Source organism: uncultured Turicimonas sp., assembly GCF_902477955.1.
Classification (GTDB): domain Bacteria; phylum Pseudomonadota; class Gammaproteobacteria; order Burkholderiales; family Burkholderiaceae_F; genus Turicimonas.
In genome coordinates this window covers 1-115,343 of sequence record NZ_CABSJB010000003.1, presented here as the reverse complement: position 1 = coordinate 115,343, position 115,343 = coordinate 1, and the positions used below count along the sequence as shown (strand labels likewise).

Annotated in this window: 101 protein-coding genes (1 of these 101 running past the window's edge); 65 read left to right on the top strand and 36 right to left on the bottom strand. The window is 44.9% G+C overall.

Features of this window, described 5'->3' with window-relative positions:
• From RDK53_RS02085 to nrfD (RDK53_RS02060), 6 genes are all read left to right on the top strand, one after another.
• Positions 1–178 carry the end of a molybdopterin-dependent oxidoreductase gene (locus RDK53_RS02085; RefSeq protein ID WP_308513067.1) on the top strand. It extends 2,396 nt beyond the left edge of the window, so only the last 178 of its 2,574 coding nucleotides appear in the window; the start codon falls outside the window, past its left edge; the stop codon is at positions 176–178.
• A gap of 3 nt (positions 179–181) precedes the next feature.
• Entirely contained in the window at positions 182–760 is a 579-nt protein-coding gene (locus tag RDK53_RS02080; RefSeq protein WP_308513066.1) for a 4Fe-4S dicluster domain-containing protein, read from the top strand.
• Positions 757–1,644 carry an NrfD/PsrC family molybdoenzyme membrane anchor subunit gene (gene nrfD, locus RDK53_RS02075; protein ID WP_308513065.1) on the top strand — a complete coding sequence of 296 codons (888 nt, stop codon included), beginning with the start codon at positions 757–759 and terminating at the stop codon, positions 1,642–1,644. The genes RDK53_RS02080 and nrfD (RDK53_RS02075) overlap by 4 nt, the downstream gene beginning before the upstream one ends.
• Positions 1,645–1,897: 253 nt before the next feature.
• A complete protein-coding gene (locus RDK53_RS02070; RefSeq protein ID WP_308513064.1) occupies positions 1,898–4,471 on the top strand; it encodes a molybdopterin-dependent oxidoreductase in 2,574 nt (857 codons plus the stop codon).
• Between the two features lie 2 nt (positions 4,472–4,473).
• Positions 4,474–5,052 (top strand): 4Fe-4S dicluster domain-containing protein, encoded by a 579-nt coding sequence (locus tag RDK53_RS02065; protein WP_308513063.1) that lies wholly within the window; start codon positions 4,474–4,476, stop codon positions 5,050–5,052.
• Positions 5,049–5,936: an NrfD/PsrC family molybdoenzyme membrane anchor subunit gene (gene nrfD / locus RDK53_RS02060; protein ID WP_308513062.1), complete on the top strand. Its 888-nt coding sequence runs from the start codon at positions 5,049–5,051 to the stop codon at positions 5,934–5,936. The genes RDK53_RS02065 and nrfD (RDK53_RS02060) overlap by 4 nt, the downstream gene beginning before the upstream one ends.
• 62 nt (positions 5,937–5,998) lie before the next feature.
• Here nrfD (RDK53_RS02060) and nadD read toward each other — a convergent pair whose 3' ends face one another.
• Genes nadD through RDK53_RS02040 form a run of 4 tightly spaced genes read right to left on the bottom strand, consistent with a single transcriptional unit; the run spans position 5,999 to position 9,404 of the window.
• Complete coding sequence (nadD, locus tag RDK53_RS02055; RefSeq protein WP_308513061.1) at positions 5,999–6,649, bottom strand: nicotinate (nicotinamide) nucleotide adenylyltransferase; 651 nt, start codon at positions 6,647–6,649, stop codon at positions 5,999–6,001.
• A 5-nt stretch (positions 6,650–6,654) separates the two neighbouring features.
• Entirely contained in the window at positions 6,655–7,374 is a 720-nt protein-coding gene (locus RDK53_RS02050; protein ID WP_308513060.1) for a hypothetical protein, read from the bottom strand.
• Positions 7,375–8,652, bottom strand: a complete 1,278-nt coding sequence (purD, locus tag RDK53_RS02045) for a phosphoribosylamine--glycine ligase (RefSeq protein WP_308513059.1) — start codon at positions 8,650–8,652, stop codon at positions 7,375–7,377. It abuts the gene before it with no gap.
• A 29-nt stretch (positions 8,653–8,681) separates the two neighbouring features.
• A complete protein-coding gene (locus RDK53_RS02040; RefSeq protein WP_308513058.1) occupies positions 8,682–9,404 on the bottom strand; it encodes a YebC/PmpR family DNA-binding transcriptional regulator in 723 nt (240 codons plus the stop codon).
• Positions 9,405–9,687: 283 nt separating this feature from the next.
• Between RDK53_RS02040 and larA the strand changes: the two genes are divergently transcribed.
• The 13 genes from larA to RDK53_RS01975 all read left to right on the top strand — a co-directional run bounded on the left by larA (position 9,688) and on the right by RDK53_RS01975 (position 23,627).
• Positions 9,688–10,962 (top strand): nickel-dependent lactate racemase, encoded by a 1,275-nt coding sequence (gene larA / locus RDK53_RS02035; RefSeq protein WP_308513057.1) that lies wholly within the window; start codon positions 9,688–9,690, stop codon positions 10,960–10,962.
• Positions 10,963–11,499: 537 nt separating this feature from the next.
• A complete protein-coding gene (locus RDK53_RS02030) occupies positions 11,500–13,557 on the top strand; it encodes a cytochrome c3 family protein (protein WP_308513056.1) in 2,058 nt (685 codons plus the stop codon).
• Between the two features lie 62 nt (positions 13,558–13,619).
• Positions 13,620–14,045, top strand: a complete 426-nt coding sequence (locus RDK53_RS02025) for a rhodanese-like domain-containing protein (protein ID WP_308513055.1) — start codon at positions 13,620–13,622, stop codon at positions 14,043–14,045.
• Positions 14,046–14,098: 53 nt separating this feature from the next.
• Entirely contained in the window at positions 14,099–14,893 is a 795-nt protein-coding gene (locus RDK53_RS02020) for an FKBP-type peptidyl-prolyl cis-trans isomerase (RefSeq protein WP_308513054.1), read from the top strand.
• Positions 14,894–15,047: 154 nt separating this feature from the next.
• A complete protein-coding gene (locus tag RDK53_RS02015; protein ID WP_308513053.1) occupies positions 15,048–15,806 on the top strand; it encodes a 4Fe-4S dicluster domain-containing protein in 759 nt (252 codons plus the stop codon).
• A 2-nt stretch (positions 15,807–15,808) separates the two neighbouring features.
• Positions 15,809–16,747: an NrfD/PsrC family molybdoenzyme membrane anchor subunit gene (gene nrfD, locus RDK53_RS02010; protein WP_308513052.1), complete on the top strand. Its 939-nt coding sequence runs from the start codon at positions 15,809–15,811 to the stop codon at positions 16,745–16,747.
• A gap of 102 nt (positions 16,748–16,849) precedes the next feature.
• The gene (locus RDK53_RS02005) at positions 16,850–17,350 is read left to right on the top strand and encodes a nitrous oxide reductase accessory protein NosL (protein ID WP_308513051.1); all 501 of its coding nucleotides are present in this window, start codon (positions 16,850–16,852) and stop codon (positions 17,348–17,350) included.
• Positions 17,350–18,642 carry a nitrous oxide reductase family maturation protein NosD gene (gene nosD, locus RDK53_RS02000; protein WP_308513050.1) on the top strand — a complete coding sequence of 431 codons (1,293 nt, stop codon included), beginning with the start codon at positions 17,350–17,352 and terminating at the stop codon, positions 18,640–18,642. Before RDK53_RS02005 ends, nosD begins: the two co-directional genes overlap by 1 nt.
• 89 nt (positions 18,643–18,731) lie before the next feature.
• On the top strand, positions 18,732–19,607 hold the full coding sequence (locus RDK53_RS01995) for an ABC transporter ATP-binding protein (protein ID WP_308513049.1): 876 nt from the start codon (positions 18,732–18,734) through the stop codon (positions 19,605–19,607).
• Positions 19,607–20,410 carry an ABC transporter permease subunit gene (locus tag RDK53_RS01990; protein WP_308513048.1) on the top strand — a complete coding sequence of 268 codons (804 nt, stop codon included), beginning with the start codon at positions 19,607–19,609 and terminating at the stop codon, positions 20,408–20,410. Before RDK53_RS01995 ends, RDK53_RS01990 begins: the two co-directional genes overlap by 1 nt.
• An 11-nt stretch (positions 20,411–20,421) precedes the next feature.
• Entirely contained in the window at positions 20,422–21,015 is a 594-nt protein-coding gene (locus tag RDK53_RS01985) for a TlpA disulfide reductase family protein (RefSeq protein ID WP_308513047.1), read from the top strand.
• A 157-nt stretch (positions 21,016–21,172) separates the two neighbouring features.
• Entirely contained in the window at positions 21,173–22,990 is a 1,818-nt protein-coding gene (locus RDK53_RS01980) for a PhnD/SsuA/transferrin family substrate-binding protein (protein WP_308513046.1), read from the top strand.
• On the top strand, positions 22,977–23,627 hold the full coding sequence (locus RDK53_RS01975; RefSeq protein WP_308513045.1) for a response regulator: 651 nt from the start codon (positions 22,977–22,979) through the stop codon (positions 23,625–23,627). The genes RDK53_RS01980 and RDK53_RS01975 overlap by 14 nt, the downstream gene beginning before the upstream one ends.
• Here RDK53_RS01975 and RDK53_RS01970 read toward each other — a convergent pair.
• From RDK53_RS01970 to larB, 3 genes are read right to left on the bottom strand one after another with little or no spacing between them, the layout of a single operon-like run.
• Positions 23,617–24,453: an ATP-dependent sacrificial sulfur transferase LarE gene (locus RDK53_RS01970; protein ID WP_308513044.1), complete on the bottom strand. Its 837-nt coding sequence runs from the start codon at positions 24,451–24,453 to the stop codon at positions 23,617–23,619. The genes RDK53_RS01975 and RDK53_RS01970 overlap by 11 nt on opposite strands.
• The gene (gene larC, locus RDK53_RS01965) at positions 24,446–25,291 is read right to left on the bottom strand and encodes a nickel insertion protein (RefSeq protein ID WP_308513043.1); all 846 of its coding nucleotides are present in this window, start codon (positions 25,289–25,291) and stop codon (positions 24,446–24,448) included. The genes RDK53_RS01970 and larC overlap by 8 nt, the downstream gene beginning before the upstream one ends.
• Positions 25,288–25,956, bottom strand: a complete 669-nt coding sequence (gene larB, locus RDK53_RS01960) for a nickel pincer cofactor biosynthesis protein LarB (protein ID WP_308513042.1) — start codon at positions 25,954–25,956, stop codon at positions 25,288–25,290. Before larB ends, larC begins: the two co-directional genes overlap by 4 nt.
• Before the next feature lie 345 nt (positions 25,957–26,301).
• Between larB and RDK53_RS01955 the strand changes: the two genes are divergently transcribed.
• The 6 genes from RDK53_RS01955 (at position 26,302) to RDK53_RS01930 (ending at position 32,946) form a co-directional block, all read left to right on the top strand.
• Positions 26,302–27,663 (top strand): anaerobic C4-dicarboxylate transporter, encoded by a 1,362-nt coding sequence (locus RDK53_RS01955; protein WP_308513041.1) that lies wholly within the window; start codon positions 26,302–26,304, stop codon positions 27,661–27,663.
• 213 nt (positions 27,664–27,876) lie between these two features.
• Positions 27,877–28,155 (top strand): chaperone NapD, encoded by a 279-nt coding sequence (locus RDK53_RS01950; RefSeq protein WP_308513040.1) that lies wholly within the window; start codon positions 27,877–27,879, stop codon positions 28,153–28,155.
• 19 nt (positions 28,156–28,174) lie between these two features.
• On the top strand, positions 28,175–30,934 hold the full coding sequence (napA, locus tag RDK53_RS01945) for a nitrate reductase catalytic subunit NapA (protein ID WP_066593845.1): 2,760 nt from the start codon (positions 28,175–28,177) through the stop codon (positions 30,932–30,934).
• A 36-nt stretch (positions 30,935–30,970) separates the two neighbouring features.
• Positions 30,971–31,747, top strand: coding sequence for a ferredoxin-type protein NapG (napG, locus tag RDK53_RS01940; protein WP_308513039.1), 777 nt, complete (start codon positions 30,971–30,973; stop codon positions 31,745–31,747).
• A complete protein-coding gene (napH, locus tag RDK53_RS01935) occupies positions 31,737–32,642 on the top strand; it encodes a quinol dehydrogenase ferredoxin subunit NapH (protein WP_308513038.1) in 906 nt (301 codons plus the stop codon). The genes napG and napH overlap by 11 nt, the downstream gene beginning before the upstream one ends.
• Positions 32,635–32,946 carry a nitrate reductase cytochrome c-type subunit gene (locus tag RDK53_RS01930; protein ID WP_066593840.1) on the top strand — a complete coding sequence of 104 codons (312 nt, stop codon included), beginning with the start codon at positions 32,635–32,637 and terminating at the stop codon, positions 32,944–32,946. The genes napH and RDK53_RS01930 overlap by 8 nt, the downstream gene beginning before the upstream one ends.
• Before the next feature lie 75 nt (positions 32,947–33,021).
• Here RDK53_RS01930 and narL read toward each other — a convergent pair whose 3' ends face one another.
• From narL to RDK53_RS01915, 3 genes are all read right to left on the bottom strand, one after another.
• On the bottom strand, positions 33,022–33,675 hold the full coding sequence (gene narL / locus RDK53_RS01925) for a two-component system response regulator NarL (RefSeq protein ID WP_308513036.1): 654 nt from the start codon (positions 33,673–33,675) through the stop codon (positions 33,022–33,024).
• A 30-nt stretch (positions 33,676–33,705) separates the two neighbouring features.
• Positions 33,706–35,496, bottom strand: coding sequence for a histidine kinase (locus RDK53_RS01920; RefSeq protein ID WP_308513035.1), 1,791 nt, complete (start codon positions 35,494–35,496; stop codon positions 33,706–33,708).
• A gap of 159 nt (positions 35,497–35,655) precedes the next feature.
• A complete protein-coding gene (locus RDK53_RS01915) occupies positions 35,656–36,933 on the bottom strand; it encodes a Zn-dependent hydrolase (protein WP_308513034.1) in 1,278 nt (425 codons plus the stop codon).
• 202 nt (positions 36,934–37,135) lie between these two features.
• Between RDK53_RS01915 and dcuC the strand changes: the two genes are divergently transcribed.
• Together dcuC and RDK53_RS01905 are read left to right on the top strand one after the other, a co-directional pair.
• Positions 37,136–38,410 carry a C4-dicarboxylate transporter DcuC gene (gene dcuC / locus RDK53_RS01910; protein WP_308513033.1) on the top strand — a complete coding sequence of 425 codons (1,275 nt, stop codon included), beginning with the start codon at positions 37,136–37,138 and terminating at the stop codon, positions 38,408–38,410.
• A gap of 128 nt (positions 38,411–38,538) precedes the next feature.
• Positions 38,539–39,807, top strand: coding sequence for an amidohydrolase (locus RDK53_RS01905; RefSeq protein WP_277036090.1), 1,269 nt, complete (start codon positions 38,539–38,541; stop codon positions 39,805–39,807).
• Between the two features lie 355 nt (positions 39,808–40,162).
• On the opposite strand, the gene RDK53_RS01900 is transcribed toward RDK53_RS01905, so the two are convergent.
• Positions 40,163–41,008 carry a fumarate reductase cytochrome b subunit gene (locus RDK53_RS01900; protein ID WP_277029977.1) on the bottom strand — a complete coding sequence of 282 codons (846 nt, stop codon included), beginning with the start codon at positions 41,006–41,008 and terminating at the stop codon, positions 40,163–40,165.
• A 167-nt stretch (positions 41,009–41,175) separates the two neighbouring features.
• Entirely contained in the window at positions 41,176–41,826 is a 651-nt protein-coding gene (gene upp, locus RDK53_RS01895; protein WP_308513032.1) for a uracil phosphoribosyltransferase, read from the bottom strand.
• 111 nt (positions 41,827–41,937) lie between these two features.
• Here upp and RDK53_RS01890 point away from each other — a divergent pair, with 111 nt between their 5' ends.
• A complete protein-coding gene (locus RDK53_RS01890; protein ID WP_308513031.1) occupies positions 41,938–42,498 on the top strand; it encodes a LapA family protein in 561 nt (186 codons plus the stop codon).
• Positions 42,499–42,555: 57 nt separating this feature from the next.
• On the opposite strand, the gene RDK53_RS01885 is transcribed toward RDK53_RS01890, so the two are convergent.
• Complete coding sequence (locus tag RDK53_RS01885) at positions 42,556–43,548, bottom strand: class 1 fructose-bisphosphatase (protein ID WP_308513030.1); 993 nt, start codon at positions 43,546–43,548, stop codon at positions 42,556–42,558.
• Between the two features lie 13 nt (positions 43,549–43,561).
• Positions 43,562–46,237, bottom strand: coding sequence for an aminopeptidase N (gene pepN, locus RDK53_RS01880; RefSeq protein ID WP_308513029.1), 2,676 nt, complete (start codon positions 46,235–46,237; stop codon positions 43,562–43,564).
• A gap of 185 nt (positions 46,238–46,422) precedes the next feature.
• Here pepN and RDK53_RS01875 point away from each other — a divergent pair, with 185 nt between their 5' ends.
• The gene (locus tag RDK53_RS01875) at positions 46,423–47,853 is read left to right on the top strand and encodes a C69 family dipeptidase (RefSeq protein ID WP_308513028.1); all 1,431 of its coding nucleotides are present in this window, start codon (positions 46,423–46,425) and stop codon (positions 47,851–47,853) included.
• Positions 47,854–47,971: 118 nt separating this feature from the next.
• Here the strand turns inward: RDK53_RS01875 and RDK53_RS01870 are convergent, their stop codons facing one another.
• Positions 47,972–48,595 carry a NapC/NirT family cytochrome c gene (locus RDK53_RS01870; protein WP_308513027.1) on the bottom strand — a complete coding sequence of 208 codons (624 nt, stop codon included), beginning with the start codon at positions 48,593–48,595 and terminating at the stop codon, positions 47,972–47,974.
• A gap of 214 nt (positions 48,596–48,809) precedes the next feature.
• A complete protein-coding gene (locus tag RDK53_RS01865) occupies positions 48,810–49,553 on the bottom strand; it encodes a TOBE domain-containing protein (protein ID WP_308513026.1) in 744 nt (247 codons plus the stop codon).
• Positions 49,554–49,640: 87 nt separating this feature from the next.
• Between RDK53_RS01865 and modA the strand changes: the two genes are divergently transcribed.
• Genes modA through modC form a run of 3 tightly spaced genes read left to right on the top strand, consistent with a single transcriptional unit; the run spans position 49,641 to position 52,186 of the window.
• Positions 49,641–50,390, top strand: coding sequence for a molybdate ABC transporter substrate-binding protein (modA, locus tag RDK53_RS01860; protein WP_308513025.1), 750 nt, complete (start codon positions 49,641–49,643; stop codon positions 50,388–50,390).
• Positions 50,391–50,401: 11 nt separating this feature from the next.
• Positions 50,402–51,082, top strand: a complete 681-nt coding sequence (modB, locus tag RDK53_RS01855) for a molybdate ABC transporter permease subunit (protein WP_282164065.1) — start codon at positions 50,402–50,404, stop codon at positions 51,080–51,082.
• Positions 51,083–51,094: 12 nt separating this feature from the next.
• Entirely contained in the window at positions 51,095–52,186 is a 1,092-nt protein-coding gene (gene modC / locus RDK53_RS01850; RefSeq protein WP_308513024.1) for a molybdenum ABC transporter ATP-binding protein, read from the top strand.
• 103 nt (positions 52,187–52,289) lie between these two features.
• On the opposite strand, the gene RDK53_RS01845 is transcribed toward modC, so the two are convergent.
• The 6 genes from RDK53_RS01845 to RDK53_RS01820 all read right to left on the bottom strand — a co-directional run bounded on the left by RDK53_RS01845 (position 52,290) and on the right by RDK53_RS01820 (position 57,193).
• On the bottom strand, positions 52,290–53,042 hold the full coding sequence (locus RDK53_RS01845) for a DUF3426 domain-containing protein (protein WP_308513023.1): 753 nt from the start codon (positions 53,040–53,042) through the stop codon (positions 52,290–52,292).
• 117 nt (positions 53,043–53,159) lie between these two features.
• Complete coding sequence (gene prmA, locus RDK53_RS01840) at positions 53,160–54,059, bottom strand: 50S ribosomal protein L11 methyltransferase (protein ID WP_308513021.1); 900 nt, start codon at positions 54,057–54,059, stop codon at positions 53,160–53,162.
• A gap of 8 nt (positions 54,060–54,067) precedes the next feature.
• Positions 54,068–55,426, bottom strand: a complete 1,359-nt coding sequence (accC, locus tag RDK53_RS01835) for an acetyl-CoA carboxylase biotin carboxylase subunit (RefSeq protein ID WP_066593795.1) — start codon at positions 55,424–55,426, stop codon at positions 54,068–54,070.
• A gap of 2 nt (positions 55,427–55,428) precedes the next feature.
• Positions 55,429–55,890 carry an acetyl-CoA carboxylase biotin carboxyl carrier protein gene (gene accB / locus RDK53_RS01830; RefSeq protein ID WP_308513020.1) on the bottom strand — a complete coding sequence of 154 codons (462 nt, stop codon included), beginning with the start codon at positions 55,888–55,890 and terminating at the stop codon, positions 55,429–55,431.
• Positions 55,891–55,904: 14 nt separating this feature from the next.
• The gene (gene aroQ, locus RDK53_RS01825) at positions 55,905–56,339 is read right to left on the bottom strand and encodes a type II 3-dehydroquinate dehydratase (RefSeq protein ID WP_308513019.1); all 435 of its coding nucleotides are present in this window, start codon (positions 56,337–56,339) and stop codon (positions 55,905–55,907) included.
• Between the two features lie 224 nt (positions 56,340–56,563).
• Positions 56,564–57,193, bottom strand: coding sequence for a hypothetical protein (locus RDK53_RS01820; protein WP_308513018.1), 630 nt, complete (start codon positions 57,191–57,193; stop codon positions 56,564–56,566).
• Positions 57,194–57,379: 186 nt separating this feature from the next.
• Between RDK53_RS01820 and mpl the strand changes: the two genes are divergently transcribed.
• From mpl to mgtE, 5 genes are all read left to right on the top strand, one after another.
• Complete coding sequence (mpl, locus tag RDK53_RS01815; protein WP_308513017.1) at positions 57,380–58,741, top strand: UDP-N-acetylmuramate:L-alanyl-gamma-D-glutamyl-meso-diaminopimelate ligase; 1,362 nt, start codon at positions 57,380–57,382, stop codon at positions 58,739–58,741.
• Complete coding sequence (locus RDK53_RS01810; protein ID WP_308513016.1) at positions 58,734–59,315, top strand: YqiA/YcfP family alpha/beta fold hydrolase; 582 nt, start codon at positions 58,734–58,736, stop codon at positions 59,313–59,315. The genes mpl and RDK53_RS01810 overlap by 8 nt, the downstream gene beginning before the upstream one ends.
• Positions 59,316–59,343: 28 nt before the next feature.
• Complete coding sequence (locus RDK53_RS01805; RefSeq protein WP_308513015.1) at positions 59,344–61,344, top strand: RNB domain-containing ribonuclease; 2,001 nt, start codon at positions 59,344–59,346, stop codon at positions 61,342–61,344.
• Between the two features lie 285 nt (positions 61,345–61,629).
• Positions 61,630–62,451 carry a shikimate dehydrogenase gene (gene aroE, locus RDK53_RS01800; protein WP_308513014.1) on the top strand — a complete coding sequence of 274 codons (822 nt, stop codon included), beginning with the start codon at positions 61,630–61,632 and terminating at the stop codon, positions 62,449–62,451.
• A 38-nt stretch (positions 62,452–62,489) separates the two neighbouring features.
• A complete protein-coding gene (gene mgtE / locus RDK53_RS01795; RefSeq protein ID WP_308513013.1) occupies positions 62,490–63,947 on the top strand; it encodes a magnesium transporter in 1,458 nt (485 codons plus the stop codon).
• A 117-nt stretch (positions 63,948–64,064) separates the two neighbouring features.
• Here mgtE and RDK53_RS01790 read toward each other — a convergent pair whose 3' ends face one another.
• Entirely contained in the window at positions 64,065–64,277 is a 213-nt protein-coding gene (locus RDK53_RS01790) for a molybdopterin-binding protein (protein ID WP_308513012.1), read from the bottom strand.
• Positions 64,278–64,729: 452 nt separating this feature from the next.
• Here RDK53_RS01790 and RDK53_RS01785 point away from each other — a divergent pair, with 452 nt between their 5' ends.
• Positions 64,730–65,899 (top strand): histidine-type phosphatase, encoded by a 1,170-nt coding sequence (locus RDK53_RS01785; RefSeq protein WP_308513011.1) that lies wholly within the window; start codon positions 64,730–64,732, stop codon positions 65,897–65,899.
• 62 nt (positions 65,900–65,961) lie between these two features.
• Here the strand turns inward: RDK53_RS01785 and RDK53_RS01780 are convergent, their stop codons facing one another.
• From RDK53_RS01780 to RDK53_RS01770, 3 genes are all read right to left on the bottom strand, one after another.
• Entirely contained in the window at positions 65,962–66,924 is a 963-nt protein-coding gene (locus RDK53_RS01780) for an NAD(P)-dependent oxidoreductase (protein WP_308513010.1), read from the bottom strand.
• A gap of 43 nt (positions 66,925–66,967) precedes the next feature.
• Entirely contained in the window at positions 66,968–67,657 is a 690-nt protein-coding gene (locus tag RDK53_RS01775) for a Crp/Fnr family transcriptional regulator (protein WP_308513009.1), read from the bottom strand.
• Between the two features lie 135 nt (positions 67,658–67,792).
• Positions 67,793–69,283: an FAD-dependent oxidoreductase gene (locus RDK53_RS01770; RefSeq protein WP_066593765.1), complete on the bottom strand. Its 1,491-nt coding sequence runs from the start codon at positions 69,281–69,283 to the stop codon at positions 67,793–67,795.
• A gap of 265 nt (positions 69,284–69,548) precedes the next feature.
• Here RDK53_RS01770 and RDK53_RS01765 point away from each other — a divergent pair, with 265 nt between their 5' ends.
• The 7 genes from RDK53_RS01765 (at position 69,549) to RDK53_RS01735 (ending at position 79,081) form a co-directional block, all read left to right on the top strand.
• Positions 69,549–72,122 (top strand): ATP-binding protein, encoded by a 2,574-nt coding sequence (locus tag RDK53_RS01765; RefSeq protein WP_308513008.1) that lies wholly within the window; start codon positions 69,549–69,551, stop codon positions 72,120–72,122.
• Positions 72,119–72,829, top strand: coding sequence for a response regulator transcription factor (locus tag RDK53_RS01760; RefSeq protein ID WP_308513007.1), 711 nt, complete (start codon positions 72,119–72,121; stop codon positions 72,827–72,829). The genes RDK53_RS01765 and RDK53_RS01760 overlap by 4 nt, the downstream gene beginning before the upstream one ends.
• A gap of 169 nt (positions 72,830–72,998) precedes the next feature.
• Positions 72,999–74,282, top strand: a complete 1,284-nt coding sequence (locus RDK53_RS01755) for a citrate transporter (RefSeq protein WP_308513006.1) — start codon at positions 72,999–73,001, stop codon at positions 74,280–74,282.
• A gap of 50 nt (positions 74,283–74,332) precedes the next feature.
• On the top strand, positions 74,333–75,547 hold the full coding sequence (locus RDK53_RS01750; RefSeq protein ID WP_308513005.1) for a hypothetical protein: 1,215 nt from the start codon (positions 74,333–74,335) through the stop codon (positions 75,545–75,547).
• Between the two features lie 10 nt (positions 75,548–75,557).
• Positions 75,558–76,553: an asparaginase gene (locus tag RDK53_RS01745; protein WP_308513003.1), complete on the top strand. Its 996-nt coding sequence runs from the start codon at positions 75,558–75,560 to the stop codon at positions 76,551–76,553.
• 155 nt (positions 76,554–76,708) lie between these two features.
• On the top strand, positions 76,709–77,902 hold the full coding sequence (locus tag RDK53_RS01740) for an MFS transporter (protein ID WP_308513002.1): 1,194 nt from the start codon (positions 76,709–76,711) through the stop codon (positions 77,900–77,902).
• Between the two features lie 342 nt (positions 77,903–78,244).
• Entirely contained in the window at positions 78,245–79,081 is an 837-nt protein-coding gene (locus tag RDK53_RS01735; RefSeq protein ID WP_308513001.1) for a transglycosylase SLT domain-containing protein, read from the top strand.
• A 76-nt stretch (positions 79,082–79,157) separates the two neighbouring features.
• On the opposite strand, the gene RDK53_RS01730 is transcribed toward RDK53_RS01735, so the two are convergent.
• On the bottom strand, positions 79,158–79,871 hold the full coding sequence (locus RDK53_RS01730) for a 16S rRNA (uracil(1498)-N(3))-methyltransferase (protein ID WP_308513000.1): 714 nt from the start codon (positions 79,869–79,871) through the stop codon (positions 79,158–79,160).
• A 190-nt stretch (positions 79,872–80,061) separates the two neighbouring features.
• Here RDK53_RS01730 and tkt point away from each other — a divergent pair, with 190 nt between their 5' ends.
• The 4 genes from tkt (at position 80,062) to RDK53_RS01710 (ending at position 85,682) form a co-directional block, all read left to right on the top strand.
• On the top strand, positions 80,062–82,080 hold the full coding sequence (tkt, locus tag RDK53_RS01725; protein ID WP_308512999.1) for a transketolase: 2,019 nt from the start codon (positions 80,062–80,064) through the stop codon (positions 82,078–82,080).
• 3 nt (positions 82,081–82,083) lie between these two features.
• Positions 82,084–83,097 carry a type I glyceraldehyde-3-phosphate dehydrogenase gene (gene gap / locus RDK53_RS01720; RefSeq protein ID WP_277039746.1) on the top strand — a complete coding sequence of 338 codons (1,014 nt, stop codon included), beginning with the start codon at positions 82,084–82,086 and terminating at the stop codon, positions 83,095–83,097.
• Positions 83,098–83,153: 56 nt separating this feature from the next.
• Positions 83,154–84,362: a phosphoglycerate kinase gene (locus RDK53_RS01715; protein ID WP_308512998.1), complete on the top strand. Its 1,209-nt coding sequence runs from the start codon at positions 83,154–83,156 to the stop codon at positions 84,360–84,362.
• Between the two features lie 510 nt (positions 84,363–84,872).
• Positions 84,873–85,682: a MetQ/NlpA family ABC transporter substrate-binding protein gene (locus tag RDK53_RS01710; RefSeq protein WP_308512997.1), complete on the top strand. Its 810-nt coding sequence runs from the start codon at positions 84,873–84,875 to the stop codon at positions 85,680–85,682.
• Between the two features lie 119 nt (positions 85,683–85,801).
• Here RDK53_RS01710 and RDK53_RS01705 read toward each other — a convergent pair whose 3' ends face one another.
• Positions 85,802–86,458, bottom strand: a complete 657-nt coding sequence (locus tag RDK53_RS01705; protein WP_308512996.1) for a VTT domain-containing protein — start codon at positions 86,456–86,458, stop codon at positions 85,802–85,804.
• 176 nt (positions 86,459–86,634) lie between these two features.
• On the opposite strand from RDK53_RS01705, the gene mutL reads away from it, so the two are divergent.
• Together mutL and miaA are read left to right on the top strand one after the other, a co-directional pair.
• On the top strand, positions 86,635–88,539 hold the full coding sequence (gene mutL / locus RDK53_RS01700) for a DNA mismatch repair endonuclease MutL (RefSeq protein ID WP_308512995.1): 1,905 nt from the start codon (positions 86,635–86,637) through the stop codon (positions 88,537–88,539).
• Between the two features lie 36 nt (positions 88,540–88,575).
• Positions 88,576–89,481: a tRNA (adenosine(37)-N6)-dimethylallyltransferase MiaA gene (gene miaA, locus RDK53_RS01695; RefSeq protein ID WP_374041551.1), complete on the top strand. Its 906-nt coding sequence runs from the start codon at positions 88,576–88,578 to the stop codon at positions 89,479–89,481.
• Here miaA and RDK53_RS01690 read toward each other — a convergent pair.
• From RDK53_RS01690 to RDK53_RS01665, 6 genes are all read right to left on the bottom strand, one after another.
• Complete coding sequence (locus tag RDK53_RS01690) at positions 89,474–90,658, bottom strand: MFS transporter (RefSeq protein ID WP_308512993.1); 1,185 nt, start codon at positions 90,656–90,658, stop codon at positions 89,474–89,476. The genes miaA and RDK53_RS01690 overlap by 8 nt on opposite strands.
• Before the next feature lie 79 nt (positions 90,659–90,737).
• Positions 90,738–91,664 (bottom strand): autotransporter outer membrane beta-barrel domain-containing protein, encoded by a 927-nt coding sequence (locus RDK53_RS01685; RefSeq protein WP_308512992.1) that lies wholly within the window; start codon positions 91,662–91,664, stop codon positions 90,738–90,740.
• A 179-nt stretch (positions 91,665–91,843) separates the two neighbouring features.
• Entirely contained in the window at positions 91,844–93,355 is a 1,512-nt protein-coding gene (locus RDK53_RS01680) for an alanine/glycine:cation symporter family protein (RefSeq protein ID WP_308512991.1), read from the bottom strand.
• Between the two features lie 173 nt (positions 93,356–93,528).
• Positions 93,529–94,560 (bottom strand): phosphoribosylformylglycinamidine cyclo-ligase, encoded by a 1,032-nt coding sequence (gene purM / locus RDK53_RS01675; protein ID WP_308512990.1) that lies wholly within the window; start codon positions 94,558–94,560, stop codon positions 93,529–93,531.
• A 104-nt stretch (positions 94,561–94,664) separates the two neighbouring features.
• Positions 94,665–94,874 carry a hypothetical protein gene (locus RDK53_RS01670; RefSeq protein WP_066593721.1) on the bottom strand — a complete coding sequence of 70 codons (210 nt, stop codon included), beginning with the start codon at positions 94,872–94,874 and terminating at the stop codon, positions 94,665–94,667.
• A gap of 240 nt (positions 94,875–95,114) precedes the next feature.
• Entirely contained in the window at positions 95,115–96,104 is a 990-nt protein-coding gene (locus RDK53_RS01665; protein WP_308512989.1) for a LysR family transcriptional regulator, read from the bottom strand.
• A 416-nt stretch (positions 96,105–96,520) separates the two neighbouring features.
• Here RDK53_RS01665 and RDK53_RS01660 point away from each other — a divergent pair, with 416 nt between their 5' ends.
• From RDK53_RS01660 to RDK53_RS01630, 7 genes are read left to right on the top strand one after another with little or no spacing between them, the layout of a single operon-like run.
• Positions 96,521–97,573, top strand: coding sequence for a porin (locus RDK53_RS01660; protein WP_308512988.1), 1,053 nt, complete (start codon positions 96,521–96,523; stop codon positions 97,571–97,573).
• A 47-nt stretch (positions 97,574–97,620) separates the two neighbouring features.
• Positions 97,621–100,323: a molybdopterin-dependent oxidoreductase gene (locus RDK53_RS01655; protein ID WP_308512987.1), complete on the top strand. Its 2,703-nt coding sequence runs from the start codon at positions 97,621–97,623 to the stop codon at positions 100,321–100,323.
• A complete protein-coding gene (locus RDK53_RS01650) occupies positions 100,323–100,916 on the top strand; it encodes a 4Fe-4S dicluster domain-containing protein (protein ID WP_066593710.1) in 594 nt (197 codons plus the stop codon). The genes RDK53_RS01655 and RDK53_RS01650 overlap by 1 nt, the downstream gene beginning before the upstream one ends.
• Positions 100,917–100,934: 18 nt before the next feature.
• On the top strand, positions 100,935–101,753 hold the full coding sequence (locus tag RDK53_RS01645; RefSeq protein WP_308512986.1) for a hypothetical protein: 819 nt from the start codon (positions 100,935–100,937) through the stop codon (positions 101,751–101,753).
• Between the two features lie 29 nt (positions 101,754–101,782).
• Complete coding sequence (locus tag RDK53_RS01640) at positions 101,783–102,427, top strand: molecular chaperone TorD family protein (RefSeq protein ID WP_308512985.1); 645 nt, start codon at positions 101,783–101,785, stop codon at positions 102,425–102,427.
• Between the two features lie 7 nt (positions 102,428–102,434).
• Positions 102,435–103,079 carry a 4Fe-4S dicluster domain-containing protein gene (locus RDK53_RS01635; RefSeq protein ID WP_308512984.1) on the top strand — a complete coding sequence of 215 codons (645 nt, stop codon included), beginning with the start codon at positions 102,435–102,437 and terminating at the stop codon, positions 103,077–103,079.
• Entirely contained in the window at positions 103,066–106,350 is a 3,285-nt protein-coding gene (locus tag RDK53_RS01630) for a 4Fe-4S binding protein (RefSeq protein ID WP_308512983.1), read from the top strand. The genes RDK53_RS01635 and RDK53_RS01630 overlap by 14 nt, the downstream gene beginning before the upstream one ends.
• 92 nt (positions 106,351–106,442) lie before the next feature.
• Here the strand turns inward: RDK53_RS01630 and RDK53_RS01625 are convergent, their stop codons facing one another.
• The gene (locus RDK53_RS01625; protein WP_308512982.1) at positions 106,443–106,883 is read right to left on the bottom strand and encodes a DsbC family protein; all 441 of its coding nucleotides are present in this window, start codon (positions 106,881–106,883) and stop codon (positions 106,443–106,445) included.
• A 207-nt stretch (positions 106,884–107,090) separates the two neighbouring features.
• On the opposite strand from RDK53_RS01625, the gene RDK53_RS01620 reads away from it, so the two are divergent.
• From RDK53_RS01620 to panC, 6 genes are read left to right on the top strand one after another with little or no spacing between them, the layout of a single operon-like run.
• On the top strand, positions 107,091–107,750 hold the full coding sequence (locus tag RDK53_RS01620; RefSeq protein ID WP_308512981.1) for a DnaA ATPase domain-containing protein: 660 nt from the start codon (positions 107,091–107,093) through the stop codon (positions 107,748–107,750).
• Positions 107,751–107,752: 2 nt separating this feature from the next.
• A complete protein-coding gene (locus RDK53_RS01615) occupies positions 107,753–108,478 on the top strand; it encodes an HAD-IB family hydrolase (RefSeq protein ID WP_308512980.1) in 726 nt (241 codons plus the stop codon).
• Positions 108,475–110,136: a polynucleotide adenylyltransferase PcnB gene (gene pcnB / locus RDK53_RS01610; RefSeq protein WP_308512979.1), complete on the top strand. Its 1,662-nt coding sequence runs from the start codon at positions 108,475–108,477 to the stop codon at positions 110,134–110,136. Before RDK53_RS01615 ends, pcnB begins: the two co-directional genes overlap by 4 nt.
• Positions 110,133–110,639, top strand: a complete 507-nt coding sequence (gene folK / locus RDK53_RS01605; RefSeq protein ID WP_308512978.1) for a 2-amino-4-hydroxy-6-hydroxymethyldihydropteridine diphosphokinase — start codon at positions 110,133–110,135, stop codon at positions 110,637–110,639. Before pcnB ends, folK begins: the two co-directional genes overlap by 4 nt.
• Positions 110,640–110,654: 15 nt before the next feature.
• A complete protein-coding gene (panB, locus tag RDK53_RS01600) occupies positions 110,655–111,470 on the top strand; it encodes a 3-methyl-2-oxobutanoate hydroxymethyltransferase (RefSeq protein ID WP_308512977.1) in 816 nt (271 codons plus the stop codon).
• A gap of 11 nt (positions 111,471–111,481) precedes the next feature.
• Positions 111,482–112,342 carry a pantoate--beta-alanine ligase gene (panC, locus tag RDK53_RS01595; protein ID WP_308512976.1) on the top strand — a complete coding sequence of 287 codons (861 nt, stop codon included), beginning with the start codon at positions 111,482–111,484 and terminating at the stop codon, positions 112,340–112,342.
• A 128-nt stretch (positions 112,343–112,470) separates the two neighbouring features.
• On the opposite strand, the gene RDK53_RS01590 is transcribed toward panC, so the two are convergent.
• On the bottom strand, positions 112,471–113,301 hold the full coding sequence (locus RDK53_RS01590) for a hypothetical protein (RefSeq protein ID WP_308512975.1): 831 nt from the start codon (positions 113,299–113,301) through the stop codon (positions 112,471–112,473).
• Between the two features lie 173 nt (positions 113,302–113,474).
• Here RDK53_RS01590 and RDK53_RS01585 point away from each other — a divergent pair, with 173 nt between their 5' ends.
• Positions 113,475–114,986, top strand: coding sequence for an FAD-dependent oxidoreductase (locus tag RDK53_RS01585; RefSeq protein WP_308512974.1), 1,512 nt, complete (start codon positions 113,475–113,477; stop codon positions 114,984–114,986).
• The last annotated feature ends 357 nt before the right edge of the window (positions 114,987–115,343 follow it).

The following is a 115,343-nucleotide window of genomic DNA, read 5'->3' as shown; positions in this document are numbered from 1 at the left end:
TTCAGTGTTTGCCTTCGGGTTCTCCGGCGGTATCCGTACCAAGAACTTGATTAACCCGGAATATCAATTCGTTAAAGAAGGTATTAACACTCACTGGTACGCAACAGGTTATGCGGAGCCGATGTTCGGCAACGTAGCCAATAACAGTTCCGTTCGAATTAATAAAGTGAGAGGCTAAAAAATGGCGACAAAAACAAAACAACTAGCACACCTGTTTGATGCCACTCAATGCATCAGCTGCGGTGCATGCATTGTGGCCTGTTCTCAGACCAACTTCCCCGAGATGGCTCGCAGAAGCATTCCGGGAAGAAATTTACTTGCTTCAAACATCAAAATTTATCGTTCTGAAGAGAACCGTCCGGTCAACATTTTGGTTCAGTGCCAACAATGTGAAAACGCTCCATGCGTAAGCACATGCCCGTTTGGAGCTAACTATTACGATGAAAACGGCTTGGTTAGAAACGACCCGAGCAAGTGCGTCGGCTGCAACTATTGTATTGCCAGCTGCCCATACGATTGCAGATGGTCTCACCCGGATACCGGTCTGCCTGTCAAATGCATCAGCGAAGGTTGTTTGAAGCTGATCAAAAACGGACAACAGCCGGCATGTGTCCAGGCTTGTCCTGCAGAAGCAAGACTTTTCGGCGACACAATGGATCCGAAAAGCGCTATTTCTCAAAAAATTGCTTCGAGCCGTACAGAAATGCTTATGCCTAATAAAGGTACGAAGCCTAACTTTTACGTAGTGGTGTCCAAATGACTGAATTAGTTTCTCTTACACCTCAGCTTCAAACAGCAAATTGGGGCTGGACAATTGCCATGTTCCTTTGGCTGGTCGGCTTATCCGGCATGGGATTTTTCTTGAATTTCTGGATTCGTCAGAAGAATTTCGTCTACGTTCTTACGGTTTCCGGAATCTTGGGTACCTTGTTGGTAGCCAGCCATCTGGCACGTATGCTGAACCTGCCGATTGCCATCTTCAGTGCTCTGTCAGCCGGCTCGTTCAATACACAGTCCTGGATGCTCATCGGTATTGTTTTGTTGTCAGTGCTGTGCATCGGGTCCGTTTTTTACTCATTGATCTGTGCCGGTATTCTCTTTAAAGGAGAAATGTGGCAGAAGATGGCTAAGTCAAGCTGGTTTAACTTTATTTTTGCAGCCCTTGGCGTCTTGTGCACAATTTATTCCGGATTCTTGCTGACTCAGGCCGTCGGTATTTCCTTCTGGAATACAGCCTTGATTCCATTGCTTTGGATTATGTCCGGTCTAGCCAGTGCTATCGGTTGTATTGAACTTTTGGTGGCTTTCCATCTTATCGATACTAACAGTGTCCGTTGGAGCCGCAGAACAGCTCTGTGGGTTGAAATTGCTGAACTCTTCACAATTTTTGCCTTCCTCCACGTTGCCTTAGGTTCAGTTTTGACCGGTGCACGCGTCGGTGCAGAAAGTCTTATCAGCGGACCTCAGTCAACCATGTTCTGGGTCGGCGTCATTGCCTGCGGTTGTGTAACTCCTTTGCTTTTGAACTTGGTGACCAAGAATCACAAGGTCTTAGCCTGCGGTGCCGTCCTAGGCATTATGGGTGCTCTCTTCCTTAGAGCTTCCGTACTCTTCGCCGGTTACTACGATCCAATCGTTTTCTAATTCCTTTCTCAGACGATAGACGCGGCCGCCTTCGGGCGGCCGTTGTCTTTGTGGAAAAGCAACAGGCGTGAATTGAAGTTTAGAAATAATACGTAATTTGTCCAAAAGTAATTAATGTAAAAATTTATTAGGGATTTCCTTATAAGATAAGTGTTGTAAGCAAATTATCCAATTTATTTCAAATAGTAAAGGGCCTACTATTTTCGGACTACCTAGCAGGTAGTAATACCCCATTCCAAGTAGGACTTTAACTATGAGTAATCAAATTATCGACCTCTCTGTCTCCAGGAGGACGTTGATGAAAGGCGGCGCGGTTGCCGCTTCTATGGCAGCAGCCCCTGCAATTAATAATTGGGCTTTTGCCAAAAAAATTGAAAAACTTGAAAAAGAAGGTTGGACTAAACATCCTGTCGCTTGCACAATGTGCGGCGCCTACTGCGGTCTGCTCGCTATGCGTAAAGATGGCGAACCGCTCTCCGAACATACCGTTCGAATCTTCCCGAACCCGGGACACCCCCAACAAGGTTATTGCGGCCGTTCAGCTGCTGCAATGTGGGTGTGGAACCATCCTCTTCGTTTACGTAAACCATTAAAACGTGTAGGAGAAAAGGGTGCGGGCCAGTTTAAAGAAGTTACCTGGGATGAAGCTTTAAATGATATTGCTGCCAGACTTAAAGACATTGTTGAGAAAAACGGAGAAAGCAGCGTTGTTTCTACATCCCACAGCTTTTCCGGCTACAGCAAGTGGCTGACTTTCCCCCTCGGTTCTCCGAATAACATCGGGCATCAATCTTCTTGTAATGCCGCAGGCATCGCGGGCCGTAATTTGGTTTTCGGTAAAGGTTTTGACGGCGCAGGAAAGATGGAACCGGATTATGCCAATTTGCGTTACTTAATCCTGATTGGACGCTCCATGGGAGCTTCGATGGGCGCTCTTCATACTTTAAATCAAGCCAGAGAAAACGGCGCCAAAGTAGTCGCAATTGATCCTCGAATGCCCGACATTGCTTACGGAGATGCCGACTGGGTCGCTATCCGTCCGGGAACAGACGGTGCTTTCGTAGCCTCATTGATTAACGAGATGATCACACAAGGCACTGCGGATCTTTCTTTCATTGAAAAACATACCAACGGTGCTTATCTAATTAAAGAAGACGGACAGCCTTTAACTCAGAGTGAAGTTCGTCCTAACGGCAGTAAATCCATGTACGTTGTAATGGATTCCAAAGGTAATATCTCGTTCCGCGGGCTCAAGAAAAATGAAAAAGGAATTGTTGTTGGATTCGATGAAGATCCTGCTTTTAGAGCCGATCTCAACGCCAACTCAACCGTTAACTTAGCTGACGGGACCAGCATTCCGGTGAAGACCGCCTTTGTTCTTGTGAAAGAGAAAATGGCCGAGTACACACCTGAAAAAGCTTCTGAAATCACTGGAATTCCTGCCGGAACTATCCGCCGAATCGCTAAAGAATTTGCCAATTTCAAAGGCGTTATTGATGATGGTTGGTACAGTTCCAAAAACGGTACTGATGTACAGCTTTATCAATTAATCAGCATCGCTAATACCATCAGCGGAAACATTGATGCTAAAGGTGGTTTGGTTGTGACTGCAGGGGCTGGCTTGAAGGTTCCAAGCGTGTCAGCCGGTAAAGGCCCGAACGGCGAAACATGGAAAATGGCGCCGGAAAAACGTATCGACAAGATTGTTTATCCTGATGCTGCTGGAACTTTTAAAGTCGCCCTTGAAGCTGCTGTAACCGGCAAACCGTATCCGGTCAAAGCTGCATTCTTCGTTGGTACAACGATGTTCCACCGTGAAGCAAACTCTCAGGAGCTGGCCGATCATCTGAAGAAACTGGAACTGTGTGTCGTACAAGATGTTCTTCCGCAAGAAATCGTGGACTATGCTGACTATGTTCTTCCGGCTACTTACTTCCTGGAAAGAAAAGACATATCCGGTGTTAAATGGGCATTGAACGGTTCTATTTATTTGTCAGACCCGCAACTCACACCGCCTAAAGATTGCGACGCACGCCATGACGTGTGGATCCTTCTTGAAGTTCTTCGCAGAGCTTTTCCGGAAAGAGCTGAAAGAGTTGGTTATAAAGAATGCAAGACGGCTGAAGAGTTCAATCAGTATTTCGATGCATTTGCACAACGGGGGTACGACAAACTTGTTGCCGACTGTGAGAAAGCTGTTCCGGGGTGGGGCAAGCAAATTCGCGAAGATATGGCTACTAAAGGATGGTCCACTATCAAGCCCAAGGTTTATGACGTCTATCCATATAAAAAGCCTTTCGGAACACCTTCCGGAAAAGCTGAAATCTACTCATTTAAGAGCGTTTCAAATCCGGCTTGCTCAAAAGCTATCGCTCCTATTACCGGGTATATTCAATCACCGGCTTACACGGCACCGAAATCTAACAGCAACGAGTTTGTTTTGGTCTCCGGTAAGAATTGCCAAACCTGTTCCGGCTTGAATATGTTTACGGAGCCCACACGTTACTTAGGCGACAGAACTGTCTGGATGAATCCGGAAGATGCCGCAAGGTTGGGCATCAAAAACCATGAAATTGTTGAGATCGAGGGTATTGATACCAAGGCGAAAGGTCGTGCCGCCATCACAGTGACTAAAAAAGTTATTCCGGGTTCAGTCTTCGCATTCGGATTCTCCGGCGGTGTGAGAACAAAGAACTTGCTCGATCCTAACTATCAATTTGTCAAAGAAGGAATCAACTCCCACTGGTTCTCCACGGGATACGCTCAGCCCTTCTTCGGCAACGTGGCTAATAACAGCTCTGTTCGAATCAATAAAGTGAGAGGCTAGAAATGGCTGTAAAAACAAAACAACTAGCACATCTGTTTGATGCAACCCAATGCATCAGCTGCGGAGCCTGCATCTTGGCCTGCTCCCAGACTAATTTCCCGGAAATGATGAATAGAAATATTCCGGGAACAAACCTGCCGGCTTCTAATATCAAGATTTATCGCTCTGAAACGAACCGTCCGGTCAATCTTCTGGTTCAGTGCCAGCAGTGTGAAAATGCTCCATGCGTAAAAACATGCCCGTTCGGTGCCAATTATTACGATGAAAACGGTTTGGTCCGCAACGATCCGAGCAAGTGTGTCGGCTGCAATTACTGCATTGCCAGCTGTCCGTACGATGCCAGATGGTCTCATCCTGACAGCGGGCTGCCGGTCAAATGCATTAGCGAAGGCTGCATGAAGTTAATTCAAGACGGTCAGCAGCCGGCCTGTGTACAAGCCTGTCCGGCTGAAGCCAGATTATTTGGAGATGTTCTTGATCCAAAGAGCGAAATTTCTCAAAAAATTGCTTCCTGTCGTACAGAATTGCTTATGCCTAACAAAGGCACGAAGCCTAACTTTTACGTAGTGGTGTCAAAATGATTGAATTAACCTCACTTACACCTCAGCTTCAGGCCGCCCATTGGGGTTGGACAATTGCCATATTCCTGTGGCTTGTGGGTTTAGCAGGCATGGGATTTTTCTTAAATTACTGGATTCGTCAAAAAAACTTTGTTTATGTTTTGACTGTCTCAGGCATTGTAGGCACTCTCTTGGTTGTCAGCCATTTGGGTCGAATGCTGAATTTGCCGATCGCCGTATTTAGCTCCATAATGGATCTGGCGCTCAACCTTCAGTCATGGATGCTAATCGGGATTTGCTTATTGTCAATCTTGTGTATCGCCTCTGTCTTCTATTCTTTGATTTGCGCCGGTATTTTGTTTAAAGGAGAGAAGTGGCAGGCAATGGCACACTCTGATTGGTTCAACGGTATCTTTGCATTGCTCGGTGTGTGCTGCACGATTTATTCCGGCTTTTTGCTGACTCAAGCAGTAGGCATTTCTCTTTGGAATACAGCCTTGATTCCGTTGCTATGGATCATGTCCGGTATGGCAAGTTCTATCGGCTGTATCGAATTGCTCATGATCTTCAAACTGATCAATCCTGACACTGTTCGTTGGAGCCGCAGAACTGCCTTCTGGGTTGAAATCGCAGAATTATTCACAATTTTTGCTTTCGTCCATGTTGCTCTGGGTTCCGCTTTGACGGGCGCAAGAGCAGGTGCTGAAAGTCTTATCAGCGGACCTCAGTCAACGATGTTCTGGTTTGGTGTGATTATTTTTGGTTCAGTGATTCCTCTTTTGCTGAATCTGCTGACTAGAAGCCACAAGATTTTAGCTTGCAGTGCTGTCCTGGGCATTATAGGAGCACTCTTGCTGAGAGCATCTATTCTCTTTGCCGGTTATTACGATCCAATCATTTTCTAAGACTTCTCCTTAGAGCACAGGGCCGCCTTCGGGCGGCCTTTCTACTATTTGCAGCGAAAAAATTAAATCTTATGAGAGCCTTCTCTAGGAAGATAAAGTTCGTGCTCCAGAATGTAGTTCTGGATGTTTGGATCAAGGCCGACGATAGGTGAGCTTCGAGAGGGTTCTTGAAAAAGAGCTTGACGAATTGCAGAAGAAGAGACATCCAGTTCCGGAAGATTCAGAAGAAAAATTTCTCCGAACGCCGAGCATTCTTGAGAATCTTGGGCGGGGATAACTTTGTATTTCCCTTCATAGGGATCTGAAAAAGCTATTCCGTTTCTTTTGAAGACTGCTAAGTTTGTTAATTCCGGGAACCTTTGCCACTGAATCCAGGTAGTCAAGTTGCGCCACTGGTCGGCCCCCATTACAAAAAATAATTTACAGGTCGGTCCGTATTGCTTTCTGAAAGAGAAAATCGTATCAATGGAATAAGATTGCCCTGCACGCTCCAGCTCTCGTGTATCAATTCTTAGATGAGCACTATAAGGAGCGAAGGCAATTTTCAGCATCTCCAGACGATCTTCGTCCGATGCTCTGGCCGTTTTTTGCCAGGGGCGAGTAGGGACTAAATAGAGTTCGTCAAGATTAAGCTGTGACTTTGCTCCTAAAGCCATTTGAATATGAGCTGTGTGAACAGGGTCGAAACTTCCGCCGAAGATGCCGATTCTCATGAGAACTATTGAGCCTTAAGGGGAATGCTGACAGAGATGATCTGGTCGACGGTATCATTGTCGAGCTTGATGCCGAATAAACCTGCCACGTTGTATCCGGGGCGATCTGAGGGTAAAAGACTGAACCAATATTTCCACTGGGTCTCTTCGTTTTCTGCTGAAATTTCCGGAAGTATTAGGCTCTTTAATTGCTTGGAAGTTTCGTTGATGAATATGCCGTTGATTGATACTTCCCGGTAGGCCTCAGGAAGAAGCGGGCACATTTGCGCAGGATCATTAAGCTTCTGAAGTCTTACCTCAGAAATTTCGCCTCTGCTGCCGACTGTCAGCCAAATATTCTGAAAGAATGGTTCTTGCGGCTCTTCTTCTTTTTCTTCCGACTTCTTCTTAGCTTTTACTTTTTGCTTAATCTCAGGAACCGGAGCGGAATAGCAAAGGAAAGGGGTCTTATCCTGGGTAAAGTGAAGTTCTCCTCCCAAAACATGAATTGCGATGGAAAGAGGTGTTTGGCCGAGGATTACGTCAAAAACTCCGAGCTGGAGGTAGCTGCCGATATTTTCCTGTTGATCAAAAGTCGGAGAGGCAAGATCGGCAGGATAGGAAAAAGGAGCGGGCGTTTTATCGTTGTTCGGAGGTACTACTTTCGGAACAACAGTTTGTGCAGCTGCGCTTGCAGAGAATACAGCTGCACAAAAAATAGAAAAAATTCGTTTTTTAAAGTTCATTTAAAGAGCGCGGTGGCCGATGTCTTTTCGGAATTGACATCCGTCAAAGTGGATCTTTTCAGCTGTACGATAAGCTTTGTCATGTGCTTCTTTTAAAGTGCTGCCTAAGCCGACGCAGCAAAGCACGCGTCCGCCTGAAGTAACGATTTCTTTCTTATCGTTCAATTTAGTACCCGCATGGAATGTCTTAGTGGAATCATCTTCCGCAGGAATTCCTGTGATGACATCACCTTTACGCGGAGAAGCGGGGTAGCCTTCTGCAGCCAAGACCACGCCGAGAGCTGAACGAGGATCCCACTCAACTTTAACTTCGTCAAGCTTACCGTCTATACCTGCTTGAACGAGCTCTGCAAAATCGCTCTTGAGACGGGACATGATAGGCTGAGTCTCAGGGTCGCCGAAACGGCAGTTGAATTCCAAAGTTTTTACGGTTGGTTTACCTTCTTTGTCTTTGTCAATCATCAGGCCGGCATACAAGAATCCTGTATAGCGGATGCCGTCTTTTGCCATTCCTCTAACAGTCGGAAGAATAATTTCTTCCATTGTCTTGTCATGGATTTCTTGAGTGACGACGGGAGCAGGAGAGTAGGCACCCATACCGCCGGTATTCGGGCCCTTGTCATCATCGAGAAGTCTCTTGTGGTCTTGGCTGGAAGCCATCGGAACGACATGCTCGCCGTCAACCATTACGATGAAGCTTGCTTCTTCGCCGGTTAAAAATTCCTCAATGACGATTCTTGCGCCTGCGTCCCCCAGCTTGTTTTCGCCAAGCATGAAGTCAATAGCATCATGGGCTTCTTGTTCAGTTAAAGCAACAATGACGCCTTTGCCTGCGGCAAGACCGTCTGCCTTAATAACAATCGGGGCGCCCTTTTCATTGACGTACTGATGAGCTTTTTCGATATCAGAGAAAGTTTGATATTCAGCCGTTGGGATGTTGTGTCTCTTCATAAAGGCTTTAGCAAAGTCTTTAGAAGATTCCAATTGAGCAGCTGCTTGAGTCGGTCCGAAGATCCTTAAGCCTTTAGTTCTGAAGAGGTCTACCACGCCTTTGGCCAGGGGAGCTTCCGGTCCTACAACGGTAAATGCAATTCCATTATCAGCAGCAAAAGCGGCAAGCTCGTTCAAATCTTGAATCGGTAGATTTTCGAGTTTGGGCTCTAGGGCAGTTCCCGCATTGCCGGGAGCAACATAAACTTTAGAGACGTTTTTAGATTGGGCAAGTCTCCATGCCAAGGCATGTTCTCTGCCGCCGCTTCCAATAACAAGAATATTCATTTTGACCCTGAGAAAGTAATTTTTAGAAATTATTCAATAACAGCTGTTGTGAAAACTTGCTGAACGTCGTCGAGATCTTCGAGAGCATCCAGAAGTTTCTGCATTTTTTCGCCTTGTTCGCCGGATAGAACTGTCTCTGTGTCGCTCTTCCATGTAACTTCAGCAACTTCAGGTTTCCAGCCTTTAGCTTCAAAAGCAGCATTGACTTCTTCGAAGGCCTGCGGAGAGCAGATGACTTCAATGGCGCCTTCTTCATCAGTGATGACGTCGTCAGCACCGGCTTCCAAGGCGACTTCCATGACTTCGTCTTCGCTCAGGCCGGGAGCAAACAAGAAGTAGCCGCAGTGCTTGAACATAAAGGAGACGCTTCCGTCAGTACCGAGGTTCCCGCCGTTCTTTGAAAGGACATGTCTGACATCGGCAACAGTACGAGTTTTGTTGTCTGTCGTGCAGTCAATAATAAGAGCTGCGCCGCCGACACCGTAACCTTCATAACGAATTTCTTCGTAGCTTACGCCTTCTAATTTGCCGGTTCCCTTAAGAATAGCGTTGTTAACGGTGTCTTTCGGAACGTTGGCACCTCTGGCTTTAAGAAGAGCGAGTCTAAGGCGAGGATTGCTGTCTGCATCTCCTCCGCCAAGACGAGCGGCAACAATAATTTCACGAATCAACTTTGTCCAAATATTGGAACGCTTTGCGTCTTGACGGCCTTTTCTATGTTGAATATTGGCCCATTTGGAATGTCCGGACATTCTTAGAATCCTTCTTAAAATTTAGATAAACGATTATTTTAGTGTTTTTTACTTTGAAAAATGTCCGCCGTGAAGAAAGTCTTTGAAAACAACGAGGCATCTTTTCGAGAGGTAGAACTTAGGAAGGCTTTTCTAGTCGAAAGGATTTCTTTTGTTCCGATGAAGAGAGTCTAAGACTATTCTATTAGGTATTAACCCTGTTAATTAATGTAAAAATTGTGATTTTATGCCATGCTTCACAAGATTTTACAAAACGTTTCAGACAGCGTGCAGGAGAAATGAAATGAAGACGTTTGAGTTTGCCTACGGACAAGGCAAAAAATCTTTTGCTTTGGAAGAAGAAAGAATCATTAAAGAGGTTAGGACTGAACCTTTCGAGCCTATCAAAGATCTGAAAGCAGCGATTCATGATGTGCTTTATAACCCGGTCGGTCTTCCTCCTATCGATCAAATCGTTAAGCCCGGTCAAAAGGTTGCTTTTATCTGCAACGATTTGACCCGAGTTGCAAATTCATTTGAATTCATGCCGATTCTTCTTGATGAAATGAACAAGCTTGGCGTAAAAGACGAGGATATGCATATTCTCTTCTCCCTCGGCACACACCGCGCAATGACTCATGAAGAAATGGTTAAAGCCGTGGGCGAAAACGTAGCTTCCAGAGTAAAGATGTACAACAGCATCTCTACTCAGACGGAAGACTTCAGATATTTTGGAACGACTTCCCGCGGTACTCCTGTCTGGATTAATAAGCATATTTGCGACGCAGACCACGTCATTTTGACAGGAAGCATCGTTCATCACTATTTCAGCGGTTACGGCGGGGGTAGAAAAGCTATCCTCCCAGGCTGTGCTGCTATGGAAACCGTTCGAGTTAACCACAGCTTCATGCTCCAGCCGGAAGCGGCAATCGGCCGTATGGACGGCAATCCCTGCTATGAGGATCAGGTAGAAGGCGTAAAGCTTTTTGCAAAAGGACGTTCTCTCTTCTTATTTAATGCCGTCCTCAATGCTCATCATCAGATCTTGAAAGTCTTTGCCGGCGATGTCTTCAAAGCTCACAGAGAGGCTTGCAAGTTTGTTGATAAGGTCTACGGTTGCGAAATTCCTGAATTGGCCGATATCGTTGTTGCTTCCTGTGGCGGTTATCCGAAAGACATTAACGTCTATCAAATGCAGAAGACAATGGACAATGCCGTTTGTGCGGTTAAGCAAGACGGTGCCGTTATTCTGTTTGCCGAGTGTGTGGAAGGAAGCGGTTCTGCCGTGTTAGAAGAAACCTGCAAGCGTTTAGGTTCTCCGGATGCTATCAAGGCAGAATTGGAGAAGAACTTCCAAATCGGCGCGAACAAAGCTTTTGCTGTTACTCGTCTGATGAAAAAAGCTAAGTTCTATCTTGTATCTAGTCTTGATCGAAAGATGGCTAGAGAAATGTTGTTTGAGGGAGCCTACGATACTTTTGAAGAAGCTCTGGCCGCTGCTGAAGCAAAGATCGGCAGAAACGGAAAAGTTATTCTCATGCCGGAGGGAAGCCTGACAGTACCTCGCCTTAAGGAGTGATTGACTACCAACTTCTCGGTAGAAGAGCAGTACTATTTTTTGGGTAGAGACGGACATCACAATCCGTCTCTTTTTGTTTACTTATTTTTCTTTTCCTTACATTATTTCTAAGCGTTATAGAGGTAACCGATCTAAGACAATCATCTAATAGACTTTGTTTCAATTTTTCCGATGATTCTTGATACTTGTGGTCGAGAAATCTTCTCTTCGAATTTCAAAATATTCTATTTTTTCTTCAAAACCCCAGAGTTATCGGGGGTTTTATTTACTTAAAGCTATAAAAATTAATAACTGATAGTTTTTATCAAGTTTGTAAAAATTTAAGAAAATCCGCCTTAATAATTTTCAATTAAGGATAAATTTGAGCGATAACCCTTACAACATTAGTCTTATTCTTCATCCGTTTTCCTTAACTTAAACTGAACTTGGTATTTCGATTCCCCACCAGTATCGAGTACCAACCCTATACCTACAGAGGCTGATTTATTTGTGAAAGATAGACGTTCGCTGATCATCGCGCCTCACAAGGAGAAATTAATGTTAAAAGAGACACGATTGACAAAAATTGGGCTTGGCATTGCAGCGACAATGACAGCATTTTGTGTCTATGCCGCTAACGGCCAGCCGCTTCCGGCTCCGAAAGTTGACGCATTGACTCAGAAGGTCTGGGATAATCCTGACGTGACCGAGCAATCAAAAGGCATCCGGACATTGCAAGACTACATAGTCCAAGAAAAGGAAATGTGGGATTACATATTCGAGAATCACCCGATCTTTGCTACTTACGGCAAAGACGGACGTGTTATCGGTACTCCGGTTATTTCTTCCCGTGGTTCTGAGTATTTGGGAGAAGGCAACGCTCAGAAATATTCCGCACACCAGCCGGGCAAACGCCCAATGGCATCTCAGTATCGCTTAGGTCAACGCTCAATTCTTGACTTTCCGAATAAATTCGTAGGTCCTGAAAAGTGCGGTGAATGCCACGCTATTCAGTACGAACAATGGAAACGTTCCCGTCATGCCAAGACCGTTAGATTCCCGGGAGAACATCCTGAAGTGGATAACGATCTGAAGAAGAAGCTGTATGGAACGGAAGCTTCTATTCTTCCTGACGGTATTACAGCAGACGTTATCTACGCTACCATCGGTACACCGCGTACTAAATACGGTTTTATCGACGGATGGCTCGTTCGTGGTTCCTATCACGTTCGTGACGGTCTTCTGAAAGACGGTACAGGCAGTATCGTTGCCGGCGGTAACCAGATGTCCCGCGGCTGGGCTGAATGGCTTACACCTGCAAAGGCAAAAGAAATTCAGAAACTGATTCCTGACTTCCCAACAGAACTCAACCAGTTCGGTCCCTCAGCTTCTCATCAGTGGGGTATGACTTCCTACGGTTCTACCTATGAAGGCAAACTTCTTGTTCAGGCTGCTTCTTCTTACTGTGAAGTCTGCCACGCATTCAAGTTTGACTTTAAGGATAAGAGAGAATTCTTTGCCGCTTTGGGTAATCCGAAAGAGCTCCAGAAGCACACAATTTCTCGCGGTATCGCTTGTGAAGAGTGCCACGGTGAAGGCGGCCACTTGATTGGCAACACCAACAACATGAGCACAAACTGCGACCGCTGCCATCAGCGCTTGAACTTCATCGAAGATGAAGTCGATCGTCCTGACGCTAAGGGTAAATTGGAAAAAGCTTTCAATGCTAAGACAAAATCTTCCTGCCCGTCTTGCGGTACAGAAGGCGCACAGCTCTTCATGTCTAAGCACTATGAAAAGGGTATGCGCTGCGTAACTTGCCACGATCCTCATGAAGTGACAAGTAACGACTGGACATCCGGTACTACCCGTCCGGCTATCCGTCAGACTTGCCAAGACTGCCATAAGGTTCAGGCAGAAATGGCCTCCAAGGCTGATACACACAGCAAGGTTGATTGCATTGCATGTCATATGCCGTTCACAATGAGCTGCGAAAACTTCACAGCTATTCAGCGTCCGGATATGGCCGGTTTCGATGCCGTTCGCCGTTCTCACCTCTTCAAGATCATGGTCGACCCAGAGAAGAAGATGATGAATCCGGGTCCGGGACAAACCCGTGATGCAAGCTCTAAGGGCTGGCGTATTGCTCGTGACGAAGAAGGCCACGGTTACGTTGACTTAATGTGGAGCTGCGCAAGAACTTCTATCGCCGATTTCACAGTTACAGAAGGAAAAGGCTGCCATAGTCCATTCCAGTCCGAACTGGATCAAGGTCTCATTTACCAAGACCAGAAGGAAATCTATGGTGAAGTTATGAAGTGGCAGAACCCAATTAAGGAAAGCCATCAGAAGAATGTTGATGCCATGACACGTATTAACAAGTTGCTTGAAGTCACTAAGCTGACTCCGGAACAAAGAACGGAAGCTATGCTTCTCATTGACAAGGCCGGAGAAATCATTAAGCAAGTTGAAGAAGACGGTTCTTGGGGTGTCCATGCCTTCAACTACACAAAACAGCGTGTAGAAACAGCTGAGGCATATCTCACCAAAGCTCAGTCAATCATTGACAAGGGCGGTTACAAGGCCATCAAAGCTGAAAATACAGTGACAAAGTAATTTAAAACCCAGTGTCACATTTACTTCGGACCTTCGGGTCCGAAGTGAAAACGGGACAAAAAATGATAAACAAGTTATTCAAATTAGTTGCAGTTTCTTTTCTTTGCCTTTATTCGCAAATCAATTTTGCGGGCGGAGGTGGAGAGCCGGTGGAGGCGCCGGTTTACGATGAACTTCTGAATCAAATCTCAATGCGTGAAGCAGAGATGCTTTGGGAGTCAGGAGTCCCTTTCTTTGATGTTAATACGCTGGAGATTTGGACCCAGGGATACATTCCCGGTGCTAAATTCTTTAACGTACGAAACTGGAAAGATCTTCTCCCGAAAGACAAAGATAAAACCATCGTGTTTTATTGCGTCAACAGACTCTGCACTGCAAGTGAGATGGCAGCAAGAGAAGTGATGAAGCTGGGCTATACCGACGTTCGTCAGATGCCTGACGGAATTGAAGGTTGGAAGCTTTCAGGTCGCAAGATTGAAAGACCGTAACTTGATAAACCCCATTTCTAATCCCCCACCAAAAATCATTTGAAAGAAACACTATGTCAATTTTCACCAAATCTATTTTGTCTGCTGTTTTAGCCGTCGCATTTGTCGGAACAGCCGTTTCACAAGAGCTTTCCCAGGATGCAAAAGAGTCCTATAGCCTTGGTGCTTCATTAGGTAACTACCTTTCTTCCCAGGCTTATAAACAGTCTGAATTGGGTGTTCCTGTCAACATGGACCAGGTAATGGAAGGTCTGACAGATGCGCTGAAAAACAAGTCTAAGCTCACTGAAGAAGAGATCATCACAGCTTTAAATGCTAGAGCTGAAAAGTTGAACAAGCTTCATGAAGCTAGAGTCAAGCAGGCAAAAGAGAAAAACAAAGCTGAAAGCGAAGCTTATTTAAACAAAAATAAGGCTCGCAAAGGCGTAAAACAGCTTGAATCAGGTCTGCAGTACGAAGAATTAAAGGCCGGTACAGGAGCTGCTCCGAAGGAAGAAGACATAGTGACGATGGACTATGTCGGCAAGCTCGTAGACGGAACTCCTTTCACTAATCCGGAAGGAAAGACCGTTGAGGAAAAAGATGTTGTTATGACTCTTATCCCGGGCTTTAAAGAAGGTCTGTATCAAATGAAGGAAGGCGGCAAAGCTATTTTTGTTATTCCGGCCAGCCTGGCTTATGGCGAAGAAGGAGCAGGTCCAGTTCCTCCGGAATCCGCTTTGGTTTTTGAAGTGACATTGAAAAAGGTCGAAAAACCCGGAGCTAATAAATCTGCCGACGGGCAATTGCCGGCCGGACATCCTAAAGTAGAAGGAAACCGTCCGAAGATGGCATGGCCGCACGGCTAATGAAATAACTAATTCTAATGAAGGGAGTCTTCCCGACATTAAGTTTTAGAAGCTCTGAAGCAATTTCTTTGCGTAAGCAGCCGATAAGAGTTTCAGAGCACTTAGCTCAAAAGAATTATTGACAGACCAATCTCGTCCGTTATGGAGAATCACCGTGAGTAAAAACATCGATAGAAGAACATTTCTAGCCGGTACAACCGCGGGTTCCTTAGTTTTGTTAACCCTGGGAGGCTGTAAACCCGGAGACGACAAAAAGGCAGCCAACACTGCAGTTCAAACTGCGGTAGCAGCAGAGTCAGGCAGTGCCCAGCCTCATCCAGTTTATGGAATGGTCTTTGACCAGAATAAATGTATTGGATGCGGCGAGTGTAAGGATGCATGTAACGAAGCCAACAATCTTCCTCCCGGAATTTCAAGGCTTTTGTTGGAGCGTCAGACCACCCATATTCCGGGGACAACTTGTCCGATTTGCGGAGGTCCCGGAGACTGCGACTGTGAACGCGTTTATGTTCGAGTTTCCTGCCAGCAGTGTCAGGATGCACCTTGCGTAAGAGTATGTCCTACCGGTGCAGCGCACCGCGATCCGAAGACAAATATCGTGACTATGGATCCGGATCGTTGCGTAGGCTGCAAATACTGCATTGCGGCATGCCCGTACAATGTCCGTTTCATCAATTCTCAAACTAAAGTTGCCGATAACTGCAACTTCTGTTTGGATACCAGGTTGAGTAAAGGGCTGGAGCCTGCATGTGTTAACGCATGCCGTCATGGCGCCTTATATTTTGGCGATCTAAATGACCCTCAAAGTATTATCAGCAGGTTGCTGCGTGTCAAGGATACGGTACGAATTCGTGCCCATTTGGGAACGAATCCGAACCTGAGATATGTCCCTGTCACTAAACAAGGAGTCTGATTATGCTGGATTTCACTATTGGTCTATCCGAAGGCGTAGCATGGCCGTGGCCGATTGCCGTATATCTGTTTTTAGCAGGTATTTCCGGAGGTGCCGTAGCCATCGCTATTTGCTTAAATCTCTTCCGAGGAACACATCTAAATACTCCGATTATGAAAGCAGCTAGCTTGATCGGCTTTATTAAGATCGTTCTCGGGATGATCTGTCTTGTCCTTGACTTAACTAATCCGCTCTTTTTCTGGCGTATTCTTGTTTACTACAATCCAACCTCAGTGATGAGTATCGGCGTGATGGCACTTCTTTTCTACATCCCGTTGGTATTCGTATTGATGTGCGTTTCTCTGCAAACAGAAATTACGTCATTTAGTTGGCTCAAATGGCTTGATCCCATTATTAGTTTCTGTGCCAAATTTAGAGTTATCTTAGATTGGCTCGTTCTAATTTTGGCAATTGCAATTTGTGCCTACACCGGATTCTTGATTTCTGCTCTTATCAGATTCCCTCTGATCAACACTGCTGTTCTTCCTGCTTTGTTCGTTGCTTCCGGCTTTTCTGCCGGTTGTGCAGCTACCAAGGTTCTTGCAGCTTGGTTGTTCGGTGCAGATCGTCATGGAAAAGATCTTCATGTCCTTCACGCTGCTGAATGGCCGATTATGGCGGTAGAAGCAATGTGCTTGTTGATGATTATGGTTGCTCTGGTCAGCGGCAATGCTGCTGCCCAAGCTGCTTCCGTAGCCTTTACAACAGGTATTTGGTCACAAGTATTCTGGATTGGGGCCGTGGGCGTTGGTTTCCTCGTTCCATTGGTTCTGAGCTTCTTCGGAAGCAAAGCATTCAGAGACAGTGCGGGTGCTTTCTATACATCAGGCATTGCGGCTATCTGCGGCATGATGTGCTTGCGCCTCTTCATCATCTACGCCGGCCAGATCAACGGCATGTAATTAAAACAACTCTGTGCTCGGAACACTTTCTCAGCACAGAGTTCCTCTTTTGGAGACCCCTCTGCACCGTGTAATAAGGTGAAAAGGGTTCAGAAATAGCTTATGAAAAAAATTTTTAGTCTTTTAGCCGTCGCTGCTTGTGTCTTAGTTATCGGAGGCTGTTCTTCCGAAAAAGAAACCAAAACTTTTTCTCCTGCGGCTTTTACAAAACATGACCGTTGTCTTATTTGTGGCATGGTTATTCTCAACTATCCCGGAGCGAAGGCTCAGGTTTATGTAAAGGGCGAAAAAGAGCCGCTTAAGTTCTGCTCGGTAAAAGACGGTTTCGTTTATTCCTTGCAGCCGGAAAATGCCAAAAAAGTAGAGGCTTTCTTCGTGAGTGATTTCGGAAATACCAAAGATGTTCCTTTACACGAAAAAATGCTCTTAGCTGAAAAAGCCGTCTATAACGCCGGCTCAGACGTCCGAGGAGCAATGGGTAAATCTATCCTGCCTTTCGCAAACAAAGAAGCAGTTGAAAAATTTACCAAAGAGCATGGCGGAAAAATCGTTAATTATTCTGAAGTTAACCTAGAACTTCTGAAGTCATTAAAAGGTCATTAATGACGTTAAGAGTTTTCGCTCTTATCCTTGCGCTTCTTGCACCAGCTGCGGGAAGCGCAGAATTGCAGGCGGATTCTGCAGCAAGCTTGGAAAAAGCTCTGAAATCGTCTGTGCCGGGGGACACTATCACTCTTGCTTCAGGCATTTATGAAGGCAATTTCTCGATCACCAAAAGCATTGTCTTAAAAGGAACCGAGAAAGCCGTGATTGATGGCGGCGACATAGGTTCTTGTCTTGTAGTTGAGGCTGATAACGTCACCCTTGAAAATCTTTCTCTGCAGAATTGCGGAAAAGATTTATATGAACGACAGAGCGGCGTTCTTATAAAAGAAGGCTTCAGCGGCATCGATATTAAAAACTTGAAAATCAATACCGCTGGATTTGGAATTCGAGCTGATAAAGCTTCAGATATCAAAATCTCCGGATGTGAGATTCGTGGATACAAACGCCGTCATGTTTTAGATCGCGGAGACGGTGTTTATTTCAATTATGTTAAAAACGCTAAGCTCGTAAACAATCGCGTGCTCTATACAAGGGACGGCTTTTATTTCGAAAATACCGACAAAACCTTATCGGAAGATAATTATTTTGCAGCTCTGCAGTACGGGATTCACTATATGTACACCCGAGGTGACTCGGCTTTTAACAACGAAGCAGAGGCGTGCATCGGCGGATATGCCGTTATGAGTTCTGAAAGAGTTCGAGTAGCTGACAATACCAGCAAGCGTACCGTTGAGTTCGGAATTCTTCTTAACGAGAGTGATAAATCGACGGTCGAAAATAATCATGTGACTAAAGTCAAAAATCCGAGAGGGAAGGCTTCATTGGATACCGAAGGAAAAGGCCTCTTTATCTATGGAGGAGGGACAAATACGGTTGACGGCAATACCTTCGAGGAATGCGAGATTGGGGTGGGAGTTGCCATGGGCGGAGAAGGAACGATTCTTTCTCGCAACCGCTTTATCCATAACCGTCAGCAGGTTCGCTACGTTGGCTCCGGTTCAGTTGAATGGAGTATTAACGGAGTAGGAAATTTTTGGAGCAATTATCAAGGCTGGGATTTAAATCAAGATGGAATTGGAGACCAAGCTTATCAGCCGAACGATTCTCTCGACAGGCTATTTTGGATGTATCCGCAAGCTCGGTTCCTGATGGACAGTCCTTTGGCTTCTCTTCTTCGTTATTTGAATGCTCAGTTTCAATTAGATAAGGGAAAAGGGATCGTGGATTCAAACCCACTAATTCAAGATCCGTTAAAACCAAAAAAGGATTGGCCGGTAAGTTCCAATTAAATGAAACAAGCTGAGCCGGATGCCTCGATGAGAAAAATTCTGCTAAAACGTGGTTTAGAGCTTATTAAAACAGAAGTAGCGAAAAGAAGATGACAGCAATTGAATGCCAAGATATTTCATTAAAGCGCGGGAAGGTATGTATCTTCAAAGACATCTCTCTTTCAATCAAGAGAGGGCAATTCGTGGCACTAATCGGGCACAATGGAGCCGGTAAATCTTCTTTAATAAAAATCTTATTAGGCCTCATTGCTCCTTCCTCCGGGACGGTGTCGGTTCTTGGAACTAAACCAGGATCGGCAGCTAAAAAAATTGGATATTTACCTGAGAATGTCAGTTTCTATGAAAACTTGACTGTTCAAGAAAACTTAAATTACTTTGCAGACCTCAAACAAGTTCCTAAGGCACGGATTCAGGAACTTATTGAGACACTCCGACTTGCCAGAGTATCTAATCAGAAAGTTTCTCTGTGCTCCAAGGGCCAGCGTCAGCGTCTCGGCTTAGCTCAAGCCTTATTAACTAAACCGGAATTGTTATTTTTAGATGAGCCCACCGTGGGACTTGACCCCTTGGCCTCTGACTTGATGTACAGCGAGTTAGTTAAATTAAAGAATAGCGGCAGCACAGTAGTAGTGTGTACCCACGAACTTTTGTTGGTAGAAGATTTTATCGATCGTGCGGTTATTTTATGCAACGGCGTGAAAGTAGCAGACGGTACTGTCAGAAGCTTGAGCGAACAATTTGATGTCCCCTATGAGATGGTTTCTTCAAAGGCAGTTGATACAGCTCGTACGGACCCAAAACTTTCTTCCTTCCTGAGAGAAAACCGCTTGTTTTGTCCAGCCAATAAGCTGGAGAAAGTTCAAGAGTATTTAGAGATGAAATACGACATCAAGAGTGTAGGCGTGGTAGCCCCTTCGCTTCTAGACATATATAAAAAAGCCATAGGAAAGGGGAGGCTTGAGTAATGAAAGCGGCTTCTACTTGGGTTATTGCCTGTAAAGAATTTAAAGACACAGTACGCAGTTTCTGGCTTCTGGTTGGATCCTGTCTTTTTGTTCTGACATCGTTATCCGTCATATACGGAGTGGCTGCTTTAGGAGGAGATTTTAGCTTCAGACCTCTTCCTTCTGTAATGAATTCCTTGCTAATGCTGGACGTATTTCTTATTCCCCTTATCGCCGTTCTGATGGCTTACGACGCTTTTGTAGGAGAAAAGGAGCAAGGAACTCTGCTTTTGCTTTTGACTTATCCGATTAGCCGGACTGCATTACTCGTTGGAAAACTCTTAGGACAAGGGTTTGCATTCGGTTTATGCCTCCTTATCGGCTCTTCTGTGTTACCAATTCTGTCAGCAGTCCATTTGCTGCCTTATGACTTGACAGAAGTGGGTAAACTGACTTTTGCCTTGGTTATTTCCGGTTGGCTATTAGGGCTGGTTTTTATTTTAATTTCATACGCAATTAGTCTTTGTGCCTCGACTAAAGCCCAGGCCTTGGCTGCATTACTTTTAATTTGGCTGATTTCAGTTCTTCTCTATGATTTGGGACTTCTGATTTTCACAATTGCCTTTGAAGGAAAAATCACCAATGAATTGATGAACATTTGTTTGATGATTAACCCTTCAACCCTGTTTAGATTGTTAAATCATGACCTACTTGAAGCTCAAGTTCTTAGTCAGAATGTTCTGCTGATGGGAATGTATTTGTGTATTTGGTTTGTTGTTTTCTTCTTGATTGATCGTTGGTTATTGGTAAGAAGAACGTACTAAAGGTTTTGAAAATGAAATTTTTACTTAAATCACTTTGCTTTTCTGCTGCCTTAACTTTCTCTTTACCAACTAATGCTCAGGCAATCTTTTCCCCCGGACTCTACAGTACGGGGGAAGCTCTGAAAAAACCAAGAGTGATGAAGCCATTTGTAGAGTTTTCCAAGGCACGTAAGATGCCGAACCTTAAAATCAAGAACCTCAAAGGAGAGCCCATTAATCTTGAATCTTTGAAAGGAAAGTTGGTTATCTTAAATGTATGGGCTACATGGTGTACTCCTTGTATTCGCGAAATTCCACAACTGGCCGAGCTGCAGAAGAAGTTGGCTGGTACGAATATTGAACTCGTGGGTGTATCTATCGATGCTAATCCGGCGGAAGTCGAAGAGTTTCTGAAGAAACAAAAACAGACGGACTTTAAAACTTGGTTTGATCCGACAACTTCCGTAGAGGCTGTAATGCCGATGGAAGTTGTTCCAACTAATTTTCTTCTTGATGCAAAGGGAAATTTGATCGGTTATCTTCCGGGCTTCCTTCCGTGGGATGATCCGACCATCCTTCCCTTTCTTAAAGAGTTGGAAAAGAAGTATGCAACGGTCACCAAATAAAAGATTTACAACTTTTTTGCAATACTGAGCGTAGAGCTCGGAACCTGGATGAGAGAGAGTTCCGACAGGAGTGTCCGATAGTCAGGCTTCTCAGAACTCTTTCACAAGGATAAGATAAGAAGGAAGAAAATATAAGACGGCAATTTGATTTAGGAAAATGGTTTTAAGGTTTAACAGAGAAACGAATGTGGGGCGTTTGCTCCTTATTTTCTGCATAAGTATTTTTTTTGCTTCTATTTCCAAAGTTTCTTTTGCCCTTCCGGATGACAGTCCGGTTAAATTAGCGGTAGTAAATAGTTATGATGCGGGCATATCGGCTAAGCACTTTAGCAATACTGTTGCAGCCATCCGTGCCGCAATTGCTCCTCGTCGTTTAGACATTCATTTCTATGATCAAGATGATTTCTTGAGGGATGCTGCTGAGAAGAAATTCGATCTTTCAATTGCCTCGAGTGGCTTGACCGCTATGATGAAGTCCTCCAGCGGAGGAATTTCTCTTCTGACGGCTATCAATAAATGGACTCCCGATCCGAATAGGGCGAATGCGGGCGTTATCATCACACACAAAGATAGAACCGACATCAATGATCTGGCCGACTTAAAGGGCAAAAAAGTTGGAGTTTCCAGTACGAAAGCCTTTGCGGGCTTTCTTGCAATCATGGGAGAGATTGACGCAGAGGGCTTGAATCCTAATAACTTATTCGGTTCAGTGATCACCACGCATCGACCGATGCCGGACCTCGTCAAGAGAGTATTGGACAAAGAAATTGAAGTGGCGTTTATCGCCAGCTGCATTCTGGAGAATATGGAGCGTAAAAACTTTGATGGTGACCTAAGTTCCATCAAAGTCGTTAATGAAAAATTTGACAATAATTTCTATTGTCGGCACTCCACGCATCTTTACCCCGGCTGGATGTTCTCCGTTCAGCCGACTCTCGATTCTTCTACTCTGCGAGCAATTACCATTAGCTTGCTGCAGCTCCCCGTCGATAAAGATGAGGGTGCTTATTGGACAGTGGCAAATGACTATGACCAGATGAATTTGCTCTTGGAGAAGTCTCAAGTCCGTTATTTAGAAGATAGAACTTTAGGCTGGCTTCTCCACTATTATCGTTGGTACTTCATCGCCGGCGGGGCTGCATTACTTCTGATTCTTCTTAATTCGATCTACCTTGGATTTGCAGTTAGAAGAAAGACTCATCAGCTGCAGAAGAAAAATCAAGAAAACGAAGAGTATGAGAGAGAAAACAGAAAGATTCAGGAAAGAATTGAAAATCTGGAAAAGACGAATTCCATCGCAATTATTTCTGCCATGGTTGCCCACGAGCTAAAGCAGCCTCTGGGAGCGATTAATAACTACTCAGAAGCGCTTCTTAGACAACTTAACCGGAATAAAAGTCCGTCGGAAAAAGTCCTTAAGGAGGCCCTTTCAGAAATCAAGGGTGAAAGCACGCGTGCTTCGGATATTATCGACTTCGTTCGAACTATCGGGAGAAAAGAAAGAAGGGAGAGAAAGAAATTTAATCTGGAGGGAACGGCCTCTAGAATTATCAGTTTAATGAAGCGATTAGGAAGACTTAACCTGAACTGCACGTTGAGCGGTGACAAAGATTTGATAGTTTACGCAGATCCTCTTAATGTAGATCTGGTTCTAATCAATCTATTAAAAAATGCGGAAGAAGCCGTGTCCGGGCAGCCTTCTCCAAAAATTAATGTTGAAATTACAAAGGTTGGGTCAACTGCTCAGGTGACAATCGAGGATAATGGGCCGGAAATGAGCGATGAAAAATTGGCCTCTCTGAGCAATCTTGGTCATTCAAGCAAAAAAGATGGTCTAGGATTAGGATTGGCAATTGTTAGAGAACTTCTAGAAGCCAACGGGGGTTCGCTTAAGCTCTCGAAGGTTCCCACAGGAGGTCTTCGCTGTGTAGTTACTTTGCCATTAGCTTTGGAGGATGAGGATGAACTTAGATAAGCTGCAGGAGAGTGCCCTTATCAGAATTGTGGACGATGATGATGCAATGAGGAAATCTTGGAGATTTCTAATTGAAGGCGAAGGCTGGCGTACTGTTTGTTATTCTTCTGCGCTGCGTTTTCTTGAAGAAGACAACCGTGAAGAGCCTGGTTGCGTTGTCTTAGACGTTCGAATGCCTGATATGAGCGGCATAGAACTGCAAAGAGTCATGATGCTGCAAAAGAATGGCTTGCCTATTATCTTTGTATCTGCTCACGGCGATATCGATATGGCCGTTCAAGCTCTCAAGGATGGCGCATCTGATTTTCTGCCGAAACCTGTCAGCGCTGACAGGCTTTTAGAGGCCATCGAGAAAGCGGTTAAGAAAGACTTAGAGCGCCGGAAAGAAAAGAAACTGGCTGAAGAAACCAGACAAGCTTTCAATACGTTGACGGCAAGAGAAAAGATGGTTGCCCGTAAAGTTGCCCGCGGTTTACTTAACAAACAAATCGGTGAGGAACTGAATATCAGTGAAAAAACTGTTCAAGTTCACAGAGGTGTGGTCTGCCGCAAACTAGGGGTCAAGAGTGCGGTAGGAGTCGCCAATATTCTCTCGATTATTAACGAGGAAGATTCCAGCTCTGAAGCTATTCGCTAGCCTTCTTTGAAAAGCCGTCCAAATGGTCGAAATACCCGGAAAGAGCAGGGAGAAAAAGGACTTTTAAAGCTTTTTCTGAAGCAGAATCTACCGAACCGGCCTGTTCAATTTTTTTTATCAGAGAATCTGGAAGGGAAGCCTTATGGCTTTCGGGAATGTGAACAGCAAGATAGGGCTCGCCTATTTCTCTGACACGAAAAGGCGTCGCTGTTGACACTTCCCCCAGGATTTTCTGAATTCTTTGCTCAATTTTTTCGATTGAGTTTATTTGTTCCTTTGTGATTTCGAAGTTGTAAGGGAATCTTGTAAGCAAACAAGGTTTAGATATCTGATTAAAGTCATCCAATCCAATTTCTTTTCCAATAGCTCGGATTTCTGCCTTTGAAAGTTCTGCCTCTGCCAGAGGCGAGAGAACATTCAGCTCTTTTAAAGCTCGAATGCCCGGGCGGTAACATTCCAAATCAGAGTGGTTAGTGCCGTCGCATAGTTTATTAACACGGGTTAATAAGAAAGAGAAAAGTCCTTTTTTGCAGTGAAAGCATCGAGTTCTTGAGTTGAATTTGACTTCAGGTATTTGCAAAGGATTTTGAACCAGAATCTCTAAAGGAAAGTTGTGATTTTTTGCCCATTTTTCCGCATCTTTTGTTTCTTGAAGCGAAAGATGCGGGCCGGATATATGAAACAGCCGTACTTTGAATCCTAAATAGGTAGAAGCATATGCAAGAAAGCGGCTGTCTAGTCCTCCTGAAAAAGCTATGTTTACAGGTTTCTCGCCGAATTGTTCAGATAAAAAATCTCTTAACCTTTCGAGTTTCGGATTAAACATAGCTTGTTCCGTAAACAAAAACCGCTCCGTTAGGAACTCCGGGATAAATATAAGTACCGTAGACGGTATTAATTTTTTCAACCACTATCATGGGCCAGCCTCCGAATGTCGGATTAAAAGCTTTAAGAAGTGCTAATGCCGTTGGAGTGACGGTTTCTCCTTCGGCTCCAAAGGGCCGGACAGGAATTCCCGGAAGCATCGCTTGGACGGCCGGAGCCGGGGAAGGGATAGCGCCGTGAGCGCAATGAATTACACCGTCAGCAATAGGAAGAGGACTGACTACAAAGTAATCAGGATTTAACCTGGCAAACAGTTCGCAGGTAAAGCAGATGTCCAAAATACTGTCTAATGCTCCTACTTCATGGAAATGGACTTCCTCGATGTTAAGACTGTGGACGGCAGCTTCAGCTTCAGCAACAAAAGAGAAGGCCGAGACGGCATAGGACTTTGCTTTTTCAGAAAGCTGCGCTTGGGAAATAATTTTTAAAACATCATCAAGATTTCTATGCTGATGTTCGTGTGGGAGCTGAACTGAACAATGCCAGCCTGCAATGTGATTTACCTCCTTTTTTACGAGCTGGACCGATCCTTTTAAGGCGGGAAAAATGCCGTTAAGGATGTTGTCCGTCTCTTGAGAGGAAAGTCCAAGTGTGCGGATAAGACCACACAAGAACATATCACCCGCAAGTCCTGAGTGGGATCTGATGGTCAAGACCTTCTTTCCTGCTTCGAGTTTGTCACTTTGTTCAGAAGACTTGCCGAAATCATGATGATGGTGTGGCATCTCAATATCACAGTGAGAGTGGTCCTGATGAGAATGGTGGTGTTCGTTTGTCATTTAATGAATCCTTTGCAGGATAGTAATATTTTGTATGCCATGCACGCTGCCCCGAATCCATTGTCTATGTTGACTACGGCTACGCCCGGCGCACAACAGGCAAGCATCGAATTTAACGCGGTCTGTCCTCCTGCGCAAACTCCATAGCCTACCGATGTAGGGACACCAATGACGGGCTTGCTGGTCAGACCGGCTAAAACACTGGTGAGCGCAGCTTCCATTCCTGCGACAGCGATAATTATGTCGCAGGAATTTATCTGGGAGATTTTTTCCTGTAGCCTCCATAGGCCACTGACGCCGCAATCTTCAAAAACTTGGTTTTCAACATTGAGATAATCCAAAGTTCTTTTGGCTTCCCACGTGACGAAGCCGTCAGAGGTTCCAGCCGAAACAACGGCAACCCGACCCTCGACTTTCTTGGCTATCTTATTCGTATACGCTGTTTTAGCCAAAGAATCAAAACAATATTTTGACTGCAATTGAGGATCTAATTGGCTAAAGGTGATAGATTCCAATCGGGTAAACAAAATGGGATTTTCGGCTTTTAAAGCGAAGTTTTCTAAAAGCTTTAAAACTGAGGCTTTTTCTTTTCCTTCTGCGTAAATGACTTCCGGGATACCCGTGCGGGCCATCCGGGCGAAATCAAAATTTACATGTTCACTCATAAAGTTCTAAACGTGAGAGGTTTTTAGCTTTCCTTGCAAGAGTTTGCAAAAGACTCTGCAAAAATATTGGTTTACTTAATATTTAATTCGAAATGCGATTATTCATTAATTCGGATCAACTCTTAGTACCTTTTAATTAGGTAGGTCTAAACCCTTAAAAATCAGTGTTTTTCAAACATCTTTAAAATCATTTAGTTAATTAAAAACAAGGGTTACTACTAATTAGCAATTACCCTAATATTTATAACCAAACTGGGTTCGCCTCTTGTATCAATTCGTAAATTCGGTAATTATTCATGTTGTCCATATTTGACACATTTTTACAATTCATTCAGGAAGAAAATTATGGGTGCTATTTTTTGGTTTCAAGTTTTACTGCTTTTAGCATTCTTGTTCTTCGGAGCAAGAAAAGGCGGTATGTGTTTGGGCCTTTTGGGCGGTATTGGTCTTATCATTTTCGTTTTCGGCCCGAAGCCATGGCTTGGACTCCCACCAGGAAAACCTCCAGTTGACGTTATTCTGACTATTATTGCTGTAGTAGCTGCTGGCGCCACACTTCAGGCCTCCGGCGGTTTGGACTGCATGCTTCAGGTAGCTGAAAAAATTCTTCGTAATCGTCCGAAGATGGTTACCTTCCTCGCTCCGTTGGTCACTTTCACATTGACTATTCTTTGCGGTACAGGCCACACTGTATACACAATGCTCCCGATTATTTATGACGTGGCTATTAAGACAGGAATCCGTCCGGAACGTCCGATGGCAGCTTCTTCTATTGCTGCACAGATGGGCGTTATCTGCTCTCCGGTTTCCGTAGCTTGCGTTTCTATGATCGCTTTGATGGCCGGTCACCCAATGGCAAACGGTACAGAAATCAACCTTTTGACATTGATGTCTTTGACAATTCCTGCCGGTTTGATTGGTTTGCTCGTAATGGCAACTTGGTCTAACTTCCGCGGCAAAGATTTGGATAAAGACCCGGAATTCCAGGCTCTTATTGCAGATCCGGAAGCTAAGAAGTATGTTTACGGCGAAACATTGACTCTCCTTGGCAAGAAGCTTCCTACAAAACAGTGGACTGCTATGTGGATTTTCTTGGCCGTTGTTGCTGTTGTTGCATGCCTTGGTGCAGTTTCTGAATTCAGACCAATGGTTGGTAAGAAACCGCTCTCCATGACATTAGTAATTCAGATGTTCATGTTCGCTTGCGGTGCGATCATCGTATTTGCAACAGGAACTGCTCCGAAGTCCATTGGCGCCACTCCGGTGTTCCGTTCAGGTATGGTTGCCGTGGTTTGCGTGTTCGGTGTTGCATGGATGTCCGATACAGTGTTTAAAGCTCACTTGAACGACCTTAAGGAAGTCTTGGTTGAATACGTCAAGGTTTATCCGTGGGCTTATGCCTTCGTTATCCTCCTTGTTTCTAAGCTGGTTAATTCTCAGGCGGCTGCAGTTGCTACGATCGTTCCGGTTGCCCTGGCTGTCGGTACACCTGCAGGTGTTGTAGTCGGTTGCTCTGCTGCTTGCTACGGTTACTACATTATCCCGACTTATCCGTCTGACTTGGCATCTATCGAATTCGACCGCTCCGGTACAACCAAGATTGGTAAGTTTGTTATCAACCACTCCTTCATTCTTCCGGGTTTGATTGGTGTGTGTACCGCTACGGTTGCCGGTTACTGCATGGCATTCTTGCGCGGCTGGATCTAATTCATAAAACAAAAGTTCTTTTGAACTAAGAAAGGAGGCTTGGCCTCCTTTTTTTTATGGGCTGAAATGGTAAAAATCATATACAAATAACTAAAAATTAAGTGTTTTTACCTAATGTTTTTGGTTATTTCTGGGTAGAATACTTGCTCCTTACCTAAGATTATTCATAATTTAAAAAACCCCTAATGAACAACTAGTGTGAGTAGGTACCTCATGAATTATTCTGGCCTGCTGGTGGCTTGCAAACCCGGATGCTTTTCGCAAGCCTTGGAAGCTGTCTCCACGATTTCCGGTGTCGAAGTTCACCAAAAACAAGAAGAAGCCAGTCGTTTTATTGTGGTGGTCGAAGCCCCGTCGGTCACTGAAGAGACAGAAATATTTAAATCAATTTCAGCCCTTGACTCCGTCATGGATGTTTCCCTTTTAGTCCATCATTTTGAAGAATCCGCTGAAATTAATCCCCTTGATAATTTTGAAAAGTTAACCCAATAACTTTGGTTTAGGAGAGCGTATGACGACTAATTTACCCCAAGTCAAGCGTCGTGAACTTTTAAAAGCAGGTATTGCTGCTTCAGCTGCAATGACAGTTGGCATTCCTGTTTCAGAAGTAGCTAAGGCTGCTGCCGGAGCTGCTGAAAATGGAATTGTTTGGACAAAAGGCGTCTGCCGCTTCTGCGGAACCGGATGCGGTTTGTCAGTCGGTGTAAAAGACGGCCGTGTAGTTGCAACGAAAGGAGACCCTGACGCACCTGTCAATAGAGGTCTTAACTGCATTAAAGGCTATTTCAACGCCAAGATTTTGTACGGCAAAGACAGACTTACCAAGCCGTTGTTAAGAAAGACAAACGGAAAATACGACAAGAACGGCAAGTTCGAAGCTGTCTCTTGGGAAGAAGCCCTTGATGTTATGGCTGATAAATTCCTTCAGACATACAAGGCTAAAGGCCCGACTGCTGTTGCTATTCTTGGTTCCGGTCAGTACACCATCCCTGAAGCTTACGCAGCAAGCAAGCTTGTAAAGGCCGGCTGGCGTTCTAACAACTTGGATCCGAATGCCCGCTTGTGTATGGCAAGTGCCGTGGTAGGCTTCTATCAAGTATTCGGTATTGACGAACCCGCTAATAACTATTCCGACATTGAAAAATGCAACACAATGGTTTTGTGGGGCAACAATATGGCGGAAGCTCATCCGGTTTTGTGGTCTCGAGTCGCCGATAGAAAATTGACCCACGCAGCCACTAAGATTATTAACGTGACTACCTATAAGAACATGAGTTCTAACTTGGCAGACACAACAATTATCTTCAAGCCGAATACAGATCTTGCTATTCTCAACTACATCTTGAGAGAAATCGTTAATCGCGGTGCCGTTGAGCAGGATTTCGTTAATAAACACTGTATTTTCGCAACCGGTAACGTTGACATCGGTTACGGAATGCGTCCTACCGACAAATTTGCATTCCCGGCAGAAAAAGATGTTCAAAAGAAACAAAATGAGATCGTCTTAGACAAGTGGGAAGCTATTGCCCAAGGCCGCAAAGAAGGTCAGGTTGTTAAGCAAGTTCAGCAGGGCGGTAAAGCCGGCGGTCACTGGTCCATTACTTTTGAAGAATTCAAGAAGGGGCTTGAACCGTATACACTTGATTTCGTAGCTGAGCTCTCCAAGGGAGATCCTGATGAAAGCATGGAAGACTTCAAGAAGAAATTGGTCGCCCTTGCTGATACTTACATTGATAAGGCCAACGATATTCTCAGCTTCTGGTGTATGGGAGCTAACCAGCATCAAAGAGGCGTATGGGTAAACGAACAGATTTATGCCGTTCATCTTTTGTTGGCTAAGCACGCACGTCCGGGCAATGGCGCTTTCTCCTTAACAGGTCAGCCGTCTGCTTGCGGTTCGGCTCGTGAGGTTGGTACTTTCTGCCATCGTCTGCCGTCTGATCTGTTGGTAGCTGCTAAACCGGCACGCGTCAAATCTGAAAAGATTTGGGGCATCCCGGAAAAGACTATCAATCCGAAAGTCGGCAGAGCCTTTATGGAAATTCTGCGCGGTATGGAAGATGATTCCGTTAATTTCGTGTGGACACAGGTTGTTAACCCGTTCCAAGCCGCTCCTAACAGCAACCACTGGTTGAAGGCAGCACGCCATCCAAACAACTTTATCGTTGTGGCCGACGCTTATCCGACATACAGCTGCCGCTATGCAGACTTGATTCTCCCTGCCGCTATGATCTTCGAGAAATGGGGCTTGTACGGCAACGCAGAAAGACGTACACAAGGCTGGCAGCAAATGGCAACTCCTCCGGGAGAAGCAAGAACCGACTTGTGGATGATGATGGAATTTGCTAAGCGCATCAAACTGAAAGATGTGTGGGGCGAACAGTCAGTTCCCGGTTTGAAGGTAGAAGGTTACGAAGACGGCAAGCTTCCGAGCGTTTTGGATGAAGCTCAGAAGATGGGCTACACACCTGAAACGACTCTTTATGAAGTGTTGTATGCCCGTAAGTCCAATACTAACGTTGCATGGCCTGATCCTGCCTTTGTCTGCAAGATCAACAGTACAGCGGCTCCGTCTAAACTTAACTGGTTCCCGGAAAAGGCTTTGTTCTCTGAATATCGCCAATTCACTTTGGGTGACGGTCATGACCTTGCTGATTTCGATACATATCTCAACTCCAAGACACGAGGTTTGATGTGGCCCGTTGTGAACGGAAAAGAAACACCGTATCGCTTTAATCAGGACTTCGACCCTTATGTTAAGGAAGGCGGATATGCGTTCTACGGCAAGCTCTTTAAAGCTATCCCGACTGGCAACCTTTGGGGCATCACAGATCCGAAGCCGGTTCCGTTGCCCAATAAAGCAAAGATTTTCTACCGTCCGTATGCAGCCCCGGTTGAACAACCGGATGCCAACTACGACTTGTGGCTTTGCACAGGTCGAATCCTTGAACATTGGCATACAGGTTCTATGACCATGAGAGTTCCTGAACTCTACAGAGCTCAGCCAAACGCTTTTGTTTACATGAACCCAGACGATGCTGCTAAGCGCGGCCTTAAGAACGGCGATGTGGCAACAGTTGAAAGCAGACGCGGAAAGATCAATGCGATCGTCCAGACAAATCAGCGCAACTTCATGCCTAAGGGTTCTTCTTGGCTCGCTTTCTTTGACGAGAAGGTTCAAACGAACCAGGTAGTTATCGACGCAACTGACCCGATTTCTGAAGAACCTGACTTCAAGAAATCTGCAGTCAAGATTTATAAGGCTCAATAACCATAGTATGCGGAGCCGAAAGGCTCCGTCCAAAGCATGACTGAGAAAAAGACATCAAGAAGAGATTTTGTTACTCGTTCCGTTCAGCTTGGAGCTGCAGGAGTAGGTGCAGGTCTGCTGTGGAATCTTTTTCTTCAACAAAGTGCCCAAGCCAGAGGATTCATTCCGAGACCTCCGGGAGCACTCGAAGGCAAGGATTTTGATACAGCCTGTACCAAATGCGGTTTATGCGTCAGAGCGTGTCCTTACGAAACACTCAAACTTGCCAAGTTTGGTGATATCGCCGCGCCCGGCACACCTTACTTTGAACCAAGAGAAATTCCATGCTATATGTGCAGAGATCTCCCTTGTGTCAAAGCGTGTCCCTCAGGAGCATTGGATCCGAATCTGACGGATATTACAAAAGCAAAGATGGGAGTTGCTGCGATTGACCACAGTACGTGTCTTTCTTGGCAAGGCCTGAGATGCGAAATCTGTTATCGTGATTGCCCTGAACAAAATAAGGCAATCATTATCGATACGCAGCCTCGGCAGATTAGTAAACACGGTATGTTTTTGCCGGTCATTCAGCCGGATCAGTGCACGGGATGCGGATTGTGCGTTCACAGTTGTCCGACAGCCGTTCCATGCATCAACATTGTTGATCCGGATAAATTCATCGGCAAGATAGGCGATCATTATCGTCTCGGTTGGAAAGAGGCAGATGACGCCAGACCTATTCCTAACAGTCCAATGCTTGGAGAGGGCCCGACACACGAGCTTCCTCCGGGAGGATTGGATTATTTGAATTCGGAGGGTCCGAATGGCAAATAAGGAAATCAGACATCTGCCTCCTCCAAAGACCTTGAAGGAGTGGCTTTTCCGACTGCGGTATACCATTGCAAGACGATTAGTTCAATTTACGCTCATCGCTTTGTTTATCGGTACGTTCAGACTTGGATGGAATTTGTTTGGACTTCCTCTTCTTGAAGGGGATCTGTCTTCCTCACGAATTCTTTCTTTAGTTCCGCTCTCTGATCCGTTTGCGGCATTAGAAAGAGTATTGGCTCAGTATTGGCTTTCTCCGGAGACCTTACTTGGTGCCTTTATCATTCTGGTTTTCTATGCCTTTGTCAGCGGCAGAACATTTTGTTCTTGGGTCTGTCCTATGAATTTAGTTACGGACTTCGCTTTTTGGGTTAGAGAAAAGCTGCATATTAAATCTCAGATGCTTGCTGTCCCTTCAGCAATGCGTTATGTCTTGCTTGCAGTTTGCTTGGTGTTATGTGTTCTTACAGGCGAAGCCGCATTTGAAGCAGTTAGCCCCCAAGGAATTATCTGGCGCGAGATGGTCTATGGAATCGGCTATGGATTCTTAAGCGCGGTTTTCGGGATCTTTGCGCTGGATTTGGCTATCACTAAGAGAGGCTGGTGCGGACACCTTTGTCCTCTGGGCGCCTTCTGGGCACTTTGGGGACGCTTCGGACAGCTGAAGGTCAGTTATGATGACAATACTTGTACACGTTGCGGTGATTGTCTTAAAGTCTGTCCTGAACCTCAGGTGATTAACTTTAAAGAAGCCGCCAAAGTCGGGAGATTTGCCTCCGGCGAGTGTGTTAACTGCGGAAAATGTATTTCAATTTGTCCTGAAAATAGTTTGAATTTTAAGTTGCGTTTTGTACCCCAGAAAAAGACTGAAAACGCAAAAATAGGAGACATTCATGAATAAACTCTTATTAGTCCCCCTGATGGCGTTAAGCTTTGCTGCTTTCGCACAAGAACCGGCCGCAGATGCCGCCATCACCGATCAATTTACTCCTCCGATGATTCCGCATCCGGTAGCGGCTTATCTTCCGATTACTCCGACAAAGAACGCATGCTTGATGTGCCATCAGATTCCGAAACCCGGAATGCAGAAGATGAAAGGTATGCCGACTCCATTGCCTCCGAGCCATGTAACAGGAGATAAGGTTAATCCGAATCGCTATGAATGCATGCTCTGCCATGCTGAAGTGCTTCCTGAGAAGAAGTAATCAGTAAGTCAGTTATGCTTCCTTAATAACAAAATGCCGGTTAAATACCGGCATTTTGGCAAAGAGAAGAAGACCTCAAAGCTTGATATTGTTCTCACTAACCCAAATTGCGGCTTCCACGCGGGAATGAAAATTTAACTTTTTCAAAATATGCTTTACATGAACTTTTACGGTTCCGTCTGAAATATTTAATTCTCGGGCGATGAGTTTGTTGCTCAGTCCCTGAGAAACTCCCTTAAGAACCATCAGTTCCTTTTCTGTGAGACCTTGAAGAGAACGTGACGGTTCGTCTCTTTTTTCTTTAAGGGCCTCTGCTAAAGCATTGGTAAGAACAGGACTTAAAACAACCTGTCCCTCGATTGCTCGATTGATATTTTCCAGGATTTCTTCAGGCTCCAGATCTTTGAGCAGGTAACCGTCGGCTCCCGTTTTAATTGCTTGCAGCAAATCGTTAGGAGAGTCAGATACGGTCAGAATTACTACTTTTATAGAGGGGTCGTGTTTTTTGATGGCTGAGAGGATTTCGATACCGCTCGTTCCTTTCATGTTCAAGTCCAAAAGTACTAAATCCGGTTCTTTAGAGGTTATGCCAGCGACAGCAGCCTCAAAGGTCCCGGCCTCCCCAATAACTTGAAAATTTGGATTCAGCTGTAGAAGCTGAACAACACCCTTACGAAAAAGCGGATGATCATCTACAACAAAGATTTTTGTTATTTCATTTTCGGCCATGACCAATATCCATCCTCATTAATTTATTTTCTAATTTGCAGTCCTAAATCTAAAATTAACAATCAAGCCGGTAGGAGTATTGGGCAGGAAGTTAATTTCTGCGTCTAAAGCTTTTGCTCTCTCTTCCATAATGGAAAGTCCGAAGTGGCCTTTCTTTTCACGCTCAGCCGGTTGCAAACCTTTTCCATTATCGGCAATACTAACATTAATGAAATTATCGGAGTCAATGGAAAGAGAAACATTGACCTTTGATGCTCGAGAATGTTTTTCAACATTAGTTAATGCCTCTTTAAGGATATGGATTAAGTGTACCTGCTTGTTGGCATTAATTTCAAAATCGAGAAGGTCGTTCTTCAGGTTGTATTCGATCCCCGAACGCTCATGGAATTCTTCCAATAATTTATGAATAGATTGACGAATGTCCGCAGAAGTAGGTTTAAGCCGGAAGGCCGTCAGTACCTCACGGAGCTGCGTGTAAGCGGTAGAGACACCGGTTCTGAGTTCGTTTACGATTTCCTGAAGTTGCCCTTTGGGAAGTTCATCTTTCAGGCCTAAAGAGAGGCGTGTAAGCTGGATTTTAGAAAAGGCTAAGGACTGAGCAATAGAGTCGTGAAGTTCACGTGCAATAGTTGAACGTTCCTCGTACAGAGCAAGGCGGTAACCTTCTTCTCTTTTACGAGCATTGATTAACGCTGTCGCAAAGATTTCACTGACGCTTTCGAATAACCGGTAATCTCTAGGTTCTTCCTGTGTCTCTTCGAAATGGATCACAAGGTATCCAACGAGTCGAGAGGCATCTTTGACCTGGATTCGGAGATAGTTTCCGCTTTCCTCGGTTAATTTATTTTGATTAGCAGAGGAGAATTGGGCCTTTAAGTTTTGCAGGAATTTTTCTTTAGGTTTAGTGTCTAATTGCGGGTAGACGGTAGAAAGACGATAAGAATCTAGGTCGTCGGACACTAAGAAAAGAGCAATTCTATTTCCATGAATGTAGTGCATCAACTCTGCCAGAGCGTTTGATAAAGTGTCTCCTTGGAGAGTTGGCGAACTGCTGAAGATACTGCGTAAAGTAAACAGCAAATTTACGGTCTTGTTACGTTGATCCAGATCTTTGGTTTTTCGTTTAACTTCCTCTTCCAGAGATTCGTAAAGTCTGGATAGGTCTTCAATCATGTAATTAAAGCTCCCTGCTAACACTCCAATTTCGTTTTCTTTTTTGTAATTAGAGCGAACTGTGAAGTTGCCTTTTCTGACTGCAGAGGCAACATCTGCCAGAGCTTGCAGTGGGAGGAAGAATACTTTTTGAAAGTATATTAAGAACACTGCTCCCAAGAGGGGGACCAAAATACAAGTGGCTATCAGACCAATTCGAAGCCAAGTCATTTGTACAGCCAGACTTTGTTCAATATCAAAAACAAACTTGTCGACTTTAGAGACAAAAGACGGCACATAATTAAGAAACTTGGCTTCTGTTGACGGATTTTCAATGACTTGTTCAGCCATGGGCTTTAGCATGCCGTAAAAGTCTGAATAGATTTCGTGGTAGAGGATTCGAAGCGAGTCGTTGGGTTTGTTTGGTATAGCTTTAACCAGCCCGGGGCTGTTTAGCCTTCGCTCGAACTCATTGACTGCTCCCGTAATTGCCTTTGTTCTTTGCTCCTGTTCTCTAGTGGCATATTCAGCCACGGTTAGAGCAACTACGTAGCTCTGCATTCTCAATGAGCCGGAGATGTTGATGGCACTTCCTTTATTTGACGACTGGCCAGTCAATAAGAAAATAGAGAAAAGCGTGAATGTAATGCCGAGAGAGAAAATAAGCATTAACAGTGCAAATTGAAAGAAAAGTTTCTTTCCTTGGAGAGTCTTAAGTAAGGTCATTACACGTGAGAATTCTGAGCTGTGAGACTAATTGTAGCAACAGGGAGAAAAAAAATCGCCCCAAAAAGGTGGGGCGATTTTTTTTTGATAGTGATCTAAAGGTTACTTAATGCCTTCAATCGGGAAGTCCTTGACAGCATTCCAAAGAGCGTCGGCCCCTTGGATGAAGTCTTCAAGTTTCATCTTTTCATGAGGATTATGAGAACCATCTTGGTTTGCCACAAAAATCATAGCGGCAGGAATTCCCAGATTGCCGAAGATGACGGAGTCGTGACCTGCACCGGAAGGCAGCTTGCGTACGTTGAGACCGGCTTCACGGGCACTCTTATCCAAATGATTCATAAGGTTTTCATGGATAGCAAGCGGTTCGCTGATGATAGTCTTGTCAAATTCAAACTTAACGCCGCGTTTCTTGCCGATTTCTTCAGCTTGCTGCAATAAGAGAGCATGGAACTGTTCAAGAGTTTCACGATGAAGAGATCTAATATCACAGCAGAAAGTTACTTCTCCCGGAACAATGGCAATAGCTGAAGTAGCAGCTGTATGTACAACGCCGATCGTGAAGACTAAGTCTTTACCGTCTTTGAGCCAATCATCCCATAAGCAGTCCATCTTGTAAGCGAGTTCAGCCATTGCTAACACAGCATCGTGACGGAATTGCTTATCAACGGCACCTGAGTGAGCTGTTTCGCCGATGCATTTGATAGTTTTATGACGGAAGTTGCCGCGAATACCGGTGACTATGCCAACTCTTGTATCGGAAGAGTCAAGAGTAGGGCCTTGTTCAATATGAAGTTCGATAAAAGCTGCCATCTTAGCTAAATCAACGACAGGAACACCTGTAGTTAAGTCATCCGGATTAAAACCGCATTCCTTGATGGTTTCCTTTAATGTTTTGCCGGTGGAGCGGTGTTTGAGAGCAAGGTCTTGTTCCGTGAGCTGTCCAGTCATACCGAGAGAGCCTACATAGCACTTGCCGAACCAAGAGCTTTCTTCCATTCTCATCATGAGAACTGTGTAATCTCTTTCGGGAACGTAGTTGATTTCTCTCATCCAGCGAGCAACAGTCAAAGCAGCGACTACTCCTGCCAGCCCGTCATAGTTGCCGCCTTGTGGTACGGAATCCACATGTGAGCCGCTGACAAGTGCGGGGAGGTTACGATTTTTACCCGGAATGGTCATCCAAACATTTCCGGCTTTATCGGTAGAAATTTCAAGATTAAGTTCGTTTCCGATTTTCTTAAAATATTCGAGAACCTGGGTTTCTACGGGAGAGTAGCCCTGACGGGATACGCCTTGACCATCTTTTGACATCTCGCGGATGTCGTCGAAGCATTTTTTAGCAAATTCTGATGATTTTTTTTGGAATTCAGAAGGCATTTTTAAGATTCTCCTTGGATTAAATCTGTTCATTTTAGAAGAACGAGACAGATGAAAATTAAATAACTATTCAAAAAAAATTGTAAATTACAGGGTTAGTACGGTTTACTAGATATTACAAGATGTGAAATAGTAAGGCATTCTCCGGAAGAGAGTATCTTACGGGGATTACAAAAATTAGCTAGTTTGAAAGGTGTTATTCATGTCATTAACCGCTTGGATAGCAGTAGCCGTGGTTATCGTCACGGTCTATTGCTTAATTAAACGCTATGAGACCCGCTTGGTTCTCTTCACGGCAGGTTTGTTCCTTTGCTGCATTTCCATGAAGCCGATGATGGCTCTGGACCAGTTCGCAAAGAGCATGACAACTGCAACTCTTATCATGGCAATCTGCGGATCGATGGGTTTCGCATATGTCGTGACTCACACACAGTGTGATAAGCATTTAGTTTCTCTGTTAGCAGCTCCTCTGAAGAAGATTGGTATTCTTTTGATTCCAGCCGCTACAGCTGTTACTTTCTTCGTTAACATTGCACTTCCTTCCGCAGCCGGCTGTGCCGCTGCCGTATGCGCAACTTTGATCCCTGTGATGATCCGCTCCGGTATCCGTCCGGCCGCTGCAGGCGCAGCTATTCTGATGGGTACTTATGGTTCCTGCTTGTCCCCAGGTATGAGCCATAATAACTTCGTAGCTAAGATCTCCAACATGGACGTTATGGACGTTATCGGTCTCCATACACCATTCACATTGATCATGATGGCTATCGGCCTTGTTGGTATCACAATCGTCTGCTTAGTCTTGCGCGATAACAAGCCAAGTCAAGAAGAACTTGATGCCTACTATGCTCAGGCTGGTCAGGCCGGCGAAATCGGTCGCATCAACATCCTCAAGGCTCTTGCTCCGCTCGTTCCATTGTGCATTTTGGTTGCCGGCAACCAATGGTTCCCAGCTATCAAGATGGGCGTGGCACAGGCCATGGTCTGCGGTGCTATCTACACATTAGCAGTTAGCTGGACAAATCCACAACAATTCTCCAAAGAATTCTTTAAGGGAATGGGTTCAGGTTACGGTTCTGTGATGGGTATCATCATTGCGGCCGGTGTCTTTGCTGCTGGCTTGAGAGCTGCCGGTTTGGTCGATGCATTCGTCGCAGGTCTTAAGGCTTCTAACGAAATTGCCCGTTGGGGCGGTTCTTTAGGACCATTCATCCTCGCTGTTATTACTGGCTCCGGCGACGCTGCTACATTCGCCTTCAATGAAGCTGTTACACCTCACGCTGCTGATTTCGGTATGCAGGTTCCTAACCTCGGTGCTTTGGCTCTTATCTCCGGTTCTTTGGGCAGAACAATGTCCCCGATCGCTGGTGTTGTGATCGTTGTTTCCGGTCTTGCTATGGTCCAGCCAATGCAATTGGTTAAGAGAACATTTATCCCAATGATTATTGCCGTGTTCACACTGGCATTGATTATGGTTTAATTCTTTGCTACCGCAAAAAAAGGTCCTTCGGGACCTTTTTTACTAGGAATTTGTAAAAAATTGCTAGCTTAATTCCCAATAAAACGCTATGATCCAATAATTAATACAAACCCTAAAGAGGAGACACAATGTCAGATTATTCATCCCAGCTGATCGAACAAAGAAGAACTTTGCACCAATGGCCGGAAGAAGGCTGGACAGAGTTCTGGACTACTGCCTACATTGTCGAGAAGCTGCGCAGTTTTGGATATGAAGTTCTTCTTGGAACAAAAATTATTAACCCAGAACAAGTTTTCGGCAGAAATGTTGAATTAGTTGAAGAAGGTAAGAAAAACGCTTTGGCCCGTGGAGTTTCCGAAGAACTAATCGCCGAAATGGAAGGTTACACAGGTGCTGTAGGTTTGTTGGATACAGGTAAAGAAGGTCCTACAACTGCATTCCGTTTTGATATCGATTGCGTCTGTGTTCAGGAAACAGCAAATGCTGATCATAAGCCGAATAAGGAAGGTTTCCGCAGCCAGCACAACGGCTTTATGCATGCATGCGGTCACGACACTCACACTTCTATCGGTCTGACATTGGCAAAATGGATTGCCGATCACAAGGATGAACTTAAAGGAAAATTCAAGATTGTTTTCCAACCTGCAGAAGAAGGTGTTCGCGGTGCTTCTGCTATCGCCGGCTCCGGTATTCTTGATGATGCCAATTATTTGTTCGGCAGCCACATCTCCTTTATGGCTGACAGCGGTGAAATCGTGGTAGCTCCTTACGGATTGCTCTGCACATCTAAATTTGACGTTAAATTTACAGGAAAACCGGCTCACGCAGGTAAAGAGCCAAATGCAGGCCGTAATGCTTTAGCTGCAGCTTGCAATGCTGTTGTACAAATGATGGGAATTCCACGTCACGGCGGCGGCATGACACGTATTAACGTCGGTACCCTCAGAGCCGGCGAAGGCCGTAACGTTATTCCTACACATGCTCATATGGCTTTGGAAGTTCGCGGCGAAACCAGCTCTATTAACGACTACATGACAGAACAGGTTATGAACATCGTTGAAGGCATTTCCAAGGGCTTTGACGTGACATATGAAGTATCTCAGATGGGCGCTGCTGTTGACTTCACCAACGACAAGGAATGCAGCGACATCATTGAAAATGTAGCTAAGACAGTTCCAAGCGTTAACAAGATTATTCCGGACGGCAACTTCGGCGGTTCTGAGGACTATTCTGTTTTAGGCAGAAGAGTACAGGCCAACGGAGGTAAGGCAGCATTCTTCATCTGCGGTGCTGACAGAGCAGCAGGCCATCATCAAGGAACCTTTGATATCGACGAAAATGCTTTGCAAACAGCATTTGATATGTACAAAGGCATTGTTGAAAAAGTAAATAAGTAAGCTGAATAGTTAGTTGAAATAGGCTGCGGAGGCTCGGAAAGTTTCGAGTCAAAGCAGCCTAAAATTTTTTGCTTTGAAGAAACATTCCGGCGATGATTTGGGAGAATAGATTAAGAGCTCCCAATTCTCACAAGTCAATGCAGAAGATGGTCTTTAGGATGTATTTCCAAGGTTTAGGCTTAAAGCTTGCTCAATGGAAAACTCAATCAAATATAAATTCTCTAACTTAAATAGCTATTCTTCGAGGGGAAGAAAGACTTATGATTCTCGCGATATTCAAGTTTTTCAACGTCTTCAAAAAGGCATAAAAAAAGAGGCTGGATAACCAGCCCCCTTACGATATCTATACTACTTATTAGTGAGAGATACCTTTGAGTCTGTCAGGCCACCAAGATGGATACGGCTGAGTCTGAGGTGTCTGGAGATAGCCAGGAACAAAGTGTGTCTTACCAAGTTCTGCAGCTTCCTTACCTGCATTGTAGTAACCCATGATTGTGAAGCTTCCGAGAGCAATCATGAAGATGATCAAGCCGATTGTAATCTTGCGGAGGAGAACACGTGTAGCGTTGGAAGGACCGCACCACTTCATGCAGAGACGGTACAAACCAATCATGCCGTGAACTTCAGTGACGATGAGGAACAGGTAAACAACCCACAACCAGGAATTGTAAACTTCGAGGCCGGAGCCGTATGGTCCGATTTCGCCTGGGTTCATGAGCATTGGGAGCATGTGCGGGAAAACCAAAGCTGTAAGAACAACACCAGTCAAGAATTGGAACCACCACCAAGTTGTATCGCCGTGGCGGAGAAGTTTAACGTGGCCGCGCATAGTGCGGAGGGCTTTGTAGTTGGATGGGAATTTGCGAAGAGCAGTGATAGCGTGGATAACTACTAATACGAAAATAACTCCAACAAACAAGGAGTGCATCCAGAGGTGATCAACACCGTCGATAAAGTAGCCGCCTGTCAAGGAAACTAAATTCCAGAAGGTGTCTTTACCAAGAAGGATGGAGCTTGTGAAAGCCATGTGGCAGAAGAGGAACAAACCAAGAATCAAGCCTGTTCCGCTCTGAAGCACGTCAACCCATGCATAGGCATGAGACTTGTGCTGAGTTTCTGTCAAATCTACACCGTCAATAATTGTTTTGGCGGTTGGAGTGACCTTATATAAATGGGAGATGTCCTTAAAATCGTCGGCCATAGTAAAACCTTAGTTCAATTAATAAAGCAATTTAACTGAGAAGGATCTTGCTCTTTAATCTTCCTTTAAGGAATAAAAAAATATCGAAAGAAAGCGACTTTCAATCGATATTTTGAAAATTAAGTAAAAATTTAAGGGTTTTATCCTATTTATATCAACTTATGCACCTATTTGGTGCCAAATATTCTATCTCCGGCATCACCTAAACCTGGAACAATGTAGGCATCTTCATTCAAATGATCGTCAAGCGAGGCGACATAGACTTTGATATCGGGATGTTTTTCTTGGAATGTCTGGACTCCTTCAGGAGCTGCAACCAAGGCTACGAAAACAATATCTTTTGCCTTAACGCCGCGTTTGAGAAGAACGTCCACTGCTGCAACTGCAGAGTATCCGGTGGCAAGCATCGGATCGACAACCAGGATCTTTCTATTCTTCAAATTGGAAGGGAGCTTAACTAAATATTCAACAGGACGATGGTCAGGTCCGCGGTACATCCCGATATGCCCGATACGCGCAGAAGGCATTAAATCCAATAGTCCGTCACTCATGCCAAGTCCGGCTCTGAGAACCGGAACGATAACAAGTTTTTTACCGGAAAGGTAATTTGTCTTGCATTTGCACAAAGGAGTCTCGATTTCACGAGTTTCTAACGGAAGATCTCGGGTTACTTCATAGCCTAAAAGGTAAGATATTTCTCGAAGAAGCTGTCGGAAGGTATTAGATGGTGTACCTTTTTGACGCATTGTACTGAGTTTATGTTGGATGAGTGGATGATCGACTATATAAAGGTTAGGAAATCTCGGATCTGTCTTCATTTAGAACTCCCATAAAAGTGTCTTAATTATCCTCCCACTGATAGGAAGTTTCCATGACTTCTCCTAAATTGTTTAAACTTGCAATAATAGATACAAATTAAAGGAAATTACATGCGCTATCTTGTACTTTTAGTTCTGCTTTTATTAGGAGCAGGCTTCGTGTTCCTGAATTGGGACGCAGTATGCAGTCCGACTGAAGTCAATATGGTATTTACCAAAGCCCAAGCCCCTCTCGGGATGATGCTTTTAGTCTGGTTCGGTATCCTGTTTCTCGTTGTTTGCTATGGTCTGGTCAAGCAGCAAGCCACAGCATTAACTACAGCAAATAAGATGGCCAAAGAGTTAGAAGCTCAGAGAAAGTTGGCAGCTAATGCTGAAGACTCTCGTCTTACTAACGTTAAATCTGAATTTGATGCTAAATGGCAGAAGCTTGTTGACAGTCAAACCGCAATCCTGGAAGCCTCTGAAAAGAGAATTATGCAGGAACAAACTAATTTACTTGAATCTTTCAAGGAAGCACTCAAGAATAATGAGCAAAGCAATCAAGATTTAAGTAAGAACATTACAACGGCTTTGGATACGATGGATGACAAGATCACTAAAGTATTGATCGACGTTAAACAAGTTACGGCGTCTTCTAAGAGCGTCCCCGCACCGCAGACAGAGCAATAATTCTGGGCAGTGCAAAAGGAAGGCCGGTTAAAACCGGCCTTTAACGTTTTGAGTTAATTAGAATTTTTTGTGATATTCCTCAACGCGAGTTACTTCTTCTTTAGCTCCTAAGAATACCGGTACGCGTTGATGAAGTTTTTCCGGTTGAAGATCAAGAATAGCGCCTTTACCGGTGGAAGCAGCTCCGCCGGCTTGTTCAATTAAGAATGACATTGGATTAGCTTCATACATAAGACGAAGCTTACCGGGCTGCTCGGGCTTTCTGTTGTCCCATGGATACATAAAAATGCCGCCGCGGCAAAGAACACGGTGGACTTCCGCAACCATGGCGGCAACCCAGCGCATATTGTAGTTTTTACCCAAAGGTCCGTCTTTTCCTGCCAATAAGTCTTTAACGTATTCTTTGACCGGAGCCGCCCAATGACGCATGTTGGACATATTGATTGCAAATTCTTCCGTAGTCGCTGGGATTTGGACATTTTCTTTGGTAAGGATATAGTCGCCGGTATTCATGTTTAAAGTGAACATGACGACTCCTTTGCCGAACGAGAATGTCAAGATAGTTTGCGGAGAATACATGACGTAGCCCGCAGCAACTTGTTGTCGTCCCGGAATCAGAAAACTTTCGTTCGTGATTTCACCTTTCGGAGCCTTTGTGATTGAGAAGATTGTCCCGATAGGAGCATTAATATCGATATTGCTGGATCCGTCGAGAGGGTCAAAGGTAATGAGGTATTTGCCTCTCTTGAACTGAGGAGGAGTGACAAGGCAGTCATCCATCTCTTCGCTAGCCATACCGGCAACGGAACCGGTCCATTCAACTCCGGAAACAAAGATCTCGTTGGAAATCACGTCCAATTTCTTTTGATGCTCTCCTTGGACGTTGTCAGTACCGGCCATTCCCAAAACGCCGGCCAGCGCACCATGAGTAACTTTATCGTTGATGTCTTTGCTTAACTGAGCAACGGCACTGATTAACGCGGATAATTCGCTGTCAATCAAATTGTTTTGAACGGCAGTTGTTAGATATTGAGAAAGAGTAATAGACACAACACTTCTCCGATTAAATGGGTTCGTTAATAGCTTTATCCACAATCTCTCTGAGATCTGTTGAGAGATTCTTTTGTTGACTTACGTATCTTAATGCTTTGTACATCATTGAAGACAGTCTCGGCTCATACCTTCTCCAATTTTCTAGTGTTCTGGCCAAGCGGGCAGAGACCTGCGGGTTAAAACTGTCGATATTAAGAACAGTTTCAATCCAGAGCTGATAACCGCTGCCGTCAAGAGTATGGAATTCAGGACCGCCTTTGGCAAAGAAAGTTCTTAACAGCGAATAGACGTTATTCGGATTCTTAATGGAGAAAAGAGGATCCATCATCAAAGAGCGGATTTTGTTCACAACCGGCATCTCTCCGTGAACCGAGGTCGCTAAGGCTTGAACTTCGAGCCATTTGTTAATTAGGAGAGGCTCTGTTGCCCATGCGATAGAACTCTTGTTGAGCATTTCTTGACGAATGGGAAGACCGGAGTGTACAGCTATGCTTAAGGCGCCTAGTTTGTCCGTAATGTTGTTCCCTTTTTCGAAGAAGTTGCGGGTTTGCTGAACTCCTTTTGGATTACCGGAGGCGACTAAATAGGACAAGGATAGGAACTTCAAAGCTCGTTTGCCGGCAAGATCCGGATCATACTTATATATTCCTTCGGTAGTGCAGGTTTTTACCTTATCCTCAAAGCTGGTCTTGAGTCTTTGCCCAATTTTCTTTTGCATTGCCTGACAGGCAGCACGAATCAAAGCCGGTTCAATAATAATTTGGCTTTCATAAATGGCTTGTTCGCTAGGCAGTTTCAAAATTTCCGCGCGGTAAGCCGGGGACAATCTTTCATCGTTAAGAATCTCTTCAAAAGTTGCTAAATAAGCTTCCATTGGAGAAAGAGAATTCGCATTTTGAGTTTTTCTCAATTCTTGAATGAAGGCATCGATAGCTAAAATGGACAGCTTCTCAAAGGCTTCAGCTCGGTTAAATAGATCCGAATCGTTTTTGGCTAAGAATACCAGTTGATCTCTGGTTAAATCCATGTCAAAGATGACGGGAGCAGAGAAGCCTCTGCCTAAAGACAGAAGGGGTCTTCTGTCTACATTGACCAAAGTCCATGTTTGTACGTCTTGATTTAAAAGAAGGACTCGTGTAGTTCCGACGGGCAGCGGTTCACCTTCCAGCTGCAAAGGAATATCCTCGCCTTTGTCATTGAGGACTCCGATTGCTAAAGGAATCATCAGAGGCTGTGGTTTCGGTTGACCGGGAAGGGTACGGTTGGACTGTCTCGCGGTAATAGTAAAGGTCTTTTTGCCTTCGTCCCATTGAGTTTTCACCGAGACGCGAGGAGTACCGGCCTGAGAATACCAAAGAGCGAACTGAGACAGATCAGCGTCGTTGGCTTCTGCCATCGCAGTACGGAAGTCGTCACAAGTGGCCGCAGATCCGTCGTATCTGCGCAGGTATTCAGCAAGTCCTTTCTTAAAACCTTCCTTGCCGAACATGGTTTGATACATACGAACAACTTCTGCACCTTTTTCGTAAACGGTCATGGTGTAGAAGTTGTTAATTTCACTGTAGGAATCCGGACGAATCGGGTGGGCCATAGGACCGGAGTCTTCCGGGAACTGAGCCGTGCGCAAAGCTCGGACGTCTTTTATTCTCTTTACGACTTTTGCTGATTCAGAACCCAGCATATCGCTTGCGAACTCTTGTTCTCTGAAAACTGTCAAGCCTTCTTTCAAAGATAATTGGAACCAATCTCTGCAAGTTACGCGATCACCGGTCCAGTTATGGAAGTATTCATGTCCGATAACGGATTCAATAGCAGCGTAATCAGAATCGGTCGCAACTCTGTCATCGGCAAGAACGTATTTGGCATTGAAAATATTCAATCCCTTGTTTTCCATTGCGCCCATGTTGAAGTCGTTAGTGGCAACAATCATGAAGCGTTCCAGGTCTAAGGTAAGGCCGTAGCGGACCTCATCCCAGCGGATAGCTTTTTTAAGACAATCCATAGCGTGGAGAGTCTTATTCTCGTTTCCCGGTTCTGTATAAATCTGCAGGAGAGCGGTTTTGTCGTTATTGAGTTCAATTTTGTCTTCGTTGACGGTGAAGTTGCCGGCAACCAGGGCGAACAGATAAGAAGGTTTCGGGAAAGGATCGTGCCAGATTGCGTACTTGCGCCCGTCAGGAAGCACTCCTTGATCTATAAGGTTCCCGTTGGACAGAAGAACTTTGCATTCTTTAGGAGCATGAAGAGTCACAGTGTATTTTGCTAATACGTCCGGGCGATCAGGGAAGTAAGTGATGCGTCTGAAGCCTTCTGCTTCGCACTGTGTTATGAAGTTGTTATTCGAAAGGTACAGACCTGAAAGCTCAAGGTTAGCTTTGGGATTGATTCGAGTAACAATTTCGATATCGGTGGGTTCCTTAATTGAGTGAAAAATCAATTTGCCGGCATTCATGGCATACTGATTAGTCAAGCTCGGTTGTCCGTTAATTTTTATTGAGACAAGCTGGAGACTTTCACCGTTTAATTCAAATTCGTCGCTTTCTCTGCCTTCTCTCGGGACGACATGCATGGTAGAGGTGACGATTGTTCTATCGGGAATTAAATCAAAAACGAGATTAATCGTTTCAACATCGTGGTTAGGTGCTTTGTAATCTTTACGGTAAACGACCGTTTGTCTGTTTGACATTGAAATCCTCGCGTAAAACTGTCCGATTATTCTAATTAATATCGAGGAAGTTATCAGAAATTAACAAATCGGAATAGACATCGAAATTCTGGAGGTTAAGCTCCAGAAACAAATAATCACTAAAAAATGTAGCTTCATAATTTTTCAATAGCTAGAATCCTCTCAAATATTTAACGGAGATTCCTATGTGCACAACAGTCATTGTTGGTGAAAAGGCCAGTTACGACGGCTCTTTTCTGATGGCCAGAAGCGCTGACAGCTCTGCTCTAAAGGCCCAACATTTTGTAATTCATCCGGCAAAAGAATATCCCGAAGGTGCGATGTACCGCACCAAGGACTACGATGGCGCCACAGACTTTTCTTATCCGTTGCCAAGACAGGCAATGCGCTACACAACGGTTCCTAACTGGAAAACAGGACTGCACGGTGCAGTAGGATTTAACTCCGAAGGTCTCGGCATCACCGGCACTGAATCTATCTTTGCTCGTGATGATGCTTTAGCTATTGATCCCTACAATAAGGAATCCGGCATTACTGAAGACGATATTCTTGACGTTCTTCTTCCACGCTGCAAAACAGCTCGCGAAGCAGTGGCCCTTCTTGGCAAGATTATCGAAACACAAGGTGCCGGAGAAGGTTTCGGTGTGGGTTTTGCCGACGACAAAGAAGTCTGGTATCTCGAGACCGGAACAGGTCATCAATGGATGGCTCAGCGTACTCCTGCTGAGGTCTACTTTGCATCCGGCAACCAAGGCAGATTGCGCTTCTTTGATCCGAAAGACGACACAATGATGGGTTCTCCTACATTGATTTCTTTCGCAGAAGAACACGGCTTCTACGATCCTAAGTCAGGCAAGTTTGACTTCGCTGCCGCATACACCCGCAACGATGATAGAGATCGTATTTATAACGATCCGCGCGTTTGGGTAATGCAGAAGATTTTGAATCCGTCTCTAGAGCAAAAAGTTGCTGACGGAAGAAACTTTGATGTTTATCTCAAGCCTGAACAGCCCGTTACTCTTCAAAATCTGAAAGATATTATGCGCAACCACTTCGAAGGTTACGCTCACGATCCTTACAGTTTTGGATTAAACGGAAGCGAACCTTGGAGACCAATCAGCGTATTCAGAACTTATGAAGCTCATATTCTTCAAGTTCGCCCATGGATGCCGAGAGAAATCGGCGATGTGATTTACGTTGCGTTCGGTATGGCTTGCCTTTCTTGCTTCATGCCTTTCTACCAAGGTTTAGATCAAGTTCCTGCTGCATTCGGTGAAGGAACTGATCATGCAGACGACAAGTCTATCTATTGGAAGTTCCGTAAGCTCCAAACGCTTGCTATGACAGACTTCCCGACACTTGCACCGATTGTTCAGAAGAAATTTGCTGAGCATGAAGCTGCTATGAGTGAAAAGCAGTCTGCTATGGAAAAAGAATACACCAGCTTGTATGCAACTGATAAGCAGGCAGCTCATGATCTGCTTCAGAAATTCAATTTGGAAGTTTTCGAAGAGACTGAAGAAGTCATCGATGGTTTGATGAAGGAGCTCTTTACAGTTCTCACAACAAAGATCGAGAAAGAAAACTTCTTCGCAAATAAGAAAATGAAAGACTAATCTTTCTTTTTTGAGAACAGCCTCCTATCTGGAAAGCTAGGAGGTATTTTTTTTGCTGCTGAAAAGCTTCAGACAGACAAAAGGCCTCCGAAGAGGCCTTATCCTGCATTTCAGTTAATTATTTAGCAGCGGCTTTCCATGCATCTTCAAGAGGAGGGAACTTCTTGTTTTCAGCGATGTAAGCATCAACTTCTTTGTAGTTGTGGCCGGCTGTCTTGTGGCACTGTACGCAGTTGGTTGGTTTGTCGATAAAGCCCTTGTGGAACTGAGCAATCATCGGCTTCTTGGCATCATACATTTCTTCCAAGTTATGGCAACCGCGGCAGTTCTTGAAGTTGTTGCCGGTCATAGTATCGATAACGCGTTTTTCAGTAACTTTACGTCTTTCAAGCCATTTTTCCGGTGTGGAATAGTTGCCCTTGATTTCGCCGATGAGAGAAACCATACCGGCTTCAGCTTTTGCGAAAAGAAGCTGAGTATAAGCAATCGGGGTCAACGGATGATTTGTTTCATTTAAAAGGTGGCAGTCAGAGCAGCCTGCTGTCACGCCTGTCGGAGTTCTGGCATGCTGGCCTTGTTTCCATGCATAGGCTACGCCGTCCATGGAGTGGCACCATGTAGTACAGAATTTATCGGAACCTGCCCACTGTACGACGGAAACGGTGGAAGCAGAAATCACGATACCGACAACAATACCAATAACTAAGAGCCAAAAAACTCCCCATTTACTTCTAGAGGACATATTCTTCTTCCTTGCTGTTGTTAGTTAGTCAAAATGTTCTGACTCTAAGGGTGAGTCGAGTCGCTCCATGCTTGTTCTGAAATATACGAAAGAGCGGCATGAACTAAGTTTATCTTAAGAAATAATTAGAAATAAAAAGCAGAAATAAAAAAAATATGGAACTAACCCTAGAAATTTTGGGTTCTCCCCAATTAGAGTTAATCTTTTTGGGTCATCACATCAGGCCAATAATCACATTTGTTTGATCGACTTCAAGATAGGCGTCCGAACCGATAGTCAGGTTATGCGGGCTATGCACAAAACCGACAACATTAATTCCATTGGCTAGTCGTAGAGTAACTTCACCGCCTTTATCTTTTTGGGGTAAGCGAGCAACCTGGCCTTTTAATACTTCTTTGTCATAGTTCTCCGGAAGTGAGTCAAGAATTTTTGCTCCGGTAGCCTTAAACAACGCTAATACAGCCATTCCCACCTTCAAACCGAGCAGCTGCTGACTTTCTGTCGTAATGCTGGCTTTTAAATAGGCTTGTTCAGCAACTTTTAAAACCACCTTGGATTGGGAAAGACCTCCGTGAATTTCTTCAATCACGCAAGGAATTACATTTCTTACGCTCATTTTGAGCGTACTGGCCGCTAGAGATGCAAGTTTTGAATGTTGACCGTTCTCAATATCAGTCAAAATTTGTGAGCGGACTTTGTTCAGAGAGGCGGATGCTTCAAGTACCAGTCTTCCGGCAGGCGTTAAGACTGCGCCGCCTCCTGAAGAGCCGCCGACAGCTTTATCGACCAGCGGTTCGCCGGCAAGATTGCTTAGAGTTTCAATTGCCTGCCAAGCGGCTTTATAGCTGATTCCGGCTGAACGGGCTGCCTGAGAAATACTTCCCAGACTGTCGATTCTCTGAAGAATATCTATTCTTTTATCTACACTCTCTAACCCCAGGGCATCAAAGATGTTCATATCTTTACCAATTAATTATTTTACGTATACAATACCGTTATTCTAATCTAGAATAGCGACAAGATAATTATTTCTTAAAGGAGCATCATGAAACACAGTTTATTGCTTTTAGCTGTAGCAGCTATCTTCTCAACCTCAGCCAATGCTGCCGACATTAATGTCGCAGTAGCCGCCAACTTTACAGCTCCTATGAAAGAATTGGCCGCTATGTATGAAAAAGAAACCGGTAACAAGATTCTAGCTTCCTACGGTGCAACAGGTGCCTTTTACGCACAGATAAAAAACGGTGCTCCTTATCAGGTTCTTTTTGCCGCTGATGCAAAAACCCCGGCTAAGATTGTAAAGGAAGGTTTGGGTGCTGAAGGTACGAATAAGGTATATGCGTACGGTAAGTTAGTTTTGTGGAGCGCTGCACCTGACTTCGTAAAAGAAGATAAGAACTTTATTCTTTCCGACAAAGTTAAGAAGATTGCCGTTGCTAACCCCAAGTTAGCTCCATACGGAGAGGCTGCTTATCAAACAATGACAGCTTGGGGTAATCTGAAGAAAGCGGAACCCAAATTTGTAACCGGGGACAATATCGGTAAGACATTCCAGTATGCCAAGACAGCGAACGCGCAGGTTGGTTTCGTCGCTTTATCTCAAGTATTCAAGGACGGCAAGATGACATCAGGATCGGGCTGGATTATTCCAACTGACTTGTATCAGCCTATTCGTCAGGACGTTGTTGTCTTGAATCCGGGTAAAGGCAACAAAGAAGTCGCTGACTTCCTCAGGTTCGTTGAAACCAATCCTCAAGCTAAGAAGTTAATTGAGTCCTACGGATACGGACTGTAAGAGAGTTTTAGATGTTTACCGCTGAAGAATTACTGCCTATCCAACTAACTCTAGAGCTAGCTGCCATAACTACAGTGTTTCTTTTAATTGTTGCCACGCCACTGGCGTGGTGGCTCGCTAATACAAAGTCGAAGCTGAGATCCGCAGTGAGTTCAGTGGTGACATTACCTCTTGTTTTACCGCCCAGTGTATTAGGTTTTTATCTTTTAGTAGCCATGGGGCCAAATGGGCCTTTGGGTAAATTGACAGAAGCTTTAGGGGTAGGGCTTCTGACATTCACTTTTCCGGGACTTGTAATCGGCAGCGTCGTATATTCGATGCCGTTTGCTGTGCAGCCGCTGCAGGGAGCGTTCGAATCCATCGGCAAAAGGCCGCTGGAGGTCGCTGCAACACTCCGGGCCACGCCGTGGGATACTTTCTTCAATGTGATTCTACCACTAGCGAAGCCTGGATTCGTGACTGCTTCTTTACTTACTTTTGCGCACACAATCGGCGAGTTCGGCGTTGTTCTGATGATTGGGGGCAATGTTCCCGGAAAAACTCAAGTTGTTTCCACAGAAATCTACAGCTATGTGGAAGCAATGGAATACTCAAAGGCCCATTGGCTGGCTGGCGGTATGGTCTTATTTAGTTTCTTTGTTCTACTCGGACTAACATTATTAAATAGAAAAAACGATCGCTTCTTGACCTAGGAGAAGAATAAGTTGGAAACAATAAGTACAAGTGAAGTGAACTTATTCCTGGAAAGGAAAGAAGGTTTTAAGCTTGACTGCAGCGTCAAATTCCCCACAGAGGGAATTACTGTTGTTTTTGGAGAGTCGGGTTCCGGTAAGACAACATTTTTAAGATGTGTAGCCGGGCTCGAACGTGCACATGGTTATGTTCACGTCGGCAATGAACTCTGGCAGGACGACAAGAAAAATATCTTTTTACCGACTTGGCAGCGCCAGCTTGGTTATGTATTTCAAGAATCTTCTCTTTTCCCTCATCTCTCTGCATTAAAAAATTTAGAGTTCGCTATCAAGAGAAGCAAAAGTCCCAACTCCAAAGAGAGAATGGAAACCGCTATTGAATTGTTAGGAATTCGAACTTTGCTTAACCGCATGCCTTCTCAGCTTTCGGGCGGAGAACGGCAAAGAGTGGCAATTGCCAGAGCCGTTGCGACGGATCCTCATGTTATGCTCTTTGATGAGCCACTAGCTTCTTTGGACTTTGCTAGAAAGGTTGAAATTCTTCCTTGGCTGGAAAAGCTTAAAGAAGAACTCAAAATACCAATGCTTTATGTGACTCACTCTGCAAATGAAGTAGTTAAACTTGCCGATCACATCATTGTGCTTGAGAAAGGGCTTTTGAAAGCCAGCGGCTCTCTGCAAAGCGTTTTATCAAACGTAGATCTTCCCGTTAAGCTTGAAGGAAAACTTGGAGTGGTTCTGCGAGGAAAAGTAACTGACAAAGACTCGCACTGGAATTTGTTGACAGTCAGAATTGAAAACTTTGATATTACCGTCCCTGACGGTGGAGAAGAGGTTGGAGACTCAGTAAGTTTGCAGGTGCTGGCTAAAGACGTTTCTATTACCGCGGCAAAGCCTGAATCGACCTCAATTTTAAATATCTTGCCGGGTAAGGTCACGCAAATACGGCAAGAAGATAATCATATAGATAGCTTGGTTCAAATTGACTGTAACGGCCAGAAATTTTTGTCTTTGGTGACAAACAAATCTTTAAATTCTCTCTGTCTCCAGGAGGGCTCGAATGTTTGGATTCAGTTTAAATCTATGAGCCTAAGCGCTCGGTGATTCAGCCCAAGATTTGTTGAAGCAGAGAAAAATTTTGCTTTGAAACACAAAAGGGGATCAAGTTTTCTAGACTGATCTTCTTTGAATTTACGGTTCAACCTGCCTATTCCAAGACTTTAACCATAAAGTTCGAAGGTCTTCCTTCTGAATAGACAACAGGAATTTGAATCTTGACAGAGAGCCCCCCTTTAATGCTCTTCATATCCGGGATGACTGTGTATTCAGAAGGCGGATAAGTTTTTTGGAAGATAGTCTTATTGGTGTTGACCAAAGTGACTTGAAACTGAGGAAGTCTCTGGGTTCTCATATCCTGATTTTGTACTTGGAGCGAGACGTCCCATGTATCTCGTCCTGTGGCATTCATTTCCGAAGTCAGGATTCTCAACGGCCTCATCGGAGGGCAATAGAAGAACTTGCAGCTTCGTTCAGAAATTGAGTTAAGAGGATCCTGTTGCATGATGCTTGGCTGCAAGAATAAGGCAACTTGCCAGGTGCACAAGCAAACCACAATAAAGCAAATAAAAAGCATCACTGATCTCAGAACGCCAGATGGAGTCGGAGCTTCTTCGGGAGCTTCTAGATTTTCATCGGGAGGTTCCATGACGGCTTTAGGCTTTTGGCTTAAAGGCGTTGAGAGTTCCTCTAAATCCTTGGAAAGCGCAGCCATCATTTCACGAGGATCTTTGCGCTTAACTGAAGAGGGCTCAGCGGTTGAAGAAACGAGATTCTGAGGAGTTTGTCCGGCGGGACTGCCCGTGGGGATACCCGCAGAAGAGGATTGTGTAGGAGAGGGAGAAATTTTTGGAGCTTCAGTCTTGGCAGATGTCGGAACCGGAGAATTCAGTTCAGCGGGCACAATCCTCGGAATTAAGTCTTCTTTTCGCTTTAAAGGTTGAGAAAGACTCGGTTCATAAGGAAATCTAAGACCTTTTGAATTGCCAGAGATTTTCGGCTCCATATTCTGCTCGCTCGGTTATTTCTTTTGTCCTGCTAAGCACACCCATCCTTCCGAAGTTTTCCAAATCTTCAGATCCAGGGTAGCACACAGCCCGTTGTAAAGTTCCATTAGCTCTTCAGCTTGTCTCTCTAATATACCCGATAAAACCAAGGATCCGCCGTCTTTTACGCGGGATATGAGTGCAGGAGCCAAGATTCGGAGGGGGTTGCTCAAAATATTAGCTACCACCACATCAAATTTTTCATCAGGCAATTTGGACGGGAGATAGAAGCCTGCCTCAACTCCATTCTGCTCGGCATTGTATTTAGCCGCTTCGATGGATTGCGGGTCGATATCGGTGCCCATAACAATATCAGCACCAAGTTTCTTTGCTGCTACGGCAAGAATTCCAGAACCACAGCCGTAGTCGAGAACACTGCGGCCGCAAAGATCATGCGAACTCAGCCATTCAAGACAAAGATGGGTTGTAGGATGAGTCCCTGTACCGAACGCAACGCCCGGATCAAGTCTGATATTGATTGCATTGGGATTGGGAGGTTGATGCCAGGACGGAACAATCCAGAGTTTTTCGGAGATTTGAGTTGGAGAAAATTGAGCTTGCGTAATGCGTACCCAATCGTTATCCGGGACAATGGTTTCTGCCTCAATCTCCGGAACTCTAAAGTGCAGTTCATCGCAGCATTTATTTAAAACTTTCGCAATAGGAAAGTCTGCCGGGACAAGAATTTTCAATCTGGAACGATTCCAAGCCAGTCTTTCGGGCTCGAGACCGGGTTCACCGTAAAGCGGGGCCTCGTCTTCGCTGTCGGCATCGGCATCTTCGATACTGACTGAATAGACACCTTCGTCCATTAAGAAATCCGAAAGTTCTTCGGCTTCGTCTTTTTCGACCAAAATTGAAAATTCTTTGAGCATTTAGCAGCCTATGCGTGTTTACGGTTCATGTGCGAGAGCTTTTCTTCCAGATAGTGGATGCTGGGACCGCCCTTTAAATAAGTTTGGTCAATCATCATTTCTCTGTGAAGAGGAATATTTGTAGAAATTCCTTCAACGACAGTTTCGGACAAAGCACATCTCATGCGTGCAATTGCTTGCTCACGTGTGTCGCCGTAAGAGATCAGCTTGCCGATCATTGAATCGTAGTGCGGAGGTACAAAATATCCCGGGTAAATGTGGGAGTCAACACGGATGCCGGGACCTCCCGGTGCATGGAAAGTTGAGATTCTTCCGGGGCTCGGTGTGAATCTAAACGGATCTTCAGCGTTAAGTCGGCATTCAATGGCATGGCCTCTGATTTGAATATCTCTTTGACGATAGCTTAGACGTTCGCCGGCAGCAATTTTGATCTGCTCCTGGACCAGATCCACGCCTGTAATTAACTCTGTGACCGGATGTTCAACCTGAATGCGAGTATTCATTTCGATGAAGTAGAACTCTCCGTTCTCGTACAAGAATTCAAAGGTACCGGCACCGCGATAGCCAATCTTTCTGCAGCCGTCTACGCAGCGTTCGCCGATTTTTTCGATTTGACGGCGAGGAATACCGATAGCCGGAGCTTCTTCAATGACTTTCTGATTGCGTCTTTGTATAGAACAGTCTCTTTCACCAAGCCAGATAGCATTTCTGAAAGAGTCTGAAAGTACTTGAATCTCGATGTGACGAGGATTTTCAAGGAATTTTTCCAGATAAACGGTGCCGTTGCCGAAAGCGGCTTTAGCTTCTTGCCTTGTGGTATTGACCGCATTAATTAGAGCGGCTTCGGTGTGAACGACTTTCATTCCTCGGCCGCCGCCGCCACCGGCTGCTTTAATAATGACCGGATAGCCGACTTCACGCGCCAGACGAATAATTTCTTTCGGGTCATCCGGCAGTGCACCGCCTGAACCCGGAACGCAAGGAACGCCGGCTTCAATCATGGCTTGTTTGGCCGAAACTTTATCACCCATTAAACGGATAGTTTCCGGGCGAGGCCCTATAAATACGAACCCACTGGATTCTACGCGTTCAGCGAAGTCTGCATTTTCCGAAAGAAAGCCGTAACCCGGGTGAATAGCCTCGGCGTCGGTGACTTCAGCCGCACTAATTAAAGCTGGGATATTCAAATAACTTTGGTGAACGGGAGCCGGTCCGATACAGACGGACTCATCTGCAAGCCTAACGTACTTGGCGTCAGTGTCTGCCAAAGAATGAGCAACCACCGTTTTAATGCCCATTTCTTTACAAGCACGTTGAATTCTGAGGGCAATTTCACCTCGGTTGGCAATTAAGATTTTTCCAAACATGGTTACTCAATAACAAAGAGGGCTTGTCCAAATTCAACAGGCTGAGCATTATCAACAAGAATTTCTTTTACGGTACCGCTGACTTCTGCTTCAATTTCGTTAAGCAGCTTCATGGCTTCAATAATGCATAAGGTGTCGCCTTTCTTTACCTGAGAACCGACCTGAACGAAAGGATCAGCGCCGGGGCTAGGAGCGCGGTAGAAAGTGCCTACCATCGGGCTTGTTACCTGAGTTCCGGACGGAGCAGCGGCCTTCGGAGCAGGAGAGGGTGCGGCCGCAGGTGCAGCTGCAGGCTCTGCCGGTCTGTAAACTGGCTGAGGAACTTCTACTGCGGCTGGTTGAGCAGCAACAGATACCGGTTTGTTGACGATTCTGACTTTTTCGCCTTCTTCAGTAATTTCCAACTCGGAAACACCTGAAGCCTGTACCAAATCAATAAGTGTTTTAAGTTTACGCAGATCCATGATGATCCTCTTCTCTAATTAGAATTAATTAAATATTCAGCCGCCAGCAGATACCCTTTATAACCTAAGCCGATAATGCATCCTCTAGCGATATCGGACAGATAGGAATGATGTCTAAAAGGTTCTCTAGCAAAGATGTTTGTAAGATGGACTTCTATAAAAGGAATGTTGACTGACAAGAAGGCATCTCTAATAGCAATGCTTGTGTGAGTGTATGCGCCGGGATTGATGATGACTGCGTCGACTTCTTCTCTGGCGGCTTGATGAATTTTGTCAACAAGGTCTCCCTCGTGGTTGCTCTGATAGCAAATCAGCTCAACATCGTAAGAAGCACATTTTTGACTAAGTTCGTTCTCAATTTGTTCTAGGGTCACAGATCCATATTTTTCAGGCTCTCTTCTGCCTAAAAGATTTAGATTGGGGCCGTTAAGCAGCAAAATTTTGTTCATCACGTTCAGGGAGACTCGAAGAAAATCTCTTAGCTCCCCTTAGAGTTATTCATTTCGTAAGTATAGTACTTAACTTTCTCTAAAAACATTAAGAAATCGGGCTATTTGTATCTATCTTGACGAATTGATGAGAGGGAGAACGGGGCTTTAAGTTCCTTATTAAAACGCTAAAGAAATATGTAAAGATCGGCGAAGATAAGCGAAAAAAGCAGAAAATCTTCCGGTTATTTAGTTTTATCGAGAATTTTTGCAAGATCTTCAATTGTGGCAAACTTGAAGCTTTCTTCTTCGATTTGCCATCGATCAGGAAGTTTGTTTTGCTTTTTCTTTCCTGGCTGGCGAGCGTCGTAGACGCGTAATACTACCCAGACAGAGATGTGTTGATCGCGAAGTACACCGTTTCTCAATGAAGGTGCTTCGACAATTAGTTCTTCAACCGGATCTCTTTTAGTTCTTGCTTCCACAGGATAAGACTCAAAATCAATATTTCTATCCAACAAGAATAACTCTACTTCTTTAGGATCGTCCGCAGCCAGATCGATATAAATATTAGAGAATTTATCTGCGCATCCGTTGAGAACACCTTTGGTTAAAAGCGGAGAGTATTGCTCTAACTCCTTCATGACCGTTAGAGCCATCAACCGAAGCTCCCTTAGACGCTCTTTATGTCCTTCCGGATCAAAAATTGCGTAATGTTCCCTTAGTGCCGTCTCGATTTGTTCATCCGACGGAAGCATAGAAGTGGAAAGATGCGGATTACTTTCAAGTATTTCGCTTCTGGCTTCGTTCCAAGGAAGCCCTTTTTCGGCGATTATGCCGGCAGCAAGGGCTGCATATTTATTAGGCTGAATCACGGTGTCCTTAGTTTTTTATGAAAACGTAACAAATTCTAGGCGCTCAGAATGCCGCAAAACCAAGAAAAAATTATTCTGAGCTGTCTGACGTCTAAATCGTTACCAAATTTCTTATGTATAGTCTTGAGACTAAAGAGCGCCTCGATCTATAGTTCTTTGATTACGAGATAGATGTTCGGAGAAATTGTGCATATTCATATTGTTGGTATTTGCGGGACCTTCATGGGAGGAATTGCTCAGCTGGCCAAATCCCTAGGTATCAGGGTCAGCGGCTGTGATGCAGCTGTTTATCCACCGATGTCAGATCAGCTTAAGGAAGCTGGAATTGACCTCATCGAGGGCTACGATCCTGAGCAGTTAAAGTTAAATCCTGACTTGTATATTATCGGTAATGCTATCTCTCGAGGAAACCCTCTTCTTGAAGCTATTCTTAATTCAGGAGCTCCGTATACTTCAGGGCCTCAGTGGCTCGCAGAAAACATTTTGTGGAAGAAGAAAGTTTTAGCCGTTGCGGGTACACATGGTAAAACTACTACAAGTTCCATGCTGACATGGATTTTGGAAGAAGCTGGTTTGAATCCAAGCTTTTTAATTGGGGGAGTTCCTAATAATTACCATCGTTCTGCACGTTTGACTGACTCAGAATATTTTGTAATTGAAGCAGATGAATACGACACGGCATTCTTTGATAAGAGAAGCAAGTTTGTTCATTACCGCCCCTGGGTGGCTATTCTGAACAACCTAGAATATGACCATGCTGATATTTTTCCGAATATCCAAGCAATTCAAAGACAGTTCCATCATTTAGTCAGAACTATTCCATCGCAGGGAAGAGTAATTTATAACGGCGAAAGCGAAGCTCTTAAAGAAGTATTAGAAATGGGGCTTTGGACTCCGGCTGAATCTTTCGGCACTTCAGATTCAGACAACTGGCAATTAAAAGACTATGAGGATCCGCGATTGTTCGCCGGTTCTAAGGAAATCGGAGAAGTTCCTTCTCCGTTACCCGGACATCATAACCGGATGAACACAATTGCCGCAGTAGCTGCGGCAGCTGCAATCGGAATTTCTGCTGTCGATGCTTTGCATCATATGGAGTCCTTTGAAGGTGTAAAACGCAGACTGGAACTCAAAGGAACGGAAGACGGAGTCAAAGTTATTGATGATTTCGCACATCATCCAACCGCCATCGAAGAGACTCTTAAGGCACAAAGAAGCGTCCAGAGAGAGGGAAGAATCATTGCGGTGCTTGAACCTCGGTCAAATACGATGAAACTTGGGAGTATGAAAGACAAACTTCCCGGATCACTGGAGTTGGCCGATGAAGTTGTCTGTTTCCAATCTCCTGCAGTGCATTGGGATGTGGCAGAAGCCCTCAAGCCGCTTGGGAATAAAGCTAAAGCCTTTAGTCATCTTGAGGAAGTGGCCGAAGCAGCAGTGAAGGCTGCCGAGCCGGGAGATGCAATTTTGGTAATGAGCAACGGAGGCTTCGGCAATATCCATGAAAAACTTCTGAAAGCTCTCCGACAGAGGTCTACTAATGAATAGCACTACTATCTATATTCATGGATTTCTTTCTTCTCCGTATTCCAACAAAGGAAAGATTTTGGCGCAAAGGCATCTTCAGAGAGGAATTCCTTTTATAGCTCCGGAGATTTTTGTAGGACCGAAGAAAGCCGCAGAGATCATTATGGCTGCCGTAGATCAGGTTCAAACGGATGATTTTTGTTTTATCGGTTCATCGTTAGGTGGTTTTTATGCCACCTGGGCAGCGGAAAAATTCGGAAAAAAGGCTGTTCTTCTAAATCCTGCTGTTCGGCCTTGGCTTTTTATGGAAGATAAGGTCGGAGTGCACTATGTAGAACAGACCGGCGACAAGATCGTTGTGTATCCGGAGTACGAAGAAGAATTAAAGGCATTAGCTGTTAACCGTCTTAAAACTCCTTCTAATTATTTGACAATCTTGGGCGATAAGGATGAAGTGCTCAATTGGCACGATGGTGAGGAGTTTTACCATGGGACTAATGTCAAGATTGTGCACGGAGCTGACCACAGACTCTCAGAGTTTGATTCTCTTGCAGATGATGTTATGAATTTCCTTCATGACAGAATCTCCAGGTAAGATCTGCTTTCTCAAAGAAAGGATGATAATGAATTTATTTTTCGAAGAAGACGGTGCTTTTAAGGCAGGAGTCATTCTGAACGCGACGGACGCTGCTTATCAGATTGAATTACCGACAGGAAAACGAATAAAAGTTAAAAAATCACATAGTTTTTTTGAATTTTCCGCGCCTTCTCCTCTCGAATTTATCCAGCAGGCTCAGGCTGTAGCTGAAACTATTGATTTAGATTTGCTTTGGGAGTTCGCTGCAGCTGAAGAATTTACTTATCAGGATGCTGCAAAGGAATATTTCGGGGAAGAAGCCGGCAAGCTTGAACAGGCCGGAACTCTTTTCCGTCTCCATGCCAATCCCGTCTACTTTTATAGAAAAGGTCGAGGAAAATACAGAGCAGCTCCCGAAGAGACTCTCAAACTTGCTCTGGCGGCAATTGAAAGAAAGAGAAAGCTGGACGAACAAAAAGATGCTTACGTCAAGGAACTTCTCGAAGGCCGAGCTCCCGAGGCTATCGCTGCTCAGGCAATTCAGCTTTTGTCTAAGCCCGACAAAAACTCTATTGAGTGGAAAGCGCTGAAAGAAGCAACCGACATTAGAAGCTGTTCTCCTCTAAGACTGCTTTTAGAAGTAAAAGCGATTCCTAACGCATGGAGATACCACGTAGAGAATTTCTTTTCTATTAACTTTCCTAAAGGAAAAGAATTTCCGAAGACCTTTCCGGAACCTCAAAAGGAAAGTTTTGAGGATCTTCCTCTTGCAGACGGCCAAGCTTTTTCGATTGACGATTCCAACACAACGGAAATTGATGATGCGGTTTCCGTGACACCCGTGGGAGACAACAGAACCAAGCTAGGTATTCACATTTCAGCGCCCGGTCTTGGAATCTTGACTGACTCTGAAGTGGATAAAGCTGCACGAGAAAGAATGTCTACTGTGTATGCTCCCGGTCTGAAGACGACGATGCTGCCGAAAAGCTGGGTTAAAGCCTTTTCTTTAGATGAAGGAAACATTTGTCCGGTTTTATCTTTGTATGCTTTAGTAGATAACGAGACGTTCGAAGTAGTCGTGACGGAAACACGATTAGAGAGAATCAAAATCGCCGCTAACTTGTGGTACGACAAGATTGAAAGCCAAGTGACAGAAGAGGCTGTCCGAGACAACACTTTGGACATACCGTTCGGTAAAGAAATGTCTTGGGTTTGGCACTTTGCAAAACATCTTCAGCAAAAACGCGAAGAAGTTCGCGGGCGCCCTGAGCCGGTAGGAAAAATTGATTGGTATTTTGATCTGAAAGGCGAAGATGAAAACGCAACTGTTGAGCTGAAGGGCAGAAAACGCGGAGCTCCCCTTGATTTATTGGTGGCTGAGGTAATGATTTTTGCCAATGCTTCTTGGGGTGAGTGGTTGGAGAAAAAGAAGGTAGCCGGCATATACCGCAGTCAGAGAATGGGCAAGGTTAAGATGACTTCCGTTCCGGGACCTCATGACGGCATCGGTGTTGAGTACTACGCTTGGTCGACTTCTCCGCTGCGACGGTATGTTGACATGGTCAATCAACGTCAATTGATAGCTGCCGTGAGAGAGGAGAAACCTCCGTTTAAATCTAATGATCTGGATTTATTCAGCATTATTTCCAACTTTGATACGAAATACACTGCTTTTAATGACTTCCAGACTCGAATGAACCGTTATTGGTCTTTGCGCTGGATTGAACAGGAGAAAATCGAAAACATTAAAGTCACCGTTGCTAAGGGAGATTTGGTTCGCTTAGAAGGTTTGCCAATGATGCAAAGAGTACCGGGACTTCCGGAGTACCCTCGAGGACAAAACCTTCTTATGAGAGTAGTAGGTGTCGATTACATTGAGCTTGTTCTCGAACTGCGCTTAGTTGAAGTTTTGGATCAAGAGGATGCTGAAGATTTACCGGAGGAAGAACTCGTCGAAGTTGAGGAGCCTCAAGAAAATCCGGAAAATCCGACCCCTGAGACTGACTCCAATGATTCGGAGCAACCAAAATCCAATGAAGCAAGTTAAGAGATTTCTTCTTTTGGGAATTCAAAATGGTTTCTGAAAGAAATTTCTACATATTCAAAGTAATGCATTAAGGCTTCATAAATTAAAAATAGATGCGCTTTACCCCTTGATAGTCAAGGGATAATGCCCGCGGAATGACCCCGCGGGTTTAATTTTGCGCGGAGGATCTTTTTTGCTCTATAGGTATTAAATTTTTCATAAGAAAAATTAGCTATTGAGCCATCCCATGAGAGTGTTATTATTTGGGAAAAAGAAACTTTAAAAATTTTTAAGAAAGGGAAAAACATGGGTAAAGAATCAAAATACGCCGTAGTCGGTAACCCCGTGGCCCACAGTTTGTCACCGGAAATTCATGAAGCCTTTGCTAAACAGTTTGGCGACAATATTTCTTATGAAAAAATAGAAATTCCATTAGGAGAATTTGAAAGTTACATTGAAGATCTGATCTCAGAGGGATATAAGGGCGTCAATGTGACCATTCCTTTTAAGGTAGATGCCTATCGTTTTTCCACTAAAACGACGGCCTATGCAAGACAAGCAACTGCCGCTAACACTCTCAAATTTGAAGGAAATAAGGTTCTCGGAGAGAATACCGACGGGATTGGTTTTGTTCAGGATCTAAAAGGGCGCCTGAAGTTTTCTTTGAAAAATAAGAATATTTTGATTTTAGGGGCCGGCGGAAGTGTTAGAGGGCTGCTTCCGGTCATTCTTGACGAACTTCCTAAAAAGATTTCAGTTGCCAATCGTTCGGTTGCCCGCGCCCAGCAGCTCGCTGATGAATTCGGAATCCAAAGTATTTTGTACGATGAGACAGGTTCTGAACAATACGATCTTATTATCAATGCCACTCCTGCAAGCCTTCAGAATAAGGCTCCTCTAATTCCGGCAAACGCCTTTGAAGATTGTGAACTAGCTTACGACCTGGTTTATGCTGCTGATCCGACACCGTTTATGCAAGTTGCAAAAGAAGGTGGCGCAAAAGTTACATCTGACGGCCTGGGAATGCTTGTCGAGCAGGCCGCTGATTCTTATAATTTCTGGCTTGGACATCGGCCCGAAACGACGCCGGTCTATGAATATATTAGGAAACTGTTAGCGAAAAAATAGCAATGTGAGAGACCAGGTGTCTCTTTGAGGAGTGAAGCTTGAGCCTTCAAGAAAACACTATTGGCTTGGCCCAGGATGAAGAAATTACAGCACGTGACCCCGAAGCAGCGGCACGTGCTTTGGCGCTTGTCCAACAGTTAATCGAAGAAGGCGAAGAGGCCGAGGATAGAAAAGATCTGAAAGACAGAGAGGCCATTCGGCTCGATCTTCGGGATACTCTATCTGAGCTGCATCCTGCTGACGTTGCCTATATTCTGGAAGCTCTTCCTCTTGATGAACGTTTGATTGTCTGGGACTGTGTCAGGTCCAGCCAAGACGGTGAAATTCTTGTTGAGGTCAATGAAGCGGTTCGTGAAACCCTTATTGATGCGATGAACAAGGACGAGCTTGTCGATGCCGTTGAAAAGTTAGGCACTGACGAGATTGCTGACCTTGTTGAAGATTTGCCGCCGGACGTTGTTGCTGAGGTTCAGGAAGGTCTTTCCCACGAAGAGAGAGCACAGCTGCGGGCTGCGATGAGCTACCCGGAAGATTCCGTGGGTGCCCGTATGGACTTCGATATCGTCTCAATTCAACAAGACGTTACGCTCGATGTCGTTCTTCGCTATTTACGCCGTTTAAAAAAACTCCCTGATCACACTGACCAAGTGTTTGTAGTGGACAGAGATGAGAGATTAATGGGAACTCTTCCGGTTGATCGAATTCTTACTCATGCTCCCGATCAGTTGGTTAAAAATGTAATGGTTGCCGACGTTTTGACACTTTCTCCTCTGGAAGATGTCGGAGATGCGGCATCTGCCTTCGAACGTTATGACCTCGTTAGTGCACCTGTAATTAACGAAAGCGGCAGATTGGTAGGTCGTTTGACCGTTAATGAAGTCGTCGACATCATTCGTGAAGAAAGTGATGAAGAAGCTTTCGGTGCCGTCGGTTTGGATGATGACCAAGACTTGTTCGAATCCATTTGGTCATCTGCAAAAGCCCGCTGGATTTGGCTTGGAATAAATTTGTTTACGGCATTCTTTGCATCCAGAGTGATTTCTGCATTTGACGGGACAATCGAAAAGGTTGTGGCTTTGGCCGCTTTGATGCCGATTGTTGCAGGTATTGCCGGAAATTCCGGTAATCAGACATTAACTCTGCTCGTTCGTTCTTTAGCGACAGGCCAGATTACAGAATCAAACCAGTTGGACGTTATTAAGAAAGAAGTTTTAGTTGCTCTTATCAACGGATTTATCTGGGGAATTATCGCAGGGCTTTTTGCTTGGGCTCTTTACTACAACTCTCCGGACGGCAAACTTCTCGGCCTGACGATGTTTATGGCGATGATGCTGAATATGCTAATGGGTGCCGTTGTAGCTATTCTTGTTCCGCTCACTCTTAAAAAATTAGGAAGAGATCCGGCATTAGGCGGCTCGGTTCTTCTTACTTTCATCACTGACTCCGGCGGCTTCTTTATTTTCTTAGCCTTGGCTACTTATATTTTCAGCGTGTAAAGCTATTTTGGCTGAGAACCGAATTTGGCTCTCACAGAAGTAAGTTCTGAAAAAGACAAAGCCTCCCGAAGGAGGCTGATACGCTTTAGCGCATTAATTCTCTGAGGTGAGAATTAATTAGTTGTCTGTGCCAACCATAACGTTAGAAGCCTTGATCACAGCGTAAGCTTTTTTGCCAACTTCGAGGTTAAGAGACTTGGCAGAAGTAGAAGTGATAGAGGAGACTACCTGTGTGCCGCAGGGGAGTTCGATAGTGACTTCTGTGGAAACAGGGCCTTCTTTGATGGAAACAACTTTACCTTCTAAAACGTTACGTGCAGATAATTTCATTTGAAACTCCAATGTGTTAATTGAAATAATTAAGTGAGAGAAATCTTAATTGACACATAATGAGCAAGCAACATTTTAGGCCGTTATTTCTCAGAAGAATATTTTTAGTTATAAAGTTTTCTAACTGCGTTATTCTATTAGGGAACTCTTGGGTATCAGTGCTTGCGAAAGAGAAGCACGCTTCTGCAAGAGTTGGAAATTGAATAACGGATTGACAGAAAAAAATGTAATGAGCCTGTTTGAAAAAAAATGATACATTCTCCGCTTGTTTCTAAGGGTATTTGCCTAAGATTTAAAACTAATGATTCATTTTCCGTTATTCGAAGCAAGAAAAACTTCTTAATTAGAACTCTACTTGGTTGACTATTTCTGATTAACCGATTCGGTTGGTTTTAAACCGAAAACTGTTTTCCACGCTATATATTCTTCTTAATAACCTCCTGGAGTGGATGATGAATAATAAGTGGGCCTATCTAGTTTCTGCGTTAGTTATATCTGTATGTAATTCCAGTTTTTCTCAAGAGCCGATTCCAGGAACACCGGTTTATGAAGAGCTGGAGAAAGTTGTAGTAGTTTCCAGACACGGAGTTCGATCCCCGACTCAGTCTGCTGAAACGCTTGCTTCATGGAGTTCTCGTCAATGGCCAAATTGGGGAGTAGAAAAAGGGTATTTGACCCCAAGAGGATATAGATTGGTTAAGGGAACGTGGAAACAAAACAGCAAAATAAGCCCATTCGTTTTTGGTCAATGCCCAAATCCGAATGAAGTCGAAATCATTGCGGACGTAGACGAACGAACAATTAAAACAGCTGAGGCTATAAGCGAAGGCTTATTTCCACAGTGTGGAATAAAAGTCAAAGTTACTTCTGCAAAACATTCGAAGCTGTTTTCCCCGCTTAAAGCCAAGGTTTGTAAGATTAAACATCCAGATTCTTTAGCTGAGAAACTGACCCAAAACTCTAAAGGCGTCTCTGAGGTCTACGCTCAAGAGATATCTCTATTAAATAAAGTTACCGAAGGCAATTTTTCCGGCGAAATGGTAGGCCATGCTAGTAAACATAAAGTTGGCTTGAGCGGGGGGCCTTACTATGGTTCAAGCTTTACGGAAATTTTGGCTTTGGAGTGGGGACAATGGCCTGACCAAATCCCGGGCTGGGCTCAGATGCCCTGGACCGAGATACTGAAAGTTATGCCTTTACGAGTTGGCGTTTTCTCAATTCTTAACCGAGATATGGAAGTGGCTCGTTACAAAGGATCGGCTCTAGGAGCGAAGATTATTGAGTCATTAGAAAAAGCAGACGGTCCTAAATATACTTTTTTAGTCGGGCATGACACTAACTTGGCTAATCTCGGCGCTTTGTTTGACTTGAACTGGAAGCAACCGGACAGAATGAGAAATGAGAATGTTCCGGGAGGCTATTTGACTTTCGAAAAGTGGAAAGTTGGTGATAAGGAAGAGATCCGGGTTTCCTACTCAGCTTTAAGTCCAGAGCAAATGCATGCTTCCGAAGTAACGCTTCCTCCGGTAGAAACTCAGATCCTTCCTAAAGGGGTAGAGTTTTCTCAGTGGGTAAGACACTATCGCGGTCGATTAGATAGCCGCTGTATAGCAAACGACTGATTTTTTCAACAACTAATGCAAAATCCTCCTCTCGATGCATATGGTCAAGAGGAGAATTTGCGCTAGCGAACCCCCTTGAGAACCAGGTATTTGTTGTCGAGACTTCCTTGTAGATAATTCAAAACATTATCAACGGCAGCGATGTTCATCTCAGCGGAATTTTCTATAGTAGAAGAAGCCGTATGAGGAGTGAGGACAGCCGTCGGACAGTTTGCAAGAGGTGAGTTCGTGCAGGGCTCCGTGGGAAACACATCCACTGCAGCAGCTCCAAGTTTTCCGGACTTTAATGCGTCTGCGACGGCAAATTCGTCGATTACAGGACCTCTGGCAATATTGATCAAAATCGAGCCTGTCTTCATCTGATCCAATTTATTTTTGTCGATTAGATGGAAAGTTGAATCAGTTAAGGGAACATTTAGAGAAAGGAAGTCTCCTTCTCTAAGGAGTGTCTCTTCATCGACGTATTTGACTCCATAAGTTTTTTCATCCTCGAGATTTGGATGACGGCAGTAGTAAATCACATTCATTTTGAAAGGAACGGCTCTTTTAGCGATTTCTTTCCCAATTCCTCCGAAGCCATAAAGAGCTAAAGTTTTCCCTTTAGCACCCGGTTCCAGTGTTGGTTCCCAAACATGTTCATGCATCGATTTGTTTTGGGCATCAATTCTTCTGGCGAAATAAAGGATGTAGGCCATAACATGTTCGGCTACGGCACCTTCGACAAAGCCGGTAGTTCGGGTCAGGCCGATGCCGAGCTCTTTGAGAGCCTTCAAATCTATTGCATCGTATCCAATACCGTTTCGAGAGATCAATTTGAGTTTGTGCAGTCGTTTGAGGAGGCTTGGCGAGTAGGTTTCCGTACCGGCGATGATGATATCTGCATCTTTAACTGCTTCGTACAGGATATCTTCGCTCCCCCCTGCACCCAAGGCAGGTCCGCTGTACTTCCATGCATTCAGTCCTGCTTCTTTAAGCTTGCTGAGAGCTGTTTCTGTGAAATTTAATGTTGTAATAACTACATTCATTTTTTTATGCTTCTCCAAAGGTGAGGAAACGCCGGCCGAAAAATTACTTAACCCAATCGTACATATTATCGAACAGTGAAGACATCACATACACAGTGCGTCCGCTCTTTTTCAGAAGACCTTTAGAGGTCCAATCCGAAAAGAGTCTGCTTACGGAGACACGAGTCAAATTTACGACGGAACCGTACTGCTCGTTCGTTAAGTCAAGAGGAATCCGAATCCAAGAATTTGACGGGATCGGTTTTTCATAGCTGATTAGAAGAACTTTGAGTAAGCGCCTGAGCCGCTCTGCCGGTTCTAATGTGAAATTAGCCACCATAGCCTCTATTGAACATTCTTGTTTGAAAACTACATGTTTGGCGTAATCAAGACTGAATTCAGAATGTTCAAGCATAAATTTGGAAATCAAATGGGGATGCATGGCTAAAACTTCGCAAGGGCCGATTGCACGCGTCGTCACATTGACTTTGGTTTCAGTCAAAGCAGACAGATCACAGGCGGATCTGCCAGGAATTAATAAGTTGAGAACGCTTGGGTGACTTTTATATCTGTCAGCGATGTAATAGGCAGCAGCTCCTTTTGTTATCAGGAATAGTTTGTTGTTTTCTCCGCGGCTTTTAAGCAGCTGACCTGACTTATAAGTGAGCGGAACGCCATACTGGGAGAACAGCTCAGCGACTTCTCGCGGTTCCTTCGGAGGGATCCAGGGAAGGGCATGAAAAATTTGACGCATTTGTTTCTTATTTCAATATTGGACGGGTCAATTTTTTCACGTGCACCAAGTTTTGAAAAGTCGGTTTTACACCGTTTCAGCCAAAACGAAAGCCGCCCGAGGGCGGCTTCCGTTCAGTTCAGGAGAAACTATTTTTTATTTTTTGCCGATATTGTGATCTTTGACAGCACTTTCTGCAGCGATTCTGCCGGAGTTAACAGCAAAACCAATGGTAGAGCCGGCCATCAAGAGGTCATAAGAGTCACCGTACATACCGCCCACGTCGGAACCTGCTGCGTAGAGGTTAGGAATAACTTTATCCTTGTCGGTGACGACTTGGAGACGATCGTTAACTTTGATGCCGCCGAGTGTACCGAGAGAGGAGGCAACGCTCTTGATTGCGTAGAAAGGACCTTCTTTAACCGGGAAGATGTACTGCGGATCTTTAGCGAAGAGTGCGTCATGGCGAACTTCTGCAGCATTGTTGTATTGTTCAACGCTGGCTTTCAGTTTTTCAGGATCCATGCCGGTCTTCTTGGCCAATTCTTCCAATGTATTGGCTTTTACTGCCCAACCTGCTTTTTCAGCTGCCGGCCATTCTTCTTCGAATTTGGTGAGTTTTGCTCCGATTGGAACCATTACGCCGACGCCCTGGACGATACCGTCATGCTTCATGGAATTGAGGTTCTTGTTGTCATAAACAACCCACATCTGGCCACCAATTCTTTCAAGAGCGTTTCCGGCTGCGGGCCAGTCGCCCATAATTGTTTCGTCGCAGAAACGATCTCCGCCCGGTGTAAGCCAAAGATGAGGCTGCTTAGCAGTGGCAGAAACGTGGTTTGTCGTTCCTACTCCTCTTGGGCCCGGACGATAAGACTGCTGAACATCCAAGCCTTCTTTACCGCCGCCGGCAGACCAAGCCATCTGAATACCTACACCGTTTTTACCGGACTGTGCTAAGCCGTCAGTATTTGGGAAACGTGTGTACTTCTTCATCATTTCGGGGTTGTCAGCGAAACCGCCGGTTGCGATGATGACGGCTTTAGCATTGACAGTAACTGTATTGCCGTCTTTGTCTTTTGCAATGACGCCGGCAACCTTACCGTCTTTCATAAGGAGTTTTTCAGCAGGTGTATTGAAAAGGACTTCAACACCGTAATCGCTCTTGGACTTCTTCTGGAAGAGGTTAATCCAACCGGCTCCGCGGCCTTCATAAATATGCCAAGTGTAGAGGCCGCCAGGATAGTTTGTTGTAAGTTTTTCAAACTTAACGCCGTGCTTGATCATCCAGTCAACAGTGTCAGCGGATTTGTCAACGATAGCTCTTACGAGACGAGCGTTGCTTCTCCAGTGACCATAGTTCATGATCTTCTTAAAGGTTTCGTCCTTTGTAAGAGGAATATAGTAATCACGCTGCATCTTTGTACCAACAGCGAAGATACCTTCAGAGAAGTTGCCTGTTCCGCCCGGGAGTCCTTTCTTTTCTAATCCGACGACCTTAGCGCCAAGTTCGCCTGCTGCGAAAGCAGCTGCTGTACCGGCGGCGCCTTGACCGACGACAACGATGTCAGTGTCGATAACTTTGTCGGCGGCATATGTCATTGTGGACAATGTGGCTAAAACGGCAATAGTGAGCAGTTTTTTCATTTATATAGTCTCCTTGGAATTAAGTGCTAACAGCAATAACTCTTTGAATCATCGAGCTAATTTTGCTAATCACCATGAGGAGTATTTTGCTCCGAGTAAGCTTGTTTTGTCCGTAACCTTCTTTACACGAAAAAGGGTAGGACTGTATCTCGGGATACATTTTCGGGGTAATCACCAGAAAGGTTGCAAGTGAATAAAAATGAGAAGGACACTTACCAAAAGATTTTCACTATGCAAAAATGGCGAAAAAAGAGGATTTTACAAAATGCCTTCTCCCAATCCTAGTTTCTCAGTTCCATTGCCTACCACTGTAAAAGTCCGAGTGGAAGAGCAGATGATCCAGAAAGATTTCCGCGGTTATTTGACCCGAGCAATTACCTGGACAGCGTTAATGCCATTGTTTATGCTGGCTTTCATGCACCTGAATCAGATTCAAAGAGAAAATGAGGAAAATGATGTCAGGCAGATAGCAGTAATGGAGCAGCTAGGAAGGCAGCTTTCGAATGAAATCGAAACTATCCGATCATTTTTGGATTCAAGTTTGGATTCACTATCAATTCATTTACAGAATCCTAAAAGTTATTTTAAAGAGTGGGCTCAGACTAGAGTTACGCGTCAGACATCGTTTAATTCTCTTTTCCTCGTCCCAACTCAAGAGGATTCTCGCGACAAGACTATTAGTCTCCAGAAGCCGGAAAGTCTCGGCCCCGAAGATGAAAGATTATTTCATTTACTTCGTCAAAAGTTCCGATACGCCAAGAGCGACTTTGAATTTTATAAATATACGGGAGGTGCTCACCCGCAGTATTGCTTTGGTTCTCCCGTGAAAGAGGAGCTACGTCTCCAAGGTTATTGGCTGACAACTTGCGTCTCTGAAAAATATTTTTCTGAAGTGTTCGATCATATTATCGGTCTCGAACCGTTCTCTATTCAGCTTCTCGACAGTTCAGGACAGAGTTTCTTTCAGAAACCTATCAAAAGAGAGAACTTTACATTTTCCCCTCTAGGGGGAAAAGACTTCTACAAAGAGGCTACTGAAAAAATAAAAAATTCCCCGGCCGTTTGGAGAACAGACAAGAAAAGAAATGAAGCCCAAGTAATAACAGCCATGAAAGTTTCTCCGGGCGATCTTCTTTTAGCTGTGGGTCAGCCTCTGGCAATTCGAGATAGACAACTTCTTTCATCACTAACGACTTCAGGTATTTTCCTGTTGGTAGCAATTCTCGCAGCCTTTGTGGTTGGGACTGTCTTAGGAAGACAGCTCAACGAAGCGGTTCATAAGTTGATTGAGCAGTTCAGCGCATTTGAGAAAACCGGCAAAATTTCTCAAATGGACGACGTGTTTAAAGAGACTGCGCCTTTAGAGTTGCAGCTTCTTTCAACTAAGTTCGAAGAAATGGCGGCCACAGTTCTAATGAGCCAAAAAAGGCTTGAATCTGTTAATGAAGCATTGAGTGAGCAAGTTGAAAGACGTACCGCTTCTTTAAACCAAAGAAAAGAAGAGTTGAAGAGTCTGCAGCTGCTATTAGCTCCTCTGGAGGACTCGGTAGACGTTGTTATCGCAAAAACTATTAATCGATTCAAAGATATTTTTTCTATTCCTACCCTTTTCTTTTCCAAGGAGATGCTTACAGATAGTGTGTTTCAGTACATCTCTGTAAAAGCCAATGACGGAAGCAGATTGGGTTATTTATATTTTGATTGCGGACAAGGAAATGCTTCATCGTTTGCTTCCGGTCCTCTTCTAAGGCTTGCCCATTCCATTGCAATTGTTATGGATAACCAAGAAATGTATTCTTCCTTGAAAACCTCAGCCTCCCGTTTTACGGCTTTGATGGAATCAATGACTGAGGGAGTTATCTTGGTGGGAAAGACAGGAAGCCTTCTTTATGGGAATAAAGCAGCTCGACGCCTTTTAGGATTGATGCCGGAACAGGAAGTTCCAAATTTTGAAGAATTATTTTCTTCTCTATTCCGTTCGTCAGAACTTGGAGAGGAAGGTTTCGACAAACAAGAAGAGCGTCCTCGAAGATATTCAAGCACAACGGATTCTGATTTTTTCATTGAAACATCGGCTTTTAACGTTCCCGGCTTTTACGGGTTTTCCGGAAGACGCCGCGGTCTCTTAATAAGAGATATATCTCAAGATATAGCAATGGAAAGGATGAAAAAGAACTTGGTCTCGATGGTTGCTCACGAGTTAAAAACACCTGTGACAACAATGAGACTTCAAGTCGAGACTCTTCAACGGCAGCTTATCCAAAGAGATACTGAATTTGCTCATGAATTGCTCTCGGAGATGCTAGAAGAGAGTTCAAGACTGCAGCGCCTGGTTGAAGATTGGTTGGATATGTCTCGAATAGAGGCAGGCTCCATTGTTCTCCGTCCCAAGATTTACTCCGTTAGACGCCTTCTTGATCAGGCTATCGGCGCCGTCAGCCAACATTATCCCGAATTAAAAATCACAACCCAAATCCAAGAAGGTGCAGAATTTTTAAAGGCAGACAAAGACAGACTGATTCAAGTATTTATCAATATCTTTGGTAACGCGGCGCGCTATCGATCGAAATTGGAGCCGGTTTGCCATGTAACGGTTCGTCTGGTAAAAGAAGAAATAGAAATTGCTTTCCAAGATAACGGAATAGGAGTAAAGGAGAACTATCTCTCGAAGATATTCGATTCTTTCTATCAAGTAGAAATGGGTGCGGATAGAAAAGTGGGAGGAACTGGGTTAGGCTTAGCCATTTGTCGCGGCATTATGGCAGCTCACGGCGGCAGAATTTGGGCTGAAAGAAATAAAGGAACAGGGACTACTTTTAAGTTGAGGTTGGCAGTATGAATCCAAATAATTCTTTGATTCTGGTGGTTGATGATGAAACAAAGATCAGAAGACTGATTAGCACTAATCTGGCTTTTGAAGGATTCGACGTCGTCCAGGCAGAAGACGGGAAGCGAGCATTGGAGGTTTTTAATCACTCTTTAAATAAACCCGATTTGATTCTTCTTGATTTGATGATGCCGGAAATGGACGGGATGGCAATGTTAAAGCAATTAAGAAAGTATTCAGACGTTCCCGTCATTATTCTTTCAGCAAAAGATGAAAGACCCACGATTATTGAAGGTTTTAGAGAAGGAGCCGACGACTTCATTTCTAAACCGTTTTACATCCAAGAACTTTTGGAGAGAATTCGAGCCGTGCTTCGCAGAAGCCAAAGAGTGAAGCCAGTGCAAAGGCCGGCTCAAGAAGTTTTGGTAAGCGGCAATTTGTCTCTTAATCTTTCTCAGAGAGACTGTATGGTCGGCGACGAACACGTGAAGCTGACAGACAGAGAATTCCGATTACTCTTTGAATTAATGAAACATCCGGGAGAAGTTTTAACCCACGAAAGACTGTTGAGAACAGTTTGGGGGGACGAATACATAGGAGAAGTTCAGTACTTAAGGGTTACATTTGCTCGAATTCGAAGAAAGCTCGAGCAAGCCGGTTTGACGAGGGATGTGATTGGAGCATATTCGAGCGTCGGATACCTTCTCCTGGAAGAATAACTCTTCGGCAGTAAAGCATTATTTTTGTCCATCTTTCTTGGTTAGGCGTAATTACTGAGATTTAGCAATTTTTTTGCAATATTTTTAAAAGTTTTGTTATTGAGCTGCAATGCGATCTTGAGATCATTTTCTTGAGGGAATCTCAAAACTCAAATCCATTGGAGAAAAAATGACAACTCAAATCGTCATAGCTCAATGCATAATGGTATTGACGCTAATAGTTATGATTACAGGCCTAACGCCTATTTACATTACTGCTATTACCGGTGCGGCTATTTCCGCCATTGTTGCCGGCTTCCCGCTTGCGGGAAGCGCTCCGGTTACAGTCGCAAAAATGATTAACTCCGGCTTGAATCCGGTTATTGCAGATATGACGGGCATCTTGCTCTTTATCGGTATCATGCAGGCCACCGGTTTCTTGGATGTTATCGTTCGCGATATCGTTCGTGTTGGAAATAAAATTGGCGGGGGCCCCGGTGTCTGTACCGCAGGCGGTATTGCTGCCGGATGTATCGGTGCTTTAACCGGTTTTACCCAGCCGGTTATTACTGCTGTGATTACAGGTCCTGCTGCTGTGCGTTTAGGCGTTGATCCGAACAAGGTCGCCGGTATTCAGGGCCACGCAGGCCATATCGGCAACTTGGCCGGCTTTACACATCCAACTCAGGTAGCAATTCTGGCGACTGCAGGTATTGGTTACGGTTTATTCAATGTTCTTGGCTTAGTTGCGGCTCTTTCAATTTTCTTCATGTCCTGCCTTCGTGTTGTCCGTGACATGCACAAGCGCGGTGTCACTATTTCTGAAGAAGACAGACTGGCAGTCATGGCCGAGATTAACAATAAAGAGTACAAGACCACCTCCTTCCGAGCTTTTCTCCCATTCATTGTTTTAGTGGTTGGTTTCGTACTTGGCTTGCCTATCTTCTTAGTAGGTTTGGCCTCAGCATTGGTCGTGATGGTTCTTGCCCATAAGGATATGAAGTCCTCCGAACAGACCATGATGCAAGGTGTTGGACTTATTGCTACTCCGTTGGTTGCAACTATCGGCTTCTTATTCATGAGCACGGTTATTAAGCAGATTGGTTTGGCAGATACGATTTCTACATTTGCAGCTCCGATGCTTTCGTTCTCTCCGATCCTGATCATGTTCTGCGTATCTTTCGTTACCGGCTTCATGACTCAATCTTACGGAGCATCCGTTGCTGTAGTTATTCCTTTCCTCCAAGTAGTACTCGCTTCAGGTGCTGATCCTTTTGCCGCTGCTTTCGCTGCCGCATCCGGTGCATCTTTGATTCAATACTTCTTGACAGGCGGTCCGGTTGCAGCTCTGGCTACAGTTATTCCGGTGGTACCTGGCTCAGCTCTTAAACCAGCTAACTTGTTCCAAAGACCTTCCATTCTCTTTGGTTGCTTCGTAGCACTGTGCATTTCCATGGCACTTTCTATTCTCTAATTTTGAAATAGGCGAGGGATTTGAAGTCTCTCGCCTTTTTGGGAGCGTCAATGATTAAATTAATTAAAGAGGGCAAAAGCGAGCTGGGAATTGTGGGACACGCCGGATGCGGTCATGCAAATAGCCATCTTGGATTTATTCAAGACGATTCAGGAGGGTTGAGTGCAGTGACTGCGATGCTTCAAAGAGCAACGGGCATTGATTTGGAAATAGTAGAAATAAACGTTAAAACCGGGCGTCAAGACGCCTATTTTGAAGTTAAAACCAAGAGCGGAGGAATAGGGAAGGCGTTTGCCAGAAGAGGTATTACAGCTTTTGAAAAAAGACTTTCTTCTTATGCTCTCGGAAAACAAGCTATAAATTCTCAAGCTATTGCATGCGAAACTTTTGGAAGAATTCTAGGGCAAGGTGCCATGGAAGTTCCGGTTGCTTTTCAGACAGCCGTGGCAAATGCTGCAATGGATAGCTTTTTGCAGCAGTACCCCGAATTTTTCTTGTCCTCGGATGAAGAAGTCGAAGGCAATTGCGGCAAAGTTATTGGAACCAGATTAAACATTAACGGCATTAATGTTTCAGTAATGGGCCTGTCTAACGCTTCCATCGGAGGACTAGGGCCGAATGAAGACATTGAAGGTAATGTAAACCTCTTTGGCAAGATTGAGCTGATGCAAAAGCTCGGGCTTGATGGTTTGCCTTCGTTTGTAATCGAAGGAAAAGTTTGTGCACAACCTGTGTCATCAGAAATTACTAAGCCTACTTTCCTTATCAGAGGAAACGAGGAACATGACAACTCAGTGGTTGCAGAATGTCTTTTGAAGGGTGCCGAAAATCTAGGTTACCCAGCAATTTATCGTCCTGAGCTGCTGCGCAGATCTGAGAATGCCATGGAGTCCCTCACCAAAGAGCAAGGAGAGTACATTCAGGAACTCGGGAAGAAGTTTTCAGTCGCCACTACTTCCTTTGAAAAGGTAAAGATAGCTGCAGAACTTAATAGATTTGCGAGTGAAGACTTAGGTGGAACGACTTTCATGTCTAACTCTATCCATAAGGTAATGGGCGGAGTGGGCTGTATTCCCGGAACCAGCTGTGTATTAAGCTTATTTATTCCGAACAGTCAGTTAGAACAAGAAGTCCTTCCTACGCTTTCCTTAGATGATGTAGACAGATATGTAAATTTAATCATTGAAGGAATCGAAGTTTTAAACGGAAGAAAACAAGAAGCGTCTGTGCGCTTAGCTGAGATCAAGAAACAATTCAATCTATAAGGAGTTAAGAATGAGCGGAAAGAAGAAAGTTATCGTATTTACAACCGGTGGCACAATTGCCATGAAATACGATCCTAAGGTTAATGGTCTTGTTCCTGCCGTGAGCGGAGAAGATTTGGCAGCAGCTGTCCCGGGTTTAGACAAAGTCGCTGATGTTGAAGTGCGTGAGTTTTCCAATATCGCTAGCCCGGGAATGACTCCCGAGATGATGTTCCAGCTTTCAAAAATGATTAATGAAGCTTTAGAAAGCGAGGAAGTTGCAGGCGCCGTAGTTACGCATGGTACTGACACAGTGGAAGAAACTTCTTATATGCTGGATTTGCTTCACCAAGGCGAAAAGCCAGTTGTACTTACCGCTGCAATGAGAGGTGCCGGAGACACCAGCCCTGACGGTCCCGCAAATATCTATTGCGCAGTAAAGACAGCAGCTAGCGAGGAAGCTAGAGGGAAGGGCGTGATGGTCCTCCTCAATGAAACTATTCATGCAGCCGGCCAAGTCCGCAAAACTCATTCTGCCAATCCTGCTACTTTTGCCTCTCCATGGTGGGGACCCATTGGTTACTGCGATGTGGACAGAGTTGTATTCAGAAGAGAACCATTGAACCGTCAAACCTTTGCTCCTAAAGCTCTCACGGCACGCGTTGATATCGTACCGGCCCAGACAGGTATCGGCCGAGATTACATTGATTACGCTGTCGCAAAAGGCTGCAAAGGCATCATTGTTGAAGGATTCGGCAGAGGAAATATTCCGCCGATGATGGTAGAAGGAATTAAAGACGCAACGGATAAAGGTGTTGTAGTCGTCATAACTACCCGAACTCACGGAGGCCGTCCTTACCAGGTCTACGCTTATCCGGGTTCCGTCACTGACAGCAGAAACAAGGGGGCTATCCGCGGAGGAGAAACCTCAGCTGCGAAAGCTCGTCTTAAATTAATGGTTATCTTGTCCGAGAAACCAGAGTTAGCAGGAAATAGAGAGGAATTGGAAAAACTCATGGACGTATAGAAAAGATTTGACATGAAATCCTAGCTTTTGTTTTTAAGCAGCCGGCCATTTTGTATGACCGGTTTTTTTTTGGAAAGAAGGATATCGGGTTTTACCGTACAGCTCATAACTAATCTAGAATATTTCGCTGAATACAGAGAAAGAGAGGATGAGCGTTGAAAGGGAAAAGTTACTTTTGGTATGCATACAGCTTTTCGACGTTAGGGCGTTTTGTCCATGGGATGGCACTGTCATGGGTGGTATGGACGCTTACTCATTCGCCTATATGGCTAAGTGCAATCGCATTGCTTTCTGCTCTGCCGACTCTTCCGCTTGCTCCCTTGGCCGGGCAAGTAGCCGACCGTTTTCATCGACACAAAATTCTTTTAGTTACTCAGACTTTGGGTTGCTGTGTTGCGGCAATAACGGCTTTCTTGGCTTATCACAATCATTTGACTCCAACTATCTTGGCCGTATTAGCTTTGTGTTTCGGAATAATCAGTTCCGTTGACGGTCCGGCTCTGCACTCAATGTTGGTCGAAAGCGGAGAAACTGTCTCCCAAGCTGTAGCCCGTCAATCGCTGATTATGAACGTAGCACGTTCTTTTGCACCTTTATTAGCAGTTGCAATTATTGAGTCAGTCGGCAACAGCTGGTGCTTTGCCATGAATGCGATTTGCTTTATCCCGATGATCTACATCATGGCCGTGGTCCGCATTCCGAATGCAACGACACAACAGGAAAGAGAAGAAAGCACGGGGATGACGTCCCGACAACTTTTTGCTAAGTACCAAGTACTTAAAGAAGTTTTGCCTCAGGTTGCCTGTCTTTCCATATTAGTGATGCCGTCTGTTGCGCTTTTACCGGCTATTTCATTGAAAGGTTCTGAGCTGGTAAGTTTCGGTTCTATGTCTTCCGGTTTGGGGTTTGGAGCAGTAGCTGCTGCCGTGCTCATGCAGAAAAACAAGCGAATCATTAATCACGTCACCACTGTCTGGATGGGCGGGTGGATCACTTGTATCGGTTTTGCCGTACTTCCGGCACTGGAGTCTTTAGGTTCCCAATGGATTTGCGCTTTAGTTGCCGGCGCCGCATTAACTTTTTCTTTGGCGGCTGCTAATAACGCCGTTCAGCGTAAAGCTCCCAACATTTATCGGGGACGGTTTTCTGCCATGTACTTAGCCGTGATGCTGGGACTTGTTCCGGTAGGACAATTGATTTTGGGTCTCTCGGCAAAGTTTTTCGGGGCAGAACTTGCTGTACGCGGTTGTTCAATTATTGCAATGGTATTAATGGTTCTGTTCGCTTATTTGTCCTCTGAAAGCAGTGGTGGCGGAGAAGAAGAACCTCTCAAAAAGGACACCAAATAAAGGCGGATATCGAATGGAGATTGCTTCTGTCAGAAGGATTTTTGACAAAGCTATAGTATTACTAAATTGCTAACTTGGGTTTTGCAGGCTTGAGCAAGATAGAAAGGTAACCGTGTTCGACAAAATGTAAATATATTTAACAACCTCAAGAACCCAAAATGGCCAATTTTTTTCTCAAGATTTTGGATTGAACCTACTAAGGTCAAAGGTTGAAGGAAAAATTTCAAGAGGAAAGCATCCCCAATTTAGGCGTCACATTTAATTGCATCTGCCTACACAATTTCACTTAATCATTGCTTCTCATTGGTTTTCAAGAGAAAAACCCTATGAGATAATTTTTAAATGATTGATAAAAATACACTATCCGAAGGAGCCGGTGTTGTGACAGCTGGTCGCCGTTGGTCAAAAACAATGAGCGCAGCCGTCAAGTTTCGCAAGTTTGTTCTCGTGGCAGCTGGTTTTTGTCTTCTTACCTACTACATAAACTCGCTTTGTGTGGAGGCACCTGCTACTGAGGCTAACTCAGAGGCGGCTAGTCAAAAGGTCCTTTCTTATTTGAATTTGGATCTGGAGCCGTTTGTTGCTCAAGAAAATGAAGAAGACAGATTGTCTGTCATTCAAGAGCGTGCTGTATCTTTCATATCAAAATACTTTACTAAAGCAAAGGAACAAGATATTAAAGAAGCGGTAGCTCAGGCTTTCATTACCGGAAAGAAATACGACATTGACCCTTTGTTGATTCTGTCAATTATTGCTATTGAATCTTCTTTTAATCCGAATGCTAAAAGTGCTGCAGGAGCTAAAGGTTTGATGCAGGTTCATGTGCGTGTGCATACTTCGAAATACAAACGTTTTGGAGGTCTGAAAGCAGCCAACAATATTGAGGCTGGAATTGAAGTAGGCACTGAGATTTTACGAGAGTACATCAACAAAACAGGTTCACTGGCTAAAGGTCTGAAATTCTACGTTGGCGCCGCAAATCATAGAACTGACAAGGGCTACGGGAATAAGGTCTTGGTGATGAGAGACAATCTTCGTTATGCGATTTCCGGAGATGTTTCGACGGCGTTAAAAATGGCGAGAAGCGGGAAGAGGGTTCTCCCGGCTAATGAAACTAAACACTTGGCTTCATATTCCACTCACATCAATCCTGATGGTAGTGTGAGTGCTACAAATTAATTTTTCTAACCACATTTTTCAAGAGCTTTTCTTCCGCGAAGAAAAGCTCTTATAGCATGTGTCCATCAAAAGGATCTTAATTCCAGTCCCACAATGTGTGGGCATAAGAGGCCGCCACAATACCGGCGGTTTCAGTTCTGAAAACGAATCGGCCTAGCTGTTTCGGCTCAAATCCTTTCTCCGTCAGAAGCTGGATCTCTCGTTGGGAAAGACCGCCTTCAGGTCCGATTGCAAAAGAAACTGACTCTATTTTTTCTTCTGCTTTCTCTGAAAGAGTTGCTTGAGGCATCATGATGAAATTTTTCTGGATTCCTTCAGGATTGAAATCTTGGAGGGAGGAAAGCCAGGAAACTTTAAGCAAAGCACTTCTTTTGCATTGTTTGCACGCTGAGACGACTATTTTGTTCCAGCGTTCCATTCTTTTAAGAAGTTTGTCTCCAATTAACTTTACTTCCGAGCGATCGGCCGGAAAAACGATAAGTTCCGTTACTCCGAGTTCGCAGGCTTTTTCGACAATCCAGTCCATTTTTTCATTAGAGACTAAGGACTGAAGAAGGACGATTTTTAGAGAGTTTTCCTGCGTGTAAGCAGTTTCTAAAATCTTTACGGATGCGAAGTCTTTAGCAAAGTGGATTGTGCCTTTTGCTGAATTTCCGTTGCCGTCAAAAAGTTCGGCCTCATCATCTTCGCGCATGCGCAAAACTCTCATTGCGTGGTGTACGGCCTCCGGAGGCAAAACAACTTCTTCGCCGACTTTATAAGCGGTGTCGGGAACATAAAATCTCGGCATAAATTTACGAACTTCTCTTGTGGAATTAAGTAAGAATAATACTGTTTGTCGTCTCTTTGCCTCAAGAGCTTTACTTTGAAATATTTTGAACTAAGTTCAGTATGTTATATGCGTACTCATCTTGGTAAAATGGCAGAGTCTTGAACTTCCTGCCCTATGGCAGGTTTTTAAATATATTTATCTTTCTATCATGACATCATCAGTCTCCGCTAAGACTATGGCTAATGCTTTACGTGCATTAGCCATGGACGCAGTACAGAAGGCAAAGTCTGGCCACCCGGGAATGCCGATGGGAATGGCAGATATCGCAGTTGCCCTCTGGAAAAATCATCTTCGTCACAACCCAAATAATCCGAAATGGATCGGCCGAGATCGTTTCTTGTTAAGCAACGGTCACGGTTCCATGCTTCAGTACGGGCTTCTTCATCTTTCTGGCTACGATTTGAGCCTTGATGACCTCAAGAATTTCCGTCAGCTGCACAGCAAAACCCCGGGACATCCGGAAGTTGGTGTAACTCCAGGTGTAGAGACTTCTACAGGACCACTGGGACAAGGAATTGCAAACGCTGTCGGTTTTGCTTTAGCAGAAAAAATGCTGGCTGCCGAATTTAATCGTCCTGGTTTTGACGTCATCGACAACTACACTTACGCATTCCTCGGAGACGGATGCTTGATGGAAGGAATTTCCCATGAAGTATGCTCTTTGGCCGGCGTTTGGAAGCTCAATAAACTTATCGCTCTTTATGATGATAACGGTATTTCTATCGACGGAAAGGTTGAATACTGGTTCGCTGATGATACCCGCAAACGTTTTGAATCCTATGGCTGGAATGTAATCGGCCCGATCGACGGTCATGACGCCGAAGCGGTTTCCGAAGCAATTGCTCAGGCTAAGAAGTCCGACAAACCGACTTTGATTGACTGCCGAACCATCATTGGCTTCGGCTCTCCCAATAGACAAGGCACCAGCAAAGCCCACGGAGAAGCACTCGGGGATGAAGAGATTGCAGTAACCAGAAAAGCCATCGGCTGGGAATACGGTCCTTTTGAAATTCCTGCAGAAGTTTATGAAGCTTGGGATTCCAGAGCTAAAGGCGACATGGAAGAAGCTGCATGGAATAACCTTTATGCAAAATACAAGGAAGCTTATCCCGAACTTGCTGCTGAGTTAGAACGCAGAATGGCCGGGGAACTTCCTGCTGATTGGGATGATGTTGCTTTCAATGCCATCTTGAAGGCTGTTGAAGAAGAAAAAACGGTCGCCAGCAGAAAAGCTAGCCAGATGGCTTTGAATGAGTTGGCACCGCACTTGCCTGAGTTAGTCGGCGGTTCTGCTGACCTTACTGGTTCCAATTTAACCAACTGGAACGGTGTACAGGCCTTAAGAGCAGACAACATGCTTGGCCGTCACATCAACTACGGCGTGCGTGAATTTGGTATGGGCGCCATCATGAATGGTATTGCTCTTTACGGCGGATTCATTCCATACGGCGCAACTTTCCTGACATTCTCGGACTATGAGAAGAATGCCATGAGAATGGCAGCTTTGATGAAGCTCAGAACAATTTTCGTTTACACCCATGACTCTATCGGTTTAGGCGAAGACGGCCCGACTCATCAGCCGATTGAACACTTGGCCAGCTTGAGATTGATCCCGAACATGGATGTTTGGAGACCGGCCGATACGGTTGAAACCGTTATTGCTTGGGAGAGCGCTATCGAAAGAAAGGACGGCCCGACATCTTTGATTTTCTCCCGTCAGAACCTTCCTTTCATGGTTAGAGAAGAAACTAACGCAGATGACATCGCAAAGGGCGCCTACATTTTGGAAGAAGCTCCTGCAGGCAAAGAACAGACCGAGGTTGTTCTTTTGGCTACAGGCAGCGAAGTAGCACTTGCCGCCGAAGTCAGAAAGATTTTGACTGCTGAAAATATCCAGGCTCGTTTGGTTTCCATGCCTTCCACAACCGTATTTGATCGCCAAGATGAAGCCTATAAGACTGACATTTTGGGCAACGGCTTGCCAATCGTGGCTATCGAAGCTGCTTCCACAGGACTTTGGTGGAAATACGTCAAAGGCAACGGCACTGTAATCGGACTCGATCAATTCGGAGAGTCCGCACCTGCCAAGGATCTGTTTAAACTTTATGGATTCACTGTTGAAAATATCGTGAATACTGTTAAAACCACACTTAACAAGGGGAAATAATAGATGACTATCAGAGTAGCAATTACCGGCTATGGCCGTATCGGCCGTATGGTTCTTCGTGCTTTCTATGAAGAAAAGAAATGGCCTGACATGAAAATTGTCGCTATCAACGATACAGCCAAACCTGAAGCCACAGTCCATCTTACTAAGTTCGATACAGCTCATGGTAGATTCAACGGCGATGTAGCCTGGGACGACGGCTATCTCGTTGTTAACGGCGACCGCATCAAGATGGTTTCCGAACGTGATCCGCGTAAGCTCCCTTGGAAAGATTTGGATATTGATATCGTGTTAGAGTGCACAGGCGCTTTCCGCGATAAAGAAAGCTGCATGGCTCATATCGAAGCCGGAGCAAAGAAAGTATTGATCGCCTGTCCCGGCAAAAATGTTGATGCCACCATCGTTTACGGTGTTAACCAAGACGTATTGAAAGCCAGCGACGTTGTTGTTTCCAATGCTTCCTGCACAACAAACTGCTTGGCTCCGTTTGTTAAGCCTTTGATGGAAAAAATCGGTATTGAAGACGGCATGATGACAACCGTTCATGCCTTCACAAACGACCAGGTTTTGACAGACGTTAAGCACAAAGACTTGAGAAGAGCCAGAGCTGCCGGCCATAACATCATCCCGACTAAGACAGGCGCTGCTAAGGCAGTCGGTGAAGTTATTCCTGAAATGAAAGGCAAGCTTGACGGTTACGCAATGCGTGTTCCGACAATCAACGTTTCCGTCTGCGATTTAACTTTCAACGCAACTCGTCCGACAACTGTAGAAGAAGTTAACAAGATTCTTAAAGAAGCTTCTGAATCTAAAGAACTCAAAGGAATTTTGGGCTACAACGAAATGCCTCTAGTTTCTTCTGATTTCAACCATTCTCCGTATTCTTCTATTTTCGATGCAACCTTGACTAAGGTTATCGACGGAACTCTCGTGAAAGCCGTTGCTTGGTATGACAACGAATGGGGTTTCTCCAACCGCATGCTCGACACAGCAACCGCAATGTATAACGCCAAGTAATTAGTTCGATTTGGAGCCCGAAGAAATCTTCGGGTTTCCTATTTACAGGATTAGAAATGAAAGTTAAGACATTAGAGTCATTAGCCAAAAACGGCGAACTTAAGGGTAAGCGAGTCTTCATCCGTGCTGACTTAAACGTGCCTCGCGGTCCGACAGGCAGAATTTCCGACGACCACCGCATTCGTGAGTCTCTTCCTGCTATCAATATGGCTTTGGAAGGCGGCGCTGCCGTTATGGTCTGCTCTCACCTCGGCCGTCCTAAAGAAGGCGAACTTACTGAGAACGACAGCTTAAAGGGCGTAGCTGATTACCTTGGCAAGCTTCTCGGCAAAGAAGTTAAGTTTGCTACAAACTGGGTTGACGGTGTTGATGTTGAACCCGGTGAAGTCGTTGTTCTTGAAAACTGCCGCGGAAACGTCGGTGAAAAGAAAAATGATGAAGAGCTGTCCAAGAAAATGGCTGCTCTCTGCGACATTTACGTCAATGACGCCTTCGGTACTTCCCATCGTGCTCAAGCCACTACAGAAGGTATGGCTAAGTACGCTAAAGTTGCCTGCGCCGGTCCTCTTCTTGCAAAAGAAATCGATGCTTTGACTGCAGCCGTCGGAGGCGCTGAACATCCGCTTGTTGCTGTTGTCGGCGGATCTAAAGTCTCTACTAAACTTACCATCTTGATTCACTTGGCTCCGCTGGTTGACACCTTAATTGTCGGCGGCGGCATTGCTAACACATTCTTGCTTGCTCAAGGCAAGAAGATCGGCAAGTCTTTGGCTGAACCGGAACTTGTTGATGAATGCAAGAAGGTTATGGAAGTGATGAAAACTAAGGAAGGAAAGCTTCCGTTCCCGCTTCCGGTTGACGTTGTTGTTGCCCGCCATATGGGTTATGACGCCGGTTTCAGAATCTGTGACGTTGACGATATTCAAGATGATGAAATGATTCTTGACGTTGGTCCTAAGACAAGCATGATGCTTCGCGGCGTGATGGATGGTGCTAAGACCATCATTTGGAACGGTCCTCTCGGAGTATTCGAAATGGATAACTTCAAGGAAGGAACACATGACTTAGCCCGTACGATTGCGAAAGCAACTAAGGCCGGTGCGTTCAGTATTGTCGGCGGCGGCGATACCATTGCTGCGGCAAAGGCCTTCGATGTAGCAGATAAAGTCTCCTACATTTCCACAGGCGGTGGCGCTTTCCTGGAATTCTTGGAAGGCAAGACGCTTCCTGCCGTTGCAGCTCTTGAAGCAAGATTTGAAAAATAATTTTTGCTGAAAGCTCATGATGAACAAAAAGCCGGGGAAAACCCGGCTTTTTGCAAAAAGTATTTTGAAAAAGAAAAAAACGCGAATTTTTTAATAAACTAATTTTCGTTGAAACGAAATTAAGTTCAAAAACAAATGTCTTATATCAATAACACAGCCGGCTATGAAGCGTTTACCAACGCCGCTGCTGCTATTGATTTTTCTCTGCGAATGTGCCGAATGTGCTAACCCAATTTCCTTAAAGGATTTGGGCGTCTTTATATTTTTCTATCGAAATTTTTATAAAGAATAAATATATTTTTTAAATATATTTAATTAGCAAAAGATCATGAATTCGGCAATTACAAGCATAAAAGTATCTATAACTCATACAAACTTTCTCAGAACCTTCTCAGAGTTCGAGAAGTTATTGTTGAAATCAGTTTCTCATCAAATTCGCGTGTCCGTCGAGTGTTGCGACACGCTAGACATCTCCATTTCTAATTTCTTATTACTTTCAAAGGAATCATCATGTTAAAAAGACAAACCTTAAAGTTGCTGTCCTCTCTGGTCATTGTCTCCGCCTTGGCTTTGACGGGATGCCAGGATAAGAAACCTTCTGAGCTGAAGGTGGGTGCTACTGCCGGCCCGCACGCTGCAAATGTGCAGAAAGCTGCTGAAGTTGCAAAGAAAGACGGTCTAAACGTGAAGGTAGTTGAGTTCACCGATTACATCACGCCGAATAAGAGCCTGGCTGAAGGAGCTCTGGACGTGGTTGTCTATCAGCATGAACCTTTCTTGAATAACTTTAACAAACAGCAAGGTACCGACCTTAAGAATATCGGCAAAGCAGTGGTACAGCCGATGGGTTTTTACTCTAACAAGATCAAGAGCCTGGAGACGGTTCCTGCAGGCTCAACGGTCGCCATCCCAAATGATCCGACCAATGAGGGCCGAGCCCTGATTCTTCTCGAGCAGGCCGGCCTCATTCAGCTGAAAGCCGGTGCCGGTGGTACCGCTACTGTCCATGAGATTATTGAAAATCCGAAGAAATTGAAATTTAAAGAACTCGAGGCTGCACAGTTGCCAAGAAGTTTAGAGGATGTTGATTTTGCTTGCATTCCGATGAACTATGCAATCAGCGGTTCTTTATCTCCTCAGAAACAAGGTTTTTACTTTGAGTCCAAGGATGCTCCGTACGCTTTGATTGTCATCGCCTCTCGCGCTAATAATGCAAACGATGAGCAAGTTAAGAAATTTGTGAAGGCCTTCCAATCTCCGGAAGTGGCTAAGTTTATTAAGGAGGAGTTCAAGGGTGCCGTAGTACCCGCTTGGGAATAAAAGAAGAAATTTTTTGAGTTAAAAGAGCTCATCAACAAGAGGCTGAGTTTGATGAGCTCAAAAGAAAAGCTGTCTTCCGGGAGCGGGAGACAGCTGAAGGATATTCTGAGGCCGATTAATTAACTTGTTTTGGTACCGAAGTATTTTTTCCACAATTGGATGCACATGGCAATCGTGAATGGTCCGAGTGCAGCCAAGATACCGACAATTAAAATCAGAGAAAGATTGTTTTTGATAAACGGGATATTGCCGAAAAGATATCCTGCTCCAACGATAGAGCCTACCCAGAAGAGGGCCCCGAAACCGCTGTAAAGTTCAAATTTAACGGTGTTCATTTGAGCTGCCCCCGCAACTAACGGAGCAAAGGAACGAACAATCGGAACGAAACGGGCAAGAACAATTGTTTTACCGCCATGCTTTTCATAGAAGGAATGTGTCTTTTGAAGAGCAGATTGATCAATCCATCCAATCGAGCCGTCGTAGATTTTTTTACCCAGCCACGATCCGATGTAAAAGTTGGTTGTGTTTCCGACAATGGCACCGGCTGTAATAATCAGAATGAGAGCGATCGGGTTCATGACTCCGGTTGCCGCGGCCGCCCCCGAAATAAAAAGGAGAGAATCACCGGGCAAAAATGCGCAAATGACAATGCCTGTTTCTGCAAAGAAGATAAGGAAGAGAACTATGTAAATCCAGATCCCGTAGGCCTCGGCAACATGAAGAATAAATTGATCGGCGTTTCTAAAAAGCTCAATCGCTAGGTTAAGGAATTCCATCAAAAACTTTCTCAGTGATTCACATGACCACGTAATTCTAGACGAAAAAGGATTTTTTCACTAAGCAGGATAAGTACTAGAGCAGGTTCAAGAGAAATAGACTCAAAGCCGAAAAATTCTCTCTGTTTTCAAGAAGATGGCAAAACAGAAAAAACTTTCGGATATACAATACCGGAATGATCGAAACTGAAAAAAGAAGAGCTTTTCGGGAGATTCGTGAGCTTCCTGACCAGCTTATTAGTCAAATAGCAGCCGGAGAGGTTATTGAAAGACCTGCCTCCGTAGTAAAAGAACTTTTGGAAAACGCCATTGATGCGGGTTCTACTCATATCGAAATTAGATTGGACGGCGGCGGCATCAAACGAATATTGATCCAGGACAACGGCTGCGGGATTCCGAAAGAGTCCCTTTCGCTTGCTTTAAAACGTCATGCTACAAGTAAGGTTAGAAATTTAGATGAACTCGAATCTATTTCGAGTTTGGGATTTCGAGGCGAGGCCTTAGCATCGATTGCCAGCGTAGCTGATCTTCATCTCTCATCTAAAGTTGAAGGGTCAGATGGTTTCTCTATTTTTAAAGAAGAAATTACGCCTGCGGCTTTGAAGAAGGGAACACGTATCGAGGTCACGGATCTTTTCTATAAAACACCGGCCCGGAGAAAATTCTTAAAAGGAGAACCAACTGAACAGGCACATTGCCTGACTTGTATCAAGCGCATCGCCTTGGCTAACCCGGAGATAGATTTTTCAGTTTTTGCAAATGGCAAAGGCGTGTTGTCTCTGCCGCCTTCAACTTTGGAGGCCAGGTTAGAGCGCATGATGCCTAAAGAATTTTTAGAGGCTCATCGCACTGTCAGTGCCGAAACTCCTTCAGTTAAATTGTACGGTTGGGTTTGTTTGCCAACTGCCGCTAAAACCCGTACGGACTGCCAGTACTTCTATGTTAACGGACGCTTTGTTAAGGACAAGGTGCTTACTCATGCTCTGCGGCAAGCCTATGCAGATGTTTTGCACGGTTCTTCTCAGCCTTTGTACTGTCTGTTTTTGGAGATTGACCCGCTGAAGGTAGATGTTAATGTTCATCCGACAAAAAATGAGGTTAGATTTCGAGACTCATCTGCTATTCACCAGTTCGTGTTTCATGCAGTCGAAAGCGCAATTTCGCAGTCGGTTCTTGCGGATCCATTGACGGGTGAACTCACGGAAAAGGAAAGCTTTAGTGGGCTTCAGGAGGATGAGCCAAAACGGACGGCTTACGGAAGCGCCGGAGAAAATAGTTTTCCGCCGAGAAAAGAATACACATTGCGCGGAGATGACGGTTACCAGCATTACTTAGATTTTTACGGAAAGAATGAGCGTTCTGCTGTGTCTGCTCAGTCCAACTTCCCTACGACTATTCACTCAATGAAGGCAGACGAGGAGGCAGAGGATCTTTCAGGCGGCACGTCCTCTCACTTCGCTGAAGAAGGAAAGACAGAAAATGAGGTCTACCAGCCTTTGGGAAGGGCGGTAGGACAGATAGCGGGTACTTTCATCATTGCGGAAAATGATAAAGGCATGGTTATCGTCGACATGCACGCAGCTCATGAAAGAATCGTATATGAGCGCCTTAAGAAAAGTTTTGACAGGCGAGAAGTTGTAACTCAACAATTCCTAATTCCCTATGTTTTCAGCGTTACCGAAGAGCAGATGGCAGTGTTTGAAGAGTGTAGGGACCAAATCGCCGAGTTGGGGCTAGATTTATCAGCTGTTGGTCCGACACAGCTTAGTTTGCGAGGAGCTCCGGTCATGCTCGACTCCAAAATCGGCAAAGAGGGCGAAGACTTAGTTCGTGATGTTCTCGAAGACATGCGAAAGTATGGGAAGTCGTCCGTTCTTGCGGAAAAACGAAATGAGGTATTAGCAACGATTGCGTGCCACTCTGCAATTCGCGTAAACCGGCTCTTGACTCTCTCTGAAATGGATGCCGTTTTAAGAGATATGGAAAAAACTGATCGTGCTGACGAATGCAATCATGGGCGTCCAACCTGGGTTCAAATTTCACATCGAGAACTCGACGGCTTCTTTATGCGGGGAAAATAATTGACGACTCAAATACTGAAAGATGCTGATGCGGTGATGCTTCTCGGGCCGACAGCCAGCGGAAAGACTGCACTTGCGTTAAAGGCAGCCAAGATAGTGCCTTGCGAAATTATTTCTATTGACTCGGCACTGGTCTATAAAAAAATGAATATTGGAACCGCAAAGCCCACAAAAGAAGAGCTGGAACAAGTTCCTCATCACCTCATCGATATTATTGAGCCTACGGAGGCATACTCGACTGCAAGTTTTGTTTCCGACTGCGAAAGACTGGTAAAAGAAATAAGAGCCAGAGGACGTCTGCCGATAATAGTGGGCGGAACAATGCTCTACGCTAAAGCACTGAGGGAAGGTTTGTCGGAATTACCGACGAGCACACCGGAAGTAAGGGAGAAGATCGCTAATCTGCTCAAAGAAAAAGGCCTTCCTTTCCTATATGAGGAGCTTAAAAAAGTCGATCCGGACTCAGCCCAGCGCTTATCTCCAAACGATACACAAAGAATTTCGAGGGCCATGGAGGTCTATGAGTTATCCGGGCGTCCGTTGACTTCTTTTTTTGGAGAAGTAAAAGGAACGGAGTTAAATATCCCGACCTTCGCTCTCTTTCCTGAAGACAGAAAAGAACTTCATCAAAGAATAGCGCTTCGCTTTGAACAGATGTTGGAAAACGGGTTTCTTGATGAGGTTAGAAGCTTGAAAGAAATACCGGGCCTAACAAAAGATCATTCCAGCATACGCTGCGTCGGCTACCGTCAAGCGTGGGATTATCTTGACGGACTGACAAGCTTCGATGAATTTAAAGAAGCAGGGATCGCAGCTACCCGTCAGTTAGCTAAACGCCAAATCACCTGGCTAAGGTCAATGAAAGACGTAACTTTGCTAAATGGTACTTCACAGGAAAACGAAAATACTTTCTTAGAAGCGTGCCGTCTTGCTGCTAGTTAATGGCTTTTCGATTGCAGAGAATTAACCAGGCTGCGTAGGGAAGGAGAATAAGTCCGGAAGCGGCGATAACGAAAGCGTACCCGCAAACTCCGGCACCCCAAGCAGCAATTAGCGGACCAAGCGCCATTCCAACGTGTCCGGTCAAGAAATTGAATCCGTAAATCTGGCCTTTTTCTTCCGGAGGGCAGACTTGGGACAGAATAGCATTAACGGTAGGAATTAAACCTGCAACTGCAAAACCGCCTAAGAATCTCCAGAAGGTCAAGCCTTCTACGCTGTCCGGAACCACCTGAAGAGCAATAACTGCAGCAGAAAGCACAAGACAGATGAGGAGAACTTTCATAAAACCGAACTTCTGGCCGGCGGCTCCTAATAAAGGAGAAGCAATCATGACGGAGATTCCGCTGATCGAAAAAACGGTTCCGGCCACGAGTGTAATGTTATCCATGCTTCCTTGAAGTTCAGCGATATAGAGCGGGAAAATCGGCTGAAGAGAAAACAACGCCGCATAAATGACAGCCGAGCCTATCAGCATCTGCATGATGGCAGGAGACTTAAGCACGGAAAAATCAAAAAATGGCTTTTTCTCTTTGATGGGTTCGTGTTTTCCTTCTTTACAGTAAAAGAAAATTAAAACAGTAATAATGGCTAATGCCACTCCGGCAATATAAAAAGAATTCCGCATGCCGAATTGAGTGGAAAGAACGCCCCCGATGAATGGACCTCCGATTCCTCCGATTGTCATTCCTCCTTGAAGCAAGCCCATACTCAATCCGATTTTATTGTTCGGCATTGTGGTGGCCACAAGAGCAAGAAGTGCAGGATAGAGACCGGCGGACAGGCCTTGAAAAACTCTCGCAGCAAACAGTCCTTCGACAGTGCTGACGAGGCCGCAAAGCGTATAACTTATAGCCAAACAAACGGACGCCCGCAAAGCCATTAATTTACGGCTTTTTCTGTCTGCAATAACTCCCCAGACCGGACCTAACAGTCCGCTGATAAAGAAGGTGACGGAAAAGACCGCTCCGGACCAAAGATTGACATCATCCGGAGCAACCTTAAGGTCTTGAACAAGATAGAGAGGCAAAAACGGTGTGACCATCGTAAAAGATAGTTCCATCAAGAAACCCGATGCCGTTAAGACAATAAGCGGGATTATCCAGCCGTTTTTGTTCATACAGATTGTTTAGAGAAGAGGTGTTTATTGTTCTTATCGGAGAAAAGGACTGAGGCAGGTGCCTCAGCCCTTTTTAGCTTTAGTACATGAATTGATAGTTAACCATCAAGTCTTGTCTGAAGCTGCCGTGCGGAGCCGCACCTGCACCGTAGGTCAACCCGAATGCATGCTGACCTTTAGTAGTCTCAATTCCGAATTTGCCTCGGAAAGAAATAGAGTCTGCAAATCTTGAGCTGTAGAAATCATCTTCAACACTAACATTTACTTTTCTCTTACCGGCAGTAGGAATGACAGCCAAATCTAACATCGTTCTGGTTCTCCAGCCGCCACCGCAAGTAAATTCATAGCCTGCATTCACGCCAACCGGGAATTGCCAAATGTTTTGATCTCCGAGGTGGACAGTATCTCCCTCAACGTCTGTGTAATTGTCGTTTTTGAGATGAGTGAAGCGGACGCTATAGTAAGGAACCCAGCTAATGCCCCCGGCAACGAAGCTGGTTTCAAAGCGGATGCCGGCGTTAATGGCGGATCCTTTGACATGGCTGAAATCAGGTTTATCTTTGCTATAGAGGTAGCCCAGGTTTGCAATGACGTTTACTCTTTGTCCTTTCCAAGTGGAGTAAAGGTTAACGCCTCCCCAGTGAGAATCTAATTTTTCCTCATCCTCTCCAGTACGTTTTAGCTTGCCGGCTCCGCCATTAATTGAAAGGCCGAGGCGGAAGCTGTCAGCAATGACATGGTCGTAACCGAGAACAAGCCCGGCACCTTTATTTCTCATGTCTTCGTGGCTGATTCGATGGGTATAACCAAAGCCTTCTAACCAAGGATCTCCTTGCTTGTATTGAACATTCCAGCCGTTGAACAGAGGGCCGGACATGGATAAACGAGATTCAATGATATCTTGGTTGATGTTGCTTACGTCATAGCGGTTAGCGGTTGTCACCAAAGCCATGGACGGCGCAGAAACAGCTAATAAGAGTAAAGCGGAAAGTTGTGAAAGTTTCATGATTCTTTAATTAGGTTGTAGTCATTCTCTGCCTAACTACTGGCAGATGGGACGTTGGTTATGGCTAATAAGACTAAGTATACAAGCAAGGTCAAAGCCAAACAAACGTCAAATCTTGGCTTGGACTGGCCACGAAAAGAAAACGACCGCTTATGCGGCCGCTTTCTTGAGCAGAAGAATTAAACGTTTAACACGTTGCCTTCCAAGTCTTCTCGCGAACCTTGTTCGAGTTTTCTTCTTTCTCTATCACGGATTTCTTCGGCTCTGCCTCCGGTCCAATAAGTGGCATTTTTAATACCTAAAGCTTCCGGATGGAAAACAGGGTCTAAACCAATTGACTTTTGTTTTTCGTAATCCTTGAGACTGACAAAGGCTTGTTTGTGCATAAGAAGAATAGCAATGACGTTAAGCCAAGCCATTAAACCTACACCGATATCGCCGATTGCCCATGCCAGTTCTGCAGTTTTGATGGCGCCGAAAACCGTAGCGCACAAGAATAAGAACTTAAGAAGGAAGTAAAGGGTCGGCATCTTGAGCTTTCTATTCAAGTATGCAACGTTTGTTTCTGCGATATAGAAGTAAGCCAGGATTGTAGTGAAGGCAAAGAAGAACAAAGCGACAGCAACGAAAGCCTGTCCAAAGCCCGGCATTAAGCTTTCAACGGCAGCTTGAGTGTAGGCAGGTCCGGTCGCTACGTTTTTTAAACCCTCGAAAATATGATTATTGTCCGGGCCGACGACGTTGTAGCTTCCGGTAATCAAAATCATGAAAGCGGTTGCAGAGCAGACAAGCAATGTATCTACGTAAACGGAGAAGGCCTGAACTAAACCTTGTTTAACGGGATGGCTCACAGAGGCTGCACTAGATGCGTGAGGACCTGTGCCCTGACCGGCTTCATTAGAATAGATGCCGCGCTTGACACCCCAGGAGACGGCCATACCGAGGATGGCACCGAAACCTGCATCCATGCCGAAAGCACTGCTGACGATAAGCTTCAGGATGTCTGCAAGCATATCCACATGCATGAAGACAATAACTAAAGCCACAATCACATAGGCTTGAGCCATGAAAGGAACAACCAGGGCAGTGAAGGCGGCAATGCGTTTTACACCGCCGAAGATAATGAAGCTAAGGAGTGCTGCAACGACAGCAGCGGAAATTGCCGGAGTAATGCCGAAAGCGTTTTCCATACTGACGGCAATTGCGTTGGATTGAACGCCGGGAAGGAAAAGACCGGTGGCGAAGATTGTGACGATAGCAAATAACCAAGCAAACCACTTAACGCCGAGACCCCGTTCGATATAGAAGGCGGGACCGCCACGGTATTCACCGTTAATTTTTTCCTTGTAGATTTGGCCGAGGGTGGATTCTACAAAGGCCGAGCTAGCGCCTAAGAAGGCAACCATCCACATCCAGAAAACGGCGCCCGGACCTCCGAAGGTAATTGCCGTAGCAACACCGGCAATGTTGCCGGTACCTACACGGCCCGCAAGTGTCATGGACAGAGCTTGGAAAGAAGAGACGCCTGTGACGGTGTCTTTAGGCTGAAACAAGAGCTGCCACATATGCTTTAAGTGGCGAAGCTGCAGGAAGCCGCCTTTTAAGGACAAGAACAACCCTGCACCCAAACATAAATACACCAAAGCCGGGGACCAAACCCAGGCATTTACGGTGTTGACAATCGATTCCATTTTTTCCCCTTTGCAAGGTTGTTAAACCATGACATAAAAATTACAACAAATAAAAAGGGCATGTCACAAATTGAAATACTTTTTTTGTTGCAAAAAGGAAAGTACTGAGGCTGACGAGTTTCCAAGAAAAAGAGCGAGGACAAAGCCTCGCTCGGTAATCAGTTAGGACCGGTTTATTTAACTACGCAACCCGGAGCTCCTTCCGGACGAGCCTCGATTTCACCGATACGGTACACGGTTTCACCGGCCTCGCGGAAAAGCTTCATAGCTTCTTCGGCCTTGTCGGCTGCAACAATTACGGCCATACCGATACCGTTATTGAATACTCGGTACATTTCATGATCTTCGATATTGCCTTTTTCTTGAAGCCAATTGAAGATTTCCGGGCGCGGCCAAGAACCGGCTTTGATAACTGCCTGTGTATTGTCCGGAAGAATTCTGGGAACGTTTTCCAACAAACCGCCGCCGGTGATATGGGCCATTCCTTTAATTTCCACTTTTTCCATAACGGAAAGAACCGGTTTGACATAAATTCTTGTCGGTTCCATGACGGCATCGGCAAGAGTCTTATCTCCGATTTTTTCTTCCCAAGAAGCACCGCTGACTTCAATGACTTTACGGATAAGAGAGAAACCGTTGGAGTGAGGGCCGCTGGAAGTTAAACCAAGAACCACGTCGCCCGGAACAATAGATTTTCCGTCAATGATATTTGCTTTATCGACTACGCCGACAGCAAAACCAGCCAAGTCATATTCGCCTTCCGGATACATTCCCGGCATTTCCGCTGTTTCACCGCCGATTAAAGCACAACCGGCAAGTTCACAGCCGCGGGCAACACCGCCGACTACTTTTTCTGCTACGTCGACATCGAGGTGACCGCAGGCAAAGTAGTCAAGGAAGAATAAAGATTTGGCACCCTGAACGAGGATGTCATTGACGCTCATGCCGACCAAATCCTGACCGACAGAGTCATGTTTATTGAGAAGGAAGGCAAGCTTAAGCTTTGTACCGACGCCGTCTGTGCCGGTTACAAGGACGGGTTCCTTGTAATCCTTTGAGACTTCAAACATAGCGCCGAATCCGCCGATAGAGCCGAGTACTCCGGGGATTAAAGTCTTCTTGGCTAAAGGTTTGATTCTTTCAACCAGTTCGTCTCCGGCATCAATAGAAACACCGGAGTCTGCATAAGATAATGGTTTTGTCATCGGAATTGAGAAAAAAGCTAAAAAGATTAAGCAATTCTAGCAAGCTATCCGAGGAAAAATAACTTTTCCTCGGATAGCCCCGATTCCGAATGCATGGATTCTTTTCAGTCTTTCAAGTAAGTGAGGTTCTTTACAGACTCATCGACTTTGTAAGTCAAAAAATTACTATCAGAAGCTAAAAAGATCATGGTGGCTGGAGTAGAGCCGAAATTTCTTCTCAATAAAGAGAAAAACCCACGCGAGAATTTCGGTTCCTCAGCATTTCTCTTCCGCAGCTCTTTGCTGAGCTTGCTCCATCTGCAAGATTCAAACATAGGTGCCTCCTAAAGTAAGAGTCAAAAAAACCGACCTCTCCAGAGGCGGAGGAGAAGTTTATCTACGTAGTAACTCTTAGTCAAATTCCTTGAACGTTAACAATTCTCGAAATGAGAACTGAAGCACAAGAACCGGTATGACGCAAGAGCCGTCGTCGGAAGATCTGCGTCAATTTGTGATACTTCTTTGAACGGCTGTTCAAAGAAGTGGAGACTCGAATAAATTGCGACAACTCGAAACTACGAAAAAGGTAAGGATTCAAACAACTCGGCGGCATTTCTTTGAGCCTGCTCGATAATTCTTCTTCCTTTGACCACTCGGTCCAAAGCAGAGTCCGCTTCGGATTGTGCCCACCAATCTGCAAATTTTCTCAGTTCGCTGTTTTCCAGATCTCTGTCTCGGCGTGTGACCAGGCTCATAATCCACGGCGCTCTTTCCCAGCCGGGAAGAATGGGTACTAAATCTCCGTTTTTGATTTCCTCTAGTACGTGCCCGAAATACAAATCTGTCGTAATCCCTTGATGGTTTAGAAGAAGTCTTTTAATGGCGAGCTGATCATGGGTGAGAAACAAAGTCTTCCATTGCAGCAGATTAGATTGCTGCGAACCTTTATAAAGGAATCGGGTGAGAAGATGAGTTTTGGTTTTAAGAAGCAAACCCGTGTGTTTCTTGAGATCGTCCACAGTGCGGGGAAGGCCGTAACGTCTTAAATACTCCGGCGAGCAAAGCACAGGAGTTGAAGTTTGCATGAACGGCCGGACCACAAAATTTGTTTCATCCATTAATCTTTTATTTACGACGAGGACGTCAGCTTCGTCATTCATTAGAGCGTCAGGCCCGGCTTCGGGAACCACTTCAAAACTGACCATAGGATGCGTCCTAGAGTATGCCAAGAGTTTCTGAGAATAAAACTCTTGCATGATCTCAATTGGTGAACCGATGCGGATTAAACATTTAGACGCAACGCCTTTTGAAAAATCCAGCATCTGGCGGAAGCTTTTGAGGATCGGCTCGGCAAGAGAAACAATAATTTCACATTTTTTTGTAGGCTTGAAAGGTCGTTTGCTTTTATCCAGTAGTTCGTAGCCCAGTTCTTTCTCTAAAGAAGAGATAAGTCTGGAAACCTTGGGGATGTCCATATCCAACAGTAGGGCGGTTTTCGAGACATTTCCCGTTTTAGCGGTTAATACAAGTGCTTCCCAAGCTTCAAGATTTTGCGAAATATTCATGGAAAAACCTTTAGAGGGTTTGTACTTAGTTTCTTTTTCTCGTGAATAGCTGTTTTAACTATTTGAATTAAAAGGTTAAAAATCATTATCTCACTAGTTTGTGAATTTTACAAACTTCTTTTCAAAAATACGATTTCAGAAAAAGCTGTTTTTGAAAAAATACAAGCACCCCAAACAAAAAAGAGTCCCCCAAAATGAAAAAACTACTTCTCATCCCAAGTAAGAGATTGAAGCTGTAGAAAGCGTTCTCTTTCCGCAAAAGATCAAATAAAAAGCCGCCGATTTATTAACACAGTCAGTTTTACCAGGACGTACTGTGAATAGGAAAACCTTGCTCTAAATCAGCCGGTTCGTGCTTATCGGCAGCTGATTTTTATTCTACAGCACGAATTGGCATCAATTTCTTAGGAGAAAAAATGAAAAAGATCCTTCTCGCCCTTGCAGGCCTTGCCGCCGGTTCGGCTGCCTTCTGTGCCTCAAACGTTACTCTCTACGGCATCATTGAAGAGGGAGTATTGGTACAAAAACCAAAACATCAAGATACAACGGTCCAGCTTAAAAGTGCTTTTGACTTAGGTTCTCGCTGGGGTCTTCGCGGACAGGAAGATTTAGGAAACGGCTACAGCGTTGGTTTTACGCTCGAACAAGGATTTTCACCGGATACCGGCGCCACAGCTAATACCACTTATGGAGCTAATGCATTCACCCGTGAATCCGTCCTTTGGATTCAGAGCGAAAGCTTAGGCCGTCTGGCTTTCGGACGTGCAGCAACCTTAGGATCAGGTCTCGGTACTTATGACATGCAGACCGGATACGCATTCATGAACGGTTACGGCCTAATCGGCTGGGATAACTGTATGAATAATTTCCTCCGTACCAATAACAACATCATTTACCGTTCTCCTAATCTCAATGGTTGGACAATCGGATTGATGTATTCAAACGGCATTAAAGACGACACCAACAAATGGTCAGACAATTGGCATTATTACGGCGCCGGCGTGAAGTATGCAAAAGGGGCAGTGAAATCCTCTTTGATATTTGAAGTTGAGTCAAAAGACAAATCGGTCGATCCTGCTGTCCAAGCTAAATATGCCCTGAACTATGGCATCGAATACAACACCGGAAGCTGGACTCCGATGTTCACTTATCGTTTTGTTACCCAAGACAAGAACCTTAAAGCTCATAAATTCGGTCTTTCCGCAATTGTTCCTTATGCCGGAGGTCGCTTCAAAGTTGCTGCCGCTTATATGTTCGGCAAAGACGAAAGAATTACTGTCGGTACCGACAAAGTCAATCATTGGCAAACAGGCGTGGCCTACGAATATCCGCTCTCTAAGAGAACGGTTCTTAAAGCTTCCGCCGGGTACGCAGGTTCCGGAAAAGGCTGGAAAGAATATGGTTATGCCAATGACGGGAACATCTACAACGCATGGCAGGTATATGCCGGCATGCACCATTTCTTCTAATTCATCTCTGAACTTGTTTTTGCAAGTTAGCTAATTTGGAGATTTCAATGGAATTATCAAAATTAACCAGAAGAAGTTTTAATAAAGCCGCCGCTTTTTCTTCAGCTGCACTCTCCTTGGGAGCATTGTCTTCCGGGTTGAAAGAAGCTAAGGCTACTCCTGTTCAAATTAAAAATGCAGAACAGGATGAAACCAAGATTATTAAGACAAACTGCAGAGCCTGTATTTTCAATTGCGGTGTCCTGGCTCACGTTAGAAACCGCAGAGTCGTCAAACTTGAAGGTAATCCTGAATACCCGATGACCAAGGGCTCCATGTGTGCAAAAGGACTGTCCGGTCTCAATGCTTTGTACCATCCGAACCGCAACAAGTATCCGATGATTCGAGTCGGAGAAAGAGGCGAAAACAAATGGAAGAGAATTTCTTGGGAAGAAGCAATCGACACCATTGCCAAGAAACTCATGGAAACACGTGAAAAATACGGTGCAGAAAGCGTTTTCTGCTCCACCGGAGGCGGCGGAAATCCGGCCTTCCGAAGCATCGCTCGTTTCTGCAATATCTTCGGCACACCTAACTGGTATGAACCGGGTTGCGCACAGTGCTACCTTCCGCGTACTTTGGCTTATGGAATTATGTACGGCGGTCCTTCTACCTCTATCGCAGACGAAAGTGCATTAGAAATTTACGTTCCCAATACTCCGATGAAATCTTTCGTTTGCTGGGGAACTGATCCGTCTTACAGCTGTCCTGCAGGCGGCGGAAGAGCATTGGCCGAGCTGCGTGCCCGCGGAGTCAAATCGGTGTCTATCGATCCCCGCTTCACACCGGATGCTGCTAAGGCCGATGTTTGGCTGCCGATTCGTCCGGGAACCGATGTCGCCTTGATGTTGGCTTGGATCAATTACATCATCGAGCACAAGCTGTATGACCAAGATTTCGTGATGCATTGGACTAACTTGCCTTATCTGGTCAATACCAAGACAAAAATGTTCTTGCGTCCTAATGAGATCGTTGAAGGAGGAAATCCTAAGGACTATGTAGTTTGGGATACCAAATCCGGAAGCCCGAAAGTTATGCCGTATCCTTGGGACGACAATTTATCTCCGGCCTTAGAAGGAACTTTTGAATATAAGGGACAGCAATACAAGACCGGCTTCACAATGCTGAAAGAACAAGCAGCTCCTTACACCATTGAAAAGGCAGCCGAAATTTGCTGGCTTGTTCCGGAAAAGATTGTAGAAGCAATTAAGATTTTTGTTGATGGCCCTTCCGGCATTGCATTAGGTGTGGCAACCGACCAGTTCCCGAACTCCGTAGAAGCAGCTATGGGTTCCGTCATTTTGAACGGTTTAATGGGCTACGTTGAGAAACCCGGAACTATGATGCAGCGTTTCCCGTCCGGCGGAACGGCACCGGCCGGTTCCTTGGCTCCTAGAGCTCAGCATTGCTTGCCACATGAACAGTTGTTGAAGAGACTCGGCGGTACCGAGTTTAAAGGTCTGCTTCAGTGGGATGCTGCATCTCCGACAGCAATTTTGAATGCCATCTTAACTGAAAAGCCTTATCCGCTTAAAGTCTGGCTCGAAAGATCCGGCAATAAGTTCAATGTTCTCGGCAACGCCTCTTCTTGGGAACCGGCAATTAAGAAGTTGGATTTTGTGGTTCATATGTACATGTACCCGACTTCCTTCTCCACTTATGCAGATATGCTTCTGCCGACAACTGAGTGGCTTGAAACCAATATGCTTATTGACTGCATGAACTACGTTTTTGCCCGTCAAGCCGTTACTCACACCTATGAAACCGTAGATGAAACCTTAATCTGGTCTTGGATCTTGCGCCGCTGCGCAGAATTGGGACATGAAGGCTGTCAGAAAGCATTAGATCCTGAATTCATGGGTGCAGAACTGCCTTTGTGGAAGACAATGGAAGAACTTCTTGATGCGAAGCTCAAGCGTCATAACGTAACCTGGAAAGAAGTCCAAGAAGGAAAGAACCCGATCCAGTACATGCCGATGGAAAAATGGGCACAGTACTACGTCTACAAGAAGATCAACCCGAAAACAAATCTTCCGTTAGGCTTCCACACTCCGTCTAAGAAGTTGGAATTGTATGGCGAGGTCTTCATCAATTTAGGACGCACGGGAATGCCGTATGTGAAGAAGCCGCTGCCCGCAGCTTCTAAGGATTACTCTCCGCTTCCGTTCTACATGGAGCCTTCTGAAAGTCCTAATCGTGAAATAGCCAAGAAGTATCCTTTGGTGATGACCAATGGCCGTCTTCCTATGTATCACCACGGTACGCTCAGAAACAATCCGATCTCCAGAGAAATCTATCCTCTGCCTGAAATCTGGGTCAATCCGGCAGATGCTAAGAAGTATGGCGTTGCCCAAGGTGATTGGACTTGGGTCGAAAACGACAGGGGCAAGATTCGAGCTAAATGCCGCGTAACCGAAGGCATTCCGGAAGGAATTGTTTATCAGGAACGATTCTGGAATCCTGAAACACTCAATACGCCGACAAGAGGCTGGAAGGAAATGAATGTGAACGTGTTGACTAAAAACACACCTCCTTTCAACGACGTAGTCGGTACTTATACCCTGAGAGGATTCCAGGTGAAGATTTCTAAAGCCGATAAAGGCCCGGACGGCGTTTGGAGCAAACCGGAAGATTTCAAAGTTTGGATGCCTTCCAACAATGTTTCAGAAACCTCAGTCCCCACCTACCCTGAGCATGGGAGTAAAAAATAATGGCACAGAAAACTTTAGTTATTGATTTGGATCGCTGCATTGGATGTTATGCATGCGAAGCCGCATGTAAATTAGAAAATAACGTTCCGATGGGTGTTTACTACAATAAAGTTCTAACCATCGGACCTGTTGGAAAATATCCGGATATCCACCAGTATTTTCTTCCTACCGTCTGTCAAAACTGTAAGGACGCTCCTTGCTTGAAAGTATGTCCGACAGGAGCTACTTACAAGACGGAAGACGGACAGATTCTGGTGAACAAAGAGAAGTGCATTGGCTGCAAGATGTGTATCGCAGCATGTCCTTACGGCGCTCGTTCATTTAATCCGGAAAGCAAAGTGGTTGAGAAGTGCACCCTTTGCCGCCACTTGCAGGAAGTCGATGAAAAACCGGCATGCGTTAAAGCCTGCTGTGCCGGGGCACGATTCTTCGGAGATATCGATGATCCTGAAAGCGATGTTTCCAAGGCGATTGCGGCTGCCGGACCCGAAAACGTTCATTCAATGCCTGATGTCGGCAACAAACCGACGGTTCGCTACATTCTTCATAAGAAGACGGGCGAATGGCAGGTGAAACCTCCGAAGATGTTGTAAGGAGAAGCTCAGATGGGCATGGATTTAATTCTTATTTGTTTTGCAGCATTAGCCTGTCTGAGCTCGGGTTTGGTTTTTTCAGCATCTTTTCTCCAGTTGAAGGGCCGGACGGAAACAATCGGTGCCCTTCAATTCGGAGGAGCTGTTCTGCTGATAACCGCGGCCGGTGCAATGGGTCTTGTCAGTCTCGGCAGACCCGAGATGTTTCTAGGCGCACTGGCTCACCCGGGTACAGGGATCTTTTTCGAATTGATCGGCACTCTTTTGCTCTGTTTCGGAGCCGTTTGCTGGTTGATCGCATTTTGGAGAGATTCGTCAGAGACAATTCTGAAATTCTTTGCGGTTTTTGCGGCGGCAGGCGCTGTATGCCTGCTGTTCGGAGTCGGCCGGAGCTTTGTGATGCCCTGGCGCGAAACTTTAAACAGCTGGCTAGTGGTTCCCTTGTTTTTTATTTTTGCACTTGAGGCAGCCGGCTTTGCTTATGCAGCGGCAGAGAGTGCGACTGATAAGGAATTCCAATCTGGCAATCCGGCACTGATTTTCAGTTTGGTGGGAGCGCTTTGTCTGGGCGGCTATTTAATGCAGATTATGTATTCGAGTTCTAACGACGGAAAAGAAGCCGCGCTTTCAGTTCTCACGGGAGAACCGGCTGTCGTTTTTTGGTGCGGAGTCGTCGTTATTGGTTTAATGGTTCCGGCTGTGTTGGCTTGCAGGAAGTTAGGCAAGATTCCTTTCCGCAATGCAGTAGGTTTGCTGGCGGCAGTTATAGGATCCGCATCCTTTCAGACAATCTTGCTTGTAATTGGCACAGCGTCTTGGCAATTTTTTAAGAGATAGCCGAAGAGCTATTCAAAAAAGGAAAAATCATGGACGAAAAATTTTCAGAAGTTATGAATTCACGAGCTGCCGTATACAAACTTTTAGGCAGATTATTCAGGAAGGAAGCTGATGAAGAATTAGTTGGACAGCTGAGAGTGCTGGATTTTTCTGAAGTTCCGTCAGCTAAGGTCAAAGACGGCTTTAAGAAGATGAAATCGGTCGTTGCAGACAGTTCCAATTTGCTTGATGACTTGGCCGTCGATTATGCAAGAGTTTTTTTAGGAGCGGGCATTGCTGAAGGCCTTGTAGCCTTTCCTTTTGAGTCAGTCTATACCTCCAAAGATCGTCTGGTCATGCAGGATGCCTACGAGCAAGTTTTACGAATTTACCGCTCAAACGGCGTTGAAAAAATAGATGCTGATCTCTATGAAGACCATATCGGTTTAGAACTTGAATTTATGGGGCATCTTTGTGGCCAGGCAGCTCAACTCGCCGCCCAAGGAAAGGAAACGGAGCTGTCAGCTAACTTTGATTTACAGCAGTCATTTTTAGTAAACCATTTGCTTAACTGGACTCCGGATTTCTTAAAAGACATTCAGGGCGTACCCTCGACAGATTTTTATAAAGGCGTGGCCCTGGTGACCGAGGGCTTTTTAGAGATGGAAAAGGAGTTTTTCTTAAACGACAATTGAGGACGAGATGCAGGCCAGAACACAAGACAGCAAAAATAAGGCACCAAAGAGTACTTTTTGCATTGATAGGCGAGGTCTTCTGACCGCCGGAGTGTCTTTTGGTTTGCTATTTTCTTTGGGAGCTGTCGAAAAGGCGGCTTCGAAAGAACAAGAAATTTTGCTTCCTCCCGGGCATAAATCTAAGAAAGATTTCTTTGCCCAGTGCCTTCGGTGCGGCCGATGCATGAGCATTTGTCCGCAAGGCATTATTCAGCCCGCAAGCTTAGCTGACGGAATTTTTGCAGTACGAGCCCCCAAGATGGATTTCCATTTAGGAAGCTGTGACTTTTGCAATAAATGTATTGATGTCTGCCCAACTGGTGCTCTTCAACCGTACGAAGGTGAGACTTTCAGAATTGGGACAGCAGTACTAAATTCTCACTGCATCTCCCTAAGAACAGGTGCCTGTACTAAATGCTATGAAGAATGTCCGTACGACGCTATCGAAATTAGTGAGACGCATCGGCTCTCAATAAATGAAGATAAATGCAATGGATGCGGTAAGTGTTTCTTGGTCTGTCCGGCTCTCATTCTTCAATCTTTCGGAGATGCCTCCGAGAGAGGAGTCAGTATTCAGGAGGCATCCACGGAGGAGTCACATGAAAACAAGTAAATATCGTGCAGCCGTAGCATTATTGTTTTTGGTGATAGTCGCCGGCGGACTAACTTTTAATCTTGGACTTGGGACCGTTTCTTCTTTTGGCTTTGACAAGATAGCGGCGATTTGTCCTCTCGGCGCCTTAGAGACTTTTCTAGCCTCTAAAACTTTTGTGCCTTCGGTTTTTTTTGCGTTTTTCTTTTTTATAGTTGTTGCGGTTATAGTCGGAAGAGCATTCTGCGGCTGGATGTGCCCGGTGCCGCTTTTGCGCTCTGTTCTAGGTGCGGAGGATAAGAGAACTTCAAAAGATTACCCCAAAGGCGCCAAGGAGTCGGAACTAGCCTCAGAAGATAAAAATGTAGGCTGCGCGGCATCGGACGAGCCGAAAGGAGAGGCGGCTTTATCTTCCCCAAAAATCACGGATCGTTCTGTCCCTAAGGAACCTTTTTACGTTTTATTTGCGGCGCTCGGCAGTGCACTTGTTTTCGGTTTTCCTGTTTTCTGTCTCATTTGTCCGGTGGGACTTACATTCGGCGTCATTTTGGGTGTTTGGTCCTTTTTTTACACCGGAAGTGCTTCTTGGACACTACTTTTGATCCTTGCCTTTTTGTTTCTGGAAATTTTCTTTCTAAGAAAATGGTGCCATCAATTTTGTCCGATAGGAGCTCTAATTTCTCTTGTCTCGATTTTTAACCGTAGTTTTCGTCCTAAAGTTAGTTCCGAGTGTTACAAGCTAAAAGGCGGACTTAATTGCAACCGTTGTTCAATCGCATGTCCCGAAGGAATTCAGCTTCTGCACAATCCGTCATCGCTTGAATTGTCACGGTGTATTAAATGCGGGAAATGTGCAGATGCTTGTCCTGCGCATGCCATACACTTCCCACTTTTCTCAGGAAAGAAGGCCGGAAAGACTTTAGAGAAATCTCAATCTCAAGAAAAAGCTTTAACACCGTCGATAGCATCGGAAGAAAAGGTTCAAGTTTTAGATCAAACTGCGCCGTTTTCGGAGAAGGAAGCCGTTGCCGAGGCTTCCAGATGTATCCAGTGCGGCGCATGTGAGGAGAAGTGTCCGCAGAAGAATCCTTTGAGAGACTACATACGGCTGCTTTCCGAGGGCAGAACTCAAGAAGCGGTCAAGCTTTTAAATGCTTCGGGGAGTATGCCGGAAGTATGCGGAAGAATTTGCCCTCAAGATCAATTATGCGAGTCGGTTTGTCCTTTAAGAGAATACGGCGGAGCCATTCAAATCGGACGCCTGACTAGTTTAGGCGGCGATTTGGGTCTAAAGAAGAACTGGAGAAGAACTTCGGTAACCAAACCCCGAGAATTGAAACGAAAGACGGTCGCGATCATTGGCGCCGGCCCTGCCGGGTTGGCTGCGGCAGATGTTCTGTGCTCTTTTGGAGTTCATGCGACGGTTTTCGACAAGGAACACGAGATTGGCGGTTTGCTTACTTATGGAATTCCTTTTTTCAAATTGGAGAAGGAGTCTCTTGCCAAAAGACGCAAGTTATATGAAAAACAAGGAATCCGATTTAAGCTGGGTGTTCCGATAGAAGAAAAAGATTTCATTGCACTTACTCAAGACTACGATGCCGTTATTTTTGCCTTAGGTGCATCGGCTCCGGTCATACCGCAGTTTGCTGACTTGTCAGCGACGGAAATTATTCCGGCCATGGATTACTTAGGTTCAGTTAATCGCCTTTTACTCCATGAAACCGGTACGCAGCCGTTAGATTTCGGCGGTAAACGCGTAGCTGTGCTCGGAGGAGGCGACACTGCCGTTGACTGTTCCAGGACATCAGCGGGACAAGGGGCGTCCCGAACCTTCATGATTGCACGGAAGGAACTTCATGCCTTGAAAGCTTCGAAAAAAGATCTTGCTTTGGCAATAAGAGAAAAAGTAGAAGTTTTGGATCAATGTCAAATATTAGATATCCAAAGAAAGCAAGACCAATTCATCATCCAATATGTGAGAGGCAGTTCTACGGAGACGAAGGAACTTGTGGTGGACCGTATAGTGTGCGCCTACGGTTTCCGGGTTCTTTATCCCGAATGGCTGGAAAAATTCATCTCGAAAAATTCTCAAAACAACTATGAGGCAGGGAAGAATATTTTTGTGGCCGGGGAATTTAGAACCGGTTCACGATTAGCTACAAACGCCATTGAAGACGGCAAGGAGGCGGCGCAGGCTGTGATCTCCGCACTTCGATTAGGAGAAGCAGACAATTCTCTTAAGCCGGTGAGCTTTATTCGTTCAAGATGTTTACGATTACGCCATGCCTCTTCCCGCTGCACTAAATGCCTGGATGTTTGTCCAGGCGATGCCTTGATTCTTGCAGAAGGACAAGTAGGATTTCTCGCACATAAGTGCATCGGCTGCGAAAGCTGTATAGCTGCATGTCCTCAAGATTGCTATTTAAGCAATGGCATCTCGGATAAGGAGTTGGAAGAGGAGATCAGAAGAAAGGCTAGCGGTAAAACTCTCAAAATTTCATGCCGAAGAATTGACCGTCAGCAGGGAAATGTCGTCGTAAATTGTTTGCAGAGGATTGATGTGAGTCATTTGGCTCAAGCTTCTCGATACGGAGTTGAAACCATTGAGTTGCACACCGGAAAATGTTCGGAGTGTCAAGTCTGTCGAAATGCATCTTGGCTTGACGAGAAGAAGATAGAGGCGGATGAGTTTTTTGAACTTTTCGGCAAAAAATTGACGATATCGTGTGAAGAACATGAATGGGACGTGGATTATTCAAAAAGGCACTTTTTAACGAATCTTTTGAAAAGGACCGAGTGCGCCGACCAAAAAGAGCATGAGGAGAGCACAGACATAGCAAATGATCCCTGGCGCAGGATTCCCGAGAAGCAGCAGAGGTTAGGAAGAACGGTTCCTTTGCTTTATAAGAGAAGCAAAGGTCGCCAAGAGGAGGCAAAATCTTCAAAATCTCATCAGAGGACTTTTCTTTATGAACCTGTAATCGATAAGGAGCTTTGCTCGGGATGTTTGCTTTGTGCGTCAGTGTGTCCGACTTCTGCGCTGTTAGTCAAAAAAGTTGAGGAAGGTATGGTTTTTGTCGCTTTTCCTCAAGCTTGTTCAAATTGTGGTCTGTGTGCAGATGTATGCTACCAGGAAGCCATTAAGGTTAAGGAGACCGGTATAACTTCCGAATATCTGAAGAATGTTCCTAAGGCTATCCTTTCTAGAGGCATTAATGAGAGGCTCTTTGAAGATGTTTGGGAAGACAAGCTCAAAAGCATGATTACCTGTCCCACCTATAGAGGCTAGAACTTATGCTGTCAGGCAACGGCTTCAACTAAAAAGAAAAGCAGCTGAGGCTTCATGATGAGGCTAGCTGCTTTACTGCTCTACTCTGAGAATTAAAGGTGAATCATCTTATGCATTAATGAGCTTGCGTGCATTCCGCCGAACGGACCGCGACCGTCAGCGACAAATGTTGCCGGGACGCTCTGAATTCCGACTCTTTCCATAAGATCAATGTTGCGTTTCATAACCATTTCAGCACGTTCTGTAGGATTGGCCGTAGGTTCAACTCCTTCTACCATCCAGGCATTAAAAGCTTTTGCACGGTCAACGCTGTTCCAAATGGAACAAGCCTTAACCATAGAGTCTTCGCTAAGGAATGGCACCAAGAAAACGTAGATAGTAACGTTGTTGATCTTGCTTAGGGTCTCCTTATCGTATCTTTGGCAGAACCTGCAGTTCGGATCTTCAAAAACGGCAATCTTTGCCGAGCCGTTGCCTTTAACAATTTTGATGGCGTCCTCAAGAGGCCACTGAGTTTCATTGAAAATAAACATAAAAGCTCCTTTACAATGTTCGCACCATGGTACCCCCTTGGCTGAATAATACAGTTGCCTTTACCCTCTTTTGAGCTGTCCTAGAATACGCAAAAATTTCAGAACCAAGTCTGCGAAACTCTTGAAAAGAATAATGTTCTTTATAATCTCGTAGCGTTGCTCATAACGACTAGAATGCTGTCATAACTCTGTTTATAAAGGTCGAAATTGGATAAAACTGATCAGTTGCCTCTTTCCTTTTTTCCTGCTCCGGTTCCAACACTGGATTCCTTTGTTGTGGGCAGTAATTTCGAAGCTTTTAACATCGTCAAAGAGCTTTCAGAGGGCAGAGGTCCGCAGATTGTTTATCTTTTTGGAGAATCGGGGACGGGTAAGACTCATCTCCTTACCACATTGGAGAAACCTGGGCCGACAGTTCCTGTTTTTGACCCTGAAAAGAAAATCTTTGTGGTTGACGACGTTCAAGATCTGAGCGAAGAGGAACTCGCCGCTTTGTTTGAACTTGCTAATCAAGTGCGGGCACATTCCGGGACACACTTGATCGTCGCGGGCGATAAAAGTCCTTCCGCTCTTCGTTCTCAAGGAATGAGGGTTGATGTTACAAGCCGTCTTGGATGGGGGACCGTTGTGGAACTCGCTCCCTTGTCTGAGGAAGAAAAACAGCAGGTATTTATCAACCGAGCTCACTCGAAGGGTTTGGAGCTAAGCCCGGAAGTGATGCAGTGGATGTCGGCCTATCTTCCCAGAGACATGCGGACTTTGTCGCGCCTTCTTGAAGAACTCGACGCTTACTCTCTGTCAAAAAATAGACGTCTGACCATTCCTTTAATTAAAGAATGGCTGGCTAAAACACATCAATCTTTTTAAAAATGACTATCAATTCTTTTGCCTTTTTTGATTTAGACCACACCTTACTTCCGGTCGACAGCAATGGGCTTTGGGCCTACTTTTTAATTTCTAAGTGTAGTGCTCATAAGCAAGAATTCGAACATCGTCAAAAACAGTTTGATTTGGACTACTACAACGGCGTTTTGGACATTAATAAGTTTATGGATTTTGAGATGCGCCTCCTCTCTCTCTTTCCACGGGCAGCACTTGAGGAGTACAGAAAGGAATATATAGAAACCTACATTAAACCCAACATGAAGCTCAACGCGGTTGAGTTAGTCCAAAAGCATAAGAAATCAGGTGATAAAGTTGTCATAGTTACTGCGAGTTATCGATTTTTTGCTGGGGAGATAGCCAAATTATTTGACGCAGACGGTTTGATTGCTGCGGAGCCGGAGGAAAACGCCGAGGGACAATTTACCGGAGGATGGCTCTGGCATACATTCGCGCAAGGGAAGGTGACGGCTGTTGAAAAATATGTTGCTGATAGAGGTGGTTTGGAGACATTGAAGCATTCGAGTTTTTATTCTGACTCTATCAATGATCTCCCGCTGTTGTCTTTTATCGCTGAACACGGCGGAACGGCTGTAGCTACTAATCCCGACAAATCTTTAACTCGAATTGCAAAACAAAGAGGGTGGAAGATCCTGAATTTATTTCAGGTTGAAGAAGCATCTTATGAGGAAGTAGTGGAGAAAACTCCGTGATCCAAGAAATTGTTGAAAGTGTCCAAAATTTATTCGGAACACGAAAAATTAGACGTAAGCCTAGAATTCTGACAAAAGAAGAACATCAGATTGATATCAACAAAGTTAGCCCTTTTGCCGTCTCCGTCTGTCAAAAACTTAAAGACGCTGGATTCAAAGCTTTCATTGTCGGAGGTGCGGTTCGAGATCTTTTGATTGATCACACTCCGAAGGATTTTGACGTCGCTACCGACGCAACCCCTGAACAAATTAAGAAAATTACCCGCCGTGCAATTATTATCGGCAGGCGTTTCCGTTTAGTTCATGTTACCCGCGGTGCTGAGACGATCGAAGTCGCAACTTTCCGCGGACTAAGGCAGGACGGAGTCGAAAAGGATGGTCAAGGCCGAGTGATTGACGATAACGTATTCGGTGAACAGTTTGAAGACGCGGCGCGCCGAGATTTCACAGTTAACGCGATGTATTACGACCCTCTCGAAGAAGAGGTCTACGATTACCATAACGGGTTGCTTGATATCAAGAAAAAACGTATCCGCATGATTGGAGATCCTGAGCTCAGGTATCGTGAAGATCCGGTGCGCATCCTAAGAGCTATTCGTATAGGAGCAAAGTTAGGATTCAAGATAGATCCGAAAACTTCAAAGCCTATCCGAGAAATGCAGAAGCTTTTATTGGCTGTTCCTGAACCACGTCTGTTCGATGAGATCATGAAGATGCTCATGAGCGGTGCTTCCGTGGAATGCATGCGCCTGTTAGATGAGGAAGGCGTTAACGTTAATATTCCTTTGCTTAAGGAATATTTGAGTGCAAAAAACGATCCTTTCTTGCTAAAGGCAATGGAAAAATCTGATGCTCGTGTAGCTCATGGCAAACCTATTTCTCAAAGCTTTATTTTTGCAACTCTCTTCTGGAGTTTGGTTAAGAAAGAAGTTGAAAAAGTTAAGAAAGAAGTCCCGGATGGGACGATTCCTAGACAATGGCAGATGGCTATTGCCCGTGTAACGGAAAGTTCTCAGCTGAAAGGAGTCCAGAGAAGATTCTTCCGCGATATGGAAGATATTTGGAGACTCCAGCCTAGGTTTGACCGCAGAACTGCATCCGTAGCATTTAAGCTGATTGAGCATCCTCGTTTCAGAGCGGCATATGACTTCCTGCTTATTCGTGCATCTTGCGGCGAGGTTCCTCACGAACTGGCTGACTGGTGGACGGCTTTTGAAGAAGCTCCGGCCGATGAAAGAAAAGACATGCTTCAAGATTTAGCACGTCAAACCCGCAGCCGCTCCCGTGAAGGACAAGTAAAAGGCGGATCGGAAGAGCCGAAGAAGAGAAGAAGAACAAGAAAACGTAAACCAGCTGTTGTCTCTTCTCTTGAGGCACCTCAGGCATCAACAGATGCAACTGAAAGTCCTGTTGTTAAGGCAGAGCCTCCGCAGGTAAATAGCGGAGAGAAGCCGGAGAAGCCAAAGAGAACGGCTCCCGGAAAGTCCGAAGAGCCGGCGGTAGAAAAGAAGCCCGAAACTCCGCGCAGTATTCCGTCCCAGGCAAAACTGCAGGCAGAACAGAAGCAGAATAGCTATACAGAGGCGGCGGAGCGACCGGCTAGAAGAAAACCAAGAGCAAAATCTGTTCTTCTCACAACTCCTAAAAAACAACAATGAAAACTGCATACATAGCCCTAGGGGCCAACCTTGGAAATCCAAAGGAGAGTCTAAGAAAAGCAGTTGGAAAGATTAAAGACCTGGAAGGTGTGGCCTCTGTTGAGGCCTCCGGTCTTTATTCAACGGCTCCTATTGATTCTTCGGGGCCGGATTATTTGAATGCCGTGCTGAAGGCTGAGATCTCAGATGAGATTTCAGCCGAAAGTCTTTTGGATAGACTGCTTGATATTGAAAATCAACTCGGCCGAGTAAGGCCTGCGGGCATTCATAATGCTCCGCGCGTAATTGATTGTGATCTTCTGCTATGTGGAAAGGAAGAATCTTCGACACCGAAGCTGGAGCTTCCTCACCCACGAATGACCGAAAGAGCATTCGTGCTTGTTCCTTTAGTGGAAGTAGATTCTTCCGTTGAAATCCCTGGGAAAGGAAAAGCGGTAGAATTTTTGGACTCAGTTAAGGATCAATCGATAATAAAATTATTCGAAGCCCGCGACTGGCTGTAACTCCATGGAGAAACAATGACAGATCAAAAAGAACCAAGAAAGCAGGTTAGGCTTTCAACGCTGAAGAAAATGCATGAAAACGGCGAACCTATCGTCATGTTGACTTGCTATGACGCCTCCTTTGCTCATCTGCTGGATGAAGCAGGCGTGGACATGCTTTTGGTAGGAGACTCCTTAGGGATGACCGTGCAAGGTAATTCCACGACCATTCCGGTGTCAGTCGAAGATATGGAGTATCACACTCGCTGTGTCGCCAAGGGAAATAAGACAGCATTCATTTTGACGGATCTTCCTTTCGGCAGCTACCAAGTCAATGAAGAAGAGGGGATGGCCAACTGCATTAGGCTTATCAAAGCAGGTGCCAATATGGTCAAGCTTGAAGGCGGAGAAGAAATTTGTCCGCTTGTTAGAAGGCTTACTGCTGCTGGAGTCCCTGTCTGTGGTCATATTGGATTTACGCCCCAGTCAATCAACACGATCGGCGGTTTTTTTGTTCAAGGCAAGAGCGATAGCGGTAAAGAAAAACTCAAACGTGAAGCCTTAGCCTTACAAGAAGCCGGTGCCGCCATGGTTCTCTTTGAAATGGTTCCCGCTGACATTGCTGCGGAAGTTACTCAGCTTCTTCACGTTCCTACCATTGGTATTGGTGCGGGTCCCGGAACATCCGGACAAGTTCTGGTTCTTCAGGACATTCTCAATATCTATGCCGGAAGAAAACCCAAATTCTCTAAGAACTTTATGGAAGGAGCCGGTTCTATTCAAGGAGCGGTTGAGAATTACGTAAAGGCCGTTAAATCTAAAGATTTCCCCACTCAATCTCATTCTTTTTAAAGGATAAAAAGTTGTTAGTTGTACATACAATCGAAGAGCTTCAGAACGCTCTCAGAGGTAAGGACGGTATTGCCCTCGTTCCGACTATGGGCAATCTTCACGACGGCCATTTGGCCTTGATGGCAGAAGCAAAGAAACATGCACCGACAGTAGTGGCCTCAATCTTTGTTAACCGTCTGCAGTTTGGTCCTAATGAAGATTTTGATACCTACCCACGCACTCTCCAAGAAGACTTAGAGAAATTAGAAAAGCAAGGAGCCGTTGACATTGTTTTTGCTCCTTCTGAAAAAGACATGTATCCCGAAAAACAGACTTTTATGGTCAGACCGGATCCTAATTTGTCTGAAATTTTGGAAGGATACTATCGTCCCGGATTCTTTGACGGGGTTGCAACCGTAGTGAACAAGCTCTTTTCTATCGTGCGCCCGAATGTCGCTGTCTTCGGTAAGAAAGACTATCAGCAGCTAAAGATTATTCAGAGCATGGTCAAGCAGTTCGGGATGCCATTGAAGATTATTCCGATGGAACTTCAAAGAAATCCGGAAACCGGCTTGGCTTTATCTTCCCGCAATCGCTATCTGAACGCAGAAGAGCTTAAAGAGGCAACTCATTTGTACAGAACTCTTCAGGGCGTTAAATCCTCCCTCGAAGCTGGAGCTATTGATATCACCGGCTTAGAAAACAGTGCCGTCAAAAGGCTTGAAGAAGCTGGCTGGAAGCCTGACTACATCGTAGTTGCTCGTCAGAAAGACTTGCTCACTCCGACAAGAGATGACTTGCTCAACAAAGAACCTCTGGTCATCTTGGGTGCAGCAAAAATCGGTACTACTCGTTTAATTGATAACGTAGAAGTATTCGGCAAACTCGTCTAATCTTGGTTCTTGCAAAGGGAAAACCTCGGAATGTGTAAAGGCTTCCGAGGTTTTCTAAACTATGCCGTTAGTGTTTCGTAAGCAGTCAAATCAGTAGATTTTTCTCCTGAGTTCTAACCTCTGCATATCTAAGTCAGATAAGAACGCCAGTCCTTATTTCGCCGATACAGGTTCCCACCTTCCTCATTACCGCATAACCACAACCACGCCGGGTCTAGAGCATCCGATCTGAATCTTATTGTGTCATTCTCCTTATGATAAAAATTGCTTTCTTTGAGAAGTCCAATTTCTCGGCGTACTTGGATGACGCTTGCTGCTACCACTTTTGCAACTTCGGTCTGATTAATGCATACATCGCATTCGACATATTCCGTACCGTTGATTTCAATCAATCTTCCGTAAGCGAAGCTCCAGGTAAGGAAAAATAAGAAAATTCTGTCCCGGACAGGTAAGCTCATATTGGCTGCCAATCCGATTCTATCTGACTGAATAAGGCACTCTAAATGCACGCACATTTGCTCCAAGAAGTCTTTGTCTTCCTTCATTAACGCCTTTAAGGTGTCGTTTCTGAGCTTCCTGCACCTTACCGGAGAGACTGCAAAATAGCTGCCATTTCCCGGACGACGTGAGAAAAATGTGTGATTGCCTCCTGCGATTCTTCCGGGAATGGCAAGTGCCATGGCATATTTGGACTGGTTGTAAGGATTTCCAAAGGAGCGCCCCGCAATGCCATGCGTTATTAACGTCATAGAATTAAGATCATTGTCAACTCTGTAAATGAGCTGACCTGGTTGTGCTTCATACTCAGCGCCTATAGATAAGAAAAGCTTCTTTAAATTCTCCGGAAGAGGAGGCGCTATCCAAGGCATTAACGGTTCGTCAGCGCCATAAGGAAGCTCCCACTTTCTTTCACGTGGACGCTGTAAAGCTGCCTGCCAAGCTGGTGATTGATAATTCATACATTCCTCATGTACGTTGTAATTTGGCTCGGTTCTTAGATTTTTTTCTTTTAATTTTCCTGTTCCTTGGTTTGAGCGCTATTGGTAGATACCAGAATTTGAGGCATATCAATTGATATTTCTCAAAAAATTGCCCTTACTTAGACTGACTCTAGTTCATCAAGGAGCACATCATGACAAAACTGAAATTCATTCTCACCCCTGTAGCACTTCTGTTGGCTTTTCAAGTTTATGCAGATGAAACTCTGCATGCAGACGTTGTAGTTGTGGGTGCAGGTGCAGGCGGTACAGTTGCCGCCGTTAGCGCAGTCGAAAATGGCCTCAAAACAGTTCTTTTAGAAAAGAACGGTTATACAGGCGGCGCCGGTAATTTTATGGAAGGTTCTTTCGCTGTCGAATCTCCTTTGCAGAAGGCAAAAGGCATAAAACTTACTCCGATTGAAGCTTTCAACAATATGGCTCAATACCATCATTGGAGAATTAACGCTCCTTTGCTTAAGAAATTCGTTGACAAATCCGGTGAAACTATTCAGTGGGTCGATGACCATGGAGTGCATTGGAAGGAAGTTAAGACAGCATGGAGAGACAAGCCGGAAATGACCTGGCACATTTATCCGAAAGCCGGCTCACTGCCTGCTGCCATGACCAAAATTTTTAAAGAAAAGGGTGGCACTCTCCTTACCTCTACACCTGCACAAAAATTAATCGTCAAAGACGGCAAAGTTGTTGGTGTTGAAGCCGTTAATGCCAAAAAAGAGAAAGTAACTGTATATGCACCCAATGTCATCCTTGCTACAGGCGGCTACAACTTTGACGAAAAAATGGTCAAGGACTTAACAGGTATCGACATGGTTCCGGTTGGTGCCCCGGGCAGAACCGGCGACGGTATCAAGATGGCTATGGCAGTCGGTGCTGTCGGAGACAATATGGGCCCAATGATGATGAACGGTGCATTTATGCCGGCTGCCGGTGAGGCTATTTGCAACGGTCCAAATAAAGAATTGCGTGCTATGTTCCGTCAAGGTTTGCTGTATGTTGACGGGGTCGGAAATCGTTTCTTCAATGAAGAATTGACAATCGACTGGCCGCAAGCATCCAATGCTATTGCCCGTACAGGCGAATATACCTACATCGTTTTTGATGAAAACACAAAGAAAGAATTTTCTACCAAAGGCAAAGGCTATCCAAATCCTTGCGGCAACTTCATCCAAAGACATCAGGCAGCAACTCAGCTGGATGACTTACTGAAAGCCAATGAAAAATTAGGAAATGTTTTCATCGGCAACACTATTGAAGAGGCCGCGAAGAAAGCCGGCATGGATCCCGAAGTTCTCAAGAAGACAGCTGCCAATATGACGAAGTTTGCAAAGCAAGGCAAAGATGAACAGTTCGGTAAGGATCCGTACTACCTGAGAGCTATTGATCAAGGTCCTTTCTACATTGTTAGGGGCAAGATCAATGCATTAACCAGCTTAAATGGTGTCAAAGTAAATGAAGGTTTGCAGGTTCTCGATAAGCATGATCGTCCGATTCCCGGATTGTATGCTATCGGTCATGACGCCGGCGGTGTATACGGTGACTCCTACGACTTAAAGGTTGGTGAAGGTACTGCTTCTTCCTTTGCTATCAACTCCGGAAGAATGGCTGTTGAAGATATCGTCGCAAAGAATAAAGCTACTAAATAATTTTCTCCTTGGAATTTGAGCATTTTTCCTGCATCGCTCCGGTTGGTGCAGGATTTTTTTCGTCCGAAGGCTTCGAAGAAATTTGTGTTTCTCAAAAGTCATTGTGCCGGAGTGGGAAGAGGAACCAACGGTAGTACAAAGAAGCTCGCCAGGAGCAAACGATATTGAGAAGCTTCCGGAGATGTCTCTATACGTCGCATATCCTCAAAAGAGAAATGAAAAAGGCGAGCTCTCGGCTCGCCCTCAAAATATTGGGGTTATAAAGTAGGCCCAAAATTGTTGTGTAATCTTGTACAAACAAAGATAATACCCACCTTTTCAGATGAAGCGTCTAGATTTTTCTCTCCTGTCGGTAGG

Bases quoted from the DNA above. Each gene is read 5' to 3' on its own strand.
- RDK53_RS01980 (WP_308513046.1), top strand. From the start codon at position 21,173: ATGGTTTTAAGGTTTAACAGAGAAACGAATGTGGGGCGTTTGCTCCTT.
- RDK53_RS01690 (WP_308512993.1), bottom strand. From the start codon at position 90,658: ATGAACAAAAACGGCTGGATAATCCCGCTTATTGTCTTAACGGCATCG.
- nrfD (WP_308513062.1), top strand. From the start codon at position 5,049: ATGATTGAATTAACCTCACTTACACCTCAGCTTCAGGCCGCCCATTGG.
- RDK53_RS01995 (WP_308513049.1), top strand. From the start codon at position 18,732: ATGACAGCAATTGAATGCCAAGATATTTCATTAAAGCGCGGGAAGGTA.
- RDK53_RS01890 (WP_308513031.1), top strand. From the start codon at position 41,938: ATGCGCTATCTTGTACTTTTAGTTCTGCTTTTATTAGGAGCAGGCTTC.
- RDK53_RS01625 (WP_308512982.1), bottom strand. From the start codon at position 106,883: ATGTTTATTTTCAATGAAACTCAGTGGCCTCTTGAGGACGCCATCAAA.
- RDK53_RS01770 (WP_066593765.1), bottom strand. From the start codon at position 69,283: ATGAAAAAACTGCTCACTATTGCCGTTTTAGCCACATTGTCCACAATG.
- RDK53_RS01775 (WP_308513009.1), bottom strand. From the start codon at position 67,657: ATGCGTCAAATTTTTCATGCCCTTCCCTGGATCCCTCCGAAGGAACCG.
- RDK53_RS01780 (WP_308513010.1), bottom strand. From the start codon at position 66,924: ATGAATGTAGTTATTACAACATTAAATTTCACAGAAACAGCTCTCAGC.
- RDK53_RS01710 (WP_308512997.1), top strand. From the start codon at position 84,873: ATGTTAAAAAGACAAACCTTAAAGTTGCTGTCCTCTCTGGTCATTGTC.
- nrfD (WP_308513065.1), top strand. From the start codon at position 757: ATGACTGAATTAGTTTCTCTTACACCTCAGCTTCAAACAGCAAATTGG.
- RDK53_RS01735 (WP_308513001.1), top strand. From the start codon at position 78,245: ATGATTGATAAAAATACACTATCCGAAGGAGCCGGTGTTGTGACAGCT.
- RDK53_RS01975 (WP_308513045.1), top strand. From the start codon at position 22,977: ATGAACTTAGATAAGCTGCAGGAGAGTGCCCTTATCAGAATTGTGGAC.
- RDK53_RS02065 (WP_308513063.1), top strand. From the start codon at position 4,474: ATGGCTGTAAAAACAAAACAACTAGCACATCTGTTTGATGCAACCCAA.
- RDK53_RS01985 (WP_308513047.1), top strand. From the start codon at position 20,422: ATGAAATTTTTACTTAAATCACTTTGCTTTTCTGCTGCCTTAACTTTC.
- gap (WP_277039746.1), top strand. From the start codon at position 82,084: ATGACTATCAGAGTAGCAATTACCGGCTATGGCCGTATCGGCCGTATG.
- RDK53_RS01990 (WP_308513048.1), top strand. From the start codon at position 19,607: ATGAAAGCGGCTTCTACTTGGGTTATTGCCTGTAAAGAATTTAAAGAC.
- modB (WP_282164065.1), top strand. From the start codon at position 50,402: ATGTTTACCGCTGAAGAATTACTGCCTATCCAACTAACTCTAGAGCTA.
- RDK53_RS01755 (WP_308513006.1), top strand. From the start codon at position 72,999: ATGACAACTCAAATCGTCATAGCTCAATGCATAATGGTATTGACGCTA.
- RDK53_RS01875 (WP_308513028.1), top strand. From the start codon at position 46,423: ATGTGCACAACAGTCATTGTTGGTGAAAAGGCCAGTTACGACGGCTCT.
- RDK53_RS01930 (WP_066593840.1), top strand. From the start codon at position 32,635: ATGAATAAACTCTTATTAGTCCCCCTGATGGCGTTAAGCTTTGCTGCT.
- RDK53_RS01615 (WP_308512980.1), top strand. From the start codon at position 107,753: ATGACTATCAATTCTTTTGCCTTTTTTGATTTAGACCACACCTTACTT.
- RDK53_RS01810 (WP_308513016.1), top strand. From the start codon at position 58,734: ATGAATAGCACTACTATCTATATTCATGGATTTCTTTCTTCTCCGTAT.
- RDK53_RS01665 (WP_308512989.1), bottom strand. From the start codon at position 96,104: ATGAATATTTCGCAAAATCTTGAAGCTTGGGAAGCACTTGTATTAACC.
- RDK53_RS01790 (WP_308513012.1), bottom strand. From the start codon at position 64,277: ATGAAATTATCTGCACGTAACGTTTTAGAAGGTAAAGTTGTTTCCATC.
- aroE (WP_308513014.1), top strand. From the start codon at position 61,630: ATGGGTAAAGAATCAAAATACGCCGTAGTCGGTAACCCCGTGGCCCAC.
- accC (WP_066593795.1), bottom strand. From the start codon at position 55,426: ATGTTTGGAAAAATCTTAATTGCCAACCGAGGTGAAATTGCCCTCAGA.
- upp (WP_308513032.1), bottom strand. From the start codon at position 41,826: ATGAAGACAGATCCGAGATTTCCTAACCTTTATATAGTCGATCATCCA.
- napH (WP_308513038.1), top strand. From the start codon at position 31,737: ATGGCAAATAAGGAAATCAGACATCTGCCTCCTCCAAAGACCTTGAAG.
- RDK53_RS01650 (WP_066593710.1), top strand. From the start codon at position 100,323: ATGGCACAGAAAACTTTAGTTATTGATTTGGATCGCTGCATTGGATGT.
- RDK53_RS01705 (WP_308512996.1), bottom strand. From the start codon at position 86,458: ATGGAATTCCTTAACCTAGCGATTGAGCTTTTTAGAAACGCCGATCAA.
- RDK53_RS02020 (WP_308513054.1), top strand. From the start codon at position 14,099: ATGTCAATTTTCACCAAATCTATTTTGTCTGCTGTTTTAGCCGTCGCA.
- mutL (WP_308512995.1), top strand. From the start codon at position 86,635: ATGATCGAAACTGAAAAAAGAAGAGCTTTTCGGGAGATTCGTGAGCTT.
- RDK53_RS01905 (WP_277036090.1), top strand. From the start codon at position 38,539: ATGTCAGATTATTCATCCCAGCTGATCGAACAAAGAAGAACTTTGCAC.
- napA (WP_066593845.1), top strand. From the start codon at position 28,175: ATGACGACTAATTTACCCCAAGTCAAGCGTCGTGAACTTTTAAAAGCA.
- RDK53_RS01900 (WP_277029977.1), bottom strand. From the start codon at position 41,008: ATGGCCGACGATTTTAAGGACATCTCCCATTTATATAAGGTCACTCCA.
- RDK53_RS01750 (WP_308513005.1), top strand. From the start codon at position 74,333: ATGATTAAATTAATTAAAGAGGGCAAAAGCGAGCTGGGAATTGTGGGA.
- RDK53_RS01585 (WP_308512974.1), top strand. From the start codon at position 113,475: ATGACAAAACTGAAATTCATTCTCACCCCTGTAGCACTTCTGTTGGCT.
- RDK53_RS01955 (WP_308513041.1), top strand. From the start codon at position 26,302: ATGGGTGCTATTTTTTGGTTTCAAGTTTTACTGCTTTTAGCATTCTTG.
- modA (WP_308513025.1), top strand. From the start codon at position 49,641: ATGAAACACAGTTTATTGCTTTTAGCTGTAGCAGCTATCTTCTCAACC.
- pepN (WP_308513029.1), bottom strand. From the start codon at position 46,237: ATGTCAAACAGACAAACGGTCGTTTACCGTAAAGATTACAAAGCACCT.
- larA (WP_308513057.1), top strand. From the start codon at position 9,688: ATGAAGACGTTTGAGTTTGCCTACGGACAAGGCAAAAAATCTTTTGCT.
- panB (WP_308512977.1), top strand. From the start codon at position 110,655: ATGACAGATCAAAAAGAACCAAGAAAGCAGGTTAGGCTTTCAACGCTG.
- miaA (WP_374041551.1), top strand. From the start codon at position 88,576: ATGCTTCTCGGGCCGACAGCCAGCGGAAAGACTGCACTTGCGTTAAAG.
- RDK53_RS01680 (WP_308512991.1), bottom strand. From the start codon at position 93,355: ATGGAATCGATTGTCAACACCGTAAATGCCTGGGTTTGGTCCCCGGCT.
- RDK53_RS01745 (WP_308513003.1), top strand. From the start codon at position 75,558: ATGAGCGGAAAGAAGAAAGTTATCGTATTTACAACCGGTGGCACAATT.
- RDK53_RS02025 (WP_308513055.1), top strand. From the start codon at position 13,620: ATGATAAACAAGTTATTCAAATTAGTTGCAGTTTCTTTTCTTTGCCTT.
- RDK53_RS02070 (WP_308513064.1), top strand. From the start codon at position 1,898: ATGAGTAATCAAATTATCGACCTCTCTGTCTCCAGGAGGACGTTGATG.
- RDK53_RS01685 (WP_308512992.1), bottom strand. From the start codon at position 91,664: ATGAAACTTTCACAACTTTCCGCTTTACTCTTATTAGCTGTTTCTGCG.
- RDK53_RS01670 (WP_066593721.1), bottom strand. From the start codon at position 94,874: ATGTTTGAATCTTGCAGATGGAGCAAGCTCAGCAAAGAGCTGCGGAAG.
- RDK53_RS01645 (WP_308512986.1), top strand. From the start codon at position 100,935: ATGGATTTAATTCTTATTTGTTTTGCAGCATTAGCCTGTCTGAGCTCG.
- tkt (WP_308512999.1), top strand. From the start codon at position 80,062: ATGACATCATCAGTCTCCGCTAAGACTATGGCTAATGCTTTACGTGCA.
- accB (WP_308513020.1), bottom strand. From the start codon at position 55,890: ATGGATCTGCGTAAACTTAAAACACTTATTGATTTGGTACAGGCTTCA.
- RDK53_RS01870 (WP_308513027.1), bottom strand. From the start codon at position 48,595: ATGTCCTCTAGAAGTAAATGGGGAGTTTTTTGGCTCTTAGTTATTGGT.
- folK (WP_308512978.1), top strand. From the start codon at position 110,133: ATGAAAACTGCATACATAGCCCTAGGGGCCAACCTTGGAAATCCAAAG.
- larC (WP_308513043.1), bottom strand. From the start codon at position 25,291: ATGACAAACGAACACCACCATTCTCATCAGGACCACTCTCACTGTGAT.
- RDK53_RS01760 (WP_308513007.1), top strand. From the start codon at position 72,119: ATGAATCCAAATAATTCTTTGATTCTGGTGGTTGATGATGAAACAAAG.
- RDK53_RS01660 (WP_308512988.1), top strand. From the start codon at position 96,521: ATGAAAAAGATCCTTCTCGCCCTTGCAGGCCTTGCCGCCGGTTCGGCT.
- RDK53_RS01805 (WP_308513015.1), top strand. From the start codon at position 59,344: ATGAATTTATTTTTCGAAGAAGACGGTGCTTTTAAGGCAGGAGTCATT.
- RDK53_RS02050 (WP_308513060.1), bottom strand. From the start codon at position 7,374: ATGAACTTTAAAAAACGAATTTTTTCTATTTTTTGTGCAGCTGTATTC.
- RDK53_RS01590 (WP_308512975.1), bottom strand. From the start codon at position 113,301: ATGAATTATCAATCACCAGCTTGGCAGGCAGCTTTACAGCGTCCACGT.
- nadD (WP_308513061.1), bottom strand. From the start codon at position 6,649: ATGAGAATCGGCATCTTCGGCGGAAGTTTCGACCCTGTTCACACAGCT.
- RDK53_RS01630 (WP_308512983.1), top strand. From the start codon at position 103,066: ATGAAAACAAGTAAATATCGTGCAGCCGTAGCATTATTGTTTTTGGTG.
- RDK53_RS01730 (WP_308513000.1), bottom strand. From the start codon at position 79,871: ATGCCGAGATTTTATGTTCCCGACACCGCTTATAAAGTCGGCGAAGAA.
- prmA (WP_308513021.1), bottom strand. From the start codon at position 54,059: ATGCTCAAAGAATTTTCAATTTTGGTCGAAAAAGACGAAGCCGAAGAA.
- RDK53_RS01640 (WP_308512985.1), top strand. From the start codon at position 101,783: ATGGACGAAAAATTTTCAGAAGTTATGAATTCACGAGCTGCCGTATAC.
- RDK53_RS01920 (WP_308513035.1), bottom strand. From the start codon at position 35,496: ATGCTTATTTTCTCTCTCGGCATTACATTCACGCTTTTCTCTATTTTC.
- RDK53_RS02005 (WP_308513051.1), top strand. From the start codon at position 16,850: ATGAAAAAAATTTTTAGTCTTTTAGCCGTCGCTGCTTGTGTCTTAGTT.
- RDK53_RS01950 (WP_308513040.1), top strand. From the start codon at position 27,877: ATGAATTATTCTGGCCTGCTGGTGGCTTGCAAACCCGGATGCTTTTCG.
- purD (WP_308513059.1), bottom strand. From the start codon at position 8,652: ATGAATATTCTTGTTATTGGAAGCGGCGGCAGAGAACATGCCTTGGCA.
- RDK53_RS02040 (WP_308513058.1), bottom strand. From the start codon at position 9,404: ATGTCCGGACATTCCAAATGGGCCAATATTCAACATAGAAAAGGCCGT.
- RDK53_RS02030 (WP_308513056.1), top strand. From the start codon at position 11,500: ATGTTAAAAGAGACACGATTGACAAAAATTGGGCTTGGCATTGCAGCG.
- larB (WP_308513042.1), bottom strand. From the start codon at position 25,956: ATGAGTGAACATGTAAATTTTGATTTCGCCCGGATGGCCCGCACGGGT.
- RDK53_RS01655 (WP_308512987.1), top strand. From the start codon at position 97,621: ATGGAATTATCAAAATTAACCAGAAGAAGTTTTAATAAAGCCGCCGCT.
- purM (WP_308512990.1), bottom strand. From the start codon at position 94,560: ATGACAAAACCATTATCTTATGCAGACTCCGGTGTTTCTATTGATGCC.
- RDK53_RS01865 (WP_308513026.1), bottom strand. From the start codon at position 49,553: ATGAACATCTTTGATGCCCTGGGGTTAGAGAGTGTAGATAAAAGAATA.
- RDK53_RS01635 (WP_308512984.1), top strand. From the start codon at position 102,435: ATGCAGGCCAGAACACAAGACAGCAAAAATAAGGCACCAAAGAGTACT.
- nosD (WP_308513050.1), top strand. From the start codon at position 17,350: ATGACGTTAAGAGTTTTCGCTCTTATCCTTGCGCTTCTTGCACCAGCT.
- aroQ (WP_308513019.1), bottom strand. From the start codon at position 56,339: ATGAACAAAATTTTGCTGCTTAACGGCCCCAATCTAAATCTTTTAGGC.
- RDK53_RS02080 (WP_308513066.1), top strand. From the start codon at position 182: ATGGCGACAAAAACAAAACAACTAGCACACCTGTTTGATGCCACTCAA.
- RDK53_RS01970 (WP_308513044.1), bottom strand. From the start codon at position 24,453: ATGTTTAATCCGAAACTCGAAAGGTTAAGAGATTTTTTATCTGAACAA.
- dcuC (WP_308513033.1), top strand. From the start codon at position 37,136: ATGTCATTAACCGCTTGGATAGCAGTAGCCGTGGTTATCGTCACGGTC.
- napG (WP_308513039.1), top strand. From the start codon at position 30,971: ATGACTGAGAAAAAGACATCAAGAAGAGATTTTGTTACTCGTTCCGTT.
- RDK53_RS01785 (WP_308513011.1), top strand. From the start codon at position 64,730: ATGAATAATAAGTGGGCCTATCTAGTTTCTGCGTTAGTTATATCTGTA.
- narL (WP_308513036.1), bottom strand. From the start codon at position 33,675: ATGGCCGAAAATGAAATAACAAAAATCTTTGTTGTAGATGATCATCCG.
- RDK53_RS01765 (WP_308513008.1), top strand. From the start codon at position 69,549: ATGCCTTCTCCCAATCCTAGTTTCTCAGTTCCATTGCCTACCACTGTA.
- RDK53_RS01915 (WP_308513034.1), bottom strand. From the start codon at position 36,933: ATGCCTTCTGAATTCCAAAAAAAATCATCAGAATTTGCTAAAAAATGC.
- RDK53_RS01715 (WP_308512998.1), top strand. From the start codon at position 83,154: ATGAAAGTTAAGACATTAGAGTCATTAGCCAAAAACGGCGAACTTAAG.
- nrfD (WP_308513052.1), top strand. From the start codon at position 15,809: ATGCTGGATTTCACTATTGGTCTATCCGAAGGCGTAGCATGGCCGTGG.